Consider the following 113,619-nt stretch of genomic DNA (forward strand, 5'->3'; position numbering starts at 1 on the left):
CCGGACGGCGGTGGCAGTCTGAAAATCACCCGTCACGCCCCTCTCCGGGCCACCCCCTGCGCCGCCCCCGCCCGCAGCGCGTCCCTCTCGCCGGGAGGGGGAAGGGCGGGTGGGTGGGTGGGGACAGGTGGGCGGGTGGGTGGGACAGGGAGGTGGGTGGGACAGGGAGGTGGGCTGGGGCAAAGGGGAAGGGTGGTGGGGGCAGGGGCTGGGGCAGGGGGAGGGGCGCTGGGGGGCTGTGGGGTCAACTTCGGTTGGCGGTACGGCGGGTGAGGAGGAAGCCGCCGATGAGGGCGATGGTGTAGAAGGCGGCGTCGAGGGGGCGGAGGTCCGTGCGCCAGGTGGTGAGGGTGTCGTGGAGGAGGCCGCGGGGGCCGGGGCCGTCGGCGTGGACCAGGCGGAGGTGTTCGGTCAGCTGGCCGAGGAGGAGGGCGCCGGCTGCGAGGAGGGCGCCGAGTGGGGGGAGTAAGCGGCTCTGGCCGCCGAGGAGGCCCAGGGGGAGGGCGACCAGGCCGGCGGGGGCGATGGCCAGCCAGCCGAGGCTGTCGGCGGCGCGCAGGGGGGCGCTTCCGTAGGCCAGGCCGCCGAGCAGCATGGCGAGGAGGGCGAGGGCCACGGCCAGGGCGGTGCGGCGGCGGGGGGTGGTCCGGGGGGTGGGTTCGGCGGGTTCGAAGCCGGGGACCGGGGCGCCTGGCATGCCGGGGGCGACGTAGCCTTCGGGGAAGACCGGGGGTGGTGCGACCGAGTAGTGCCGGGCGGTGTGCGGCCTGGTCGATGGGCCGTCAGCGCCCGGGGCGGGTGCGGTCATGGGCGTCGAATCCCCCCCGGAAAGACGATGAGCTGCCGAACGGTAGCAGTGGCCCGGACAGATCTTGGCGAGTTTTCGATCACAGAACGGGCACGGAGCGCCGCACCCGTTCCGGTTCGTCCCAGGTTGGGGCGGGGGCCGGGTGGTCGCGGACCCTCGGGACAGGGGATGATGGAGGCTTGGGCGTTCGGGACCCAGGTCGGGCCGATGCGCCGTCACCACGACCGCCGGCAGCACATGGGGGAACGTTCCGTATGACCCAGGCGAAGGGTTCCACCGGCCGCCTCCTGGCCGGCCGCTACCGCCTGAACGGCGTGCTCGGGCGTGGCGGCATGGGCACCGTGTGGCGCGCCGAGGACGAGATGCTGGGCCGGACCGTCGCGGTCAAGGAACTGCGGATGAACGCCAGCGTCGACGAGGAGGAGAAGCACCGGCTGATCACCCGGACGCTGCGCGAGGCGAAGGCGACGGCGCGGATCCGGCACAGCTCGGCGGTGACGGTCTTCGACGTGGTCGACGAGGACGACCGGCCGTGGATCGTCATGGAGCTGGTCGAGTCCCGCTCGCTGGCCGACGTGGTGCGGGAGGACGGGCCGCTGGCGCCCGCCCGGGCGGCGGAGATCGCGCTGGACGTGCTGGGCGTGCTCAGCGCGGCGCACGCGCTGGGCATCCTGCACCGGGACGTCAAGCCGTCCAACGTGCTGATCGGCGAGGACGGGCGGGTGGTGCTGACCGACTTCGGCATCGCCAGTGTGGAGGGCGACGCCTCCGTCACCTCCACCGGGATGCTGGTCGGCGCGCCCTCGTACATCTCGCCGGAGCGGGCGCGCGGGCAGAAGCCGGGGCCGCCGGCCGACCTGTGGTCGCTGGGCGGCACGCTGTACGCGATGGTCGAGGGCCGGCCGCCGTACGACCGGGGCTCGGCGCTGGCCACGCTGACCGCGGTGATGACCGAGGACCTGGCCACACCGGCGAACGCGGGGTCGCTGGGGCCGGTGATCGAGGGGCTGCTGGCGAAGGACCCGGCCGAGCGGCTGGACGCCTCGCAGACCCGGTCGATGCTCAAGCGGGTGGTCGCGGAGGCGACCGCGCGGGCCGAGTCGACCACCGAGCACGCGGTGCCGGTGGAGACGTCGGCGGAGAAGTCGGAGGGGTCGGGGAAGTCGGCGGAGGCGGGGAAGCCGGCGGAGGCTTCGGAGCCGGTGGGGGAGAAGCCCGGGGACGGCCGCAAGCGGACCGTGGGCGGGTTGCTGGGGACGGTCCGGGTGGGGAGCCGGGCCAAGGACGCGGAGCCGGTGGCGGAGCCCGCCGAGGCCGAGCCCGCCGCGGCGGGGCCGGAGCCGATCCGGCCGGTGACCAGTGAGTGGACGATGGGCGCGACTCAGGCGGCCGGGGCCGACCCGCGCACCGGACGGCGGCGGCTGGCGATCGCGACCGTGATCGTGGTGCTGCTGCTGATCGCGGGAGTGGTCGCGTTGCTCCAGGCGGTCGGTGACGGGGACGGGGGCTCGAACGGCGCGGCCTCGCAGAGTGCGGGGGCCACCGCTCCGGTGGCGGCCGACACGGATCCGGTGCCGAGCGGGAGTGCGGCGGCTCCGTCCAGCGGGCCCGCCCCCGCGCCGGCGCCCGAGCCCGTCCGGACGACCGATCCGGCCGCGGCGCCGGACGCGCCCGCGCAGTCCGCCTCCGCGCCGGCGGCCCCCGTGGAGCCCCCGGCGCAGCCCACGCCGGGCGGGTCGGTGCCGGCCGGGTACCACGAGTACAAGGACCCGAGCGGCTTCTCGGTGGTGCTTCCGGACGGTCTTCAGCCGACCGGGTCGGACGCCAACCGGCGGATCTTCAAGAACGCGGCGGACGGCAGTCAGCTGCGGATCGAGTGGACCGCCTCGCCGGGTGCGAGCGCGGTCGCGGACTGGCAGGAGTCCGAGCCGAACGTCCGCGGGCAGGTCACCAACTACCAGCGGCTGAACCTGTCGGCGATCAGCTACCGGCAGTGGAGCAACGCCGCGGACTGGGAGTGGACCAACGGCACGCCCAAGACGCACTCGCTCAACCGCGGCTTCGTGACCGGGACGCCGGCCAAGTACGGGTACTCGATCTACTGGATAGTCCCGGACTCCGAGTGGGCCGCGCAGGCCCCGGTCCGGGACGTCGTCTTCGACAGTTTCCAGCCCGCGCCCTGAGGTCAGCCGATCAGGCGCTGCTTGGCGCGGGTGAACTCGTCCTCGGTGAGCGCGCCGGAGGCGCGCAGGGCGGCCAGCCGCTCCAGCTGGGCGATGAGCTGTTCACCGGTGCCGGGTTCGGCGGCGGCCACGGCCTTCGGGGCGTTCCTGGCGGCCCGGGCGGCCGCCCGGAGCTGCTCGGCGAAGAAGTCGGCCTTGACCACGTCCTCGAAACGGTGCGAGCCGGTCATCGCCACCACCAGGAGCACTTCGCCGTTGAGCTTGGTGCGGGTCACGGAGACGTCGCTGACGGCGGCGAGCGGAACCGGTACCGGCGGCTTCCCGTCCTTCAGGAAGAGCAGCCGGTGGGTGGTCAGCACGAGCACTCCCTTGCGGAAGTGGTCGGGGTGGCGACCGGCAGTGGAGGCGACCGGCTTCTCGCCGTCGATCACGGTCGCCTCGACGGCGCGTACGGCCTCGGCCTTGGCTTTGCCGCTGTTTCCCGCGGCCTCGAAGGCGGTGTCGATCAGATCGGTCCAGTCCATGGGGCCGAGCCTAAAGGAGCCGCTCAGTAGGCTGCTCGGTGAGTGAGAGGAACTGGCATGCGAGGCGGCCCCGGGGAACTGCTGGCGGGACGGTACCGGCTGACGGACCGTCCCGGACCGCTGTGCGCCCACGCGGTGGACGATCGGACCGGTGAGTCGGTGCTGCTGCGCGCCCTGGAGCTGCCGGGGGTGCTGACGGCCGCTCAGGACCCGGAGGAGGCGTCCGCGGCGCAGGCGGACCGGCTGGTGCGGCGGGTGGCGGCGGTCGGTTCGGCCGCGCCGGTCGCGCACCCGCGGCTGTTGCGCGGGGTCGGGGCGTTCGTCGAGGACGAGCTGCTGTGGACGGTGGAGGAGCGGCCGGCCGGGGTCACGGTGGCCGAGCTGCTCGCCGCCGGGCCGCTGGCGCCGTACCGGGCGGCCGAGCTGGCGGCGGATCTGGCCGGCGCGCTGCGGGCGCTGCACGCCGCCGGGCTGACCCACGGCAACCTGACAGCGGAGTCGGTGCTGGTGTGCGAGGACGGCGCGGCGATGCTCGGCGGGCTGCTCGCCGGGGTGGCCGAGGAGGCACTGTCCGAGGAGCTCGGCGGGCCCGGCGGGCGGCGCCGCTACGAGGTGCGGGCCACCCTGGTCGGCCCGGTGGCGGAGCGCTGGCCGTTGGACGGCGGCCCGGCCGGCGACTGCTGGGCGCTCGGGGTGCTGGTGCAGCGGCTGGTCGCCGGCCGCTCGCCGTACCCGGAGCGGAGCGTGCCGGAGCTGGTGACGGCCGTACGGGACGGGCGGCGCGAGCCCTCGGTGGTGTGCGGGGCGCTCGGACCGCTGGTGGAGGGGCTGGTGCAGCCCGATCCGGCGCTGCGGCCGACGGCGGAGGCGGCGCGCGGGGAGCTGGCGGAGCTGCTGGCGGGGGCGCCGGAGCCGGTCGACGAGGAGCGGGCGGCGCAGCGTCGGACGGGCGGGGTTCCGGTGCTGAAGCCGGAGGCGCCGCTGGTGCCGCGCACGCGGGGCGGGAAGGCGAGGGGTTCCAGGGTCGGGAGGAGTGCCCGGAAGGGCGGCAGCACCGGGGATCCGGGGGCGGGAAACGGGGCGAAACCGCCGCGGATACCCCCCGCCCTGCTGGGCCCGCTGTTGGTGGGCGGGGTGTTCGTGCTGCTGGTGCTCGGAATCGCCGCCGTGGTGCTGTTCGCGGGCTGACGGTCCGCCTGGATTCCGGCCTTCGGGTCCAGCGGGCGGGCGTGGTTACCGGGGGCGGCGAGGTGCGCTTAATGTGTGCGTGGGATTTGTTCGAACAGTGGTCTGCACCAGGCCCTCCGTCGGCGGTGACGGCAGGCGGAACGTGTGGGGGAGCGGGCGCAGATGGGCGTGCAGGACGGGCCGGAGGCGGCCGAGGCGGAGCGGTTGCTGGCCGGGCGGTACGAGCTCGGCGAGCGGCTCGGCCGGGGCGGCATGGGTACCGTCTGGCGGGCCTGGGACCGGATGCTCGACCGCGAGGTCGCGGTCAAGGAGCTGACCGTCAACCACCTGCCGGAGGAGGACCTCCAGATCCTGCACACCCGGATGAAGCGCGAGGCCAGCGCGGCCGCGCGGATCAAGCACCCCGGCGTGATCACCGTGCACGACGTGCTGGAGCAGGACGGCCGGCCGTGGATCGTGATGGAACTGGTCGACGGCCGCTCGCTGGCCGACGTGATCAGCCAGGACGGCACCCTGCAGCCGCGCGCCGCCGCCGAGGTCGGCAGCCAGGTGCTGGCCGCGCTGCACCGCGGCCACCAGCTGGGCGTGCTGCACCGGGACGTGAAGCCGGCCAACGTGCTGCTGGAGCGCGGCACCGGCCGGGTGGTGCTGCTGGACTTCGGCATCGCGAAGTACGAGGGCTCGACCGAGCTGACCCGGCCGGGCGACCTGGTCGGCTCGCCGGACTACCTGGCGCCGGAGCGCGCCCAGGGCGAGCGGCCCGGGCCGGCCTCCGACCTGTGGGGCCTCGGGGCGACGCTGTACGCGGCGGTCGAGGGCCAGTCGCCGTTCCGCCGGGACTCGCCGATCAGCACGCTCGCCGCGGTGGTCGACGAACCGCTGCCGGAGTCGCGGCGGGCCGGTCCGCTGGGACCCGTGCTGTCCGCGCTGATGGCCAAGGACCCGGCCGAGCGGCCCACCGCGGACGAGGCGTCCAGGATGCTGGCCGAGGTGCAGGCCGGGCACACCATGGGCCTCAAGTCGGTCGCGGCGGGTCGGGTGCCCACCCAGTCGGTGCCGGTGGTGGATCGCAGCGAGGGTTCGGAGGGCGTGGCGGAGCCGGTCGAGGGCTCCGAGGAGCCGACCGAGCCGAAGGCCTCCGGGCCGGCCGGCCCCGCGGTTCCCGCCGTCCCCGTCAGCCCCGCCGTCCCCGCAGGACCGGACACGGACGGGGGCGCGCAGGCAGCCGCCCGGGCGCACACCGGGCCCGTCGCGCCGGTGCCGCACTCCCACACACCCGTGCGCGGACCGGCGAGACGCCGCAACCTGCTGAAGATCGTCGGCATCGCGGTGGCCGTCGGCCTGCTGGCCGCCGCGGGCACCTTCCTCACCACCCGGAACGTGCTGGGCGGTGGCGGCAACGACGACCCGACGCCGACCGCGCCCGCCGAGTCCACCGGGCCGGAGCCCACCAGCGACGCCGGCCCCGCACTGGCGGCGCCCAGCGGCTACCACTGGGTCGACGACCCGGCCGGATTCCGCTTCCCGCTGCCGAACGGGACCCCGTCCTGGCAGCGGATCAGCTCGGGTGACAACCAGATCTTCTACAGCCCCGACGCCAAGGTGCACTACCTCCAGTTCGCCGTGACCGTCGGGCAGTCGGTCAAGCCGCTGGAGCACATGCGGCAGATGGAGACCAGCGTCTCCAAGTCGCTCAGGGACTACAAGCAGCACCGGATGGCCGGCACGGCGGTGAAGGGCCAGGAGGCGGCGGTCTGGGAGTTCAGCTACGCGGCCAAGGAGGGCGGCCGCCGGCGCGCGATCGAGACCGAGTTCATCGGCCAGGACGGCACCAGCTACGCCATCTACTCGTCCAGCCCGGAGCGGGGCAGCGAGTGGAACGAGGCCGAGCAGCGCTTCTACGCGGTGCTGAACAACTTCAGCCCGACCCGCTGACCGGTGGCGGGCGAAGGCGTCCGCTTTCGCCCGACTGCGGCAGATTCTTGTTACCGACGGGTACCGGACCGGCCGTCGAGCGCCTAGGCTGCGCCGTATGTCGGACCTCACAGCAGACGCAGTGGCCACCGAACACCCCGGCGCCGGCAACCCGGCGGCCCCCGGCGGCGGCAGGACCGTCGCGGCGGCCGTCCCGCCGGCCCTGGTCACCAGGCTGGCCGCCGGCGTCACCGCCACCGGCGAACCCGACCTGGTGGAGACCGTCGCCCCGCTGACCGGGGAACGGCTGGCCAGCCTGCCGCGGTCCACCCCGGCCGACGTCGAGGTCGCCTTCCAGCTGGCCCGCCGCGCCCAGGCGGCCTGGGCCGCGCTGCCGGTGCGCCGCCGCGCCGCCGTCCTGCTGCGCTTCCACGACCTGCTGCTCAAGCGGCAGGACGAGGTGCTGGACCTCATCCAGGCGGAGACCGGCAAGGCCAGGCCGCACGCCTTCGAGGAGGTGCTGGCCGTCGCCATGGCCGCCCGGCACTACGGGCGGGCCGCGCACGGGTACCTCAGGGACAAGCGGCGCGGCGGCGCGCTGCCGGTGCTCACCCACGCGGTCGAGGCCCGCCGCCCCAAGGGCGTGATCGGCCACATCTCGCCGTGGAACTACCCGTTGGAGCTGTCCGTCGGCGACGCCCTGCCCGCCTTCGTGGCCGGCAACGCGGTGGTCAACAAGCCCGACACCCAGACCGCGCTGACCGCGCTGTGGGCCCGCGGGCTGCTGGTCGAGGCCGGACTGCCGGCCGACCTGTGGCAGATCGTGATCGGCGACGGCCCGGTGATCGGCCCCGCCGTGGTCGAGCGGGCCGACTACGTCTCGTTCACCGGCTCCACCCGCACCGGCCGCGACGTCGCCCAGCGCGCCGCCGCCCGGCTGGTCGGCGCCTCGCTCGAACTCGGCGGCAAGAACGCCATGCTGGTGCTCGCCGACGCGGACCTCGACGCGGCCGCCGCGGGCGCCGTCCGGGCCTGCTTCTCCTCCGCCGGGCAGCTGTGCATCTCGATCGAGCGGCTGCTGGTGCACCGCTCGGTGGCCGACGAGTTCCTGGAGCGCTTCGCCGCCCGCACCCGGGCACTGCGCCTCGGCGGCGGCCTCGCGTACGGCGCGGACATGGGCTCGCTGGTCTCCGTCCGCCAGCTGGAGACCACCACCCGGCACGTGGAGGAGGCGGTCAAGGCGGGCGCCACCGTGGTGGCCGGCGGGCGCGCCAGGCCGGACCTCGGCCCGTTCTTCTTCGAGCCGACCATCCTCGACGGCGTCACCCCGGACATGGCGGTCTGCGCCGAGGAGACCTTCGGCCCGGTCGTCTCCCTCTACCGCTTCGACACCGAGGACGAGGCGGTGGCCGCCGCCAACTCCACGCCGTACGGCCTGAACTCCAGCGTCTGGACCAGGGACCTGCGGCGCGGCCGGACGGTCGCGGCCCGGCTGCGCACCGGCACGGTCAACGTCAACGAGGCCTACGCGGCCGCGTACGGCTCGGTCGGCTCCCCGATGGGCGGCATGGGCGACTCCGGGCTCGGCCGCCGGCACGGCGCCGAGGGCATCCTGCGCTTCACCGAGGCGCAGACCATCGCGACCCAGCGGCTGCTGCCGATCGCGCCCTCGTTCGGCCTGGACGACAAGCAGTTCGCCGCCGTGATGACCGGCGGGCTGCGGGCGCTCAAGGCGCTGCGCTTCAAGTAGGCCGCCGGCCGGGCAGGTCCCCGGCCAGGCCCCGGCGGCACGCGGGCCCCGCGCTCCGGCGGGGCCCGGACCGCGGCACCCACAGGCAGGTTCACCCGGCGAAGGAGCAGTGGCAGATGGTGCAGTCCGGCGGTGCGGCGGAGTTCGACTACGACGTGGTGGTGGTCGGGTCCGGCTTCGGCGGTTCGGTCGCGGCCCTGCGGCTGACCGAGAAGGGCTACCGGGTCGCCGTCCTGGAGGCCGGTCGGCGCTTCGACCGGGACGAACTGCCCAGGAACTCCTGGGACCTCCAGAACTACCTGTGGGCACCGCAGTTCGGGCTGTACGGCATCCAGCGCATCCACCTGCTGGCCAACGTGCTGATCCTGGCCGGCGCCGGGGTCGGCGGCGGTTCGCTGAACTACGCCAACACCCTGTACGTGCCGCCGAAGGCGTTCTTCGAGGACCGCCAGTGGCGCCACATCACCGACTGGCAGCAGGAGTTGTCGCCCTTCTACGACCAGGCGCAGCGGATGCTCGGGGTCCGGCTCAACCCGACCCTGACCCCCTCCGACGTCCACCTCAAGGCGGCCGCCGAGCGGATGGGTGTCGGCGACACCTTCCACATGGCGCCGGTCGGGGTCTTCTTCGGCGACGGCGGGGACGCCGGGGGCAGCTCCGGGACGGAGCCCGGGGGAGGCGGTGCCGGGGCGGCGCCCGGCGGCGAGGTCGCCGACCCGTACTTCGGCGGGGCGGGCCCGGCCCGCAGGGCCTGCGTGGAGTGCGGCGAGTGCATGACCGGCTGCCGACACGGCGCCAAGAACATGCTCACCGAGAACTACCTCCACCTGGCCGAGCGGGGCGGCGCGGAGATCCACCCGCTCACCACGGTGGCCCGGATCCGGGAGATCGGCGGCGACGGCGCCGACGGGAACCGGGGCTTCGCGGTGGACGTGCGCCGCACCGACTCGCGTTCGAGGACCGACCCGGTGAAGGCGGGCGCGCGGACCATCACCGCGGCCCGGGTGATCGTCGCGGCCGGCACCTACGGCACCCAGTCGCTGCTGCACCGGATGCGCGACGCCGGCCACCTGCCCCGGATCTCCGACCGGCTGGGCGAGCTGACCCGCACCAACTCCGAGGCCCTGGTGGGCGCGCAGACCACCGACCGGCGCTACGGCACCCGGGCGGACTTCACCAAGGGCGTGGCGATCACCTCCTCGATCCACCCGGACGCCAGCACCCACATCGAGCCGGTCCGCTACGGCAAGGGCTCCAACGCGATGGGCGCGCTGTCCATCGCCCAGGTCAGGGGCGGCGGGAAGACGCCGCGCTGGCTGCGCTACCTGGGCAACTCGGCGCTCCACCCGGTGAACTTCGTCCGCTCGATGAACCAGCACCGCTGGTCCGAGAAGACGATCATCGGCCTGGTGATGCAGTCGCTGGACAACTCGATCACCGTCTCGCTGAAGAAGGGGCCGCTGGGCAAGGCGCGGCTGACCTCCTCCCAGGGCCACGGCGCCCCCAACCCGACCTGGATCCCGGCCGCCGAGAAGGGCGCCCAGGCCCTGGCCGACGAGATCAACGGCTTCGCCGGCAGCACCGTCGGCGAGATCTTCGACATCCCGATGACGGCGCACTTCCTCGGCGGCTGCCCGATCGGCGACGCCGCGGAGACCGGCGTGGTGGACCCGTACCACCGGCTCTACGGGTACCCCGGGATCAGCGTGGTGGACGGTTCGGCCGTCTCCGCCAACCTGGGCGTCAACCCCTCGCTCACCATCACCGCGCAGGCCGAGCGCGCCATGTCGATGTGGCCCAACAAGGGCGAGGCGGACCCGCGGCCGGACCAGGGCGGGGAGTACCGGCGGGTCGCGGCCGTGGCACCGGTGCGGCCGGCCGTGCCCGAGGGCGCGTTCGGCGCGCTGCGGCTGCCGTTGCTGCCCGTCCCCGAGGTCCCGAAGAAGGGCGGCTGACGCCCCCGTCCCGGCCGATCCGCCTGCCCCTGCGACCGGTTGACATCCGTTCGGATCCGATGGGATAAACGGGCTCCCGGGGGCACCCAGGGGCTCGTCGAGCGGGGGGAACGCGGTCCATGGCCAACTGCGCATCGTGCGGGGCGACTTCGGGGGAGGGGGCGGCCGCCTGCGGTTCCTGCGGCCGGCCGTTCGCGCCTCCCGCGCCGCCGCAGGCCCCGCCCGCCGTCCCGCCGCCTCCGCCGGGTGCGGCTCCGTCCGTCCCGCCGCCCGGGTACGGGCCGCCGCCCGGGTACGGGCCGCCGTCCGGTCCGCCGCCAGGGGGTGCGCCGGAGTACGGTCCCGGCGGATCCGCGGTCGCCCCGCCCGCCCTGGGCAGCTGCGGCGCCGGGCAGCCGTCCGACCAGGAGCCGGCGCTCCGGCGCCTGCTGACCGGGGCGGACTGGCGCCCGGCGGTCAGGGCGGCCGTCGCGCCGACCCTCGTGCTGCTGGCCGCGGCGCTGATCGCGGCGATCCCGGGCGACTACCGGTACGAGTACTGGTTCCCGTCGGCGGCAGGCTTCGGCGAGCGCTTCGGCGCGTCGCTGTCGATGGCCCTGAACGCGCTCGGCGCACCGTTCCGGCTCGGCCTCCAGAGCCCGATGGCCCGGGACGGGGCCGGCCGGATGGAGGTCGCGTACCGGGTGCTGCCGATGACCGTCACCGCCCTGTGGTGCCTGGCGCTCTGGCTCGGCCTGCGGGCCGGGCTGCGCCGGCGCAAGGCGCTGGAGGGCCAGCTCGGCCGGGGCCGGGCCGCCGGGGAGGCGCTGCGCACCGCCCTGGTCCTCGCGGCGGTGACCGCGCTGATCGGACTGTTCGCCGGTACCCGGTGGCACCCCTCGGGCCGTACCGGCGGGCTGACCTTCGTCGACCCGGGCAGCGGGAAGCCCGGCGGGCCGCTGATCACCGCGGGCTCCGGCTGGCCGGAGGCGGTCGCCTGGACCGCGGTGCTGGCCGGCCTGCTGGCCTTCGTCGTCTACGGCACCGACGCGCTGCGCTGGGCCGCCTGGCGCAACCGCGCGGTGCGCGGCTGGGCGGTGGCCGCGCTGACCGCCGGTCAGGCGATGGCCGTCACGGTGGGACTGTCCTCGGTGGCGGCCTTCGTCCTCGTCGCGGTGAACGGCGAGAGCGGGGCGCGGACCGGCATCTCGCTGGCCTTCCTGCCCAACCTCGGTCTCACCCTGCTCGGCTTCGGCTCGGGGGCGACCTTCCGCTCGCAGTCCGGACTGTTCGAGGACGGCGAAGCCGCCGGGGACTCCTGGCAGGACGGCGACACCGAGACGGAGTTCTCCTTCTTCGACCTCCAGGACCAGACCGCGGACTGGCGGTGGGCCGGCCTGCTCGCACTCCTCGCGGCGGGCCTGCTCGGCTGGGCGGCGTTCCGCCGGCGCCTGGACACCGTCGACCGGCTGCGCCTGGCGGCCGTGCAGGCGGGGGCGCTCACCCTGCTGATGACCTTCGCGGGCACGCTGGTGACGCGGACCACGTCCACCACGGGCTGGGTCGGCTCCGCGCGGACGGAGCTCTCCCAGGAGGAGTCGTCCGGGCTGGTGTTCCTGAGCGTGCTGGTGGCCAACGCGCTCTGGGCGCTGGCCGGCGTGCTGCTGGTGCCGCCGCTGCTGGCGGCCGTCCGGGGCCGGGGCGCGGGAGCGCCGAGCGGCGCCGTCCCGTACGCCGAGTCCCCGTTCGCCCCGTCGCGGGGCTCCGTGCCGTACCCGGCGGTGCCGCCGGAGGTGCCGTACGCGACGCCGGCGCACGGTGTCCCGGCGCAGGGTGCTCCGGCGCAGGCCATGGCGGCGCAGGACGCGCCGTTCGCCACCGGCGGCGGGGTGAGCGAGGTGCTCGCCTCGCACGAGGTGCCGCCCGCCCCGGCCGGCCGGACGCCGGTGTCCGGTGCGGTGCCGCCTCCGGCCGAGGAGCCGGTCGATCCGAGCGTCTGGCGCGAGCACCCCTGAGCCGGGGCAGGCCGGTCCGGCGAAGGCAGGGCCGGAGCAGGACGGCTGAAGCAGGACAGCTGAAGCAGAACGGCTGAAGCAGGACGGTCCGGAAACGGGCAAAGGGCCCCGCGGGGGAACGGGGCCCTTTGTCGTTCAGCACTCGGCGTCAGGGCCGCGCCGGTGCTGGGTGACGGCGCCGGGGGAGGGGCGCCGTCGTGTCGGTCGGCTTCGGGGCGCGCCGTGCGGCTCCGGCGTGGGTGGCCGGCCGCGCGGGGCGCGCACGCTCGTGCGCGGGGGTTCGGCGCGCAGGTCTGCGCCGGTTCCATCGCTCACGGAGCGTGAACTGTAAACCGCTGCCACGGCCCTGCGGCGCGGCTGCGGAGAACGCCGTCGCGGCCTCCTCGGTGAGCCGTGAGGCGCCGGGAGAACCGCTTACAACGAGCATCGTGCTGGACGAAGGGCTCGCTCTGCAACCGGTTCGGCACAGTTCGACGCAGAGCATTTCCTGTCAGGACCGTCGTCGATGATCACGGTGTGTAGCGGCCTGGATGGTTGCGGCGCACGGAGACGCGCGTAGCGGTGCGAGGCGGCGGGGAGTGCGCCTGGGCGTGCGCCGGATCGGACCGGGGGTGCGACGGCCGGTCCCGGGCGTCCCCGGATCCCGGCCGTCCCACCTCTCGGCCCAGTCGCGGCCGGGGTCGCTGTCCCCTGCTGGCCGGCCGCGGCACCCGCGCACGGTCCCACGGAGCCGCGCCCGGCGGGCCGGGCGGCGGCACCACGTGCGCCGGTGGACTGGGATGGAACTCCACGCGTGGTCCTGCATCCGTACGGCGGTGCCCCCGCGGGGGCGGGCGGCGCGTCTGGCGGACGCGCCGCGGCCGTACGTTCGTCAGGAGCAACGAACCGCCGCCCCGCCCGGTCACGGTCCACCGGACGGGCAGACGAGTGAAACCGGACAGCCCGGTAGAATCGGTGTCCAGACACCCCACACCGTCCGCCGCCGCAGCCCCCCGACGGGGAGACGGCCGTGTGCGACACCTCGATACCGCTGCCGGAAGGCCGTCCGTGTCCTCTGCAATTCCCGTCCAGTCCGCGCCGGACAACGACCCCGTCCTGGTGGTCGACTTCGGTGCCCAGTACGCCCAGCTCATCGCCCGTCGGGTGCGTGAGGCGCGGGTCTACAGCGAGATCGTGCCGAGCAGCATGCCGGTCGCCGAGATGCTCGCCAAGAACCCCAAGGCGATCATCCTCTCCGGCGGCCCGTCGTCGGTCTACGAAGAGGGCGCGCCGCAGATCGACCGCGCGATCTTCGAGGCCGGTGTCCCGGTCTTCGGCATGTGCTACGGCTTCCAGCTGATGGCCAAGAGCCTCGGCGGCACCGTCGACAACAACGGCGCCCGCGAGTACGGCCGCACCCCGCTGAGCGTCTCCCGCGCCGGCTCCACCTTGTTCGAGGGCGTTCCGGCGCAGCACTCGGTGTGGATGTCGCACGGTGACGCCTGCTCCGCCGCCCCGGAGGGCTTCGCCGTCACCGCCTCCACCGACCTGGTCCCGGTCGCGGCCTTCGAGAACGACGAGGCCCGGCTCTACGGCGTCCAGTACCACCCCGAGGTGCTGCACTCCGACCACGGCCAGCAGGTCCTGGAGCACTTCCTCTACCGCGGCGCCGGCATCTCCCCGACCTGGACCACCGGCAGCGTGGTCGACGAGCAGATCGCCCTGATCCGCGCGCAGGTCGGCAACAAGCGCGCGATCTGCGGCCTGTCCGGCGGCGTGGACTCCGCGGTCGCGGCCGCCCTGGTCAACAAGGCCATCGGCGACCGTCTGACCTGCGTCTACGTCGACCACGGCCTGATGCGCAAGGGCGAGACCGAGCAGGTCGAGAAGGACTTCGTGGCCGCCACCGGCGTCCAGCTGAAGGTCGTCGACGCCTCCGAGCGCTTCCTGAACGCGCTGAAGGGGGTCAGCGACCCCGAGGAGAAGCGCAAGATCATCGGCCGGGAGTTCATCCGGGTCTTCGAGCAGGCCCAGGCCGAGATCGTCGCCGAGGCCGGCGAGCAGGGCGAGTCGGTCGACTTCCTGGTCCAGGGCACCCTGTACCCGGACGTGGTGGAGTCCGGCGGCGGCGAGGGCACCGCCAACATCAAGTCCCACCACAACGTCGGCGGCCTGCCCGAGGACCTCCAGTTCCAGCTGGTCGAGCCGCTGCGCAAGCTGTTCAAGGACGAGGTCCGGATGGTCGGCCAGGAGCTGGGCCTGCCGGAGGAGATCGTCCAGCGCCAGCCGTTCCCGGGCCCGGGTCTGGGCATCCGGATCGTCGGCGAGGTCACCAAGGAGCGTCTGGACCTGCTCCGCGACGCCGACGCGATCGCCCGCGAGGAGCTGACCGCGGCCGGTCTGGACCGCGAGATCTGGCAGTGCCCGGTCGTGCTGCTCGCCGACGTCCGCAGCGTGGGCGTGCAGGGCGACGGCCGCACCTACGGTCACCCGATCGTGCTGCGCCCGGTCTCGTCCGAGGACGCCATGACCGCCGACTGGTCGCGCCTGCCGTACGACGTGCTGGCGAAGATCTCCACCCGGATCACCAACGAGGTCCGCGACGTGAACCGCGTCGTCGTCGACGTCACCAGCAAGCCGCCGGGCACCATCGAGTGGGAGTGACCACTCCCGCCGGCCGCCGGGGCCCTTCTTCGTCCTGAGGCCGATGCCTGAACGGCCGCGCCGTCGTTCCCGTACTGAAGGGAGCGACGGCGCGGCCGTTTCGCCGTACGGGCGCCGCTCCCCGGGTGGGACCTCCCACCGAAAGCGCGCAGGAGCGGGCAGAATGCGGACCGGACCTGTCAGGGAGTGGCAGGCGGCGAGGGAAGGTGTGAGCGATGTCGGAGGCCAGCAACCCGGTGCCGGCCGGCGGGGGAGCGACCGGCCGGGCGGCGCGGTGGCGGGCGCTCGCGTCGAGGTACGCGCTGCTGCCCCTGCGGCTCTTCCTCGGTGTCACCTTCGTCTACGCCGCGCTCGACAAGCTCTCCGACGCGCACTTCCTGGCCGGGGCGGGCGACCCGGCCTCCTTCGTCTCGCAGACCCAGGCCGCCAAGGCGGGCGGCAGCCCGATCTCCTTCCTGCTCGGCCCCGCCCTCGACCACCCGACCCTGTTCGCGCTCGCCGTCGCCTTCGGCGAGCTGGCGGTGGGCCTCGGTACCCTGCTCGGCCTCTGGGGCCGGGTCGCCGCGCTCGGCGGCGCGCTGCTCAACCTCAGCCTCTGGCTGACCGTCAGCTGGAGCGTCTCGCCGTACTACCTCGGCAACGACCTGGCCTACCTGATGGCCTGGACCCCGCTGCTGCTGGCCGGCACGCCGTACCTGTCGGTGGACGGCTACCTGGCCCGCCGGGCCGGGCGGGACCGGGCGCGCGGGCTGGGCGAGGACCACGTCAAGCGCCGGGCGCTGGTGGACGGCGGGATCGCGGCCGTCGCGATCGGCGGGGCCGGGCTGCTCACCGGCTCGCTGACCCGCACCTTCGGCAGGGACGAGGAGGCCGCGCCCAAGCAGTCGGCGGCTCCGGTCTCGGCCGCCCCGGCGCCGGCCCCCGCGGTGCCCGCCGCGAGCGTGCCGGTCGGCGGCTCGGCCCAGGTCAAGGACCCGGCCACCGGGGACGCCGTCTACATCGTGCAGCCCAAGTCCGGCCAGTACTGCGCCTTCTCCGCGGTGTGCACCCACTCCGGCTGCGCGGTGGACGCGCCGAAGAACGGCCGGCTGTACTGCCCCTGCCACGGCTCCAGGTTCGACGCCGAGACCGGTGCGGTGGTCAACGGGCCCGCGGTCAAGCCGCTGCCCAGGTACGCCGTGACCAAGGACGGGGACCAGCTGACCCTGGGCCCGCAGCAGAGCTGAGGACCCAGGGGTACGGCCGGGGGCCGAGCGGTCGGTTCGGACGGCCGGCCCGCGCGGTCAGTCCTCGGGGTCAGTCCTCGCGGTCGGGGCGGCCGCGCCGGGCCACCGCCGCGACCGCGCCGGCCAGGCCGCCGACGCCGAGCACGATGAAGGTGACCGGGATGACGATCCGCCCGTTCACCGACTGGTCGTTGAGCGCCGCGACCAGGTACAGCACCGCGATCACGGTGAACAGCGCGCCCGCGATCAGCGAGAACAGGTCGAGCCGGTGCTTCCTCACTGCTGGACCACCTTGATGTTGCCGAGCCCGATTCCGAGTTCGAGATTGAGCGTGCCCTTGGCCGGCTGCCCGTTGGCAGGGCTGATCAGGTAGCTGTGCCGCCCGGTGCTGTTGCTGCGGTCACCCGGAACGGTGACGTTGCCGAGGCCGACCCGGGCCACCAGGTTCACCGTCACGTCGTCCGGCAGGGTGACGGTCATGTCGCCGGCGCCGAGGTCGGCCTTGGTGGCGAGGGTCTCGCCGGCCGGGTCGAGTCCGGACAGGTCCAGCCGGAGCTGCCCCGCACCCAGGTTGTACCGGTCGTGCAGCTCGGCCGCCGTGGTGACGGTCCAGTCGCGATCGCCGACGGCGTTGCGCATGGAGTCCGGCGAGTGGCCGACGAAGGCCAGCGCCAGGGTGAGCACCAGACCGGTCATCGCCAGCCTGCGGGCCCGGCCGAACTTCGCGCCGACCACCAGCGTCAGGCCCACCACCAGCAGCGCGGTGGCCAGCACCGTCGCGCTCAGCACCGTGGTACTGCCGTGGCGCCCGGACGAGACGGCCCAGACCGCGGCGGCCGCACCGACCGCCAGCAGGAAGCCGAAGAAGCCGAGCGGCGAACGCTCCTTGGGGTGCCGGACGACGGCGGGCTCGGGGCGGCGCTTGGCGTGCTCCTTGCGCAGCGGGTCGCCCGCCGGCAGGTCGGCGCGCTGCCACCAGGGCTGGGCCGGGCCGCCGGCCGGCGGCACCGGGGTGCCGAACGGCGGGGTCGGGGTGGCCGAGGTGGCGCCGTACGGGTTGCGCTCGGGGTGCCGCGGGTCCCACAGGTAGCCGCCGGGGGCCGGGCCGTCGGCGGGGGCCTTCCCCGCCGTCCGGTCGGCGGTGGGCCCGGCGTCGGCCTGCTCGTCCTGCTCGTCCTGCTCGGGCCGCGGCCAGCGGTAGGCCCCGGTGCCCGTGGTGTCGCCGGTGGCCCCGCCGCCCCCGGTCTCCGGGAAGTGGCGGTCGTACGGGCCGCAGTGGCGGCGCTCGCGCCCCCGTCCGCGGCGGCGTTCCGGGTCGTAGCGCACCGCCAGGAAGACCAGGGCGGCGAGCAGCAGCAGCGGGAACATCTGGTCGCCGTCGCCCATCGAGGAGAAGAACACCCCGGTGCCGATCACGGTCAGCAGCACCGCGCCGATGGACTGGCCGTCCACCCGCCCGGTGAGCACCCGCTGGAGCTCGGTGCGCCCGCCGCGGCCCTTGGCGTCGTCGTCGGTGGGGACGATCAGCCAGGCCAGGCCGTACAGGAACAGGCCGAGGCCGCCGGAGAGGCACAGCACCACCGTGACGACCCGGAAGACCACCGGGTCGATGTCCAGGTGACGGCCGAGGCCGCCGCAGACGCCGGCCACCACACGGCGGTGCTCGGCCCTGGTCAGCGGCGGGCGGTCCGGTTCCGGCGGGGCGGCGGCCCCGGCCTCCTCGATGCGGGGGTCCTCGGTCATGGACACCATCCTTCCGGCAGGGGCCGGTCCGGCCCAACCGGGTGGACCCCTGTCCGTACCCTGACTTGTCCCTGATACGGGATGGGGACACACCCTGATGCGCCCGCGGGTGCCCGCGTGGAACCATCGGTGGCGTGGCAGCCCCCGGTACCGATCCCCGACCCATCGCCCCCGACGCCGCGTCGTCGGCCGGCGCCGACCCGAACGCGTCCGACGACGGGAAGCCGCCGTACCGGCGGCTCTACCGCAGCCCGCAGGGCCGGATGCTGGGCGGCGTCGCGAACGGCCTGGCGGTGCACCTGGGACTGCCGGTGCGGTGGGTGCGGATCGCCTTCGTCGTGCTGTTCTTCGCGCAGGGGATCGGCGCGCTGCTGTACGCGGCGTTCTGGTTCGTGGTGCCGATCGGCATCGGCGAGCCCTCGCAGCGCGGCGGCGCCCAGTGGGTGTACCTCAACGGGACGTTCGTGCCGGCCTCGTCCGGGGTGCAGGGCGGCCTGCTGAACAAGGTCCCGGCGGTCGGCGGCTGGCTCGGCCGGATGCGCCGGCTGCTCCAGCACACCCTCCAGGGCGAGCCGGTGACCGCCCCCGTCGAGGGCGAGGAGGACGGGCAGGCCGACAAGGGCGGGCAGGGCGGCCTGGGCCAGCTCGCCGCGCTGGTGATGACGGTGATCGGCCTGATCGCCCTGCTCAACGTGCTCGGCTGGCAGACCGCCAAGCCGTACACCTGGCCGCTGCTGGCGATCGGCGTCGGCGTGGCGCTGGTCTGGCGGCAGGCCGACGACTCGCGCTGGCAGCGCTGGTTCGGCATCGAGGAGGGCGAGAAGCGGCGCGGCGCCTACACCCGGGTCGGCGCGGGCGTGCTGCTCGCGGTGGCCGGCACCATCGCGCTGCTCGCCATGCAGGGCGGCTCCCCGCTCGGCTCGGTGATCGAGGCCTCGATCGCGGTGCTGGCCGGCGTGCTGGTGCTGCTCGGCCCGTACGGGCTGCGGCTGTGGCAGGACCTCGGGGCCGAGCGCACCGCCCGCATCCGGGCCCAGGAACGGGCCGAGATCGCCGCGCACATCCACGACTCCGTGCTGCACACCCTGACCCTGATCCAGCGCCGGGCCGAGGACCCCAAGGAGGTGCTGCGGCTGGCCCGCTCGCAGGAGCGCGAGCTGCGGCTGTGGCTGTACCGCCCGGAGGCCGCCGCCGAGGCCGCGCCGGACACCATGGCGGAGAGCCTGCGGGCCGCCGTCGCCGAGGTCGAGGACCGGCACGGCGTCCCGGTCGAGGTGGTGATCGTCGGCGACTGCCCGATGGACGAGAGGATCGCGGCACAGATGCAGGCCGCGAGGGAGGCGACCGTCAACGCGGCCAAGTACGGTGGCGGGGGACCGGTCCAGGTCTACGCCGAGGTGGAGGGGAGGACGGTGTCGGTGTTCATCCGTGACCACGGCCCCGGCTTCGACCCCGACACGGTGCCCGAGGACCGGATGGGCGTACGGGAGTCGATCATCGGCCGGATGAAGCGCAACGGCGGCACCGCTCGGGTGCGGCCCGCGGCGGGCGGCGGTACCGAGGTCGAGCTGGAGATGGAGAGAGCGGATGACTGAGGAAACGCCGACGGCGGTCCCCCCGGCCGGAGGCTGGGGGAGGACCGCCCGGGTCGTGCTGGTGGACGACCACCGGATGTTCCGGACGGGGGTCAGGGCGGAGATCGGCCGTACCGAGGTGACCGGCATCGACGTGGTCGGCGAGGCCGACGACGTGGACTCGGCGGTCCGCGTGGTCGCCGAGACCAGGCCCGACGTGGTGCTGCTCGACGTCCACCTGCCGGGCGGCGGCGGCGTCGAGGTGCTGCGCCGGTCGGTCGGCGTGATGGGCGAGCAGGGAGGGGTGAAGTTCCTGGCGCTGTCGGTGTCGGACGCCGCCGAGGACGTCATCGGCGTCATCCGCGGCGGCGCGCGCGGCTACGTCACCAAGACCATCACCGGCACCGACCTGGTGAACGCGGTCTTCCGGATCGCCGACGGCGACGCGGTGTTCTCGCCCCGGCTGGCCGGCTTCGTGCTGGACGCCTTCGCCGCCACCGACACCCCGCCGGTGGACGAGGACCTGGACCGGCTCACCCAGCGCGAGCGCGAGGTGCTGCGGCTGATCGCCCGCGGCTACGCGTACAAGGAGATCGCCAAGCAGCTCTTCATCTCGGTGAAGACGGTCGAGAGCCACGTCTCCGCCGTCCTGCGCAAGCTCCAGCTGAGCAACCGCCACGAGCTGACCCGCTGGGCCACCGCGCGCCGCCTGGTCTGACCCGCCCCCGCCGGCCGCACGCCGTCGAGGCCGCCCGCCCCGGTTCCTCCGGGGCGGGCGGGGTTGTCGGCGGGTGGCCATAGACTCGATGTGCCATGAGTAGCCTCTTTGACGACCTTCCGCTCCCCGGCTTCGAGGCACCCGCCGCCGGGTCGAAGCAGCCCGCCGCACCCGCCGAGGAGGAGCCTCCGCCGTACGAGGACGACGTCCCGTACGACGCGTACGAGGAGTCCATCCCGGAGGGGCTGTTCCGGACCGACCACGCCGCCGAGACCGAGCGGGACGCCTGGTACCGCAACGGTGCCGCGCGGACGGCGGTGGATCCGGCGCAGCTGCTGGAGGGGATGAACGACCCGCAGCGCGAGGCGGTGCTGCACGCGGGCTCGCCGCTGCTGATCGTGGCCGGCGCCGGCTCGGGCAAGACCCGGGTGCTGACCCACCGGATCGCCTACCTGCTGGGCGCCCGCGGCGTGCAGCCGGGCGAGATCCTGGCGATCACCTTCACCAACAAGGCCGCCGGCGAGATGCGCGAGCGCGTCGAGGCGCTGGTCGGCCCGCGCGCCCGGGCGATGTGGGTCTCCACCTTCCACAGCGCCTGCGTGCGCATCCTGCGCCGCGAGTCCAAGCAGCTGGGCTTCACCTCCAGCTTCTCGATCTACGACTCGTCCGACTCGCAGCGGCTGATGTCGCTGGTCTGCCGCGACCTCGACCTGGACCCGAAGCAGTTCCCGCCGAAGTCCTTCACGGCGAAGGTCAGCAACCTCAAGAACGAGCTGATCGACGAGGAGACCTTCGCCGACCAGGCCGCCAACCCGACGGAGAAGAAGCTCGCCGAGGCGTACGCGCTCTACCAGCGGCGGCTGCGCGAGGCCAACGCGCTGGACTTCGACGACATCGTCATGACGACGGTGAACCTGCTCCAGGCCTTCCCCGACGTCGCCGAGCACTACCGGCGCCGGTTCCGGCACATCCTGGTCGACGAGTACCAGGACACCAACCACGCCCAGTACACGCTGGTCCGGGAGCTGAGCGGGGGGTCGGTCGGGGCCGCGCCGAAGCGCACCGCGGACGGCGACTTCGTGAACCCGGCCGCCGGGCAGCTCGCCGAGGTGCCGCCGGCCGAGCTGTGCGTGGTCGGTGACGCGGACCAGTCGATCTACGCCTTCCGCGGCGCGACGATCCGCAACATCCTCCAGTTCGAGGAGGACTACCCGAACGCGACCACGATCCTGCTGGAGCAGAACTACCGCTCCACCCAGACCATCCTGAGCGCCGCCAACGCCGTCATCGAGCGCAACGCCAACCGCCGCGAGAAGAAGCTCTGGACGGCCGGGGACCACGGCGAGAAGGTCGTCGGCTACGTCGCGGACGACGAGCACGGCGAGGCCCAGTTCATCGCCGACGAGATCGACCGGCTCACCGACCGGGGCGAGACCAAGCCCGGCGACGTCGCGATCTTCTACCGGACCAACGCCCAGTCCCGGGTGTTCGAGGAGGTGTTCATCCGGGTCGGCCTGCCGTACAAGGTGGTCGGCGGGGTGCGCTTCTACGAGCGCAAGGAGGTCAGGGACGTCCTGGCGTACCTGCGGGTGCTCTCCAACCCGGAGGACACCGTGCCGCTGCGCCGGATCCTCAACGTGCCCAAGCGCGGCATCGGTGAGCGGGCCGAGGCGATGGTCGACGCGCTGGCCGCGCGGGAGCGGATCTCCTTCGCCCAGGCGCTGGTGCGGGTCGACGAGGCGTACGGGATGGCCGCGCGCTCGGCCAACGCGGTGAAGAAGTTCAACACCCTGATGGCCGGGCTGCGCCAGGTGGTCGAGTCGGGCGCCGGCCCGGCGGCGGTGCTGGAGGCCGTCCTGGAGGAGACCGGCTACCTGGCCGAGCTCCAGGCCTCCACCGACCCGCAGGACGAGACCCGGGTGGAGAACCTCCAGGAGCTGGCCTCCGTCGCCCTGGAGTACGAGCAGGACCCGGGCGAGCGGCCGGACGCCGGGGAGGAGGGCACGCCGCCGGTCGGCTCGCTGGCCGACTTCCTGGAGCGGGTCGCGCTGGTCGCCGACTCGGACCAGATCCCGGACGCGAAGCAGTACGGGACAGAAAAGCGAGGCCCGGACGCGAAGCAGTACGGGACAGAAAAGCGAGGCCCGGACGCGAAGCAGTACGGGACAGAAGGAGGAAGCCCGGACGAGGCCGAGGAGGGCCAGGGCGTCATCACGATGATGACCCTGCACACCGCCAAGGGCCTGGAGTTCCCGGTGGTCTTCCTGACCGGCATGGAGGACGGGATCTTCCCGCACATGCGGGCGCTCAACCAGGTCAAGGAGCTGGAGGAGGAGCGCCGCCTCGCGTACGTCGGGCTCACCCGGGCGCGCGAGCGGCTCTACCTGACCCGCTCGGTGCTGCGCAGCGCCTGGGGGCAGCCGGCCTACAACCCGGCCTCGCGGTTCCTGGAGGAGATCCCGGAGACGCTGGTGGAGTGGAAGCGCACCGGGGCTGCCCAGGCGCCGGTCCAGCGCGGTTACTCCTCGGGCTCGTCCTGGGGCAAGTCCTCGTCCGGGGGCGGGAGTCCGCGGACTTCCCCGTCGTCCTCGGCCGCGCCGAAGGCGGGCTGGGGGCAGTCCGCGCGGCGCGCCGGCAAGCCCGTCGTGGAGCGCGACGCCGTCTCGCTCGCGGTCGGCGACCGGGTCACCCACGACAGCTTCGGGCTGGGCACGGTGGTCGGCGTCACGGGCTTCGGCGACCGGGCGCAGGCCACCGTCGACTTCGGCACCGAGGGGCGCAAGCAGCTGCTGCTGCGCTACGCGCCGGTGGAGAAGCTGTAGGACCTCAGCGAGGGTCCAGTCCGTTCGAGAGGAACCAGGGCAGCGGGTCGACCGGCCCGCTGCCCTGCGGCCGGATCTCGAAGTGCAGGTGCGGACCGGTGCTGTTGCCGCTGCTGCCGACGAAGGCGATCACGTCGCCCTGCTTCACCGGGCCCTTGCGCACCTTGTACGCCCGCAGGTGGCAGTACCAGGCCTCGGTGCCGTCGGGCATCTTGAGGATCGTCATGTAGCCGTAGAACGCGTTCCACTGGGTGCGGACGGTGCCGTCGGTCACGGCGCGGACCTCGGAGCCGCCGTCCACCGGGAAGTCGATGCCGGTGTGCCGGTTGGCCCAGTGGGTGCCGGCCTCGCCGAACAGTTCGCCGAGGCCGTGCTGGGCGACCGGCATGACCGCCGCGGGCCTGACCGGCTCGGGCGCCGGTTCGGGGGTGGGCTGCGCGGTGGGGGCCTCGGTGGGCTGGGTGCCGGCCAGCGGCTGCCGGGCGTCGCCGCGCGAGGCCGCCGGCTGGTCGCCGGTCGCGAGCGCCTGTGCGGCGGCCGCCTTCGCGGCCGGGTCGCCCGGGGCCTCGTCCGCCGCGACCTGCGGCCGCACCGGCCCGGCGGCCTGGGCGCGCTGCTGGTCCGCCTCCCCCTGCACCGTGATCGCCGCCGCGGCCGCCACCCCGAGCGCGGCCACCGACGGCAGCGCCACCCGCAGCAGCGCCGTCCGGGTGGCCGCCCTGGCGGCGCCGCGGCGCTGGGCGCGGGACTGTTCGCGGGCGGCGAGGCGCAGCTCCGCGCGGGTCGGACGGGCGGCTGCTTCGGGAGCCATCGGGGGCTGCCTCCTCGGTGGGCCTCGGACGTCGTCGGACGAGGGAAAACAGCCGTGACTGTAGCTCCAAGGCCGGCGCCCCGGAAAACCCCCCGGATGTCAAGGGGTCGGCCGGGGGGTCTGTGCGGAGGTTGCGGGAAGGACGGGTATACCCGCTGGTAGCAAGGGCCGGAGCTGTGACTTTGCCCTCCTCTTCGGGGGTGGCACGGCCAACCGCGCCGGGTGGCGCTAACCTCCCCTCAGGTTGGTTATCGACCGTTAACCGCGCCGGCGGCCCACGAGGTCCGGTCGGAGGGTGGACGACGAGGTCCAGGAGGCAGTCATGAGTGTGTCGGGGCCGATCCGTGTGGTGGTCGCCAAGCCGGGGCTCGACGGTCACGACCGTGGTGCCAAGGTCATCGCGCGCGCCCTGCGCGACGCCGGTATGGAGGTCATCTACACCGGACTGCACCAGACGCCCGAGCAGGTCGTCGACACCGCGATCCAGGAGGACGCGGACGGCATCGGGCTGTCGATCCTCTCCGGCGCCCACATGACGCTGTGCGCGCGGGTGCTGGAGCTGCTGAAGGAACGCGACGCGGAGGACATCAAGGTCTTCTGCGGGGGGATCATCCCGGACGAGGACATCGCCGAGCTCAAGGCGATGGGCGTCGCCGACATCTTCACCCCGGGCACGCCGACCAGGGACGTGGTCGCCTGGGTCGAGGCGAACCTGCGCGCCGCCGGCTGAGGACGGACGCGCCGGGCGGGCCGGTCCCCTCGGGGGCCGGCCCGCTCCGTCGTGCCCGGGCGCTCCGCCGTACCCCGGCTCCGGGCCCCGGGCTCAGCCCGTCAGCTCCGCGAGCATCGCCGCCCGGAAGCGCAGGGTGCCGGCCAGCCGGGCGAAGGTCTCGGACCAGGCGGAGTCGGGGGCGGCCTCGGCGGCCAGCCGTTCCACCGCGGCGGCCGTCTCCGGGGCGAGCGCGCGCTCCGTCATCCCGAGCACCCCGCTGTGGCTCCACGGGTACGCCCCGGAGGCGGCGGCCCCGGCCAGGGCGGTGACCACGGCGGTGGACAGCGGCGGCGTCCACGGGGTGGCGCAGGCGCCGAGCAGCTGGAAGGCCTCGCCCAGCCCGTGCGCCTCGATGAACGCGGCCGTCCAGACGGCCCGTTCCCGCGGCGGGAGGACGGCCAGCAGCTTGGCCGGGGCGCCGGTGGTGCGCGGCGCGCGGGCCCGCGCACCGCGTCCGGTGGGCGCCGGGCCGAGCAGTGCCCGGGCCCAGCCGGCGTCCTGCTGGCGGACGGCGGCCCGTGCCCAGGCCTCCCGCAGGTCGTCGGCCCAGCTGCTGCTGGTCTCGTCGATGCTGTCGCCGACCCGCAGGGCGAGCAGCTGCCCGGGCGTCAGCCCGGTGCTCTCCGACCAGACCCGGAGCGGTGCGGCGGCCACCACCTCGCCGAACCACCAGGCCCGTTCGCCGCGCCCGGTGGGCGACTTGGGCGCGATCCCATCGCGCTGCATCCGCGCGTCGCACTCGACGGGCGGGGTGACCAGCAGGTGCGTGCCGGCGCAGGCGAGCCGGACGGCGGCCCGCGCCCGCTCGGCCATCCGGCCGGCCAGCGCCGAGCCGGGCAGGGTGGAGAGCAGCTCGGCGGCGGTGGCCCGGACGTTCTTGCTGCGGTCGCCGAGGGCGGCCTCCAGGAACGGTTCGTCGGCGGGGGAGAGGCCGTCCTGGAGGGCGTCCAGGAAGAGCAGGCGGTCCTCGGCGCGCTCGGTGGACCAGGTGCCGCGCAGCAACTCCAGCCCCGCGGCGGGGTCGTGGCGGCGCAGCAGCGTGAGATGGGTGACCCGCTCGGCGAACAGGCCCTCGTGCCACACCTGGTGGTCGGCCGGGTCGTCCTCACGCCGGACCGCGTCCTGGTCGGCGGTGCGCAGCACGAACCGCCAGTCGGGGTTCTGCTCGGCCAGCCAGCGGCCGGGCGGACCGGCCAGCGCCACGGCGTCGGCGCGCAGTTCGCCGCGGGCCCGGGCGGCGTCGAGCAGGCCGGGTATCAGCGCGGCGGGCGGGCGCAGGCCCAGGGCCCTGGCGGTGCCGAGCCACTGCGGGAGCAGCTCGGCGAGGTTGGCCTGGGCGCCGCCGCCGCTGCCGGACCGGCCCGAGAGCAGGACGGCCAGCCGGCGGGCGGCCGGTTCGGGTAGTTCGGGGCGGGCGTCCTCGGCCGCGGGCGGTCCCGGCGGATCGGTGGCCGGTACGGGCAGTGCCCCGGCCCGGCGGCGGACGGTGGCCAGGGCGGCCAGCTCCAGCAGGGCGGTGGCCGGGTCACCCCGGTCCACGGCGTCGGCGAGCGGCAGGGCGGTGGCCGGGAGCGGGCGGCGCTCGGTGCCGAGCAGGGCGCTGGTGCGCAGGGTCTCCCACGGGTCCTGGGTGGTCGTCATGCCGGGTCCTCCTAAGCGTTGGTGAGGCCGACCGGGCGCCGGCCGGCGGCCCAGGCCGTGACCGGGGTGAAGCCCTGGTGGCCGTACTCGCCGAAGACCGTCAGCGGGTGGCCGGTGGAGACCGCGGCCAGCCGCCACAGCGCCGTCTCCGGGACGGCCGAGGCGTGGACCGGCACGGTGTGGTGGCCGTCCGTCAGGTACCAGCCGTCCGGGGTGCGGACCGGGACGACGTCGGCGAGGACGGTCGGCCGGCTCTCCAGCCACGGGTCGTCGGCGACGGCGGTGCCGTAGCCGGCCACCGCCTCGGCGACGGTGAGGCCGGCGGGCGGGTCGGCGGGGCCGGGCTCGGGGGCGCCGTAGCGTTCCCCGAGCTCGGCGCGGAGCGGGTGGGCGCCGGGGAAGTAGGCGAGGCCGGCCTCCACCACCCGGCCGGTCGGCAGGGCGAGGGCGGGCGCCTGGCCCTGGTGGCCGAAGGAGAGCAGCAGGGCCAGGCGGCCGGTCTTGGCGCCGCGCAGCCAGATCCGGCGGGTGGTGAGCCGCTCGTCGGTGCCCCCTTCCATCGGCGCCGTCCTGGTGCCGAGCACCAGCCAGCGGTCGCGGACGGTGGGGTCCGTCCGGCTGGTGTCCGCGGGGTAGCCGACCCGGGTGCGGACGGTGGCGGCCAGCCCGGCCGGCAGCTCGTCCGTCCGGGTGGCGGCGGTGGCGAGCAGGTGCAGCATCGCGTACTCCTCCAGCAGCCGCTCCTGCGGCAGCGCGTCCAGTTCGCGGACCCGGGTGGCCAGGCCGGGGGCCTGGGCGTCGACCATCCGGGCGGCGACCTCCCCCCAGGGCCCGGCGGTGGACTGGTCGGCCAGGCCGTGCCGCACCCGGTCGGCCAGCCGCAGCCGCAGCTCCGCGGCCCCGGCCGCGACGTTGGCGGCGCGCTTCTCGGCCCGGCGCCGGGCGGCCTCCGGATCGACCGGCTTCCTGGCGCCCTTCGCACCCTCCTCGGCGCGCTTGCGGCGGGACGCGAGCCACTCGGCCGCCCACTCGGCGGGCTCGCCGGCCGCGACGGCCTCCGGGGAGCCGCTCCACAGCAGGAGGAGCCCGAGCGCGTGCTTGCACGGGAACTTCCGGCTGGGGCAGTTGCACTGGTAGGCGGGCGTGGCGAGTTCGATCGCGGTGCGGTACGGCGTGCGGCCGCTGCCCTTGCACTCGCCCCAGACCGCGTCGCCGTCGGTGCCGGTGCCGGACCACGGCGCGGGCGAGGAGAGCTTGCCCGCGGCCTTCTGCGAGGGGGCGTCAGGGGCCAGGGACAGGACGTGTTCGGTGCTCCAGCGTTCCTCCATGCGACCGACCGTAGGCGGGGCCACTGACAGTGGCTGACGGCCCGTCCGGAGCCCCGCGCCGGGCCGGCGGCCGATGTCAGTGGCCCGGTGCAGGGTGGTTCCCACAGGCCGGGACGCCGACCTGGCTCCCCCCGATCACCCTGCCGCCCGGGGCACCCGTGTGCCCGGCGGCCGACCCGAAGGAGCCCGAGATGACCGACGTTCTGCGGCAGCACGCCGAGGACGCCTTCGCCGGTGAACTGGCCGCGCTGGCCGGGCAGGACGACCGTCCGCGTCCCGAGCGCTGGAAGCTCTCGCCGTGGGCCGTGGCGACGTACCTGCTCGGCGGCGAACTGCCCGACGGCACCCGGATCACCCCCAAGTACGTCGGCCCGCGCCGGGTCGTCGAGGTCGCTGTGACGACCCTGGCGACGGACCGCGCGCTGCTGCTGCTCGGCGTGCCGGGCACCGCGAAGACCTGGGTGTCCGAGCACCTGGCCGCGGCGATCAGCGGCGACTCCACGATGCTGGTGCAGGGCACCGCCGGCACCCCGGAGGAGGCCGTCCGGTACGGCTGGAACTACGCCCGGCTGCTCACCCGCGGCCCCGGCCCGGACGCGCTGGTGCCCTCGCCGCTGATGCGGGCGATGGCCGACGGCAAGATCGCCCGGGTCGAGGAACTCACCCGCATCCCGGCCGACGTGCAGGACAGTCTGATCACCATCCTGTCCGAGAAGACGCTCCCGATACCGGAGTTGGGATCCGAGACGCAGGCGGTGCGCGGCTTCAACGTGATCGCCACCGCCAACGACCGCGACCGCGGCGTCAACGAGCTGTCCAGCGCGCTGCGCCGCCGCTTCAACACCGTGGTGCTGCCGCTGCCGGGCTCGCTGGACGAGGAGGTCGACATCGTCACCCGCCGGGTCGGCCAGCTCGGCCGCTCCCTGGAACTGCCCGAACTGCCCGGCGGCGCCGAGGAGATCAGGCGGGTGGTGACCGTCTTCCGCGAGCTGCGGGCCGGGATCACGGTGGACGGCCGGACGAAGGTCAAGACCCCGAGCGGCACCCTGTCCACCGCCGAGGCGATCTCGGTGGTGACCAACGGGATGGCCCTGGCCACCCACTTCGGCGACGGCGTGCTGCGCGCCGGGGACGTTGCGGCCGGCATCCTCGGCGCCGTCGTCCGCGACCCGGTGGCGGACCGGGCGGTCTGGCGCGAGTACGTCGAAGGGGTGGTGCGCGAGCGCGACGGCTGGAAGGACTTCTACCGCGCCGCCCGCGAGGTGGCGGTATGACCGAGGCCGAGGTCGCCCTGCTGGGCATCCGCCACCACGGCCCCGGCTCGGCCAGGGCGGTGGCCGCCGCGCTGGCGCAGTGGCGGCCCGACGCGGTGCTGATCGAGGGCCCGCCGGAGGCCGACGGCATCGTGCACCTGGCCGCAGGGAAGGACCTGGTCCCGCCGGTGGCGCTGCTCGCCCACGCGGTGGACGACCCGGCGAAGGCCGCCTTCTGGCCGTACGCCGAGTTCTCCCCGGAGTGGGTGGCGATCCGGTACGCCGTGGAGCTCGACCTGCCGGTCCGCTTCATCGACCTGCCCGCCGGGTACGGCTTCGCGCCGGCCCCGGAGGACGCCGATGGCGCCGCCGCCGATGCCGATGCCGACGCCGAGCTGCCCGCCGACCCGCTGGCGCTGCTCGCCGAGGCGGCCGGGCACGACGACCCGGAGCGCTGGTGGGAGGACGTGGTCGAGCACCGCGCGCCCGGCGCCGACGCGCTGGCGCCGTTCGCCGCCGTCGCCGAGGCGATGGGCGCCCTGCGCGCCGAGGGCCTCGCCGAGTCCCGCCGGGACCTCCGGCGCGAGGCGTACATGCGTCAGCAGATCCGCGCCGCCCGCCGGGCCGGGCACCGCAGGATCGCCGTGGTCTGCGGGGCCTTCCACGTCCCCGCGCTGGAACGGATGCCCACCGCCGCCCACGACCGGGCGCTGCTCGCCGAGCTGCCGAAGAAGACCAGGACGGACATCACCTGGGTGCCGTGGACGCACCGCCGGCTCTCCCAGGCCACCGGCTACGGCGCGGGCGTGCGGTCGCCCGGCTGGTACCACCACCTGTTCACCACCGACGGCGACCCGGTGCCGCGCTGGCTCACCCGGGCCGCCGGCCTGCTGCGCGCCGAGGACCACCCGGTCTCCTCCGCGCACGTGATCGAGGCGGTCCGGCTGGCCGAGACCCTGGCCGTGCTGCGCGGCCGCCCGCTCGCCGGGCTGACCGAGACCCTGGACGCCGTCCGCGCGGTGCTCTGCGAGGGTTCGGACGTCGCCCTGGAGCTGGTCAGGGACCGCCTGGTGGTCGGCGACGCGCTCGGCGAGGTCCCCGACGCCGCCCCCGCGGTGCCGCTCCAGCGCGACCTGACCCGGCTGCAGCGCTCGCTGCGGCTCAAGCCCGAGGCCGCGCCGAAGGACGTCGGCCTCGACCTGCGCAAGGAGACCGACGCGGCCCGCTCCCGGCTGCTGCACCGGCTGCGGCTGCTGGGCGTGGACTGGGGGGTGCCCGCGCGCTCCTCGGTGAACTCGACCGGGACGTTCCGGGAGAGCTGGCGGCTGTGCTGGCAGCCCGAGTTCGCGGTCCGGATCGCCGAGGCCGCCCAGTGGGGCACCACGGTCGAGGAGGCGGCGGTCAACAAGGCCGTCGGCACCGCCCGCGCCGCCGGGGAACTGGCCGAGCTGACCGGCCTGGTGGAGACCTGCCTGCTGGCCGGGCTGTCCGGCGCGCTGCCCGCCGTGATGCGGGTGCTCGCCGACTGCGCGGCCCTGGACACCGACGTGGCCCACCTCGCGGGCGCGCTGCCCGCCCTGGTCCGCGCGCTGCGCTACGGCGACGTGCGCGGCACCGACCACGGCGCGCTCGCCGGGGCGGCCTCGGGCCTGGCCGAGCGGATCTGCGTCGGGCTGCCGCCCGCCTGCGTCGGCCTGGACGCGGAGAGCGCGGCGGCGATGCGCGGCCGTCTCGACGAGGTGCACGGCGCGATCGGCCTGCTGGCCTCCGACACCGGCGGCACCGCCGCCGCCGGGCCGGGGCCCTCGGACCCCAAGGGCCCGGGGGGTCCCGATGACCCCGATGACCCCGACGGTCTGACCGGTCTGGCCGACCGCTGGGCCGCCGCCCTGCGCTCGCTGGCCCGCCGCGAGCCGGCCGGCGGACCGGCCACCGGCGCCCCCGGACTGCTGCGCGGCCGGGCCGTACGGCTGCTGCTGGACGACGGACGGCTCGACTCCGAGGAGGCCGGCCGGCGGCTCCGGCTGGTGCTCTCGGTCGCCAACGCCCCCGCGGACGCGGCCGGTTGGGTCGAGGGCTTCCTCACCGGCGGCGGCGCCCTGCTGCTGCACGACCCCCGGCTGCTCGCCCTGCTGGACGAGTGGCTGACCGGGGTGAGCGGCGAGGTCTTCACCGACGTCCTGCCGCTGCTGCGCCGTACCTTCGCCGGGCTGGAGGCCGGGGTGCGCAGCACCGTCGGCGGCCGGGTCGCGGCCGGCCCGCTCGGCGAGCCCCCGGCGGCCCCTGCGGCGGCCCGCGAGCTGGACCGGGCCCGCGCCGACGCCGCCGTCCCGGTGGTGGCCCTGCTGCTCGGCATCCGCCCGAAGATCCCCCGGCAGGCCGCCGGCCGCGACACCTGACACCCGCCGTACCGCCGGCACCCGCCGTACCGATCACCTGCCCCACCGCAGGACCCGCTGAAGGAGGAGGACGAGATGGCAGCGCCCACGACCGACGAACGGCTGCGCCGCTGGCGGCTGGTGCTCGGCGGCGAGGCCGACGGCACCGGCCGCACCCTGCACGGCCGCGACGCCGCGATGGACGGCGCCCTCGCCGCGCTCTACCGCGGCGCCCCCGAGGAGGGCGCCAGGACGGCCCGCGGCGGCCGCCGCAGTGCCGGGCTGGGCGGCTCGGCCCCGCAGGTGGCCCGCTGGCTGGGCGACATCCGCGAGTACTTCCCGTCCACCGTCGTCCAGCTGATGCAGCAGGACGCGATCACCAGGCTCGGCCTGGACCGGCTGCTGCTGGAGCCGGAGATGCTGGAGGCCGTCGAGCCGGACGTGCACCTGGTCGGCACCCTGCTCTCGCTCAAGCACGCGCTGCCCGAGACCACCAGGGAGACCGCCAGGGCGGTGGTCGGCAAGGTGGTCGCCGACCTGGAGCGCCGGCTCGCCGACCGCACCCGGGCCACCCTCGGCGGCGCCCTCGACCGCAGCGCCAAGGTGAACCGGCCGCGCCACCGCGACATCGACTGGGACCGCACCATCCGGGCCAACCTGAGGAACTACCTGCCCGAGCACGGCACCGTCGTCCCCGAGCGGCTGGTCGGCTACGCCCGCGCCCAGCACGCCGTGAAGAAGGACGTCATCCTCTGCGTGGACCAGTCGGGCTCGATGGCGCCCTCGGTCGTGCACTCGGCGGTCTTCGGCGCGGTGCTCTCCTCGATGCGCACCCTGGACACCCGGCTGGTCGTCTTCGACACCTCGGTGGTCGACCTCACCGAACAGCTCACCGATCCGGTCGACGTCCTGTTCGCCACCCAGCTCGGCGGCGGCACCGACATCAACCGCGCGCTCGCCTACTGCCAGTCGAAGATCACCCGGCCCTCCGAGACCGTCGTGGTGCTGATCAGCGACCTGTACGAGGGCGGCATCAGGGACGGCATGCTCAAGCGGGTCGCCGCGATGAAGGCGGCCGGCGTCCAGTTCATCGCGCTGCTCGCGCTCTCCGACGAGGGGGCCCCGGCGTACGACCACGCGCACGCCGCCGCCCTCGCCTCGCTCGGCGCGCCCGCCTTCGCCTGCACCCCGGACGCCTTCCCCGAGATCATGGCGGCGGCGATCGAGAAGCGCCCGATCCCGCGGAGTCTGATCGAGGGGGCCGGCGGGGGAGCTTGAGGGTTCACCCGGATGCGCTAATCGGCCGGATCGGCGGACCGGGCGTCCACCCGGTCCTTCCTGGCCTTCTGTGACGGTTCTCACCCAAGACGGGCAGGCCCCGGGCGGAATGGTCCCGTCCCACGGGGATAACCTGCCAGACGGACGTGACGCGCGTGTTGATTGACGTGAGCGCCCGTGGCTGTGTGGGCCGCAAGGCCGTACCTCTGCGTACCCGCACCGCCCCGACGACCCGCAGCGAAGATCCTGCCGTGGCACGCTCGTAGAGACACAATCCGCGACCACGAACAAGGACGAACACACGTGGACCTGTTCGAGTACCAGGCGAGGGACCTCTTCGCCAAGCACGGTGTGCCCGTGCTTGACGGTGATGTCATCGAGACCCCCGAAGCGGCTCGCGCCATCGCCGAGCGCTTCGGCGGACGCGCCGTCGTCAAGGCTCAGGTGAAGGTCGGCGGCCGCGGCAAGGCCGGTGGCGTCAAGCTCGCCGCCGACCCGGCCGACGCCGTCGCCAAGGCCGAGGCGATCCTCGGTATGGACATCAAGGGCCACACCGTTCACAAGGTGATGCTGGCCCAGACCGCGGACATCAAGGACGAGTACTACGTCTCGTTCCTGCTGGACCGTACCAACCGCACCTTCCTGGCCATGGCCAGCGTCGAGGGCGGCGTGGAGATCGAGGTCGTCGCCGAGCAGAACCCCGAGGCGCTCGCCAAGATCCCGGTCGACGCCAACGAGGGCTGCACCCCGGAGAAGGCCGCCGAGATCGTCGCCGCGGCGAAGTTCCCGGCCGAGATCGCCGACCAGGTCGCCGACGTCCTGCAGAAGCTGTGGACCGTCTTCATCAAGGAGGACGCCCTCCTCGTCGAGGTCAACCCGCTGATCAAGTCCGGTGACGGCAAGATCATCGCGCTCGACGGCAAGGTCTCGCTGGACGAGAACGCCGAGTTCCGCCAGCCCGAGCACGAGGCCCTGGAGGACAAGGCCGCGGCCAACCCGCTGGAGGCCGCCGCCAAGGCCAAGGGCCTGAACTACGTCAAGCTCGACGGCCAGGTCGGCATCATCGGCAACGGCGCGGGCCTCGTCATGAGCACCCTCGACGTGGTCGCCTACGCCGGTGAGAACCACGGCGGCGTCAAGCCCGCCAACTTCCTCGACATCGGCGGCGGCGCCTCCGCCGAGGTCATGGCGAACGGCCTGGAGATCATCCTGGGCGACCCCGACGTCAAGTCGGTCTTCGTCAACGTCTTCGGCGGCATCACCGCGTGCGACGCGGTCGCCAACGGCATCGTGCAGGCCCTGGAGCTCCTCGCGAGCAAGGGCGAGAACGTCACCAAGCCGCTGGTCGTCCGCCTGGACGGCAACAACGCGGAGCTGGGTCGCAAGATCCTCGACGACGCGAACCACCCGCTGGTCCAGCGTGTGGACACCATGGACGGCGCCGCTGACCGCGCCGCCGAGCTGGCCAACAAGTAAGGAAGGGGACTTCACAACCATGGCTATCTTCCTTACCAAGGACAGCAAGGTCATCGTCCAGGGCATGACCGGCTCCGAGGGCATGAAGCACACTCGCCGCATGCTCGCCTCCGGCACCCAGATCGTCGGCGGTGTCAACCCGCGCAAGGCCGGCACCACGGTAGACGTCGACGGCACCGAGGTGCCCGTCTTCGGCACCGTCGCCGAGGCCATCGAGAAGACCGGTGCCGACGTCACCGTCATCTTCGTGCCGCCGAAGTTCACCAAGGACGCCGTCGTCGAGGCCGTCGACGCCGAGATCGGCCTCGCGGTCGTCATCACCGAGGGCGTCCCGGTGCACGACACCGCCGCCTTCTGGGCGCACGCCGGTGCCAAGGGCAACAAGACCCGCATCATCGGCCCGAACTGCCCCGGCCTGATCAGCCCCGGGCAGTCGAACGCCGGCATCATCCCGGCCGACATCACCACCTCCGGCAAGATCGGCCTGGTCTCGAAGTCCGGCACCCTGACCTACCAGCTCATGTACGAGCTGCGGGACATCGGCTTCACCTCGGCCGTCGGCATCGGTGGCGACCCGGTCATCGGCACCACCCACATCGACGCGCTCAAGGCCTTCCAGGAGGACCCGGAGACCGAGCTCATCGTCATGATCGGTGAGATCGGTGGCGACGCCGAGGAGCGTGCCGCGGACTTCATCAAGGCGAACGTGACCAAGCCGGTCGTCGGCTACGTCGCGGGCTTCACCGCTCCCGAGGGCAAGACCATGGGCCACGCCGGCGCCATCGTCTCGGGCTCCTCGGGCACCGCCCAGGCGAAGAAGGAGGCCCTCGAGGCCGCCGGTGTCAAGGTCGGCAAGACGCCGTCCGAGACCGCCCGCCTGGCCCGCGAGATCATCGCCGCCCAGGCCTGATCCCGCCCCGCGCGTGACGAGCGCCCCCGCCCTTCCCGGGCGGGGGCGCTCGTCGTTCCGGCTCAGCGGCCCTTCGGCCCCGTCGTGCAGGGCAGCGGCGACCAGAGCGGACAGGCCACCGGGCCCTGCGGCGGGGGAGCGGCACCCCGGGCCGCCGCCGGCAGCTCCCAGCGCGCGGCCGCCTGCGGCTGCGGCTCCATCAGGACGGCCTCCAGCCCGGGCGCCGGGCTGCACCAGATGCTGGTGATGCCGTTCGGCTCCCGGCCGGGCCGCAGCGGCACGCCGGGTTCCTCCGCCTCCGCTCCGGCGGACAGGCACGGCGCGGGCGCCGGCGGGGCCGGCGGCCGGAACAGCTCCGCCGGGCGCACCCCCGCCAGGGTCGCCAGCGTCGCCCCGCCCACCGCCACCGTCAGCAGCGCCGCCGCGCCCGTCCGGCCTGCCGCCCACAGCCGGTGCCTGGCCCACAGCACCGGCACCGGCGTCCGGTACGGCTCCGGGCACCCGCGCACCGCCGCCCGGTGCAGCAGTCCGCTCAGCCCGTCCGCGAAGCCCGGCGCCGCCGGGTCGGCACCGACCAGCTCGGGCACCCACCGGGCCAGCGCCGCCCGGGCGGCCCACACCCGGCCCTCGGCCGCCGCCAGGGTGGACTCCACCTCCACCGCGACCGCCACGGCCGGCAGGCCGAGTCCGTCGTGCAGCACCAGCGCCCGGCGCTGCGGCCTGGACAGCCGCTTGAGCGCCTTCAGCAGCGCCCGGTCCCGGTCGGTCAGCCGGTCGTGGTCCGGCAGCACGGCCTGGGACTCGTCGGCGGGCCGCACCTTGATCCGCCGGTGCGGCAGCCGCCACGCGTGCGCCCGCCGGGGGCCGCCCCGGTGCCACGGCGACAGCGCCAGCTCGCAGGCCCTGACCCGGACCCACCCCTCCGGGCTCCCCGAGCGGGCCACCGCGCCCCAGCTCCGCCGGGCGTCCCCGAACGCCCGCCGTACGCAGTGCACGGCCCGGTGCCGGCAGGCGGTCAGCAGGAAGACCTGCTGGACCAGCCGGGTGTGGGCCGACTCGTAGAGCTCCTCGAAACCGATCACCGGGGGGAACGGGGGTTCCGCGTCGAGGTCGTCGTCCGCGCCCGAGGGCGCGACGGCGGCCAGCGCCGCCTGCCCGGGGCCGACGGGCAGGGCCGGGGGTGTGGGCGGGGCCGGGGGTGTGGGCGGGGGTGTGGCGGCGTCGTGCTGTCCGGTCTCCCGGGTGCGGTCGGGCTCGGCGGCGATGGGCTCCACGGGCCCGGCGGCCTGAGGCTGCCCGTCGTCCGTCTGCTGCGCGGCCGGGGGCCGACGGGGTGGGCCGCCGTCGCCGGCAGCGCCGGTCGGGGCTGTCGGCCCATGGCCGACGCCAGGGGACGGGCGCCCGTCGGGGGCCTGGGTGCTCTCCGGCCTGACCGGTCCGGGGTCCGCGGGGGGCGCCGGTGTGCGGCTCGTACCGGAGGGCTGACCATGCCCGTCGCCCGCCGTCGGTGCGGCGGGGCGTGCCGCCGGGCCGGTGGGCGCGCATTCCTCCTGCGCGCGCCCGGCGGCCGGTGGCGCGCCGCCGGGTGGGGCGGGGGAGGAGCCCTGGCACGGGTTCCCGGCCGCAGTCCCCGGCCCTGCGTCGCCGAGGGCACCAGGGGTGGGCTTCCCGGTCCTGGGGCGGCGACGCTTCCCGTTCGTGCCCTTCGACTCCTTCGTGCCCGTCGCTGTGGCCGGTCCCGTCGGCATCGGCCCCGCCGAGGGGGGTTCGGCGTCCGCGGCCGCTTCCGGGCCGGCCGGGGCGGGGTCCGCGGGGGGCGGCAGCGAGCCGGCCAGCAGGGCGAGGGCCTCGGCCTCGGTGCGGGCGCCGAGCTTGCGCAGGGCGCGCTGGAGGTAGCTGCGGGCCGTGGTGGGGGTGACCCCGAGGGTGGCGGCGGTGCGGGGGAGGTCGTGGCCGGCCGCGAGGTGGGCCAGGGCCTGGGCCTCACGGGGGGTCAGCTTCCGCAGCAGGCGGCCCGCGTCGGTCTCGGCGCGGGCTGGGCTGCGGTGGCGCTCCGGAGTGGGGGAGTCGGCGGTGGGCGGCGTGGCCATCAGACGCTCCGGGCCGGGGCGCCGGCGGCTTGGGGGCAAGGTCTGAAAATGCGCATAAGCCAATAATCTGGGACACGGCGGCGGTTTCGCGCTTCACGGAGCATGGCGAGTCGCCTTGGCACCATGTGGCGCATGACGCAGCTGATGGGCCGTCCGATCATCGAATCGTCCGGCGAATTGCGCGGACGCCCCGCGCTGGCCGACCTGTTGGCGGGGGTGCGGACGGCGCTGGTCGGTCTGGCGGCGGTCGGGGTGCCGGTGCTCGGGCTCTGGGTGGTGACGCCGTACGCGGACGACGGCGCGACCGCTGCCACCCGGTTGGCGGGGGTGCTCTGGCTGCTCGGGCACGGCGCGCCGGTGGTGCGCGGCGCGGCGGACGCCCCGCTGACCGTCACACCGCTGCTGATCGGGGCCCTGGCCGTGGTCCGGCTCTACCGGGCGGGCGCCGGGGTGGCGGCGCGGCGCGGGCTGCGTTCGCGCTGGGGCGGCCCGGTGGCGCTCTGGGCGGGGTACTGCGCGGTGGCCGTCGCGGTGGCGCTGCACTGCGCGGGCGCCGGGCTGTTCCGCAGCCGGGTGCTGACGGACGTCCTGGTGGTGGCCCTGGTGGCGGGCCTGGCGACGGCGGCCGGAGCCCGCTCGGTCACCGTCCTCGACGCGCCGGCCGGCTCCCCGCTGGACCGCCTCCCGCCGCCGTACCGTCCGGCCGGCGCCGGGCCGGTGCTCCGGGCCGCGGCGCTGGCCGCCGGGGCCGGGCTGGTCGCGGCGGGCGCCCTGCTGGTGGCGGGCTCGGCGGTGCTGGACGCGGTGGCGGGCGGCGGGCGCGGGACGGCGCTGCTGGGCGGCGGGCCCGCCGCGCTGCTGGGGCTGCTGCTGCTGACGGTGGTGCTGCTGCCGAACGCGGTGCTGTGGGGCGCCGCGTACGCGCTGGGCCCCGGGTTCGTGGTGGGCACCGGGACGGTGGTGTCGCCGGCCGGTACGGCGCTGGGCCCGGTGCCCGAGTTCCCGCTGTTCGCCCTGCTGCCGGCGGACGGCCCGGGCGGCTGGCGGTTCGTGGTGTCGGCCCTGCCGCTGCTGGCCGGAGTGGTGCCGGCGGTGCTGCTGGGCCGGGCGGCGGCGGGCCGGCGGCTCCCGGCCGCCGGGTCGGGGGAGCGGCCGGAGCCCTGGCCGTGGGCCGCGACGGCGGTGGCGGCCCTGGCGGTGGCGCTGACGGTCGGGGCGGGCGCGGCGCTGCTGGGCCGGCTCTCCGGCGGGGCGCTGGCGGGGGAGCGGATGGCCTGGGTGGGGCCGGTGCCGGGGTGGACGGGCCTGGCGGCGGCGGGCTGGATCGCGCTGGTGGCCGTTCCCGGCGCCCTGCTGGTCCGGTACCGCACCCTGGGCCCGGCGGACGGCAGGGGCGCGTACGCCCCGCTCGCGGGGCAGGCGCGCCGGAGCGTACTGGGATTGCGCGCCCGTACGCACGCCCTCGTGGTGCGGCTGTCCGCACCGGGTGCCGGGGGCGCCGGCGGGCCGGGCCCCGACGACCCGGACCCGGCGGGCTGACCTACTCGGTGTTCCCGCTGAAGTCCACGTACCACTGCGGCGCGTACCGGTCGCAGTTCTGGGCGCCGACGCTGGTCAGCGAGTCCTGGACGCAGGTGACGTAGTCGCGGTAGTGGTACCCGAGGCCGATCACCGTGGTGGCGACCACGATGGTCATCGCGCCGGTCAGGATGCCGGCGAGCGCGGCCGGGGTGAGCGGGTTCGACGCCGGGGCCGCGGGGACGGGGCCGGCCGGGCCGGCGATCGCGACGGCGGCCGGGGCGGGCTGCCGGCCGCGCAGCGCGCCGACGCCCCAGACGATGCCGAGCGCCCCCACCAGCAGGGCGATCCAGTGGAACCCCGCGAACAGGCAGACCAGCGCGAACGGCCCGGCCAGCGCGGCGTTGCGGGCCTTGCGGTGGACCGGGTCGGCGGGGTCGAGCCGGGGCGGCTGCGGGGCCGGCGGGCGCTGGCCGGGACGGCCGTCGCCGCTGCCGGGGCCCCACGGCGACGGGAGCCGCGGGCGCTCGCCCCCCTGCCCGCCGGGACCCCCCTGCCCGCCGGGACCACCGGGCCCGCCCTGACCTCCGGTACCGTCCTGGCCCCCGCCGGCCCAGGGGCTGCGCGGCTGCCACGGCTCGTCCGGGGCATCCGCCGGCGGCGGCGCGAAGGGGTTGCGCTCGCCGGTGTCGTCGCCGCTGCTCATGGGTTCAGCCATTCCTTCTCGGTCGGGGCCTCGTTCGGAGGGTCTCGCGTCGGAGCGGTCTCCCGCGCCCCAATGATCCCGCAGCCGCCCGCCGGGCCGTCGGCGGGCCGTGCCCGGGGCCCGGGAGGGCCGGTACGGGCCGGGGCAACTCCGGTGCGGCGGGCCGGAGGAGATCCCCGTCTCAACTACGCGCGTAGCGCCGCCGGGAGGGTGCGGAGGCCGTCCGACCAGCCGTTATCGTGGTGACGGTCAGCAGCCCACAGAGGTTCCCCGGGGCCCGCGTCGCGGTGGGTTTCCCCGGAGTTCCCCCTCGCTCGACCTGCCGTTCGTAGTGGCCCCACCGCCGGTGGACGTACCAGCGGACGGCGCCCGACCTACGGAGAAACGCGCAGTGGCCGCCCCCGCCCAGCACTTCCCGCCCCGTACGCCCGGTCCGGCCCGACTGGTGGTGCTGGTCTCCGGCTCCGGCACCAACCTCCAGGCGCTGATCGACGCCGTCGCCGACCCGGCCTACGGCGCCGGGATCATCGCGGTCGGCGCGGACCGGGACGGGATCGCCGGACTGGAGCGCGCCGGGAAGGCCGGCCTGCCGACCTTCGTCCACCGGGTGAAGGACTTCCGGGACCGCGCCGACTGGGACCGCGCGCTGACCGCCTCCGTCGCCGGGTACCAGCCGGACCTGGTGGTCACGGCCGGCTTCATGAAGATCCTCGGCCCCGAGTTCGTCGCCGCCTTCGCCGGGCGGATCGTCAACACCCACCCCGCGCTGCTGCCGTCGTTCCCCGGCGCCCACGGCGTCACCGACGCGCTCGCGTACGGCGTGAGGGTCACCGGCTGCACCGTCCACCTGGTCGACTCCGGCGTGGACACCGGGCCGATCATCGCGCAGGGCGTCGTCGAGGTCACCGACGCCGACCACGCCGATGGCGGCGAAGCGCTGCACGAGCGCATCAAGACTGTCGAGCGGAAGCTGCTCGTCGACGTCGTGGGCCGACTGGCCCGCGAAGGTCACCGCATCGAGGACCGAAAGGTATGGATTCCGGCATGAGTGCCAGCTCCACCACCACGCCCGTTTCGGAGAACGTTCGTCCGATCCGTCGCGCGCTGATCAGCGTGTACGACAAGACCGGTCTGGAGGAGCTGGCCCAGGGCCTGCACACCGCCGGGGTCGCCATCGTCTCCACCGGCTCCACCGCCGGCCGGATCGCCGCCGCCGGCGTCCCGGTGACCGAGGTCTCCGAGCTGACCGGCTTCCCGGAGTGCCTGGACGGGCGCGTGAAGACGCTGCACCCCCGCGTGCACGCCGGCGTGCTGGCCGACCTGCGGCTGGAGTCGCACCGCGCGCAGCTGGCCGAGCTGGGTGTCGAGCCCTTCGACCTGGTTGTGGTGAACCTCTACCCGTTCAAGGCCACCGTCGCCTCCGGCGCGACCCCGGACGAGTGCGTCGAGCAGATCGACATCGGTGGCCCGAGCATGGTCCGCGCCGCCGCGAAGAACCACCCCTCGGTGGCCGTGGTGGTCGACCCGGCCCGCTACGGCGACGTGCTGGAGGCGGCGCGGGAGGGCGGCTTCGACCTGGCCACCCGCAAGCGCCTGGCCGGTGCCGCGTTCGCCCACACCGCCGCCTACGACGTGGCCGTCGCCTCCTGGTTCGAGGACGGCTACGCGCCCAGCGACGAGCGGTTCCCCGAGTTCCTGGGCGCCACCTGGGAGCGGCAGAACGTGCTGCGCTACGGCGAGAACCCGCACCAGGGCGCCGCGCTGTACAGCGACGGCACCGGCGGCCTGGCCGGCGCGCAGCAGCTGCACGGCAAGGAGATGTCGTACAACAACTACGTCGACACCGACGCCGCCCGCCGCGCCGCCTACGACCACGCCGAGCCGGCCGTCGCGATCATCAAGCACGCCAACCCGTGCGGCATCGCGACCGGCGCCGACGTCGCCGAGGCGCACCGCAGGGCGCACGAGTGCGACCCGGTCTCCGCGTACGGCGGCGTGATCGCGGTCAACCGTCCGGTCACCGTCGCGCTGGCCGAGCAGATCGCCCCGATCTTCACCGAGGTCGTGGTGGCCCCCGGTTACGAGGAGGGCGCCCTGGAGGTGCTCACCCGCAAGAAGAACCTGCGGGTGCTGCTGGCCCCCGGGGCCCCGGCGAACCGCCAGGAGGTGCGCCCGGTCTCCGGCGGCGTGCTGCTCCAGGACGCCGACCGGGTGCACGCCGAGGGCGACGACCCGGCGAACTGGACCCTCGCCAGCGGTGAGGCGCTCGCCGCGGACGAGCTGGCCGAGCTGGCCTTCGCCTGGCGGGCCTGCCGGGCCGTGAAGTCCAACGCGATCCTGCTGGCCAAGGACGGCGCCTCGGTCGGCGTCGGCATGGGCCAGGTCAACCGGGTGGACTCCTGCAAGCTCGCGGTCGAGCGGGCCGGGGAGCGCGCCAAGGGCGCCTACGCGGCCTCGGACGCCTTCTTCCCGTTCGCGGACGGCCCGGCGATCCTGATCGCGGCCGGTGTCAGGGCGATCGTGCAGCCCGGTGGTTCGATCCGCGACGAGGAGGTCGTCGCGGCGGCCGCCGAGGCCGGTGTGACCATGTACTTCACCGGTGCGCGGCACTTCTTCCACTGATCCCGCCCACGGCGTGACGGTGTGACAGAGCGGCCCGGCCCCCTCCGAGGAGGGAGCCGGGCCGCTCTGTCACGGGGACCGGTCAGTACCGCGGGCGGTTGAACCAGTTGACGCCGTCCTGGATGCACATGGCGGTGATCCAGATGATGCTGATCGCCAGCCAGAGCACGGCCATCACCAGGCCGACCGCGGTGCCGCCGGAGACGGCGCCCAGCAGGATCAGCAGGCCGACCAGGGCGCCCAGCGAGCCGTACACGATGGTGGTGACCCGGACGGCGTTGCCGCCCTTGCCGAACTTCGCGCCGAGCGTGATGGAGAGCGCGGCGAACAGCCCGAACACCACACCGACGACGAGCAGGACACCGGCGGCGGCGTCGCCCAGCGCGGTGAACGGGTTGTCGTCGCTGGTGGTCCTGCTGGCGGCGGTGGTGACGTCCTTGGCGGCCGCCCCGATGATGATGTAGGAGATCGCGGCGAGCGTCTGCACGCCGCCGACGATGAACAGCAGCACCCGGGCGGTGGTCATCAGGCCCGGCATGGACGGCGGCGCGACCGGCACGTAGCCGTAGGCCGGGGCCTGCTGCGGGTAGCCGTAGCCCGGGGCGGCGGCCGGCGGCGGGGCCTGCTGCGGGTAGCCGTAGCCGGGGGCGGCCTGCGGCTGGCCGTAGCCCGGGGCCGCGGCCTGCGGCTGGCCGTACGGGTTGTTCGGGTCGGGCGGGTAACTCATGGATGCCTCCGGGCAGTTACGGGGACGCGGGGACGGGACGCTGACGGCCCGGTGCCGGCTGGTGAGTCGGGTCACCGGCCGAAGGGGACGCTAGCGCGGCGGGGTGACAGCCCGGCGGCGGTGACGGGCGCCGCGGCTCGGCAGAGTGGTGAGCGTCAGGGAAGCGAGTCGGCCGACGGGTGAGGCACGGGCGGGGCGGTGCCGCCGCGGTCGGACTGCTCGTTCTGCTGTGATCGGCTCACTGGCTCTTTCCCCCGGGGTACAACGCTCCGCCGCGAGGGCCGTCGGCCCGTCACCGGGCCGGTTCGCGGCGGGAATGCGCTTATCGTCAACCGGACGATGGCGCCCTGTCCAGCCGGTTCCGCGCGCCGGGTCAAGACTGTGGCGCAACCGCAACGTGCGGCGAACCTTCGTACCCGTCCGTTCACCCGCTCGTCCACCGCGTGTCCACCCGTCCGCACGGCCGTCCGGGACCGTCCCGCGCCGGTCGGGCGCCCTCGGTACGGGGAGCCCGCGCGATCCGGGAGAATGGGGTCATGACTGCCCAGATTCTCGATGGCAAGGCCACCGCCGCCGCGATCAAGTCCGAACTCGCCGCCCGCGTGGCGGTCCTCAAGGCGAAGGGCGTCACGCCCGGCCTCGGCACCGTCCTGGTCGGCGACGACCCGGGCAGCCGCTGGTACGTGAACGGCAAGCACAAGGACTGCGCCGAGGTCGGCATCGCCTCGATCCAGCGCGAGCTGCCCGCCACCGCCACCCAGGAGGACGTCGAGAACGTCGTCCGCGAGCTCAACGCCGACCCGACCTGCACCGGCTACATCGTCCAGCTGCCGCTGCCCAGGGGCCTCGACCAGAACCCGGTCCTGGAGCTGATGGACCCGGACAAGGACGCCGACGGCCTGCACCCGACCTCGCTCGGCCGGCTCGCCCTGGGCATCGACGGCCCGCTGCCGTGCACCCCGCTCGGCATCGTCGAGCTGCTGCGCCGCCACGACGTCGAGATCAACGGCGCCGAGGTGGTCGTGGTCGGCCGCGGCATCACCGTCGGCCGCTCGATCGGCCTGCTGCTGACCCGCCGCAGCGAGAACGCCACCGTCACCCTGTGCCACACCGGCACCCAGGACCTCGGCGCCCACCTGCGCAAGGCCGACATCATCGTGGCCGCCGCCGGCGTGCCGCACCTGGTCAAGCCGGAGGACGTCAAGCCGGGCGCCGCGGTGCTGGACGTGGGCGTCAGCCGCAGCGAGGGCAAGATCGTCGGCGACGTCCACCCGGGCGTGGCCGAGGTGGCCGGCTGGATCTCCCCGAACCCCGGCGGTGTGGGCCCGATGACCCGCGCGATGCTGCTCAACAACATCGTCGAGGCGGCCGAGCGCCGCGCCGGCGTCTGACACCCGAGGGACGGCGAGCGATGACTGAACCGCGACCGGCGAAGCCCCGGCGCAGGCCGGTCGGCACCACCGGCACCCTGCCGCCCGAGGGCGCGGGCGCGGCCTTCGGACGCGACCACGCCCTGCCGGTGCGGCAGTGGCCGATAACGCTGGTCCTGCTGGTGGTCGGCGCGGGCCTCGCGGTCACCTGGTTCGCCGACTTCAAGGACGGTTTCAAGTACGGGCTGCTGATCCTCGGCTGCGGCGTGCTGCTCGGCGCGGTGCTGCGGCTGGTGCTGCCCGAGGTCGGGATGCTGGCGGTGCGCAGCCGTTTCACCGACGTGATCGTGCTGACCTTCCTGGGCGCCTCGATCGTGCTGCTGACGCTGGTGGCCCAGCCGAACCCGTGGGTGCAGATACCGCTGCTCGACAACATCGGCCAGCTGATGGGCCGGCCCAAGCACTGACCGGCCCGCACCGACGGCCCGCACGGGCCGTTCGCGCGGGTCGTTCGCGCGGGTCGTTCGCGGCCCCCGCCCGATCCCCCGGATTCCGGGGGATCGGGCGGGGGCCGCGGCGCGTTCTGTGACGCATCAGCCAGGCCGGTACCCGCGGCGTAGGCTTCCCTTTGCGATAACCTGACGCCGGTCTCTCGATGTCGAGAGACCGTCCTCGGCTCCAGCGCCGGTGTGCCTGGGGCGCCTGGCGATTTGCTGGAGAAGGTAGAAATGACTCGCACCCCCGTCAACGTCACCATCACCGGAGCGGCCGGCCAGATCGGCTACGCGCTGCTCTTCCGCATCGCCTCGGGCCACCTGCTCGGCGCCGACGTGCCGGTGAACCTGCGCCTCCTGGAGATCCCGCAGGGCCTGAAGGCCGCCGAGGGCACCGCCATGGAGCTCGTCGACTGCGCCTTCCCGCTGCTGCGCGACATCACGATCACCGACCAGCCGAACGAGGCCTTCGACGGCGCCAACGTCGCGCTGCTGGTCGGCGCCCGTCCGCGCACCGCGGGCATGGAGCGCGGTGACCTCCTCAAGGCCAACGGCGGCATCTTCGGCCCGCAGGGCAAGGCCATCAACGCCCACGCCGCGGACGACATCAAGGTCCTGGTCGTCGGCAACCCGGCCAACACCAACGCCCTGATCGCCCAGCGCAACGCCCCGGACGTCCCGGCCGAGCGCTTCACCGCGATGACCCGCCTGGACCACAACCGCGCCGTCGGCCAGCTGTCCATCAAGACCGGCGCCCCGGTCTCGGACATCAAGCGCGTCACCATCTGGGGCAACCACTCCGCGACCCAGTACCCGGACATCTTCCAGGCCGAGATCGCCGGCAAGCCGGCCTTCGAGGCCGTCGGCAGCGACCAGGCCTGGCTGGAGGGCGACTTCATCCCGACCGTCGCCAAGCGCGGTGCCGCCATCATCGACGCCCGTGGCGCCTCCTCGGCCGCCTCGGCCGCCAACGCCGCCATCGACCACGTGCACACCTGGGTCAACGGCACCGCCGAGGGCGACTGGACCTCCATGGGCATCGTCTCCGACGGCTCCTACGGCGTTCCGGCCGGCCTGATCTCCTCCTTCCCGGTCACCACCAAGAACGGCGCGTTCGAGATCGTCCAGGGCCTGGAGATCTCCGACTTCTCGCGCGCCCGCATCGACGCCTCGGTCAAGGAGCTGGCCGACGAGCGCGACGCGGTCCAGGAGCTCGGCCTCATCTGAGCCCGCCCCGCACGGCTGTACCGGCGGCCCGCCGCTTCCCTCCCGGAAGCGGCGGGCCGCCGTCGTGTCAGGCTCCGGCCCGCCCGTCGTGTCCGGCGCCCGCCCGCACCGGCCGCCCTACACTGGCCCGCTGTGAACGAAACCCTCGGGGACGCCGCGCTCGTCCTCGTCTTCATCATGCTGGGCGGGCTGTTCAACGTCGCCGAGATCTCGCTGATCTCGCTGCGCGAGGGCCAGATCCGGGCGCTGGAGGCGCGCGGCACCCGGCGCTCGGCGCGGGCCGCGCACCTGGCCGCCGACCCCAACCGTTTCCTGGCCGCCGTGCAGGTCGGGGTGACCTGCATGGGCTTCCTGTCCGCCGCCTTCGGCGCGGACACCCTGGCCGGCAAGGTCGCCCCGCTGTTCGTCCGGGCCGGGCTGTCCGAGGGCGTGTCCGACGCGGTGGCACTGGTCGGCCTCACCCTGGTGATCAGCTACGCCTCGCTGGTGCTGGGCGAGCTGACCCCGAAGCGGATCGGTCTTCAGCGCGCCGAGTCCATCGCGGTCATCGCCGCCCCGGTCGTGGACGTGATGTCGGTGGTGCTGCGCCCGGCGATCTGGCTGCTCGGCCACTCGACCAACCTGATGGTCCGGCTGCTCGGCGGCGACCCGGCCGCCGGCCGCGGCTCGATGAGCTCCGAGGAGCTGCGCGGCCTGGTCGCGGCCAGTACCGAACTCGGAAGCGACGAACGGGCGTTGATCGCGGACGTGTTCTCCGCGGGGGAGCGCCAGCTGCGCGAGGTGATGGTCCCGCGCACCGAGGTGACCTTCCTGGACGCCGAGCGCCCGCTGGCCGCCGTCCGGCACCAGGCCGACACCTCGCCGCACTCGCGCTACCCGGTGGTCGAGGGCAGCGCCGACGCGGTGGTCGGCTTCGTCCACGTCCGCGACCTGTACGGCGCGCGCGGCGAGCAGGCCGCCAAGGTCCGCGACCTGTCCCGCCCGGTCAAGCTGCTGCCCGGCACCAAGCGGGTGCTGGAGGCGATGGGCGAGATGCGCCGGGAGGGCCACCACCTGGCGATCGTGGTGGACGAGTACGGCGGCACCGCCGGGATCGTCACCCTGGAGGACCTGGTCGAGGAGGTGATCGGCGAGATCAGGGACGAGTACGACCGCCCGGAGGCCGCGCCCACCCGCCGGCTGGCCGGCGGCGGCGTGGAGCTGGACGGTCTGCTCAACCTCGGCGACTTCGCGGAGGAGACCGGCGTCACCCTGCCCGAGGGGCCGTACGAGACGGTGGCCGGCTGCCTGGTCGCCGCGCTCGGCCGGCTGCCCAGGGACGGCGACCAGGTGCGCGTCCCGGTCGAGGGCGACGGCGAGGTGCTGCTGACGGTGGCCAAGGTCGAGGGCCGGCGGATCGCCAGGGTGGGGGTGAGTGCGGTCACACTGGCCGGACCTCCGGGGGCGGAGGTTTCCTGAGCGAGCGGTGGAACTGGAAGAATGGCCCGCATGGTCAACGCAGCGGTCACTGGTCCGGTCAAGGACCGTCCCCGGGTGCTCTCCGGCATCCAGCCCACCTCCGGCTCGTTCCACCTCGGCAACTACCTGGGCGCGGTGCGCCAGTGGGTCGACCTCCAGAAGGAGAACGACGCCTTCTACATGGTGGTCGACCTGCACGCCATCACGGTCGCCCAGGACCCGAAGGAGCTGCGCGAGAACACCCGGGTCTCCGCTGCCCAGCTGCTCGGTGCCGGCCTCGACCCGGAGCACTGCACCCTGTTCGTCCAGTCGCAGGTGCCCGAGCACGCGCAGCTCGCCTGGGTGATGAACTGCATCACCGGCTTCGGCGAGGCCTCCCGGATGACCCAGTTCAAGGACAAGTCGACCCGGCACGGCGCCGACAGCACCACCGTCGGCCTGTTCACCTACCCGGTCCTGATGGTCGCGGACGTCCTGCTCTACCAGGCGGACGCCGTCCCGGTCGGTGAGGACCAGCGCCAGCACCTGGAGCTCACCCGGGACCTCGCGGACCGGTTCAACACCCGTTTCGGGTCGACCTTCACGGTCCCGAAGCCGTACATCCTCAAGGAGACGGCGAAGATCATGGACCTCCAGGACCCCGGCGTGAAGATGAGCAAGTCCGCGTCCTCGCCCAAGGGTCTGGTCAGCCTGCTGGACGAGCCGAAGGCGAGCGCGAAGAAGTTCAGGAGCGCCGTCACCGACACCGGCACCGTGGTCTCCTACGACGAGGAGCAGAAGGCCGGCGTCTCCAACCTGCTGCGCATCCACTCCGCGCTCAGCGGGCAGTCGGTCGACCAGCTGGTCGAGCACTTCGAGGGCAAGATGTACGGCGCCCTGAAGACCGAGCTGGCCGAGCTGTTCACCGAGTGGGTCACCCCCTTCCAGGAGCGCACCCGCACCTTCCTGGACGACCCGGCCGAGCTGGACCGGGTGCTGGCGAACGGCGCCGAGAAGGCCCGCGAGGTGGCGTCCAGGACGCTGGAGTCGGTGTACGACCGGATCGGCTTCCTCCCGGCCGCCAAGCGGTGACTCCCCTCACGCACCTGCCCGGTGGTGGCGACCTCCCCGAGGTCGTCACCATCGGCGTGTCCGTGAGCGTCCCGGACCCGTACGGCACGGCGATCCAGGACGCCAGGGCCGGGCACGGCGATCCGCTGGCCCGGTCGATACCCACGCACGTCACCTTGCTGCCGCCGACCGAGGTGCCCGCCGGGGAGCTGCCGAAGATCGAGGAGCACCTGGCGGCGGTGGCGGCCGCGCACCGGCCGTTCCGGATGCTGCTGCGCGGCAGCGGGACCTTCCGCCCGGTCTCCCCTGTGGTGTACGTCCGGGTCGAGGAGGGCGCGCAGGAGTGCCGGCTGCTGGAGGCGGACATCCGCTCCGGCCCGCTGGCCCGCGAGCTGGCCTTCCCGTACCACCCGCACGTGACGGTCGCCCACGGCCTGCCGGACGACGTGTTGGACCAGGCGTACGAGCAGGCGCGCGGTTTCCGGGCGGCCTTCACGGTGTCGGGCTTCGGCCTCTCCCGCTTCGGCACGGACGAGGTCTGGCGGCCCTGGCGGAGCCACTCCTTCGGCTGAGCTGCCGGAGCAGGCCCGAGCCGGGCCCGAACCGGGTCCGAGCCGGGCCCGAACTAGCCCGCGGCCCGCCCCAGTTCGAGCATCCGGTCGACCACCCGGCGGGCCGCGCCGCCGTCCTCCAGCACACTGTGCTCGGCCTGGAAGCGCCGGTAGCGCTCGGCGTAGCCGGGCGGCAGCGCGGCGTCGCCGTCGGCGAGTCCGCGCAGCGCGCCGAGCAGTTCGGCCGAGGTCGGCACCAGCGGCCCGGGGGCGTTCGACTCGAAGTCGAAGTAGAAGCCGCGCAGGGTGTCGCGGTAGTGCTCCAGGTCGTAGGTGAAGAAGTACATCGGACGGCCGGTGATGGCGAAGTCGAACATGATCGACGAGTAGTCGGTCACCAGCACGTCCGCGACCAGCAGCAGTTCCTGCGGGTCGGGGTAGTCCCCGCAGTCGTACAGGAAGCCGTCGCCGGCGCCGGGCAGCGGCTCGCGCACGTGCGCGTGCGGACGGACCAGCAGCACGTGGTCGGAGCCGAGCAGGCGCCGGGCGTGGTCGAGGTCCAGCCGGAGGTCGAGCCGGAACCCGTCGCCGTCGCCGCGCTGCTGGTCCTCGCGCCAGGTGGGCGCGTACAGCACGATCCGCTTGCCCTCGGGGATGCCGAGCCGGCGGCGGACGGCCGCGGCGGTCCGCTCGTCCGGGCGGGCGAGCACGTCGTTGCGCGGGTAGCCGGACTCCAGCACCTCGCCGCCGTAGTGGAAGGCGCGCCGCAGGATCGGGGTGGCGAACGGGCTGGGGGAGAGCAGCAGGCTCCACTGCGGGGTCTCCCGGTCGAGCGCCTCCAGGTAGCCGTGGTCGGACAGCCAGGGGTTCTCGACGTCGTGGGCGATCCGCTTCAGCAGGGAGCCGTGCCAGGTCTGCACGACGACCTGGCCGGGGCGGCGCTCCAGGAAGTCGGGGAAGTGGGTGTTGCCGACCAGGTAGCGGCAGGTGGCCAGCGCGCGGTACCACTCCGGGCTCCAGATCCGCACCGGGACGACCCCGGGCGGGACCTCGGCCTGGGCGTCGTCGACCACCCACAGGTGCTCGGACTCCGGCTCCCGGCGCGAGAGTTCGGCGTGCACCGCGCGCGGCGAGTCGGCGTAGCCGCGGCCGCCGAACACGTCGTACAGCACCGCCTCGCGCAGCGGCTCGTGGCGGGCGGCCGGGTAGCGCTCGGCGCGCTGGCGGCTCTGCGCCCAGGCGCTGCGCTCGGTGGGGGTGAGCACCGGGGTGGAGTCCACCAGCAGGGTGTCGTGCCAGCGGCGCTGCAGCAGGATCCGCTTGCCGCCCGCGGTGGCGGCGGCGGGGACGGTGGGCAGCGCGGCGGGGGCGGCGAGCAGCGGGCGGCCGTCGCCGGGGCGTCCGGCCGGCTCCAGCGCGGCCTCCCAGATGCCCTTGCGCAGCGGCAGCGCGGCGCCGTCGGAGCCGGTGCGGGTGGCGGGCACCCGGACCCGGAAGCGGCCGTCCGGGCCGGTGTCGACCGGGGTGCGGACCTCGCTCGCGGTGCCGGAGTGACGCAGCACCAGCTCCAGCCGGTCCGCGGCCGGATCCGGGCAGTGGCCGGACAGCTCGAAGCCGTCGTCCCGTACGGCGATCCGGTCGACCAGGCCGGCCGCGGGCTGGACGCAGACCTGGAGCCGGCCGTCGGCGAGGTGCTTGAGGTAGAGCACCCGGTCCGGGGTGCCGGGCAGCCGGTGCTGGCCGGCCACCGGGCCGCCGCGCTCGTCGAGGCAGAGCTGCTCGGTGCCGCCGTCGGGGCGCAGCAGTTCGGCGTCCCAGTGCTCCAGTCCGCCGCCGCCGCGTCCGTCGGCGGTGAACGGCCGGTACGGCAGCCGGACGGTGAAGCCGTTGCCGGTGCGGTCGAGCGGCTGCTCGGCCGCCGCGTCGCTCTCCCGGTGGCGCAGCCGCAGCACGGTGCCCGGGGGGCAGTCGTCGGCGACGCCGGCGAGGTCGAGGCCGTCGTCGGCGGGGGTGACCCGGGTGATCCGGACGGCCGGGCGCTCCAGCAGCAGCCGGAGCCGGTCGTCCGCGAAGAAGGGCTGGAGCCGGACGTCGCGGTCCACCCAGCGGGCCGGCGGGTACTCGCCGGAGCCGCACCAGTGCGGGGCGAGGGCGCCGTACTGGCGGCGCACCCTGGTGGGGCGCGGGCGGGTGAAGAGCGTGGTCTCGATCTGCCATTCGCCGAGCAGCCAGTCGCCCCCGCGGCGCAGCCGGTCGGGTTCTATCAGCGCGGTGAAGCCGGACCAGTCGTGGTTGTGCTCGGGCTGGGCGCTGTCGTCGGTGACCTCGGGCATCCGGCGGGGCCTGGAGCGCAGGTGCACCGGCGGTTCGGACGGGTCCTGGTGGCGCAGGGTCAGCCAGGTCCAGGCGGAGCCGGGGCGGCCGGTGTCACGGTCGTTCGGGCGGGCGAAGCCGGTGAGTTCCAGGCCGCGGCCGTGCCAGCGGGCGCGCAGCAGCCCGAAGACGACGTCCTGGTCGTCGTCCGGGCGGCCGGTGGTCACACGGGGAGCGGCGTGTGGCAGGACGAACCGTGTGAGCACAGGCATCGCTGGACGGGCCCTTCGGGGACGGGGTCCCGGTGCATGACGGTGCACCGGGAAGGGGTCGCCGGGCCGGTTTCGATCGGGCCGGGACCGAATTGACATCCCATACCGGGACGCCACCCGGGGTCAACTGTACGGTTCGGCGAATTTCCTCGGAAATTCGCTGGCGAAACGTGAGTTCGAGTGCAATGCGGGCGTAAAGGGCGGTGATCCTCCCAGGAAATTCCCAGGAAATGCCGAAGCGCCCGGCGCGAACCGCGCCGGGCGCTCCTGTTGCGGGCCGGTGACTACCCCTCGATGCGGAGCATCGCGTCGACCACCCGGGCGGAGGCCTGGCCGTCGTCCAGGTCGCAGTACGCCTCGCGGAACGCGGCGGCCTTGTCCGCGTGCTCGGCGGCGACCTCGTCCACCCGGCCGAGCGCGGAGACGAGTTCCTCGGAGGTGGCCAGCAGCGGGCCGGGCGCCTCCGCCTCGAAGTTCAGGCTGAAACCGCGCAGGTTGTCCCGGTAGTGCTCCAGGTCGTGGGTGAAGAACAGCATCGGCTTTCCGGTCGACGCGAAATCGAACACGCTGGCCGAGTAGTCGGTCACCAGTACGTCGGCGATCAGCAGCAGCTCCGCCATGTCGGGGTAGCTGCCGACGTCCCAGATGTAGCCGTTGCCGGCGCCCGGGATCTGGCCGCACATCAGGTTGTGCCGGCGCACCAGCAGCACCTGGTCGTCGCCGAGCGCGGCCTTGGCGGCCGCGAGGTCGATCCGCAGGTCCATCTGGTAGCCGCCGTCCGGCCGGCGCCGGTCCTCGCGCCAGGTCGGCGCGTAGAGCACGACCTTCTTGCCCTCGGGCAGGCCGAGCCGTTCCCTGACCTGCTCGGCGGTCTTCTCCCGGTCGGACGCGAACAGCAGGTCGTTCCGGGGCGAACCGCTCTCCAGGATCTCGCCCTTGAAGTCGAAGGCGCGCCGCAGCACCGGGGCCGACCAGCGGTTGCCGGCCACCAGCAGGCTCCAGTTCGGAACCTCGCGGGCCAGGCCCTTGAGGTAGTGGGCGTCGGTGAACCAGACCTTCTCGAAGTCGAAGCCGATCTGCTTCAGCGGGGTGCCCTGCCAGGTCTGGACGACCACCTGGCCGGGGCGGCGGACGAAGAAGTCGGGCAGGTGGGTGCTGGTCACGATGTACTTGGAGGTGGCCAGCGCCTCGATCCACTCCGGGCTCCACAGCCGGATCGAGGCCGCGCTCTGCGGCAGCTCGGCCTGGAGGTCGTCGTTGCCCCACAGGTGCTCCAGCGGCAGGCCGCGGCGGACCAGCTCCTCGTGGACCGCCCGCGGCGAGTCGGCGTACATGCTGCTGTTGCCGGCGTTGTACAGCACCGTGTCGCGCACCGGCAGCCGGCGGGCGGCCGGGTAGTCCACGGTGCGGATCAGCCGCTGGCGGAAGCCGGACCGCTCCTCGGGCAGCAGCACCGCGTACGACTCCAGCGACAGGCCGTCGTGGTGGCGGCGCTCCAGCCCGATCCGCTTGCCGCGGGACTCCACCTCGACCGGCAGCGTCCCGAAGCACTCGGGGGCGATCAGCGCGTGGCCGTCCGGCAGGTCCTCCGCCGGCACGCCGACCGGGCGGAAGGCGACGTTCCAGGTGCCCTTGGCGAGCGGCACCCGGCCGGCGAAGGAGGCGGTCGGGACGGTGGGCAGCGCGGTGCGGAACCGGCCGTCCGAGATCTCCACCGGGTAGACGTGCTCCTCCTCGCGCCAGTTGTGACGGACCACCAGCTCCCAGCGGTGCGCGCCGGGCAGCGGGAACGAGCCGCTCAGCAGGAAGCCGTCGGCGCCGCGCGCGGCGACCTCCTCCACCAGCGGCTGGAGCACCTGGTCGGAGAACTGGAGGTGCCCGCCGGGGGAGGGCTTGGAGTAGAGCGCCCGGCGCTCGCCGGCCGGGGCCTGCGGGTTCAGCGCCAGGTGCAGCCGCTCGGGCGGGTTGCGGTCGTCCCAGGCCAGCCGGACGGTGCTGCCGTCGGTCAGCAGCAGCGCGGTGTCCCAGCGGTCCCGGCTGCGGTCGGGGGCGACCGGGTCCAGCTCGGCCCAGGCCTCCCGGACGGCGGTCAGCTGGGCGGCCGTGAAGGAGGCGGTGAAGGGCTGGAGCGAACCGACCGGCGCGCCCAGCTCCAGCGGGACGGTCACCTCGCGGTCCGACTCGACGTGGGTGAGCCGCAGCTGCGCCCCGGCGAAGCTCGGGCCGGAGCGGGCCGCGCCCGAGACCTCCACCCGGTCGCCCTGCACGGCCAGGCCGGTCACCCGGGCCTGGACCGTCTCCACCCGCAGGTAGACGAAGTTGTCCCGGACCCACGGCACGATCCGCACGTCCGGCTCGACCCACTGCGCCGGGATGTACTGCGCGGTGTCGCTCCAGCCGGCCGAGATCCGGCCCTTGTACACCCCGCCCTTGCCCGCGCCGGCCACCAGGAGGCGCCAGTGGCCGTCCTTCCACTGGCCGCGGTGCTTGAGCTTCTTCGGGTCGAGGGCGACGGTGAAGCCGGACCAGTCGCAGCTGTACAGGTCGTGGTTGCAGCTCGCGGTGGCCTCGGGGCTGTACGTGGTCTTCATCGGCACCGCGAGCACCCGGCGGCCCTTGGTCTCGCGCAGCACCAGGGTGCGGACCATGTCGCGCTTGTTGGCCGCGCCCAGCTGCTCCGGGTAGGCGTGCCCGGTCAGCTGGAGCTTCCCGCCGACCCAGGCGCTCTCGTACAGCCGGCTGCGCATGACCAGCGAGTTGTCCAGCTTGAGCACGCCGGCCGGCACGCTCTTGCGCCCGCCGCGCAGGAACGGGTAGTCGGCGTACGGGCGCAGCAGGCCGCGGGCCTGGACACCGCCGCTGCTCTCGCCCTCGTACTTGATCTGCTCGACCAGCTCGTCCACCCGGCCGGCCAGGGTCAGGTGGTACTTCAGCCGCAGCGGCGCGCGCAGCTTGCGGACCTGCTCGGGGCCGATCGCCCGGAGCAGCCGGCTGACGCTCTGGACGTAGGCGTCCCGGTACTCCTTGTCGCCGTCCACGACGGACCAGAAGAACATCGGGATCTCCTCGACGAGGGTGTTCTCGTCGTAGGAGCGCAGGTACTCGGCGAAGCGCGGCTCGGTCTGCTTCCGGAGCCAGCCGCGGACCAGCTCGACCGAGGTGACCCGGTCGATCAGACCCTTGGGGTTGGTGCGCATCTGCGTGATCGACATCTCGCCGACCTCGCGCTCGCGCCAGTGGTAGATCGGCTCGGAGAGCACGTCCACGCTCTTGGCGAGGTAGTGGTGCGGCACGCTGACCGGGGCGTCCTCGTACAGGATGCCCTCGGGGTAGAGCAGGTCGGCCGCGTCGAAGAACGTGCGGCGGTACACCTTGTTCCACGCGGTGCGGTCGGTGACCAGCGCCGGGACCTCGGTGATGTGGGTCTTGAGCTTGGTCTCCCTGAACGGCTTCGAGTGGCCGCCGGACTGGTAGTAGCCCACGGCGCGGAAGCGCAGCACGTTGCCGGTGCAGAAGTCCGAGCCGGTCTCGTCCAGCGTGTTGATCATCAGCTCGTACGCGCTCGGCGGCATCGAGTCGTCGCTGTCCACGAAGCACAGGAACTCGGCGTCCGGGTCGATGTGCCGGATACCGGTGTTGCGGGCCGCGCCGAGGCCCTTGTTGACCTGGCGTACCAGCCGGAAGCGGGAGTCCTTGGCCGCGTACGCCTCGGCGAGCGCCGCGCTGCCGTCCTTCGATCCGTCGTCGACCATGACGCACTCGAAGTCCGTGAAGGTCTGGGCGGCGATCGAGTCCAGGCATTCGACGAGGTAGCGCTCGACGTTGTAGATCGGAACGACGATGGAGAGGCGGGGAGCCATCGGCTACGCAGGCCTTTCTCGGGAGGAGCGTGGCGGCCCCTGAGGGGCCTGACCGCACTTTGGATCGGTGCGTACGTGCGACCCGATCCTACCTCCGGGCCCCACCGCTCCCCGGGGCCACTACGCTGGGCCGGTGCCCCGCTTCAGCGTGATCGTCCCCGTGTACCAGGTCCAGGACTACCTCGTCGAGTGCCTCGACTCGGTGCTCGGCCAGGACGGCCCGGACTTCGAACTGATCGCGGTGGACGACCGTTCCCCGGACCGCTGCGGCGCGATGCTGGACGAGGCCGCCGCCGCCGACGCCCGGGTCCGGGTGCTGCACCTGCCGGAGAACGTCGGCCTCGGCCGGGCCCGCAACGCCGGCCTGGAGGTCGCCACCGGGGACTACGTGGTCTTCCTGGACAGCGACGACACGCTCACCCCCGGCCTGCTGAAGAGCGTCGACGAGCGGCTCGCCGCCACCGGGGACCCGGACGTCCTGGTCTACGACTACGCCCGCACCTACGCCGACGGCCGGATCACCAGGGCCGCCTCCGCGCACGTCTTCGGCGCCGCCTCGCCCGACGTCTTCGACCTCACCGCCCGCCCCGACCTGCTCGACCTGCTCCAGGTCGTCTGGAACAAGGCCTACCGCCGGGGCTTCGTCACCGAGCAGCGGCTGGTCTTCCCGGCCGGCTACTACGAGGACACCCCCTGGACGTACCCGGCGCTGCTCGCCGCGGCCCGGATCACCCTGCTCGACCGGGTCGGCGTGCACTACCGCCAGCGCCAGGAGGGCGGCAACATCCTGGCCACCGCGAGCCGCAAGCACTTCGACGTCTTCGCCCAGTACGACCTGGTCTTCGCCTTCCTCGACCGCCGCCCCGACCTGGACCGCTGGCGCCCGGTCGTCTACGGCCGGATGCTGCACCACCTCAACACCGTGGTCTCCAAGCCCGGCCGGGTCCCGCCCGGCGACCGCCGCGAGTACTTCCGCCGGGCCGCCGCGCACTGCGCCCGGCTGCGCCCGGCCGGCTACCGCCCCCCGGCCGGCGTGGACGGCGTGCGCACCGAGCTGCTCGGCCGCGGCCGCTACGGCGCCTACCAGGCCGTCCGGGCCCTCGCCAAGGCCCGCCGACTCGTCAAGCGCTGACGTCAACCTGACGCCCATTCGGGCGAAGGTTCGGTATAACCGGTCGGGTGGACTTCCTGACCCGCCTGCCGGTCGTCGGCCCGCTCGTGGCCCGGGTGCTGCGCAGCCGCCCGTACCGGGTGTACGAGCACTTCGCCGCCGCCCGGGGCAACCGGCTGGCCGGCGCCGTCACCTTCTTCGGCTTCCTCGCCCTGTTCCCGCTGCTCACGGTGGGCCTGGCGATCGCCGCCGCGACGCTGAGCGACGGCCGGGTGCACGAGCTCCAGGAGCACATCTCCGACCAGCTGCCGGGGATCTCGGACGCCATCAACCTGCCCGCCCTGGTGTCCAACGCGGGCACCGTCGGGCTGGTCAGCGGGGCGCTGCTGCTGGTCTCCGGCCTCGGCTGGGTGGACACCATGCGCACCTCGATCCGGGACCTGTGGCAGCTGCCCCAGGAGGAGGGCAACCCGGTGCTGCGCAAGGCCTGGGACGTGGCGGTGCTGGCCGGCCTCGGCCTGGTGTCGCTGTTCTCGCTGGCCGCCTCCGCCGCCGGGACCACCCTGGCCGGCCGGATCGCCGACGCGATCGGTCTCAACAGCGGCTACCTGCTGACCGCGGTCGGCGTGCTGATCGCCACGGCCTGCGACATGCTGCTCTTCGCCTACCTGCTGGCGCCCTTCCCCGGGATCACCGGCCAGCGCCGCCGGGACCTGGTGCAGGGCGCGCTGATCGGTTCGGTCGGCTTCGAGCTGCTGAAGCTCCTGCTCGCCTCCTACCTGGGCTCGGTCGCCGGGCGGAACCTGTACGGGGCGTTCGCCACGCCGGTGGCGCTGCTGCTGTGGATCAACTTCGTCTCCCGGCTGCTGATGTACTGCGTGGCCTGGACGGCGACGGCCGACCCGGTGGCCGCCCGGGGGCGGGCCAGGGCGTACGGGCGGGCGCTGCTGGAGGCGGCCGACAAGGCGGAGGCCGCGGCGGAGGCCGCGGCCGGGGAGACCGCGGCCGGGGTCACCGGGCTCACCGAGGAGGAGAAGGGCAGGGGGAGGGTCCGGCCCCGGGACTGAGGCCGGGCCCTCCCGCCGGGCGTCGGATCAGCCGGCGGAGCGCCGCCGGCGCAGCACCACCGCGCCGCCGCCGACCGCGGCCCCGGCCAGCACCACGGCCGACCAGCCGGCGAGACCGAGCCCGCCGCCCCCGGCCGCCGCGGCGGGTGCCGCGGCGGCGGTGGCCGAGGGGTGCGGCGGCGGCGCGGGCGTGTCGGCGCCACCGGCCTGGCCGGTGGGCTCGGCGCCGCCCGGCGGCAGCTCGTCGACCAGCCGGCCGACCGGCTGGACCTTGCCGGCCGCGGCGAAGCCCCAGTCCAGCAGGGCGGCCGTCTCGTCGTACACCTTCTGGTAGCTCGCCGGGTGCATCACCGTCACCAGCAGGGTGCGGCCGTCCCGCTCGGCGGCGCCGACGAAGGTCGAGCCGGCGTTGGTGGTGGTCCCGTTCTTCACGCCGATCAGGCCCGGGTACTTGCCCAGCAGCCGGTCGGTGTTGGCGATCCCGAAGCTGCCGCGCTGTCCGGTGTTCTTGTCGACGCCGCCGGGGAACAGCGCGTCCCGGGTGGCGCAGTACGCCCGGAAGTCCGCGTTGCGCAGGCCGGCCCGGGCGAACAGCGACAGGTCGTAGGCCGAGGAGAGCTGGCCGTCCATGTCGTAGCCGTCCGGGGAGACCACCCTGGTGTCCCGGGCCTGGAGCGCGTCGGCGCGCGCCTGCATCTCGGCGACGGTCTGCTGGACGCCGCCGTTCATGTGCGCCAGGACGTGCACCGCGTCGTTGCCAGAGCTCAGGAAGACCCCGCGCCACAGGTCCTCGACCCGGTAGTCCAGGTTCTCCTTGATGCCGACCAGGCTGCTGCCGGGGCCGATCCCCTGGATCTCCTCGTCGGCGACCCGGTGCACCGCGTCGCGGTCGAACTTGGGCAGCACGGTGTCGGCGAAGAGGATCTTCAGGGTGCTCGCCGGGGGCAGCCGGAGGTGCGGATTGCTGGCCGCCAGCACGTCGCCTGACGCCGCGTCGGAGACTATCCAGGACTGGCCGGTGAGCTCGGCGGGCAGTGGCGGGGCGCCCGGCTGCGGGGCGACCTGCACCCCGGGGAGCCCGAGCCGCTCGCCGCCGACCGCGGCCGACGGCGGCGGCTGCTGCGGAGTCGCGCCCGCCGGGGCGGCGAGCAGTACCGGCAGGGCCGCGGTGAGCGCGGCGCACAGGCGCGCGAACGTGTGACGGGGTGTGGGCACCAGCAGACCGTACCCACTCCGGGCGCCCGGCGCCCGCCCCTCCGGGCCCGTACTCCGCAGGAGGGGCCCGCCCTACGCCGATCGGCGGCCCGCGCATACTGGGGACGCACACCGCCTTCACATGCGAGGACCCCCATGAAGCTCAGCCGCCGCACCTCCTGGTTCCTGACCGCCTTCGGGGTCTGGTCGATGATCATCTGGACGACCTTCGTCAAGAACCTCTGGAAGGACTCCGGCGGCCAGGCCTTCACCGGCGGCGACCACTCCCAGCCCACCGCGTTCTTCTGGGTCCACCTCCTGCTGGCGATCACCTCCTTCGTGCTCGGCGTCGCCGTCGGCACCATCGGCCTGCGCGGTCTGCGCGCCACCCGCCGCACCCCGGCCACCGACTGAATTCCGCCCTGCGCTAGCAAACGCCGAGGGACCCCGCCCGATCGGAGGATCGGGCGGGGTCCCTCGGTACGGCGGGTGGGATCAGAAGCGGCGGGTGACCAGCGCCCGCTTCACTTCCTGGATCGCCTTGGTGACCTCGATGCCACGCGGGCAGGCCTCGGAGCAGTTGAAGGTGGTGCGGCAGCGCCACACGCCCTCACGGTCGTTGAGGATCTCCAGGCGCTGCTCGGCACCCTCGTCGCGCGAGTCGAAGATGAAGCGGTGCGCGTTGACGATGGCGGCCGGGCCGAAGTACTGGCCGTCGTTCCAGAACACCGGGCAGGACGACGTGCACGCGGCGCACAGGATGCACTTGGTGGTGTCGTCGAAGCGCTCGCGGTCCTCGGCGGACTGCAGGCGCTCGCGCGTCGGGTCGTTCCCCTTGGTGATGAGGAACGGCATGACGTCCTTGTACGCCTGGAAGAACGGGTCCATGTCCACGACCAGGTCCTTGAGGACCGTCAGGCCCTTGATGGCCTCGATCGTGATCGGCTTCTCCGGGTTGACGTCCTTGATCAGGGTCTTGCACGCCAGCCGGTTGCGGCCGTTGATGCGCATGGCGTCGGAGCCGCAGATGCCGTGCGCGCAGGAACGGCGGTAGGTGAGGGTGCCGTCCTGCTCCCACTTGATCCTGTTGAGCGCGTCCAGGACGCGCTCCTTCGGGTCCAGCGTCAGCTGGTAGTCGACCCACACCGGGTCCGGGTGCTCCTCCGGGTTGAACCGGCGGATCCGGAAGGTGACGGTGATCGGCTGGACGGCACCGGCTTCGACCGCGTCCAGAGCGGCCGAGTGCGTCTCCACGGTCGGAGTGCTCATCAGTACTTACGCTCCATCGGCTGGTAGCGGGTCGTGACGACCGGCTTGTAGTCGAGGCGGATGGAGGTGCTGCCGTCGGCGGCGACCTCCTGGTACGCCATGGTGTGCTGCATGAACTTCACGTCGTCACGGGTCGGGAAGTCCTCGCGGTAGTGGCCGCCGCGGGACTCCTCGCGGGCCAGCGCGGAGACGGCCAGCACCTCGGCCAGGTCGAGCAGGTTGCCCAGCTCGACGGCCTCCAGCAGGTCCGTGTTGTAGCGGAAGCCCTTGTCCTGGATCGAGATGTTCTTGTAGCGCTCCTTCAGCGCGGCGATGTCCTCGACCGCCTGCTTCAGGGTGGCGCCGGTGCGGTACACCATCGCGTTGGTGTCCATGGTCTCCTGGAGCTCCTTGCGGATCTGCCCCACGGACTCGGTGCCGGTCGCCTCGCGCAGCTTGTCGACCATGCCCTGGACCAGCTCTTCCGGGTTCTCCGGCAGCGGCACGAACTCGTTGGCGTTGGCGTAGTCGGCGGCGGCGATGCCCGCGCGACGGCCGAACACGTTGATGTCCAGCAGCGAGTTGGTGCCCAGGCGGTTGGCGCCGTGCACGGAGACGCAGGCGACCTCGCCGGCCGCGTACAGGCCCGGGATGGCCTCCGTGTTGTTGCGCAGGACCTCACCCTCGACGTTGGTCGGGATGCCGCCCATGGCGTAGTGCGCGGTGGGCTGGATCGGGATCGGGTCCGTGTAGGGCTCGATGCCGAGGTAGGTGCGCGCGAACTCGGTGATGTCCGGCAGCTTGGCGTCCAGCTGCTCCGGCGGCAGGTGGGTCAGGTCCAGGTAGACGTGGTCGCCCTCGGGACCGCAGCCGCGGCCCTCGCGGATCTCGGTGTAGATCGCGCGGGAGCAGACGTCACGGGACGCGAGGTCCTTCATGACCGGGGCGTAGCGCTCCATGAAGCGCTCGCCGTCCTTGTTGCGGAGGATGCCGCCCTCGCCGCGGGCGCCCTCGGTGAGCAGGATGCCCATGCGCCAGATGCCCGTCGGGTGGAACTGGAAGAACTCCATGTCCTCCAGCGGCAGGCCGCGGCGGTAGACCAGGGCCTGGCCGTCACCGGTGAGGGTGTGGGCGTTGGAGGAGACCTTGAAGAACTTGCCGGTGCCGCCGGAGGCGAACACGACCGACTTGGCCTGGAAGACGTGGATCTCGCCGGTGGCCAGCTCGTACGCGACGACGCCGGCCGTCTTGCCCTCGTTGAGCAGCAGGTCGAGGACGTAGAACTCGTTGAAGAACTCGACGCCGTGCTTGACGCAGTTCTGGAACAGCGTCTGGAGGATCATGTGACCGGTGCGGTCGGCCGCGTAGCACGAGCGGCGGACCGGGGCCTCGCCGTGGTTGCGGGAGTGACCGCCGAAGCGGCGCTGGTCGATCCGGCCCTGCTCGGTGCGGGAGAAGGGCAGACCCATCTTCTCCAGGTCGAGGACGGCGTCGATGGCCTCCTTGCACATGATCTCGGCGGCGTCCTGGTCGACCAGGTAGTCACCGCCCTTGACCGTGTCGAAGGTGTGCCACTCCCAGTTGTCCTCCTCGACGTTGGCCAGGGCGGCGCACATGCCGCCCTGGGCCGCGCCGGTGTGGGACCGGGTCGGGTAGAGCTTGGTCAGGACGGCGGTGCGGCTGCGCTGCGTCGACTCGATGGCCGCGCGCATGCCGGCGCCGCCGGCGCCGACGATGACGGTGTCGTACTGGTGAATCTGCATGGGGGTTTAACTCGCCTCTGGCCTCTGCCGATGGTCGATGGTGCTCGCGGCTCAGATGTTGGGATCGAAGGTGAAGATCACCAGGGTGCCGAGCAGCACGGTGAAGACCGTGGCGACACCCATGAGTCCCTTGAGCCAGAGCCGGGTCGAGTCCTTCTCGGCGTAGTCGTTGATGACCTGACGCATGCCGTTGGCGCCGTGCAGCATGGCGAGCCAGAGCATCAGCAGGTCCCAGCCCTGCCAGAACGGCGAGGCCCAGCGGCCGGCCACGAAGGCGAAACCGATCTTGGAGACGCCACCGTCGAGGATCAGCATGATGAACAGGTGGCCGAGGATCAGCGCGACCAGGACGACACCGGACAGGCGCATGAAGAGCCAGGCCAGCATCTCGAAGTTGGTGCGGGTGCGACGCGGCGTCTTCTTGGTCCGCTTGCGCGGGGGCTCGATGACGAACGCGTCGGCCGGGTTGCCGGTGCCCAGTCCCTTGCCGGTGTGCGCCTGCTTGGAGGGGACGACGATGGCGTCGGAGATTTCCGTGGACATGTCTCGGCTCACTTCCCGAACCAGGAGATCAGCGTGTGCTGGAGGATCCCGTAGAAGGAACCGGCCATCAGGACGACCCAGACTCCGACGACGCTCCAGAGCATCTGCTTCTGGTACTTCGGGCCCTTGGACCAGAAGTCCACCGCGACGACGCGCAGGCCGTTCAGGGCGTGGAACAGGATGGCGGCCACCAGGCCGTACTCCATCAGGTTCACCAGGGGAGTCTTGTACGTCTGGATGACGGTGTCGTAGGACTCCGGCGACACTCGCACGAGGGCGGTGTCCAGGACGTGGGCGAACAGGAAGAAGAAGATGAGGACGCCGGTGACTCGATGAGCCACCCAGCTCCACATGCCTTCCCGGCCGCGGTACAGCGTTCCAGCCGGCACGGAAAAACCCTCCGGAAGCGATTGGGGGCTCGGCCGGCTTCGGTGTCGGTCAGCCCGGCCGGGTACGGTCCACCGGCCGCCAGCATCCTATCGACGCCTTGTGGTGAACCGCCTCCGGGGGTCCCAGGTGTGATCAATCAGGCACTTCTGGCCTAGTGCGGCGGGAACCGGGGCGGCTTTTGTGACGGTGGGTGAGGGCGTGACCGCGCCCCGCACCCGGGAGGTGCGGGGCGTGACGGGTCGGCGCTCACTCGCGCGGGTGAATTCATGAGTGAACTCACCCGCGCGGGTGAAACGGGGACGGCGGACGCCGGCTCAGCGCGCCGCGGCCTCCGTGTGGGTGGCGACCAGGTGCTCCAGGCGGGTGAGGGCGATCCGGCGGAGTTCGTCGGCCGCGATCAGCCGCTCCTCGTCCGGGTCGTTGGCGAGGCGGGTGCGGATGGAGGAGAGCACGGTGTCGAGCATCTCCTCCGGGACGACCCGTTCCAGGCAGACCACGAAGACGTGGCCGAACCGCGCCTCGTACGCGGCGTGCGCCGCCCGCAGTGCGGTGTGCGCTGCCTGGCTGCCGGGGGCCCGCATGCCGAGCAGCGGCTGCGGCATCCAGCCCTCGTCGGCCAGCGCCTCGGCGAGGTCGGCGGGGCGGAGGTCGTAGGAGGCCTCGCTGGCGGCTGCCAGCAGGGACTCGATGTCGGGGTAGGGGCGGTGTGCGGTGAGCCGCAGGGCCCAGCGGTGGCTGCCGCAGCAGGCGAGCAGGGCCTCCTCGGCGGCGCCGGCGTCGGCTTCGTTGAAGCGGTGCAACCCGAGGAGGGTCGGCTCTGTTCTGACGTCGAGCCGCTGTGGCGGGATGTCGGTGGCCAGCGGGTCCTCCTCGTGAGGGCGGGAAGGTGCCGGTGAAATGGGGTGGTGAGACGGGTGGGGTAGGGGCCGCGGAGGGGCGCTCGGGCGCCGGTCCGACTGCGCCTCCAAGGTAGTTGAGCGGTCATCAGTTGGGGAGGGCGCGCGCCGAATTCATCCGGACGAGCTATCAAGTTGTGACGTTGACACCTGGGCGTCAGTGCCCTCCCCGTCTTCCTCTGATAATCGGCTCCGCCGAAGTCCGAAGTCCGAAGTCCGAAGTCCGAAGTCCGAAGTCCGCATTTCGAATACCGAATGCCGAACGCCCGGAACGCCCGGTCGTCGCGGGCCCGGGCCGGGATTCAGCCGCGGTGGACCTTGTGGTTGGCGGCCTGCGCCCGGGGGCGGACCACCAGCAGGTCGATGTTCACGTGCGGGGGCCGGGTCACCGCCCACGCCACGGTGTCCGCCACGTCCTCCGAGGTGAGCGGTTCGGCCACGCCCGCGTACACCGCGGCGGCCTTCTCCTCGTCGCCGCGGAAGCGGGTGACCGCGAAGCCCTCGGACTTCACCATGCCGGGCGCGATCTCGATCACCCGGATCGGCTCCCCGCACAGCTCCAGCCGCAGCGTGGCCGCGATGGTGTGCGCGGCGTGCTTGGCGGCGACGTACCCGCCGCCGCCCTCGTACGCGGCCAGCGCGGCGGTCGAGGAGAGCACCAGGACCGTGCCGTCGCCGGTGGCCCGCAGGGCCGGCAGCAGGGCCTGGGTCACGTGCAGCACGCCGAGCACGTTCACCTCGTACATGGCCCGCCAGTCGGCCGGGTCGCCGTGCTCGACGGTCTCGGCGCCGATCGCGCCGCCGGCGTTGTTCACCAGGACGTCCACCCGGCCGACCGTGGCGGCGAAGGCGTCCACGGCGGCCCGGTCGGTGACGTCCAGCGTGACCGCCCGCGCCGAGCCGCCGCGGTCGCCGATCTCCTCGGCGAGCGCCTCGATCCGGTCGGTGCGGCGGGCGGTCAGCACCACGTCGAAGCCCTCGGCGGCCAGCCGGCGGGCGGTCGCCGCGCCGATTCCGCTGCTGGCACCGGTGACCACGGCCACCTTCTGCTCGGTCATTGCCACTCCCTGGGCTCGTCGGTCGTTCACCCGATCATCTCAACCGCGCCGTCGCCCCGGCGGGCCGGTCGCGTCACAGCGGGGGGAACCCCGATATTGCGAGGACCCCGCTCCCCAGTTCCGGAGGACCCCATGGCAGCCGAGCCGCGCCGCGCCGAGTCGGGCTTCGCGATCGAACCGCTCTACGGTCCCGGGTCCCCGGCCGGCCGGGACGCCGGCGCCCGGCTGGGCCGGCCGGGGGAGTACCCCTACACCCGGGGCGTCTATCCGACGATGTACACCGGCCGGCCCTGGACCATGCGCCAGTACGCGGGCTTCGGCACCGCCGCCGAGTCCAACGCCCGCTACCGGCAGCTGATCGCCGGCGGCGGCACCGGCCTCTCGGTCGCCTTCGACCTGCCCACCCAGATGGGCTACGACTCGGACGCGCCGCTCGCCGCGGGGGAGGTCGGCAAGGTGGGCGTCGCGGTGGACGGCGTCGAGGACATGGCGGTGCTGTTCGACGGCATCCCGCTCGGCGGGGTGTCCACCTCGATGACCATCAACGCGCCCGCCGCCCTGCTCCTGCTCCTCTACCAACTGGTCGGCGAGGCCCAGGGAGTGGCACCGGCGGCGCTCACCGGCACGGTCCAGAACGACGTGCTGAAGGAGTACATCGCCCGCGGCACCTACATCTTCCCGCCGCAGCCCTCGCTGCGGCTGGTGGCCGACGTGTTCCGGTACTGCCGGGCCGAGATCCCGCGCTGGAACACCATCTCCATCTCCGGCTACCACATGGCCGAGGCCGGAGCCGATCCCGCCCAGGAGGTCGCCTTCACCCTGGCCAACGGCATCGCCTACGTCCGCACCGCGCTCGCCGCCGGAATGGCGGTGGACGACTTCGCGCCCCGGCTCTCGTTCTTCTTCGTGGCCCGGACGACCCTGCTGGAGGAAGTGGCCAAGTTCCGTGCCGCGCGCAGGATCTGGGCCGGCATCATGCGGGACGGCTTCGGCGCCCGCGACCCGCGCTCGCAGATGCTGCGCTTCCACACCCAGACCGCGGGAGTGCAGCTCACCGCCCAGCAGCCCGAGGTCAACCTGGCCCGGGTGACCGTGCAGGCGCTCGCCGCGGTGCTCGGCGGCACCCAGTCGCTGCACACCAACAGCTTCGACGAGGCCATCGCGCTGCCCACCGAGAAGGCCGCCCGGCTCGCCCTGCGCACCCAGCAGGTGCTCGCGTACGAGACCGACGTGACCGCCACCGTCGACCCGTTCGCCGGCTCCTACGCCGTCGAGTCGCTCACCGACGAGGTGGAGGCCGCCGTGCGGGTGCTGATGGACCGGATCGAGGAGCAGGGCGGCGCGGTGGCCGCGATCGAACGGGGCTACCAGAAGGGCGAGATCGAGCGCACCGCCTACCGGATCCAGCGGGAGACCGACTCCGGCGAGCGGACGGTGGTCGGCGTCAACCGCTTCCGGTCGGACGCGGAGGAGCCCTACCGGCCGCTGCGGGTGGACCCGGCGATCGAGGCGCGGCAGGCGCGGCGGCTGGCCCGGCTGCGGGCCGAGCGCTCCGCCGGCGCCGTCACCCGGACGCTGGACGGGCTGCGCCGCGCCGCCGGGGGGACGGACAACGTGCTGTACCCGATGAAGGAGGCGCTGGCCGCCCGGGCCACCGTCGGCGAGGTGTGCGACGCGCTGCGCGGGGTGTGGGGGACGTACGAGCCGGTGGAGCGCTTCTGACGGGCCGTCGACCGCTCGTCAACCTGCCGGTGCCGCCCGGGAAGTGGCGGCCGTGACCGCCGGCCCGGGGGATCGTTGCACAGGTCACGCGACCCGGGGAAGGCGGCTGAAACGAGATGTCATACCCACCTGTCCGGCTGGTATGCGCCCATCCGGGCACTAGTTTTCCGGAAGTCGGGCCAAATCCCCCCAACAGGCCTACGATTGGGGAGATGAACCGTCCTGAGCCCGCTCAGTCGGGCGTCACTCTCGCCATCGCACGCCCCGCCGCCGATCTGCGCGAGCGGGTCCGGGCGCTGGAGCCCGAGCTGATCGCCTTCCGCCGTGACCTGCACCGGCACCCGGAGTTGGGCCGCCAGGAGTTCCGTACCACCGGGCTGCTGCGCGACCGGCTGGTGGCCGCCGGCCTCGACCCCAGGGTGCTGCCCGGCGGCACCGGAATGCTGGTCGACATCGTCCCGCCCGGCACCGCCCCGGGAACCGAGTTCCTGGCCTTCCGCGCCGACATCGACGCGCTGCCGATCGACGACGCCAAGACCGACGTGCCGTACCGCTCCACCGTCCCCGGCCGGGCCCACGCCTGCGGCCACGACGTGCACACCTCGGTGCTGCTCGGCACCGGCCTGGTGCTGTCCGAGGCGCTCCGCGCCGGCGAACTGCGCCGCCCCGTCCGGCTGGTGTTCCAGCCCGCGGAGGAGGTCATGCCGGGCGGCGCGCTGGACGTGGTCAAGGCCGGCGGGATGGCGGGCGTCGGGCGGATCTTCGCGGTGCACTGCGACCCCAAGGTGGAGGTCGGCCGGATCGCCCTGAAGGTCGGGGCGATCACCTCGGCCTGCGACCGCCTGGTGCTCCACCTGGACGGGCCGGGAGGGCACACCGCCCGCCCGCACCTGACCACCGATCTGGTCACCGCCGTCGCCCGGATGGCCGCCGACCTCCCGGGGGCGCTGGCCCGCCGGATGGACCCGCGCTGGGGCGTCAGCCTGGTCTGGGGCCGGATCGCCGCCGGCTCCGCGCCCAACGTCATCCCGCAGCACGCCGAACTGGAGGGCACCGTCCGCTGCCTGGAGCTGGACGGCTGGCGCGAGACGCCGGACCTGCTGCACGAGCTGATCGCCAAGGTGGCCGAGACCCACCGGGCCAAGTGGACGCTGGACTACCACCGCGGGGTGCCGCCGGTGGTGAACGAGGCGGTCTCGGTCGCGCTGCTGGACGAGGCGATGAACGCCCGGTTCGGGCGGGACGGGGCCCAGGTGGTGGAGGCCACCGAGCAGAGCCTGGGCGGCGAGGACTTCTCCTGGTACCTGGAGCACGCCCCGGGAGCCCTGGCCAGGCTGGGCGTCCGCGCTCCCGGCGACGCCACCGTCCGGGACCTGCACCAGGGCCGGTTCGACGTGGACGAGCGGGCGATCGGCATCGGCGTGGAGCTGTTCTCGGCGCTGGCCCTGGAGGCGGACGGCAACTGACGGCGGACCCGGGGGCGGTGCGGCCGGCCCGTTCCGGAACCGTCGGATCCGGGGCTCCGGGACGGTTTCGTAGACTGGCCGGACCGACCTCGGATCACCGTCCGCGTGGGGGATAGAGCGTCGGGGAGAACATCAGACCACGGTTTGATAACAACCCGAACGCTCCGGCACCCTGTAACACAACCGTGTTCTACGCGCGTTACGGTGGCGTCCGACCGCGCCAAACGGGTGCGTGTAGAAGGAGATATCCCCTTGCGCCGTTCAATGAAGCTCGCCGCGGTTGTGCTCTCGGGTTCCCTGGGCATGGCCTCGCTCGCCGCTTGCGGCGCAAAGAGCACCGACTCCTCCGCCTCCGGCTCGGGCGACGGTTCGCTCAAGGTCGGCCTGGCCTACGACATCGGCGGCCGTGGCGACCAGTCGTTCAACGACTCCGCCGCCCGCGGCCTGGACAAGGCCAAGTCGGAGCTGGGCGTCTCGGTGACCGAGGCCGAGGCCAAGCCGGGCGAGGCCGAGGCCGACAAGGAGACCCGCCTCAAGAACCTGATCGACGGTGGCTACAAGACCATCGTCGCGGTCGGCTTCGTCTACCAGCCGGCGGTCAACAAGGTCGCCAAGGACAACCCGAACGTCAAGTTCGCGATCATCGACTCGAACGACAAGGACCAGCCGGCCAACGTCACCTCGCTGCTCTTCGCCGAGCAGGAGGGCTCGTACCTGGCCGGTGTCGCCGCCGCGAACAAGTCGAAGAGCAAGCACGTCGGCTTCATCGGCGGTGTGCAGTCCGAGCTGATCAAGAAGTTCGAGGCCGGTTACAAGGCGGGTGTGAAGTCCGTCGACCCGAACATCACGGTCGAGACCACCTACCTGACCACCCCGCCGGACTTCACCGGCTTCACCTCGCCCGACAAGGGCAAGGAGGCCGCCCAGGGCCAGCTCGACAAGGGCGCGGACGTCATCTACACCGCCGCCGGCTCCTCCGGCAACGGTGCCATCGAGGCCGTCGCCAACAAGTCGGGCGCCCTGGCCATCGGTGTCGACTCCGACCAGGCCAACCAGCCGGCCCTGGCGAAGTACAAGAACAGCATCCTGACCTCGATGGTCAAGAACGTCGACACCGCGGTGTTCTCGTACATCGACTCGGTCAAGAAGGGCCAGAGCCCGACCGGCGTCAAGCTGTTCGACCTGAAGTCCGACGGTGTCTCGCTCGCCACCACCGGCAACAAGATCGACGACATCCAGGACAAGCTGAAGGCCGCCGCCGAGTCGATCAAGTCCGGCGCCACCACCATCCCGACCGCGCCGGCCGCCCAGTAACGACCGCGCGTCCCGGACGCCGCAGCGCTGCCGCCTGCCAGGCAGCGCGACGCATCCACACAGTTCACGGGAGGGGCCCGGCAGGGTGCGCTCAACGCGTACCCCCGGGCCCCGTTCCGTCTCTCCGTTTCCCTTGGCCCTCCGTGCGCAACGACGCGCCTCCAGACCACCAGGAGATCGCCATCACCGCATCCGATCCCGTCCCCCTGCGCAAGGACGGAACCCCCAGCGCGGGGGCGGCGACACCGGCCGTCGAACTGCGCGGCATCACCAAGCGCTTCCCGGGTGTCGTGGCCAACCACGACATCAACCTCACCGTCCGCACCGGCACCGTGCACGCCCTGATGGGTGAGAACGGCGCCGGCAAGTCGACGCTGATGAAGATCCTCTACGGCATGCAGAAGCCGGACGAGGGCACCATCGCGATCAACGGCGAGCCGTGCGAGTTCAACACCCCCGGCGACGCCATCGCCCGCGGCGTCGGCATGGTGCACCAGCACTTCATGCTCGCCGACAACCTCACGGTGTGGGAGAACGTCGTCCTCGGCGGCGAGAAGCTCCACGGCATCGGCGCCAGGGCGAAGGCGAAGATCAGGGAGATCTCCGACCAGTACGGCCTGGGCGTGCGCCCGGACGCCCTGGTCGAGGACCTCGGGGTCGCCGACCGCCAGCGCGTCGAGATCCTCAAGGTGCTGTACCGCGGCGCCAAGATCCTCATCCTCGACGAGCCCACGGCCGTGCTGGTCCCGCAGGAGGTCGACGCGCTGTTCGACAACCTGCGCGACCTCAAGTCCGAGGGCGTCACCGTCATCTTCATCTCGCACAAGCTGCACGAGGTGCTCGCGGTGGCCGACGCGATCAGCGTCATCCGGCGCGGCACCACGGTCGGCGACGCCGACCCGAAGGCCGTCACCGCCCGCCAGCTCGCCGAGCTGATGGTCGGCGCCGAGCTGCCCTCCCCGGAGAGCCGCGAGTCGACCGTCACCGACACCGTGATGCTCGACGTCGAGGGCCTGCGGATCGCCAAGACCGACGCCGAGGGCATCGAGCGCGTCGTCCTGGACGACATCTCGCTGCGCATCCACAAGGGCGAGATCCTCGGCATCGCCGGCGTCGAGGGCAACGGCCAGGCCGAACTGGTCGAGGCCATCATGGGCATGCTGCCGCTGAACGCCGGTACCGTGACCCTGGACGGCGAGGACCTCTCCGGCGCCCAGACCCGGGCCCGCCGCGAGGCCGGCATCGGCTACATCCCCGAGGACCGCCACCGGCACGGCCTGCTGCTGGAGGCCCCGCTCTGGGAGAACCGCGTCCTCGGTCACGTCACCGAGGCGCCCAACTCCAAGGGCCTGCTGCTCGACCGGGCCGCCGCCCGTACGGACACCTGGCGGATCGTCGAGGAGTACGACGTCCGCACTCCCGGCATCGAGGTCACCGCGGCCTCGCTCTCCGGCGGCAACCAGCAGAAGCTGATCATCGGCCGCGAGATGAGCCACCGGCCCAAGCTGCTGATCGCCGCCCACCCGACCCGCGGTGTGGACGTCGGCGCGCAGGCGCAGATCTGGGAGCACATCCGGGTCGCCCAGCGGGCCGGCCTGGCCGTCCTGCTGATCTCCGCCGATCTGGACGAGCTGATCGGCCTGTCCGACACCATCCGGGTCGTCTACCGCGGCCGCCTGGTCGCCGACGCCGACCCGGCCACCGTCACCGCCGAGGACCTCGGTACCGCGATGACCGGTGCCGCCAGCGGCCACCTGGAGTCCGAGCCGGAGGCCGTCGCCGAGGCGCAGGCCGTCGCGGCCGAGGGCACCGAGGCCGAGGCCGGGCACCAGCCCACCGACACCGCCGACGACCCGCAGGCGGGGGAGTAACCCATGACCAGTCCCAACCCCGCCGCCGCGAAGCCCGGCCTGGCGCAGCGGTTCAGCGGCGAGCGGATCACGCTGGCCCTGGCCGCGCCGGTGCTCGCGATCGTGCTGTCCCTCGTGATCTGCTCCGCCCTGCTGGCCACCTCGGGCAAGAACCCGTTCGACGCGTGGAACGTGATGATCACGTACGCCACCAAGTCGGACGGCCAGGTGAACATCCTCAACCGGACCACCACCTACTACCTGGCCGCCGCGGCCGCCGCGTTCGGGTTCCGGATGAACCTGTTCAACATCGGCGTCGAGGGCCAGTACAAGGTCGCGGCGCTGTTCGCGGCCTTCGTCGGCGGCCAGCTCGACCTGCCGGCGTTCATCCAGATCCCGCTGCTGCTCATCACCGCGATGCTGGTCGGCGGTCTGTACGCGAGCATCGCCGGCCTGCTCAAGGTCTACCGCGGCGTCAGCGAGGTCATCTCGACCATCATGCTGAACTCGATCGCGACCGCGATCGTCGGTGTGCTGCTCGTCCCGGGGATCTTCGCGCCCAAGGTCAGCGGCACCAGCAACTCGATCCAGACCGAGAAGGTCTCGGAGTCCAGCCACTTCTTCTCGATCGAGACGGACGGCGGCAGGCTCTGGGGCTTCCTGATCGTCGCCGTCGTGGTCGGCGTGGTCTTCCAGTTCGTGCTGACCCGCACCCGCTTCGGCTTCGACCTGCGCGCCACCGGCCGTTCGGAGACCGCCGCCACCGCCTCCGGCGTCAACGTCAAGAAGATGGTCGTCGTCTCGATGGTCGTCTCCGGCGCGATCGCCGGCCTGATCGGCCTGCCGGAGCTGCTGCAGAACTCGTACTACTTCGGCCAGACCTTCCAGCCCGGCCTGGGCTTCCTGGGCATCTCGATCGCCCTGCTCGGCCGGAACAGCCCGATCGGCATCGCCTTCGCGGCGCTGCTGTTCGCCTTCCTGGACGCCGCCGGCTCGGTGCTGCCGCTGCCCATGAACGGCGAGTTCCCCTTCGAGATCGTCGACGTCATGAAGGGCACCATCGTCATCTGCGTCGTCGTCGCGTACGAGCTGGTGCGTCGCTACGGCCTGACCCGCCAGCAGAAGCGGGTCGGCGCCGAGCTCGCCGCCCAGGCTGCCGCGAACAGTGAGAAGAAGGAGGTGTCCGCATGAGCACGGCCACCGCTGCTCGTCCGAAGGCGTCGGGCGCACCCGCGAAGAAGCGCAAGCTGTCCTGGCCGGTGGTGCTCCTGCTGATCGCGGGTGCCCTGGTGCTGTTCTCGGCCGTGGGCATGGCCACCGGCAGCCACTCGCTGACCTCCTCCGGGCAGGTCACCGCCGCCCTCGGTGCGGCCGTGCCGATCGGCATGGCCGGTCTCGGCGGTCTCTGGTCCGAGCGGGCCGGTGTGGTCAACATCGGTCTCGAAGGCATGATGGTCGCCGGCACCTTCTGCGGCGCCTGGGCCGGCTACCTGGTCAACCCGTGGGTCGGCCTGCTGGCCGGCATGGCCGGCGGCGCGCTCGGCGGTCTGCTGCACGCGCTCGTCACCGTCACCTTCGGCGTCGACCACATCGTCTCGGGCGTCGGCATCAACCTGCTGATCCCCGGTATCTGCGCGTACGTCAACCGGATCTACTACAAGGACTACGTCTCGGTCGGTGCCGGCCAGAACCAGTCCCCGCCGGCCGATCCGCTGCCGTACATCACCGTCCCCGGCCTGTCCTCCTGGCTCAAGGACATCGAGACCCACCACTGGTTCTTCGTCTCGGACGTCGCGGGCGTGCTCGGCGGCCTGGTCACCAACATCTCGGTGGTCGTGCTGCTGGCCGCCGCGCTGATCGTGGCCAGCTACTTCGCGCTCTGGCGCACGGTGTTCGGCCTGCGGCTGCGCTCCTGCGGCGAGAACCCGACCGCCGCCGAGTCGCTGGGCGTCAACGTCTACAAGTACAAGTACCTGGCGGTCATCGCCTCCGGCGCCTTCGCGGGCCTCGGCGGCGCGTACCTCTCGCTGGTCGCCGCGCACTTCTACAAGGACGGCCAGACGGCGGGCCGGGGCTTCATCGGCCTCGCCGCGATGATCTTCGGCAACTGGATGCCCGGCGGTCTCGCCATGGGCGCCGGCCTGTTCGGCTTCACCGACAGCCTCCAGCTGCGCGACCCGGAGTCGGTGCACGTGCTGATCCTGATCGTCGGCATCGCGATGATCCTGCTCGCGCTCTGGCACCTGTACCGCCGCAAGTACGTCGCGACGGCGATCGCCGCCGCGGCGGCCGCCGGTCTGATCGCCTGGTACGCGTTCACCGACGAGGTGCAGCGCCCGCTGATCGTCGCCACGCCGTACGTGATCACCCTGGTGGTGCTCGCCCTGGCCTCGCAGCGGCTGCGGATGCCGAAGGCGGACGGCCAGATCTACCGCAAGGGCCAGGGCAAGTGACCGCCCCGGTGCCCGCGGCGCCGTCCGCGGTCGACTGGGAGCTACTGCGCACGGCGGCGCGCGAGGCCATGGGCCACGCGTACGCGCCGTACAGCAGGTTCCCGGTCGGCGCGGCCGCGCTGGTGGACGACGGCCGGGTGGTCACCGGCTGCAACGTGGAGAACGCCTCGTACGGGCTCGGGCTGTGCGCCGAGTGCGGGCTGGTGTCCGCGCTGCACGCCTCCGGCGGCGGCCGGCTGGTCGCCTTCACCTGTGTGGACGGCGCCGGCGAGCTGCTGATGCCGTGCGGGCGCTGCCGCCAGCTGCTGTACGAGCACGGCGGCCCCGGGCTGCTGATCGAACTGGCCTCGGGCGTCAAGCCGATGAGTGAGGTCCTGCCTGACGCGTTCGGGCCGGAGCGGCTCTAGCCCCGGCAATTGTTACGCGCGTAGAGTGTCGCGAGTGGGCCGGAACCCGGTCATCTCGCGACACTCTTCGCTTTTGAAACCCCTCTTGGAGCACGCATGGACGCCATCTCCGTCATCAGGACCAAGCGCGATCGCGGAGAGCTGAGCGACGCTCAGATCGACTGGGTCATCGACGCCTACACCCGCGGCGAGGTCGCCGACGAGCAGATGTCCGCGTTGGCGATGGCGATCCTGCTCAACGGGATGCAGTCGCGCGAGATCAGCCGCTGGACCGACGCCATGATCCGCTCCGGCGTCCGGATGGACTTCTCCTCGCTGCCGCTGCCCACCAGCGACAAGCACTCCACCGGCGGCGTCGGCGACAAGATCACCCTGCCGCTCGCCCCGCTGGTCGCCGCCTGCGGCGCCGCCGTCCCGCAGCTGTCCGGCCGCGGCCTCGGCCACACCGGCGGCACCCTGGACAAGCTGGAGTCCATCCCCGGCTGGCGCGCCCTGCTCTCCAACGAGGAGATGCTCGACGTGCTGCGCTCCGTCGGCGCGGTGATCTGCGCCGCGGGTGACGGCCTCGCGCCGGCCGACAAGAAGCTGTACGCGCTGCGCGACGTCACCGGCACCGTCGAGGCGATCCCGCTGATCGCCTCCTCGATCATGTCCAAGAAGATCGCCGAGGGTACCGGCGCGCTGGTCCTGGACGTCAAGGTCGGCTCCGGGGCGTTCATGAAGAACCTGGACGACGCCCGCGAACTGGCCCGCACCATGGTCGGCCTGGGCACCACCGCCGGGGTCAACACCGTCGCCCTGCTCACCGACATGTCCACCCCGCTCGGCCTCACCGCGGGCAACGCGCTGGAGGTCAGGGAGTCCCTGGAGGTGCTGGCGGGCGGCGGCCCGGCCGACGTCGTCGAGCTGACCCTCGCGCTCGCCCGCGAGATGCTCGCCGCGGCCGGCGTGCACGGCAAGGACCCGGCGGACGCGCTGCGCGACGGCTCCGCGATGGACCACTGGCGCCGCATGATCGCCGCCCAGGGCGGCGACGTGGACGCCCCGCTCCCGGTCGCCCGCGAGCAGCACGTCATCCCGGCGCCCGCCTCCGGCGTGCTCACCGCGCTGGACGCCTACGCGATCGGCGTCTGCGCCTGGCGCCTGGGCGCCGGCCGCGCCCGCAAGGAGGACCCGGTCCAGGCCGGCGCCGGCGTCGAGATGCACGCCAAGCCGGGCGACACCGTGGTGGCGGGCCGGCCCCTGCTGACCCTGCACACCGACACCCCGGAGCGCTTCGACTACGCGATCGAGGCCCTGTCCGGCGCCATCGAGGTCGCCCCGGCGGGCACGGCGTTCACTCCGGACCCGATCGTCCTCGACCGCATCGCGTAGTCATACGACTACTCCGTGTGCGGCGGTGTGGTCTACGCTGCCGCACATGGGAGTCGACCGCTTCGTGGTCGAGATCGAACCTGAGGTCCGTGACTGGCTCGCGGCGCTTCCGGCGCGGCACTATGCCGGCGTTGAGGATCACCTCGATTACCTGGCAGAGCATCCGACGACACTTGGTGAGCCGCTCTCGCGGCACCTGGGCGGGCCATTGCGGGAGCTTCGGGGCCGGAGCTTCGCTTCCAGACTCCGGTCGCCTGAACGCCGCTGAGGAGCCCGCACCCGCCCCCGGGTGCGGGCTCCTTCGCTCAGGCGTACGTCCGCAGGACGCCCGTGTCGAGGGTCCAGGGGCCGACGGTGACGATGTCGCCGAAGGCGAACTCCTTGCGGCGGGTGTAGCCGGGCTCGTCGTGGATGATTCCGGTGCCCTTGCGGGGGTCGACCAGGAGATACATCGGGATGCCCATGGCCGAGTAGTCGCGGACCTTGCCGTGGTAGTCGTTCTCAGGGTTGGACTTGGAGACGATTTCCACGACCAGAAGGATCTCGTGAGGGAGGAGAGCCGGCTTGTCGTCGTCCAGATTCGCCTCGGGAAACACCATCAGGTCCGGGTTCCGGAGCCGGCCGAGGCCGACATCCTCCAAGTCCGCGCCGCCGTGGGCGATGTAGCCGGGATGGGTCTGGGCCAGCTGGGTGTTGAGCTGTCGCGCCAGACGGATGACGGCGAGCTCGCGGCGCCTCACGGGCGACATCCTCATGACGATCTCGCCGTCCGCGATCTCGATCTTCCCTATCCCTGGAATCCGGGGCAGCTGGTCGGCGATCTCACGCAACCGGGCGAACACGGCGGGATCGATGCTCACGCCCGGAGTGTATCGGCGGCCGCGGTCAGGGGCGGTGGAAGACGTCGTGGGTGCCGATCCGGCGCCAGACGATGTGCGGCTCGCCGTCCTGGACGGAGGCGCCGTAGCTGAAGGTCGCCCGGCCGTCGGGGGCCCAGGTCAGCTCCCAGACGTCCGGATGCCCCTGCATCTTCTTCACCCGGAGGCTCCGCCGAAAGCCCTGCCCGGCCCGCAGGTCGGTGACGAACTGGGCGACGGCGACGAGGGAGGCGGCCTTCTGCGCCGGGGTCAGGCCCTTCCAGTCGCGTAGGAAGTGGGCCAGCGACTCATACGTCGGCACGGCGCTTGATCTCCTCCAGGTCCAGCCCGGCTTCGTCGGCGAGCGACTGCAGGAAGGAGTCGCCGTCCTGGAACACGTCCCCGCGCTCGCCCGTGGCGATGGCGGCCTCGACCTCCTGCTCCTTCTCCTGCCAGGCGGGGCTCCAGAACCAGGCCTGGTCGTCGGGGATCACGGAGGCCGGGGTCAGGACGATGCGGCCGTCCTCGACCGCGACCACCAGCTGATCGCCCTCCTGGAGGTCCAACTGCTCTCTTATCTCCTGGGGGATGGTGACCACGCCCTTCTTCCGCACGGGTGTGGACACCAGGTGGGGGCGACGGCGGCGCTTGAGGTCTGCCATAGGGAAAGTCTACCTGGCGGAAAGTCTGCCCGGCTGCCCGAGTGCTCGCCCTCACGCCCGGGAGCGTGCCGAGGTCATCCGCCGCGCCGCGTGGGCCTGGCGGGTGGCGTAGAGGGTGACGGCGGCGGCGAGGGCCATGGCGGTGAGGCCGACGGTGGCGGCGCCGGGCCAGCCGGTGGCGTGGTAGGCGTCCGCGCCGAGGGTGCCGCCGACGCTGTTGCCGAGGTAGTAGGCGATCAGATACAGGGCGGAGGCCTGGGCGCGGCCCTCGGTGGCGGTGCGGCCGACCGAGGAGGAGGCGGTGGCGTGGCCGGCGAAGAAGCCGGCGGTGATCAGGACCAGGCCGAGCAGGGCGCAGACCAGGGACTCGGCGAGGGAGAGCAGCAGGCCGGCCGCGGTCACGCCGACGGAGACGTAGAGGGCGCCGCGCCGGCCGAGCCGGGCGGAGAGCCGGCCGGCCGCGGCGGAGGTGCCGGTGCCGACCAGGTAGACCACGAAGATCGAGGCGGCGATCGACTCCGGCAGGTGGAACGGCGCGCCGATCAGCCGGTAGCCGACGGTGTTGTAGACCGCGCCGAACACCGCCATGAACAGCATTCCGAGCAGGTACAGCCGTACCAGCAGCGGGTTGCGCAGGTGCCGTCCGACGGTGCGGGTGAGCGCGCGGGCGTCCACCGAGGCCGGGGTGAAGTGGCGGGCGGCAGGGATCAGCAGCCGGAAGGCGAGGGTGGCGAGCAGGGCGAGGACGGCGGAGGCGGCGAGGCCCCAGCGCCAGCCGAGCCCGGCGGCGGTCCAGCCGGAGATCAGCCGGCCGCCCATCCCGCCGATGCTGTTGCCGGCCACGTACAGGCCCATCGCGGAGGGCAGCGCGCCGGGGCGGACCTCCTCGGCGAGGTAGGCCATGGCGGTGGCGGGGAGTCCGGCTAGGGCGGCGCCCTGGAGGACCCGCAGCGTGACGAGGGTGGTGAGGTCGGGGGCGAACGGCAGGGCGAGGGCGAGCGCGGAGGCGGCGAGGGTGGAGGCCGTCATCACCGCGGTGCGGCCGTACCTGTCGGACAGCGCGCTGGCCGGGAGCAGCCCGAGGGCGAGGCCGAGGGTGGCGGCGGAGGCCGTCCAGCTGGCCTGGCCGGGGGTGAGGTCGAGGTCGGCCGAGAGGACCGGCAGCAGGCCCTGGGTGGAGTAGAGCAGGACGAAGGTCGCGACGCCGGCGGCGAACAGGGCGAGGTTGGCGCGGCGGAAGGCGCGCTGCCCGGGGCCGAGGCGGTCGTCCGCGGGGGCGGCCGAGGGGGAGGGGTCGGGGGCGGGGGCATCCGGGGCGGTCACGGATGCCCTGGTATCGGAGGGCTGCATGGCGTCGACGGTAGGCCTGCCGCCTTTGATGCGTCCAATGCATGAAGCGGGGATGATCGATGCACTGGCGTATGAGTCGAGGTGGTGACGGAATGGCGGGTGCCGAACCGGTGGACGGCGGCGAGCAGCGGTACCGGGTCGCCGAGTTGGGGCCGGAGGAGCCGGCCGTGCTGCTGGCGCCACGGCTGGCCCGGTTCGCGGCGGTGGCCCGGCTGGAGCACGTGACCCAGGCGGCGGCGCTGCTCGGGGTGCCGCAGCCGACGCTGTCGCGCGCGGTGGCCGGGCTGGAGGAGGACCTGGGGGTGGACCTGCTGGCCCGTCAGGGCCGTACGGTCCGGCTGACCAGGGCGGGCCGGCTGCTGCTGGCCTCGGTGGAGCGGGCGCTGGCCGAGGTGGAGCGCGGCGCCGCGGCGGCCAGGGCGGCGGCGGACCCGGCGGTGGGCCTGGTGGCCTTCGGGTTCCTGCACACGATGGGGCCGGACGCGGTGCCGGCGCTGCTGCGGGGCTTCCGGGCGGCGCACCCGCGGGTGCGGTTCCAGCTGGTGCAGGACTACGGCGCGGCGATGCTGGAGCGTTTGCGGGCGGGGGAGTTGGACCTCTGCCTGGTCGCGCCGCTGCCGGAGGACCCGGCGTTCACCGCCCGCCTGCTGGACGAGCAGCGGCTGAACCTGGTCGTCCCGGCGGACCACCGGCTGGCCGGGCGGCGGCGGATCCGGCTGGCGGAGGTGGCCGAGGAGCCGTTCGTCGGGCTGGAGCAGGGGTACGGGCTGCGCGCGATCACGGACGGCTTCTGCGCGGAGGCGGGCTTCGTCCCCAGGCCGGCGTTCGAGGGCGAGGAGGCGGAGACGCTGCGCGGGCTGGTGGCGGCCGGGCTGGGGGTGGCGCTGCTGCCGCCGGCCCTGGTGCCGCGGCCCGGGGTGGTGGAGCTGGAGGTGACGGCGCCGCGCACCCGGCGGGCGATCGGGCTGGCCTGGGTGGCGGGGCGGCCGCTGAGCCCGCCGGCCGCGGCCTTCCGGGACTTCGTGCTCTCCCGGCGCGGGCGGTTGTTGCAGCACGACTGACGTCTTTGCGGGCGCTCGCCGCGACGGGCTGACGCTTTGGTGGATCGTATGGACCGGGCGGTGGAATTCCCGGTGGAGTTTGGACCATCCGGTGGTGTCGGCGGTGGTGGGTCTACGCGCGTAGGGGCTATATTTCCGCAATGGAACAGCAGATCCCCGTCACCACCGCGGGCACGGGCCCGCGCATCCCCACCGCCGACCAGATCCGCCGCGCGCCGAAGGTCCTCCTGCACGACCACCTGGACGGCGGGCTGCGCCCGGAGACCGTGGTCGAGCTGGCCGCCGCCTGCGGCTACCAGGGCCTGCCCACCACCGACCCCAAGGAGCTCGGCGAGTGGTTCCGCGAGGCCGCCGACTCCGGTTCGCTGGTCCGCTACCTGGAGACCTTCGCGCACACCTGCGCCGTGATGCAGACCCGTGCGGCGCTGATCAAGGTCGCCGCGGACTGCGCCGAGGACCTGGCCGCCGACGGCGTCGTGTACGCCGAGGTCCGCTACGCCCCCGAGCAGCACCTGGAGGCCGGGCTGACCCTGGACGAGGTCGTCGAGGCCGTCCAGGAGGGCTTCCGCCTCGGCGAGGCCAACGCCCGCGAGGCCGGCCACCGGATCCGCGTCGGCACCCTGCTGACCGCGATGCGGCACGCCGCCCGCTCCACCGAGATCGCCGAACTGGCCAACCGCTACCGGGACCAGGGCGTGGTCGGCTTCGACATCGCGGGCGCCGAGGCCGGCTACCCCCCCACCCGCCACCAGGCCGCCTTCGACTACCTCAAGGGCGAGAACAACCACTTCACGATCCACGCGGGCGAGGCCTTCGGCCTGCCGTCGATCTGGGAGGCCCTCCAGTGCTGCGGCGCCGACCGGCTCGGCCACGGGGTGCGGATCGTCGACGACATCACGGTCGGCGAGGACGGCGGCGTCGAGCTCGGCCGGCTGGCCGCGTACGTGCGCGACAAGCGCATCCCGCTGGAGATGTGCCCGACCTCCAACATCCAGACCGGCGCCGCCTCCTCCTACACCGAGCACCCGATCGGGCTGCTCAGCCGGCTGAAGTTCCGGGTCACCGTGAACACCGACAACCGGCTGATGAGCGGCACCAGCATGAGCCGGGAGTTCGGCCACGTGGTGGAGGCCTTCGGCTACACGCTGGGGGACCTGGAGTGGTTCACGGTGAACGCGATGAAGTCCGCGTTCCTGCCCTTCGACGAGCGGCTGGCGATGATCAGCGACGTGATCAAGCCGGGGTACGCCGAGCTGAAGGCGGAGTGGCTGTTCAGCGCGGGCACCGGCGGCAACTGAGCCGGTGGGCTAGGTGCCGGTCCGGCCGGTCGGATGAACGCGACGTTCCTGCAAGCGAGTTGGCGTTCATCCGACTACTCACTCGGGTGAGTGAACACCCTTTGGTTCCCGCGCGACCTGCTCACTACGGTGTGCCAGTCACTGCCGACACGCGCCGCGACGGTCGCCCGTCCGTCGCTCCCTCGCGCGAAGTCGGCCACCGACGAGGACCCAAAGGGGACCAACCATGAAGCAGGCTCTCAAGGCCGCCGGCACCGCGGCTCTCGGCATCGCCATCGCGGCGGTCGGCGCCGGCGCCGCCTCCGCGGCTGACGGCCAGGCGGCCGGCGGCCTCGGGCTGCCCACCGGGGCGCTCACCAACCCCGCGGTGACCGGCGCGGTCACCGACACCGCAGCCAAGCTGCCCGGGGCCGACAAGGTCACCGGCACGCTGGGCACCCTCGCCCCGACCGTCGGCAAGGCCGTCCCGGCCGGCGACACCCCGCTGGCTGGCGTCACCCAGCAGCGCGCCGCCCTCCCGACCGTCCCGGGCCTGGACAAGACCCCGGTCGGCGGGCTGACCGGTCTGCTCCCGGGCCTCCCCGGTCTGGCCGGCTGAGCCGGAACCCACGGCACGGCGACGGGCCGTCCACCCCGGGGATCCCGGGGCGGGCGGCCCGTCGGCGTTCGCCGGGGTCGCGGCGTCCGCCGGGCCGTGCCCGCCGGGCCCGGCGGGCACGCACTCGGCACGTCTCCCGGCCGCCCCGCTCACGTCTCCCGGTCGCCCGGCGCGCGGCCCCGGGCCACACCGGTCGCGGCCCCGGGCCGCCCGGCTCACGGTTCCTGGGGGAGCAGCAGCCAGAGGGCCAGGTAGAGCAGGAACTGCGGTCCTGGCAGCAGGCAGGAGAGCAGGAAGATCAGCCGGACGGTCCACGGGGTCAGGCCGAAGCGTTCGGCGATCCCGGCGCAGACGCCGGCGAGGACACGGTTGTGGCGGGGACGGGCGAGACGCGCACTCATGGCCTACTCCGTACGGTGGCGGCCCGGTCCGGGCGGTCCGGCGGGCTACTTCCATGGTCCGTCGCCGTCGGCCGGGGAACCTCCGTCCAGCAGGTGATTTCCCAGCCCCGAGGGGTCGCCGGGGTGGCGTAGCCGGGTGTCGGGGTCGTTCTCAGGGTGACCCTGAGGGAGGGGGGAGCCTCCTCGGACATCCGGGCCGGAAGGGTGTCGGGCCGGGTCCGTTCGGGAGCCGGGAAGCGGCTCGATAGGATGCCGCCGATCGCAGTCGGCCGGGGGGCGGACCAAGAGACCGGCATTGTTGTGGAATGACCTCTCGTGCAAGCGATTTCACGTCCTGACGGGTTCCATCCGAATTCTCTCGTGAGGTTGAGTTGCGCATTCGGCACCGCAGACTCCTGGCCGCGACCGCTGCCGTCGCGCTGGCCTCCGCCCTGGCCGTGGTCGAGGCTCCGGCCGGCTCCGCCGCGGAGGAGGCCGTCCTGGCGGTCCGGGACGTCCAGCCCCGGCCGTCGCCGGTCGTGATCGCCTTCAGCGGCCTTCCCGGCACCGTCCGGGCGGGCGGCGCGCCGGTGGAGTTCTCCGTGACGCTCAGGAACACCGCCGACCACCTGGTGTCCGTCCCGTCCTCGGCCTTCGCCGTCGGGGACACCGGCACCGGCGCCCGGCAGAGCCAGTTCAGGCTGGAGTACCAGTCGCCCGGCGGCACCCGGTGGCAGGACGCCCGGGTGGACGCCGCGGACGCCCGGGCCCGCTGGACGTTCGACCAGCCCGCCGTGCTGTCGCTGGCGGCCGGCGCCGAGGCCGGCTACCGGCTGCGGCTCACCGTCACCGCCGACGCCCCGGCCGGCCGGGTGACGCCGGGCTTCGACTCCGTGGTCTCCGATCCGGCCCTGCCGCCGGAGCAGCGCACCACGTCGGCGAGCAGCGGCCACCCGGACCTGGTCATAGCCCCGGCGGTGGCGCCCACCACCCCGCTCACCACCCCGCCCACGACCCCGCCGGCCACCCCCGCGGCCACCGTGGAGGTCGGGTTCGACTCGGTGCCCGTCTCCTTCACCGCGGGCGCGGAGGCGAAGCCGTTCAGGCTGGTCCTCACCAACCGGAGCGGCCGGCCGCTGCGGGTCCTGCCCGCGGTCGTGTTCCAGGGGGAGTCCGAACTCCCGTCGGACGTGGTCGGGTTGGAGTTCCGTGCCGCCGACGGGCAGTGGCGGGGAGCCACCCGCGTCGGCAGCCAGGAGCACCCGACCTGGCTCTACTGCACGCTGCGGACCGGGGACAGGAACGCCGACACCGTCACGCTGGCGAACGGCGAGAGCCACACGATCGAGCTCCGGCTGGCCTTCACCAAGGACGCTCCGCCCCGCGCCGAATCCCTGACGGCCCTCGCGGGCACCCTGCCCGGGGAGGGTGAGAGCGCGGCCGAGGCGGTGGGCCAGGAGGCCGACTTCATCATCGTGGCCGCGGCGACCGCCCCGCCCGCGCCGGCCTCCTCGGCCACCGGCCGGGCCCCGGTCGCGACCGAGCCGTCCACCGCCCCGGTCGTCCCGGCCGCGGCGGCCGCGGCGCCCGTCCCGGTGGTGCCGAGCCCGGCAACCGGCGGCCCGCGGCCGGTCGCCGCCGCTGCCCCGGAGCCCGGCAACCGGCTGGCCTCCACCGGTGGCGGTACGGCCGCGGAGCCGATGGCGATCACCGGCGTGACCGCGATCGCCCTCGGCATCGGCACCCTGGTGGTGGCGCGCCGACGCAACCGGGTGCGGGGCGGTGCCGGGAGGCGCTTCTGACGGGCCTTCCGGCGCCCGTACGGAGGGCGCGGCGCGCTCGCCCGCCCCGGGCCCGCCGCCGCTTGGCGCCGCCGCGCTCGACGAGCGCCTCCGTCGAGGCGATGATCCGTCGGGACCGGCGAGACCGGCGAGACCGGCGAGGCAGTCAGGACCGTCAGGACCGGCGGGACGGCCTGCGGCGCGGCCTCCGCGTCAGGCTGTCATCGCACGGTGCCGGAGCGGCGATCGAAGAGGTGGGGAATGACGGAGTTCGAGGTGTTGCGGGTCTTCTGCGGGCCCGGCGGGAGCCACGGGAACGAACTCGGCGTGGTGCGCGACGGCGCCGCCGTGCCGGAGCGCGCGGACCGGCAGCGGATCGCGCGCGAACTCGGGTACAGCGAGACGGTGTTCGTCGACGACCCGGAGCGCGGGGAGATCGACATCTACACCCCGTCGGTGCGCCTGCCGTTCGCCGGCCACCCGTGCGTGGGCGCCGCCTGGCTGCTCGGGGTGGACCGGCTGGTCACCGCGGCCGGGGAGGTGGCCGTCCGGCGCGAGGACGGGCTGACCCGGATCGCGGCCCGCCCGGAGTGGCTCTCGGGCCGGACGCTGCGGCGGTACGGCTCGGCGGCCGAGGTGGAGGCGCTGGAGGTGCCGCCGCCGGGGGAGTGGGTCTACGCCTGGGCCTGGCGGGACGAGGCGGCCGGCACCGTGCGGGCGCGCGCCTTCCCCGGGCGGGGCGACGGGATCGACGAGGACGAGGCGACCGGTGCGGCCGCCCTGCTGCTGGCCGCGAGCCTGGGCCGGCCGCTGACGATCACCCAGGGCCGGGGCTCGCGGCTGCTGGCCGGGCCGCGCGGCGGGCTGGTCGAGGTCGGCGGCCTGGTGGCCCGGGGCCGGGCTCAGCGGGCGGGCGGCGTCGGTTCGGCGTAGGCCCTCCGCCGGCCGGCGGACCCTCCGGCCGGCCGGAGGGCGGCGGCGACCGGGGTGACGGCCGGCCCCGGCGGCACGGAGAGCACCGTCAGCCGGGGCGTCGGCGGCCGCCGGTCCCGCAGCAGGTGCCGCAGGCCGGGGACGAGCGCGAGGTGGACGACGGCCACGCCGACGACGGCGAGCAGGATGTGGTCCACGTTGAGGACGTGCCCCGGCGCCCAGGAGGAGAGGAACTCCAGCCCGGTGGCCAGCAGCGCGGACGCGCCGGTGGTGCGCAGGAAGGACGGCAGCCAGCGTGCCCGGAGCCGGCCGCCGGCCAGCGGGAGCAGGACTCCGAGCGGGGCCAGCAGCAGGAGTTCGCCGACCACCTGCCAGCCGGTCGAGGAGCGGAGCGAGGCGAGCGGCGTCAGGTTGGCGTCGTACACCCAGGTCACCGGAATCGGTCTCAGCACCAGCCAGAGCACCAGCGCCAGGTGGCCGGTGAGACCTGCCAGCCCGGCCGCTCGGAGGGGACGGTGGGCGGCCGCCGCCGGGCTTCTGTCGGTCCCCGCGCCGGAACGCTCGTCGCGTGTCCTGGTGCCATCTCGCTGCACGGGGGGAAGGACGTGAGCCGACGGCACGTCGGTTCCACACCGGGCGTGAACATTCCGAACGCGCCCCTCCAGGGCGGTCCCCGCCCCCTCCGGACAACTACTTGCAGGGCGAGGACGTCGGCACCGCGCCGAACACGTTGTCCGGCGGCGGGCTGCCCGGCGGCACCGGGCTGGGCGACGGGCTCGGGCTCGCGGCGGCCTTGGCGCCGCGGGCCTGGGTCACGGTCGGGGCCGGGCCCGGCGGGGTGACCAGGGCCGCCGGTATGTGCGGGGTGGTCGGGCAGGCCGTCCGGCTGGCGGGCGCGCCGGCGTCGACCGGTACGGCGGTCGGCCGGATGCCGCAGCCGGAGGCCAGCGCGAGCAGCAGCAGCACGCCGGCGCCGCGCCGCAGGGCGGTGCGGGTGGCGGCCGGGTCGGTGCGGGGGGTGCTGGTGGGGGTGGTCACGTGGCGTCCTTGTCCTCGGCGGCGTCGCCGGCGGGGCCGCCCCCGGCCTCGCCCGCGGACGGCGGAGGGGGCGGGGCCAGCGGCAGGGTCAGGGTGAACACCGCGCCGACCTCCCCGTTCGCCGCGGTGATCGTCCCCCCGTGTATCTGCGCGTTGGCCATCGCGATCGACAGCCCGAGGCCGCTGCCCTCCGAGCGCGCCCGCCCCCGGTCGGCCTTGTAGAAGCGGTCGAAGACGTGCGGCAGCACGTCCTCGGGGATGCCGGGGCCGCTGTCGGAGACCTCGACCACGACCGAGTCCCCGTCCTGCCGGACCCCGACCCGCACCGGCGAGCCGCCGTGCTTCAGCGCGTTGCCGATCAGGTTGGCGAAGACCACGTCGAGCCGGCGCGGGTCGACCACGGCCAGGATGCCGCGCGGGGCGTCCAGTTCGACCGCGTCGTACCAGGCCCGGCCGTCGATGCAGGACATGATCAGGTCGGCGATGTCCACCTCGTCGGCGACCAGCCTGGCGGTGCCGGCGTCGAAGCGGGTCACCTCCATCAGGTTCTCCACGAGGTCGGACAGCCGCCTGGTCTCGCTGACCACGAGCCGGACGGCCGGCTCGATCATCGGGTCCAGCGACTCGGCCTCGTCCTCCAGGATGTCGGTGACGGCGGTCATCGCGGTCAGCGGGGTGCGCAGCTCGTGCGACATGTCGGCGACGAACCGCCGGCTCTGCGCCTCGCGCGCGCTCAGCTCCTCGACCTGCTCGTGCAGCGACTCCGCGGCCCGGTTGAACGTCCGGGCCAGGTCGGCGAGTTCGTCCGAGCCCTCGACCTCCAGACGGGTGTCGAGACGCCCCTCGCCGAGCCGCCGGGCGGCGTCCCCGAGCCGCTTGACCGGCCGCAGCACGGTGGCCGAGGCGGCCTGGGCCAGCAGCGCCGAGCCGATCAGCGCGAGCAGGGTGGCGATGGCCAGTGACCAGCCCAGGGTGTTGAGGTCGGCCCGCTCGTTCTCCAGTGACTTGAACATGTACGCCGTCGGACCGCTCGGCACCACCTTGGTGCCGCCGATCACGAACGGCCGGCCCTCCAGGTTCTGCCGCTGCCAGTACAGGTGGTACGGGTACGGGTTGTTCTCGTTGAGCTCGCGCGGCTTGGCGACGGCGGTCTGCAACGGGGCCGGGACGTCGGCCAGGGTGAAGTTCGCGGGGTCGGAGGATGCCGTGCACTCCGGGTGGGCCGGGTCGACCACCACCACGTCGTACGTCAGGCCGGAGCTGGCCACGGTGGACGCCAGCCCGGCCAGCTCCGGGCAGCTCGCGTTCAGCGGCAGCTCGGAGACGTTGCGGGTGAGCGAGACCCGGAAGTCGTTCAGCGCCGTGTCCTGGGCGCGCTTGAGCACCGCGTCGCGGTTCAGCCAGTACGCGATGCCGGAGGCCGAGACGGCGGCGAGCAGCGCGACGGCCGCGAACACCGCGATCAGCCGCACCCGCAGGGAGCGCAGCCGACGCCACCGGCCGGTCGGGAACCGCCGGGCAGTCGTCTGATGGTCAGTCACAGGAGCCTGTCGTGGTACGGGAGTTCAGGGGGCGGGTGGGGCTGGTCGGAAGCGTTCCTGGTCACGCCGGCGGATCCAGCCGGTAGCCCACCCCCCGGACGGTGCGGATCAGCGTCGGCGCGGACGGCACGTCCTCGACCTTGGCCCGCAGCCGCTGCACGCACGCGTCCACCAGACGGGAGTCGCCGAGGTAGTCGTGCTCCCAGACCAGCCGCAGCAGTTGCTGGCGGGAGAGCGCCTGCCCCGGGCGGCGGCTGAGCTCCAGCAGCAGCCGCAGTTCGGTCGGGGTGAGCTGGAGGTCCAGCCCGTCCTTGGTGACGGTCATCGCCGCCCGGTCGATCACCACGCTGCCGTACGCGGAGGAGTCCGAGCTCTCCCGCTCGCCGCGGCGCAGCACGGCCCGGATCCTGGCATCCAGCACGCGTGGCTGGACCGGCTTCACCACGTAGTCGTCCGCGCCGGACTCCAGGCCCACCACCACGTCGATGTCGTCGGAGCGGGCGGTGAGCAGGATGATCGGCAGCTGGTCGGTGCGGCGGATCCGGCGGCACACCTCGAAGCCGTCGATCCCGGGCAGCATCACGTCCAGCACGATCAGGTCGGGCCGCTGCTCCTTGAAGAGCCTCAGACCGTCCTCACCGGAGGCGGCGGTGGCCACGCGGTGGCCCTGGCGGGTGAGGGCGAGGTCGAGGCCGGTCCGGATGGCGTCGTCGTCCTCGATCAGTAGGAGGAAAGGCACGGCCCCATTTTGGCCCACCCGCAGCCGTGAATCACCCCCCGGACCGATCACCTTCCCCGCGGGAACCGGAAGGAGGGCCACCGGCGTCCGGAACGGAGGGAAGCGAACCGGGGTCTCCGGCCCGCTCCTGTGACACCCCTGTGACAGTCGGCGGACAGCGCCATCACAACCGGCGGGCAGGATTTTCCGTGTCGCCGCAGGACAGCGGGCCGGAAGGCCGGCTGAAGGGCGGCTACCGGAACCGCTCGTACCGACCCAGGGGGCGCACGATGAACGCCACGCTTCAGACCCGGACCAACCCGGCTGTCCGCACCGCGCGTTCGTCAGCCACGTCCACCCGGACCCGGTACGAGGTCAGGACCGACGAGAACTCCGGTGCCGTGACCGTGCGGGGGTGCGCGCACAGCACCGGTGGAAACCCTGTCGCCCGTCGGGTGAGCGGCGGCGGCAGGACGGGGGAGCTGTACGGAATCGGCCGGCTGGGGAGTTCGGCCGACTCCGCAGGCACCCTCACGCTGCGGGGGATCCTCCCCGTCCGCGTCGAGGGCAAGGACGCCCCGGGGGGGAACCGGGGGACCGGGGGGAACGGTCCGCGGACGGCCGGCTCGGGGGAGCCGGCCGGTCGCGAGGCCGCCGGTGCGACGCTGCTGCGGCTGAACCCCGCCGCGGCCCGCACCACCGAGGCCGGACAGGAAGGCGCGCAGGGGGAGCACCCGGCCGTCGCGGAGGACCACATCACGGAGTTCACCGCGTACGTGCGGGAGCGCCGCGCCTCCCTGTACGCCACGGCCTACCACCTGACCGGTGACCGCTACGAGGCCGAGGACCTGCTGCAGAGCGCGCTCTTCAGCACCTACCGCGCCTGGGGCCGGATCACCGACAAGGCCGCGGTCGGCGGGTACCTCCGCCGCACCATGACCAACCTGCACATCTCCGCCTGGCGGCGCCGCAAGGTCAACGAGTACCCGACCGAGGAGCTGCCGGAGACGGCCGGCGACACCGACGCGATGGGCGGCACCGAGCTGCGCACCGTGCTCTGGCAGGCGCTGGCGAAGCTGCCGGAGAACCAGCGCACCATGCTGGTGCTGCGGTACTACGAGGGCAAGACCGACCCGGAGATCGCCGACGTGCTGGGGATCAGCGTCGGCACGGTCAAGAGCAGCATCTGGCGCGCCCTGCGCCGGCTGCGCGAGGACGAGCACCTGAACAAGTCGGGCGACACCGTCCGGGCGTTCGGCGAGCTGGTCGCGTAACGAGGACTCCCGTCGGGGGACGGGTAGCGGACGGTCACGGTCCGGGGGCAGCGGCTCGGGGGAGCATGCCCGTGGGGGAGCCGAGGACCGTCCAGGGAAGGCGAAGGGCCCGGTGCGGGGGAGACGCACCGGGCCTTCGTCGTGCCCTGGAGCCGGCCCGGGTGCGGACGGCGGCTTCGGACGGCGGCTTCGGACCGTGACTCCGTTGCGCGGCTCCGGAGCGGGGCCCGGGACCGCGGGGTCAGGCCGCGGAGAGTTCGGTGGCCATGGTCGTGGCGCGGATCCGCCGCTCGGCCTCGGGGCCGGCGCACGCGTACGAGCCGAGTGCCACCTGCCGTCCGACGATGGACCGTTCGGCCCGCATCAGCCGCAGGCCCCGGCGCAGCAGCACCGGCAGCGACTTGCGGCCCTCCCTGACGTCCCGGCGCAGCCGGCGCCAGGCCGTGGTGAGCGCGCCGTTGCGCAGGCACAGGGCGTCGCCGAGCAGGCCGAGGCCGGCGCACTCGGTGGTGATCTCGGCGGCGAATATGCCCTCCGCGATGAACGCGGCGGCCCCGCCCAGCTCCAGGCCGCGGGTGCCGGTCCTGCCGTTGTCCGGGATCGAGTACACCGGGACGTCCGTGCGGCCGTGCTCGTGCAGGGCGCGGATGGCGGCGACGGCCTGGTCACGGTGCCAGGCCAGCGGGGAGTCCCAGTCGACGGCGCCGTCCGGCAGCCGCGGCAGGGTCGGGTCGTCCCCGTCCTTGTAGAAGTCGTCGAGCTGGAGCACCGGCAGACCGCTGCGCTCGGCCAGCGAGGACTTCCCCGACCCGGAGGGCCCGGAGAGCAGGATCACCCGGGCATGCGCGGCCGGTGCGGGGTTCATGGGGGAGTCACTCACGGGACACCAGTCTGACGCATCCCGGCCGGTTGCCGAAACCTGCCGGTCCCGGCCTTCTACCGCGACGGCGGCTGTGACTGCGCCTGCGGGTCGGCGAGGGCGACGTGGACCATCGGGAGGTAGCGGCTGTCCACCTGGAGGTACACCGGCTCCTCGGTGCCGGGCGGCCGGTAGGCGGTGGCGGCCCAGTCCTGGCTGTGCCAGGTGTCGGGCTCGGGATCGTGGAAGGTGCCGCCGGCGGACAGTTCGCGCCGGCCGGTGTCGCGGGCGACGAGGGCCACGGTGCCGGCGCCCGGCGTGATGTGCAGGCTGCCGTTGACGTACCCGGGCTGCCGGCCGGACCGGGCCGAGCAGGGCACCCGGACCGGGCGGCCGGCGGCCAGCCGGCGAGTGGTGCGGGCCACGTGCCACCTGCGGTAGAAGCCGTCCGCGAACAGTGCCATCAGCTCGCCGATGAACTCGCCCATCGTCCCCCCGGTCGATTCCGTCACCGGCGATTCTGGCCGGGGCGGACGGGCGCGCGGGAGCGCCGAAAGTCGGCGGCACGGCCGACGAAAGTCGACGGGAGGCCGACGGGCGCCGACCGGCAACGGCTGGAATGCCGGGCGGCACCGGAACACCCCGGAACGCCGACGGACCCACGCCAGGGGGGGAGAGGCGCGGGTCCGTCCTGTGACCGTCCGGGCCCTGGGGGGGTGAGGGCACTGGGGACGGCCAGTCTGTGGAGTTGTGCTGTCGTTCCGTCGGGCGGAGCGGCGGAGGTCAGATCCCCATCGGGTGCCAGACCGTCTTGGTCTCCAGGAACGAGAGTAGCCGGTCCGTACCGGGCGCATTGGTCCAGTCCTGGGCGAACGGGTCCAGCACGGGACGGACTACCCGCTTCAGGGTATCCGCAGCGGCGGCTTCCAGCGCCTGCGCCGCGCCGGGGCCGTCGGTGGCGATCGCCCCGGTGAGGTCCAGCGCGTTGACGTCCTGGTGCGAGGCCAGGGTGGGGGCGATGTCCGCGGTCCGGCCCGAGACGAGGTTGACCACGCCGCCCGGGACGTCCGAGGTGGCCAGCACCTCGCCCAGCGACAGCGCGGGCAGCGGGGCGTCCGCGGCGGCCGCGACCACGACCGTGTTGCCGGTGGCGATCGCCGGGGCGATCACCGAGACCAGGCCGAGCAGCGAGTGCCCGTACCCGGCCTGCGGGGCGACGATCCCGACCACGCCGGTCGGCTCCGGGGTGGAGAGGTTGAAGAACGGCCCGGCGACCGGGTTGGCGCCGCCCGCGATCTGGGCGACCTTGTCGGTCCAGCCCGCGTACCAGACCCAGCGGTCGATCGCGGCGTCCACCAGGGCGGCGGCCTTCTTCGGGCCGATGCCCTCGGAGACGGCCACCTCGGTGGCGAACTGCTCGCGCCGGCCCTGGAGCATCTCGGCCACCCGGTACAGCACCTGGCCGCGGTTGTACGCGGTGGCGCCGGCCCAGCCCTTGACCGCCTTGCGGGCGGCCACGACGGCGTCGCGGGCGTCCTTGCGGGTGCCCAGCGGGACGTTGGCGAGCCATGCGCCCTTCGAGTCCGTCACCTCGTACACCCGCCCGCTCTCGGAGCGCGGGAACTTCCCGCCGACGTACAGCTTGTAGGTCTTGAGGACGTCAAGACGCGTTGCGACATCAGACATCGAGGTAGGCCTCCAGACCGTGGCGGCCACCCTCGCGGCCGTAGCCCGACTCCTTGTAGCCGCCGAACGGCGAGGTCGGGTCGAACTTGTTGAAGGTGTTGGCCCAGACCACGCCGGCCCTGAGCCGGCTCGCCATCCAGAGGATGCGCGAGCCCTTCTCCGTCCAGATGCCGGCGGAGAGGCCGTACGGGGTGTTGTTGGCCTTCTCGACCGCCTCGGCGGGGGTGCGGAAGGTCAGCACCGACAGGACCGGGCCGAAGATCTCCTCCTGGGCGATCCGGTGGGCCTGGCTCACGCCGGTGAACAGGGTCGGCTTGAACCAGAAGCCGGTGCCGGGGAGGTCGCAGGCCGGCGACCAGCGCTCCGCGCCCTCGGCCTCGCCGGCCTCGGTCAGGGCGGTGATCCTGGCCAGCTGCTCGGCCGAGTTGATGGCGCCGATGTCGGTGTTCTTGTCCAGCGGGTCGCCGACCCGCAGGGTGGCCATCCGGCGCTTCAGGGCGTCCAGCACCTCGTCCTGGACCGACTCCTGGACCAGCAGGCGCGAACCCGCGCAGCAGACGTGGCCCTGGTTGAAGAAGATGCCGTTGACGATGCCCTCGACCGCCTGGTCGATCGGCGCGTCGTCGAAGACGATGTTCGCGGCCTTGCCGCCCAGCTCCAGCGAGAGCTTCTTGCGGGTGCCGGCCAGCTGCCTGGCGATGGCCCGGCCGACCGGGGTGGAGCCGGTGAAGGCGACCTTGTTGACGTCCGGGTGCGCGGTGAGCGCCGCGCCGGTGCGGCCGTCGCCGGTGACGATGTTGACGACGCCCTTCGGCAGACCGGCCTGGCGGCAGATCTCGGCGAAGCGCAGCGCGGTCAGCGGGGTGGTCTCGGCCGGCTTCAGGACGACCGTGTTGCCGGTCGCCAGCGCGGGCGCGATCTTCCAGGCCAGCATCAGCAGCGGGAAGTTCCACGGGATGACCTGGCCGGCCACGCCCAGCGGCTTCGGGGCGGGGCCGAAGCCGGCGTGGTCCAGCTTGTCGGCCCAGCCCGCGTAGTAGAAGAAGTGCGCGGCGACCAGCGGCAGGTCGACGTCGCGGGTCTCGCGGATCGGCTTGCCGTTGTCGATCGACTCCAGCACGGCCAGCTCGCGGCTGCGCTCCTGGACGATCCGGGCGATCCGGAACAGGTACTTGGCGCGCTCGCTGCCGGGCAGCGCCGACCAGCCGGCGAAGGCCTTGCGGGCGGCGGCGACCGCGCGGTCGACGTCCTCCTCGGTGCCCCGGGCGAACTCGGCGAGCACCTGCTCGGTGGCCGGGTTGACCGTCTTCAGGGCCTCCTTGCCGGAGGAGTCGACGAACTCGCCGCCGATGAAGTGGCCGTAGGAGCTGGCGATGTCGCCGGCGGCCGCGGGGGACTCCGGTGCCGGGGCGTAGGCGAAGAGGCCGCCGGCGGGCTTGGCCGCGGGCTCCTCGGTGTTCTTCTTCTTGGCCATGGTGATCAGTCCACCGTCACGTAGTCGGGGCCGGAGTAGCGGCCGGTGGCCAGCTTCTGGCGCTGCATCAGCAGGTCGTTGAGCAGGCTGGAGGCGCCGAAGCGGAACCAGTGCGGGGTCAGCCAGTCGTCGCCGAGGGTCTCGTTGACCATCACCAGGTACTTCATGGCGTCCTTGGTGGTGCGGATGCCGCCGGCGGGCTTGACGCCGACCTGGACGCCGGTGGCCGCGCGGAAGTCGCGGACCGCCTCCAGCATCAGCAGGGTGACCGGCGGGGTCGCGTTGACGGCGACCTTGCCGGTGGAGGTCTTGATGAAGTCGGCGCCGGCCAGCATCGCCAGCCAGGAGACCCGGCGGACGTTGTCGTAGGTCTGGAGCTCACCGGTCTCGAAGATCACCTTGAGGTGGGCGGAGCTGCCGTCGGGGCGCTGGCACGCCTCCTTGACCGCGAGGATCTCGTTGAAGACGTCGAGGTAGCGGCCGGAGAGGAAGGCGCCGCGGTCGATCACCATGTCGATCTCGTCGGCGCCCGCGGCCACCGCGTCGGCGGTGTCGGCGAGCTTGACCGGGAGGGCGGCGCGGCCGGCCGGGAAGGCGGTGGCCACCGAGGCGACCTGGATGCCGGCGCCCTTCAGGGCGGCCTTCGCGGTGGCGACCATGTCCGGGTAGACGCAGATGGCGGCGACACGGGGGGTGGTCGGGTCGGTCGGGTCGGGGGTCCTGCCCTTGGCGCACAGGGCGCGCACCTTGCCGACCGTGTCCGCGCCTTCCAACGTGGTCAGGTCGATCATCGAGATCGCCAGGTCGATGGCGTACGCCTTCGCCGTGGTCTTGATCGAGCGGGTACCGAGAGTGGCGGCACGCGCCTCCAGGCCGACCTGGTCGACGCCGGGCAGGCCGTGCAGGAAACGGCGGAGCGAGGCCTCGGACGCCGCAACGTCCTGAAGGCCGCTGCCCGCAACGCCGAGGGCATTGGCTGCAACAGTGGACATAGTCACCAGACCAGCATATCTACGCGCGTAGTGGGCCGCCAGGGCGCCTGCCATTCGTGGCCGGACCGAGATCTGCGGGGTCGGGGTGGAGGCCAGGCCCCCGGGGCCGGGCAGTGGTGATCAATTTCGAGAATGGTGAGCAGAAAACGTCATGGCCCATATTTCGTCGAATGGGTAACCTGGAGCCATGAGTGTCACAGACGACCGCCCGGCGGAGGCGACGACCACGGTCGGGCACCGGGGGCGCATCATCCTGCCCGTCGCCATTCAGCGTGCCGCGCACATGAGGGAAGGCGCGCGAGTCCACCTGCGGGTGCTCGAAGGCGGGGGAGTGATCATCGAGACGGCCGACGACATCAAGCGCCGGCTGAAGTTCCGCCTCCCCGTCGGAGTCGATCTCGCGACCGACGACCGCGCCGAGGCGGACGAGGACGAGGAGCGTGGCGCCGCGTGAGCCACCTCCTCGACGCGGGCGCGGTCCTCGCCTGGATGGCCGACGAGCCCGGAGCGGCCCAGGTCGAGGACGTCCTCGACGGCGCCCGGCTCCCCACCGTCTGCCTCACCGAGGTGCTCCGCCGCGCCCAGGCGTACGGACACCACAGCCCGCCCTGCCGTATCGCGGACGACCTTGTCGGCGCCGGCCTGGTCATCGTCGAGGAGGTCACCCAGGCCGACGCCGTCCGTGCCGCCGAGCTGCGCCACCTCTCGTACACCACCCGATCCCGGTGGACCGAGGACGATCTGCGACACACCAGGTCGGGCAAGCCCGGGACCCTGTCCACCGCAGACTCGCTGTGCATCGCCATCGCCGAACGCCTCGACCTGCCCGTCCTGACCACGGACCGCGCGTGGTCGGTGGTGGAACGGCTCGCCGGGGGCTTCCGGATCAAGACCGTGCACATCCGTTAGGTACCGAACCGCCGTCGAACGGTGATCGTCGAGGCCTGTGGACTCTTCGGGCGCATGGGGCAGAATCGACGCCATGACCGATTCCGACGGCACGCCCCACCAGGGCCCGGCCGCCCCCGACGGGGAGCCCGAGTACGCGGACCGCGTGTACCGCTCTGTCCCCGGTGTGATCTCCGGAGTGCTGCTGCTGGCCGTCGCGGCCTGGCTGGTCGGCGACGCGGCGCTGAACGGGACCGGGAAGACCCCGTACGTCTCGCTGGCGGCGGTGCCGGTGTTCGCCTTCCCGGTGATCGCGTACACGCTGCGCCCGGTCGTGACGGCCGGCCGCGACCGGCTGGTGGTGCGCAACCCGTGGCGGACCGTCGTCGCGCCCTGGGCCTCGGTGGACGCGCTGCGCGCGGGGTACTCGGTCGAACTGCTCGCGGGCGGGAAGAAGTACCAGGTCTGGGCGGTGCCGGTGTCGCTGCGGCAGCGCAAGCGGGCCACCCGGGCGATGAGCACCGGCGCCGCCGAACACGCCTCCAGGACCGGCCTGGGCCTCGGGCTGGCCAAGCGGACCAACCCGGTCGTCCAGGGCTCGCCCGACCCGACCCGCGCCTGGTCCGACCAGGTCACCGCGGTCCTCCAGGAGATGGCCGAACGCAACGCCGGCCGCCCCGGGGCCACCGGCCCGGTCGAGGTCCGCTGGTGCTGGTGGATCATCGCCCCCACCCTGATCGGCCTGGCCGCGCTGATCACCGTCATCGCCGTCTGAGCCACGCAGGAGGGGCCGGCCGCGCGCCCGGCACTGTCGGACGGCCGAGGGTGCTGACCGCTTCACCTCGCCCCGCCGGATGCGATCCGGCGGGGCGAAGTGCTGTCGGGGCGCGGTCGGTTCGGGCGCGGAGGGCCGATGCCGTCGGTGGTGACGAACCCGGGCATCGGGGACTCCGGCAAGCCGGTGGATCGAATCCACGGACCGAAGGCGGGCCGCATCCCGTCATGTTCCGGGTGTGAGCCGCGTCGCCGGGAGCGCGTCGCGCGGGAAGGTCTGCGGGGAGGCGGGGTCGGTTCCGGAAGATCTTTGGAAAGATCGCCTGCGAGCGGTTGGAAAGTGAAACTTCCCCGCCGACGATGATGAACATCCGACAAGTGGGCTGACCGGAAAGCGCCCAACCTTCTCCGTATTCGTCATGCTCCCGTTACGGACCGCGCACATCCATTGAAAGTATGGACATGGGGCGGATCGACCATGGAATTACTCCCCATGGTCAGGGTTTGGGGACTGTTTGCTATTCCGTCCCCTTGTAGAAACGTTTCTTTCATGCGCGCGCCTCGATTCTCCGAGGCGCCGGAGGGGGTTTCACCATGTCCGAAATCAGCCGCACCACGGAGCTGACCCGACGACGGATGCTCCAGGGCTCGGTGCTCGCGCTCACCGCCGCGGCCGGCACGGGCGTGCTGGCGGTCGCGGGACCGACCAGCAAGTCCGCCACCGCCGCCGACCTGGGGGAGAACGACCAGTTCGACGAGTCCTACCAGGGCCGCCGCATCCAGGGCCGGCCGACCGCCCGTGCCGGCCACCACGGCGCCGGTGTCGGGTACACGGTGCTGATCGACGGCCGGGAGCTGCACATGATGCGCAACGTCGACGGCACCTGGATCAGCGTCATCAACCACTACCAGACCTTCACCACCCCCCGCGCGCTCGCCCGCGCGGCCGTCGACGACCTTCAGGGCGCCACGCTCGTGCCGATTTCCGTCGCCTGAACCGGCCCACCGCACGTTCGGACCACTGGCTCACCGAGGAGAAACCATGGCAGTCCGCAAGAACCAGGCGACCCTGACGGCCCAGGAGAAGCGCGCCTTCGTCGACGCCGTACTGGAGCTCAAGCGGCTCGGCCGCTACGACGGTTACGTCGACACGCACAACTACTTCATCGTCAACGACAGCGACACCGGTGAGCGGGTCGGCCACCGCTCCCCGTCCTTCCTGCCCTGGCACCGTCAGTTCCTGCTCCAGTTCGAGCGGGACCTGCAGAGCATCGACCCGAACGTCACGCTCCCGTACTGGGACTGGACCGTCGACCGGGCGGCGAACTCGTCGATCTGGGGCGCCGACTTCCTGGGCGGCAGCGGCCGCAGCGGCGACAACCAGGTGGTCACCGGCCCGTTCGCGTACGGCACCGGCAAGTGGACGGTGAACGTGCGCCCCGACAGCCGCGACTACCTGCGCCGCACGCTCGGCGCCGCGGTCTCCGCGTTGCCGACCCGGGCCGAGGTGGAGACCGTGCTCGCCATGACCGCCTACGACGCCGCACCGTGGAACAGCTCCTCCGACGGCTTCCGCAACAACATGGAAGGCTGGCGCGGCCCCAACCTGCACAACCGGGCGCACGTGTGGATCGGCGGCCAGATGAACTCCGGGATGTCCCCGAACGACCCGGCGTTCTGGCTGCACCACTGTTTCATCGACAAGCTCTGGTCGGAGTGGCGGCGCCGCAACCCCGGCTCGGGGTACCTGCCCGTGGTGCCCACCGCCAATGTGGTCGACCTCAACAAGCCGATGAAGCCCTGGAACACCACCACGCCGGCCCAACTGCTGGACCACTCCACGCTCTACACCTACGACACCGGCTTCTGAGCCACAGCGGCGCGGCTTCGGCGAAGTCCCGCGTGACGCCGTAGCCTCCGGAGGCCGCGGTGCCCCGTCGAGCCGATGCTCGACGGGGCACCGTGCCACGGGTGGGATCAGATGCCGACGGCCTCGGCGAGGTCCCGCTTGACGGCGGCGAGGAGACCGGCGGCGCGGGCGCGGGCGGGGGCCAGGTCGGCGGCGGAGGCGACCGGGAGGACGACCTCCAGGTAGCACTTGAGCTTGGGCTCGGTGCCGGAGGGGCGGACCACGATGCGGGCCGAGCGGACGGCCTCGCCGTCCAGGTAGTAGCGCAGCCCGTCGGTGGGCGGCAGGTCGGCGGAGCCGGCCGACAGGTCGTCGGCGCGGGTGACCCGGAGGCCGGCCAGGACGGTCGGCGGCCGCTCGCGCAGGCGCCGCATGGCGTCGGCGATCAGCGTGAGGTCCTGGACCCGGACGGAGAGCTGGTCGGTGGCGTGCAGGCCGTGCTCCAGCGCCAGGTCGTCCAGCAGGTCGGACAGCGTGCGGCCGGACTTCTTGAGGGTGGCGGCGAGCTCGGCGACCAGCAGGGCGGCGGTGATGCCGTCCTTGTCCCGGACGCCCTGCGGGTCGACGCAGTAGCCGAGCGCCTCCTCGTAGCCGTAGCGCAGGCCCTCGGCGCGGGAGATCCACTTGAAGCCGGTCAGCGTCTCGGCGTAGCCCAGGCCCGCGGCCTCGGCGATCCGGCCGAGCAGGGTGGCGGAGACGATGGTGGTGGCGAAGGTGCCCTCGGCCTTCTTCGCGACCAGGGCCGAGCCGAGCAGTGCGCCGACCTCGTCGCCGCGCAGCATCCGCCAGCCGGCCGCGCCGCCGCTGCCGCCGCCGGCCGCGTCGCCGTTGGCGGGGACGGCCACCGCGCAGCGGTCGGCGTCCGGGTCGTTGGCGATCACGATGTCGGGGCCGACCGACGCGGCGGTGCGGAAGGCGAGGTCCATCGCCCCCGGCTCCTCCGGGTTGGGGAAGGCCACGGTCGGGAAGTCCGGGTCGGGCTCGGCCTGCTCGGCGACCACGGTGGGCGCGGGGAAGCCGGCCCGGCGGAAGGCGGCGACCAGGGTGTCGCGGCCGACGCCGTGCATCGGGGTGTAGACCACCTCCAGGTCGCGCGGGCCGCGCGCGTCCACGATGGAGACGGCCCTGTCCAGGTAGGCCTCGACGACCTCCTCGCCGAGCACCTCCCAGCCCTCCTCGGCGCGCGGGACCTCGTCCAGCGAGCCGATCGCGTCGATCCCGGCGGCGATCCCGGCGTCGGCCGGCGGGACGATCTGCGAGCCGTCGCCCAGGTAGACCTTGTAGCCGTTGTCCTGCGGCGGGTTGTGGCTGGCGGTGACGGTGACGCCGGCGGCCGCGCCCAGGTGGCGGACGGCGAAGGCGAGCACCGGGGTGGGCAGCGGGCGCGGCAGCAGCGCGGCGCGCAGGCCGGCGCCGACCACCACGGCGGCGGTGTCGCGGGCGAAGTCGTACGACCTGTGGCGGGCGTCGTAGCCGATGACGACCAGGTCGCCCAGGCCCTGCTGCCTGACGTACGCGACCAGGCCGGCCGCGGCCCTGATCACCACGGCGCGGTTCATCCGCATCGGGCCGGCGCCGAGTTCGCCGCGCAGGCCGGCGGTGCCGAACTGGAGCCGGTCGGAGAAGCGCTCGGCGAGCTCCGCCCAGGCGAGCTTTCCGTCGGTCTCGACCTCCGGGGCCTCGGCCCTGGCCAGCAGGGCGCTGAGCTCCTCGCGGGTCTGCGGGTCGGGGTCCTCGGCCAGCCAGGTCCGGGCCCGGGCGAGGAGGTCGGTGGTGGGTGCCTGCGTCATGCCAGCTCCATCGGGAAGTGCGTCGGTGGGTGGGCCGGAGGTTCCGCGCGAGTGAGGAAGAGCGAGTGAGGAAGAGGTGGGCACATGCGGACGGGGCCCACGGGATGGCGTGATCAGCGGATCACGCCGCCCGTGGGCCCCGTCAGTCATGATTCTGCGCCTGGCGGGCGTCAGATCCGCTCAAGGACCTTCGCCAGCAGTTCGCCCATGCGCTCGGCGGAGGCCTTGCCGGCCTCCAGCACCTCGGCGTGGTTGAGCGGCTCGCCGGTCATGCCGGCGGCCAGGTTGGTGACCAGGGAGATGCCGAGCACCTCGCTGCCGGCCTCGCGGGCCGCGATGGCCTCCAGGGTGGTGGACATGCCGACCAGCTCGCCGCCGATCACCCGGGCCATGTTGACCTCGGCCGGGGTCTCGTAGTGCGGGCCGCGGAACTGCACGTAGACGGCCTCGTCCAGGGACGAGTCGATGTCGCGGCACAGCTCGCGCAGGCGCTTGGAGTACAGGTCGGTGAGGTCGACGAAGTTGGCGCCGACGATCGGCGAGTCACCGGTCAGGTTGATGTGGTCGCTGATCAGGACCGGCTGGCCCGGGGTCCAGCCCTGGCGCAGGCCGCCGCAGCCGTTGGTCAGCACGATGATGCCGCAGCCGGCCGCGGCGGCGGTGCGCACGCCGTGGACGACGGTGGCCACGCCGTGGCCCTCGTAGTAGTGGTTGCGGCCGAGGAAGATCAGGGCGCGCTTGTCGCCGATCTTCACCGAGCGGATCGTGCCGGCGTGGCCGGCGACGGCGGGGGCGGGGAAGCCGGGCAGGTCGGTGACCGGGAACTCGGCCACGGTCTCGCCCAGGGCGTCGGCGGCCGGCACCCAGCCGGAGCCCATCACCAGGGCGACGTCGTGCCGCTCGGCACCGGTCAGCTCGCGCAGGCGCTCGGCGGCGGCCTGGGCGGCGGCGTAGGGGTCGGCGGAGACGACCGACTGAGGAGAAGCGTTCACGGGTCCGAGGATAGACGGGATTCGGCTACGCGCGTAGAAAATCCGCCGCGGCGTGCCGGATCGTTACCCGGCTGACCGGAAACACAGCTCGGCGGGCGTTCTCCGGGGCGACCCGGCCAGGCGCGCGGTGGTGGCCGGGGTGCTGGCGGACACCGTGCGCGGCTGGGGGCCGCGGCCCTGAGCGGGCCAGGGCTCTGGGGCCAGGGTCGGCAGTCGTCCTAGCAGGGGCGGCGGCGCAGGTCCATCACGTAGTCGTGCGGGGCGCCGGCGCTCTCGGCGGCGTCCGCGACCAGGCCGAGGTAGCGGGCCGCGGGCAGGCCGCCCTCGTAGTCGTTGAGCACGTACGTCCAGACCGGGATGTCCCCGTCCAGGGTCTGCGCGCGCAGCTTGATCTTGCGGTAGATGCCGAGCTGGACGCCCTCCCAGCGGTCCAGGCCCTCCTCGTCCATCGGCGCGACGTCGTACAGCGAGACGAAGACCTGGTCCTTCTCGTCCTCGACCACGGTGGCCAGCGAGCCCTCCCAGCCGAGCTGCTCGCCGCCGAAGGTGAGCCGCCAGCCGGCTAGCCACCCCGTGCCGCGCAGCGGGGAGTGCGGGGCTCGGCGGGTCATCTGCCGGGCATCGAGGTTGGTGGCATACGCGGCGTAAAGGGGCATGGGGGCCAGCGTAGCCCGGGCGGCGGGCGGGCCGCGGCGACTGGACGAAGGTGCGAGCCGGGACCCCGGCGTGGCGGCCCTCCCGGCGTGCGGGACAATGGGGAGCGTGACTCGGATCGTGATCATCGGTGGCGGACCCGGCGGCTACGAGGCGGCCCTGGTCGCCGCACAGCTCGGCGCGGAGGTGACCGTCGTCGACCGCGACGGTCTGGGCGGATCGGCGGTGCTCACGGACTGCGTTCCGTCGAAGACCCTGATCGCGACCGCGGAGGTGATGACCACCTTCGACAGCTCGTACGAGGAGCTGGGCATCCTGGTCGCGGACGACACCCCGCCGCTCGAGCAGGCGGCCCGGGTGATCGGCGTGGACCTGGGCAAGGTCAACCGCCGTGTGAAGCGCCTGGCGATCGCCCAGTCCCACGACATCACCCAGTCCGTCACCCGGGCCGGCGTCACCGTGCTGCGCGGCCGCGGCCGGCTCGGCACCGGCGGGCAGGCCGCGGACGGCTCCCGCGAGGTCCTGGTGGACGGGCCCGACGGCACCGTGCAGTCGCTGCGCGCCGACGCGGTGCTGATCGCCACCGGCGCCCACCCGCGAGAACTCCCGGACGCCCAGCCGGACGGCGAGCGGATCCTCACCTGGACCCAGGTGTACGACCTGGAGGAGCTGCCCCGCGAGCTGATCGTGGTCGGCTCCGGCGTGACCGGCGCCGAGTTCGCCGGCGCGTACCAGGCGCTCGGTTCCAAGGTCACCCTGGTGTCCAGCCGCGACCGGGTGCTGCCGGGCGAGGACCCGGACGCCGCCGAGGTGCTGGAGGACGTCTTCCGCCGCCGCGGCATGAACGTGATGGGCCGTTCGCGGGCCGAGAGCGTCAAGCGGATCGGCGACCGGGTCGAGGTCATGCTGGCCGACGGCAAGGTGATCGAGGGCACCCACTGCCTGATGGCGGTCGGCTCGATCCCCAACACCGCCGAGATGGGCCTGGAGGACGCCGGGGTCAAGCTCAACGACTGGGGCCAGATCCAGGTCGACCGGGTCTCCCGCACCACCGCCCCCGGCGTCTACGCGGCGGGTGACTGCACCGGCGTCTTCATGCTCGCCTCGGTGGCGGCCATGCAGGGCCGGATCGCGATGTACCACGCGCTCGGCGACGCGGTGCAGCCGCTGAACCTCAAGACCGTGGCCTCCAACGTCTTCACCGACCCGGAGATCGCCACCGTCGGCTACACGGCGGCCGACGTGGAGTGCGGCAAGATGGACGCCGTCGTGGTCAAGCTCCCGCTGCGCGGCAACCCGCGGGCGAAGATGCAGGGCATCAGGGACGGCTTCGTGAAGCTGTTCTGCCGCCCCGGCACCGGCATCGTGGTCGGCGGCGTGGTCGTCGCCCCGCGGGCCAGCGAGCTGATCCACCCGATCTCGCTCGCGGTGGACGCGAATCTGACGGTCGAACAGGTGGCCAGTGCCTTCACCGTCTACCCGTCCGTCTCGGGCTCGACCGCCGAGGCGGCCCGCCAGCTGCACATCCGCAAGCGGGCCGACGGCGAATCCTGAGCGTCCGGCGCGCAGTTGGGGGCGGCTGCCGATCCGCGGCCGCCCTTCGCGCGGGCATGGCCGTCACCCGGACGGCGGGCGCAGTTCCGGGTCATCGGCGGCGCGTATTCTACGGTCACGCGCCGCTCGTGCGTGAGCAATTCCCGCTACCAGCTGCAAACGCCTGAAAGCAGACGGTCACGCAGGTTACCGTCGGTTCTGTGTTTGCAGCAGAACGTCGCCAGTTGATCCTCGAAATGGTGCGCGCCAACGGAGCCGTCTCGCTCCGGGAGTTGGCCCGCGTCGTCCAGACCTCCGAAGTGACCGTGCGCCGTGACGTGCGGGCGCTGGAGGCAGAAGGGCTCCTCGACCGCCGGCACGGCGGCGCGGTGCTCCCCGGCGGCTTCAGCCGCGAACCCGGATACCCGCAGAAGACCCACCTGTCCGCGGCGGAGAAGAGCGCCATCGCGGACTTCGCCGCCGGCCTGGTGGAGGAAGGGGACGCGGTGGTGGTCGGCGCCGGCACCACCACCCAGGAGCTGGCCCGCCGGCTGGCCAGGGTGCCGGGGCTGACCGTGGTCACCAACTCGCTGCTGGTCGCCCAGGCCCTGGCACACGCCAACCGGGTCGAGGTGGTGATGACCGGTGGCACCCTGCGCGGCTCCAACTACGCGTTGGTGGGCAGTGGTGCCGAGCAGTCGCTCCAGGGGCTGCGGGTCACCAAGGCCTTCATCTCCGGCAGCGGGCTGACCGCCGAACGCGGGCTGTCGACCGCGAACATGCTGTCCGCGAGCGTGGACCGGGCAATGGTGCTGGCGGCTGCCGAGGTCATCGTCCTCGCCGACCACACCAAGCTCGGCGCGGCCGGCATGTTCCAGACCGTCGCCACCGAGACCATCACCCGGCTGGTCACCGACGAGCAGGCGGCCGCGGACGACACCACCGCCCGTGAGCTGGACGCGCTCGCCGACTGCGGGGTCCAGGTCGACCTGGCCCCGCTGGGCGCGTCGCCGAGCGGCGACGCCCCGGTGCACGGCACCGGCAGCGGGCCGGTCCACCAGACCCAGCCGGGTCCGATGGCCCGCCGGGCCGGTCCGCCCCCCGGGGGCGCCCCGCTGCCCGGCCAGCGCCGTCCCGGTGCGCACGGCGGGCCGGCCGGCCCGGGCGGCATGCCGGCCAGGCTGGCCGAGATGGGCCTGCCGCGCGGGCGCTGAGCCCGTACGGGGGCCGGAGACGCGACCGGTCCGCACGCCCCCGAGGGCGTACGGACCGGTCGGTGGAACCAGGGACCCCGGTCAGTCCTTGATCTCGCACAGCGCGGCGCCGCTGCTGACGCTCGCGCCGACCTCGGCCTTGAGGCCGGAGACGGTGCCCGCCTTGTGCGCGTTCAGCGGCTGCTCCATCTTCATCGCCTCCAGGACCACGATCAGCTCGCCCTCGGCGACGACCTGGCCCTCCTCGACGGCGACCTTGACGATGGTGCCCTGCATCGGCGAGGCCAGGGTGTCACCGCTGAGGGCCGAGCCGGCCTTCTTGGTGCCCACCCGGCGCTTGGCCTTGGCGGCGCCCGTCGCACCGGCCGCCGGGGCCGCCGCGACGCCCAGCGAGGACGGCAGCGAGACCTCGATCCGCTTGCCGCCGACCTCGACCACCACGGTCTCCCGGGTCTCGGCCTCCTCGCCGTCACCGGCCGCGCCGGCGAACGGCGGGATGGTGTTGTCGAACTCGGTCTCGATCCAGCGGGTGAAGACGGTGAAGGGTTCGTCGTTGCCGTGGACCTCGGGTGCGAAGGCGGGGTCGGTGACGACGGCCTGGTGGAAGGGGATGGCGGTGGCCATGCCTTCGACCTTGAACTCGTTGAGGGCGCGGCGGGCGCGTTCGAGGGCCTGCTTGCGGTCGCGGCCGGTGACGACGAGTTTGGCGAGGAGGGAGTCCCAGGCGGGGCCGATGACGGAGCCGGTCTCGACGCCGGAGTCGAGGCGGACGCCGGGGCCGGTGGGTGGGGCGAAGAGGGTGACGGTGCCGGGGGCGGGGAGGAAGCCGCGGCCGGGGTCTTCGCCGTTGATGCGGAACTCGAAGGAGTGGCCGCGGATTTCGGGGTCGTCGTAGCCGAGTTCCTCGCCGTCGGCGATGCGGAACATCTCGCGGACGAGGTCGAGGCCGGTGACTTCTTCGGTGACGGGGTGTTCGACCTGGAGGCGGGTGTTGACCTCGAGGAAGGAGATGGTGCCGTCGAGGGCGACGAGGAATTCGCAGGTGCCCGCGCCCTGGTAGCCGGCTTCCTTGAGGATGGCCTTGGAGGCGCGGTAGAGCTCGGCGTTCTGTTCGGGGGTGAGGAAGGGCGCGGGGGCTTCTTCGACGAGTTTCTGGTGGCGGCGCTGGAGTGAGCAGTCGCGGGTGGAGACGACGACGACGTTGCCGTGTTTGTCGGCGAGGCACTGGGTCTCGACGTGGCGGGGGTTGTCGAGGTAGCGCTCGACGAAGCATTCGCCGCGGCCGAAGGCGGCGACGGCTTCGCGGACGGCGGATTCGAAGAGTTCGGGGATCTCTTCGAGGGTGCGGGCGACCTTGAGGCCGCGGCCGCCGCCGCCGAAGGCGGCTTTGATGGCGACGGGGAGGCCGTGTTCGCGGGCGAATGTGACGACTTCGTCGGCGCCGGCGACGGGGTCGGGGGTGCCGGCGACGAGGGGGGCGCCGGCGCGTTGGGCGACGTGGCGGGCGGTGACCTTGTCGCCGAGGTCGCGGATGGCCTGGGGGGGCGGGCCGATCCAGGTGAGTCCGGCGTCGAGGACGGCCTGGGCGAAGTCGGCGTTCTCCGACAGGAAGCCGTAGCCGGGGTGGACGGCGTCGGCGCCGGAGTCGGCGGCGGCCTTGAGGACCTTGGCGATGTCCAGGTAGCTGGTTGCGGGAGTGTCACCGCCCAGCGCGTAAGCCTCGTCGGCCGCGCGGACGTGCAGCGCATCCCGGTCCGGCTCGGCGTAGACGGCGACGCTGGCGATACCGGCGTCCGAGCAGGCCCGAGCGACGCGGACAGCGATTTCCCCGCGGTTGGCGATGAGCACCTTGCGCACTGTGGCTCCCTTCTTGAACCTCGTCGAGTTTATGGATTCGAGGGCAGTACCGGCGAGTAGCCCCGGGTTGTGAACTATCCCACACGCTCGGTGATGCCTGGTGCGGCCCGGTGGACGGGTTCGCCGAGTGGCCGGGGCCACACTCTCGTCCGGGCCGCTCAAGCGGCGCCGGAGCGGGCGCCGGGCCGTTGCAGCGCCTCGGCCGTCACGTCCGCCACCGGCTCGACCATGTCGGGCCCGTACGCCTCCGGGTTGACCACCCGCAGGACGAGCGCGAAGGTGCCGTCGCGCCCGTACGTCCGGGCGAGTTCGCGGTGGTGCGCGACCAGGTAGCGCACTCCCGCCTGGTTGGCGATGCCGGTCTGGCCGGAGACCAGGAACACCGGGCGGCCGCCGTCCGGGGTGGCGATCCGGGCCAGCAGGGTGTGCGCCTGGTCGCGGTCGGCGGTGAAGTCGCGCCCGCCCACCACGATCACGTTGCTGCCCGGCCCCGGGCCCGAGGTGACGAGCGCGCCCGGCAGGCCCCAGGCCAGGTGCGCGGCCGTCCGCTCGTTGCTGACCGGACCGCCCAGGCACAGCTCGGTCTTGGCGCCCAGGCCGCGGTGCGCGGCGTCGTGGGCGACCAGTTCGGGCCGCGCCCCGCACTCCTCGACCAGGCCGGCCAGCCACATCAGCGCGTAGGCGTCACGCCGGGTCACGGTGTGCGCGTGCGAGCCCGTCCCGATGCTGCGCGGCACCACGACCAGGCACTCGCTGCCGCCCGGCAGCCCGAAGAACTCCCGCACCCGCTCGACCCTGCGCCGCCGCCGCAGCACCTGGGCCAGCCAGCCGAGGCCGGCGCTGATGGCGCTGGCGACCAGGCCGAGCACCACGTTGAGCACGCTGTCGGTCATCTGCCCTCCCCGTCCGAACGCCCGTCAGCTTAGGGGTGCGGGCAGGCGTGCGGCAGGTCAGTCGGTCCACAGATCCGTGATGCGCAGATCCAGGTCGGCGAGCAGCCGGCGCAGCAGCGGCAGGGACAGGCCGATCACGTTGCCCGGGTCGCCGTCGATGCCGTCGATGAACGGCGCCGAGCGGCCGTCCAGGGTGAACGCCCCGGCCACGTACAGCGGTTCACCGGAGGCCACGTAGGCGGCGATCTCCGCGTCGTCCGGGGTGCCGAAGCGGACGGTGGTGGAGGCGGTGGCCGAGGACTGCCGGCCGCTCGCGGTGTCGATCACGCAGTGGCCGGTGCGCAGCACGCCGGCGCGCCCGCGCATCGACTGCCAGCGGGCCAGTGCCTCGGTGGCGTCGGCGGGCTTGCCGAGGGCCTGCCCGTCCAGCTCCAGGACGGAGTCGCAGCCGATCACCAGCTCGCCGCCGGTGAGTCCGGCGGCGACGGCCTTCGCCTTGGCCTCGGCCAGGACGAGCGCGAGCTCGGCGGGGGTGGCGGCGGTGATCGCGTCCTCGTCGACGCCGCTGACCACCACGCGCGGGTCGAGCCCCGCCTGGCGGAGCAGCCCGAGGCGGGCGGGGGAGGCGGAGGCGAGGACGAGGGGGCGCTGGTCGGTCATGCCCACCAGGGTAGGGGGTGCCGGTGTCCGCCGTTCAGGTGAACGAGCGGGAGATCATCATCAGTACGGCGCCCACCAGCACCAGGGCGGCGAGGACCCTTCCGGCCCGTTGCATCCGCTCCTGCATCCGACGGGCCTCGGGCGAGGGCTCGTCGCGGGGATCTGACCAGAGCACCCGTCCAGAGTGCTCCCGCGGGGGTCCCGGCGCCTGAGTATCCGTACTCATGTTCCGGGCAAAGCGGGCGGAGCGGGCCGTGCGGGGTGGCGGGCCGACGGAGCCGGCCCGCCACCCCGCACGGGGGCGTCAGCGCGCCCAGCCCGAGGTCCGCCAGGCGTTGACGCCCGGGCGGACGGCGGGGCGGAGCAGCCGGACGCGGTCGTTCCAGGGGGAGGCCGGGCCGGCACCGGCCGGGCGCGCCGTCTCGGCGGCGGCCTGCGCGGCGGCGGCCCGGGCCTGGACCACCGCCAGGACGGTGGCCAGCTCCTCGGGGGTCGGCTGCCCGTGCAGCACGTGGATCGGGGACATGGCTGGTTTCTCTCCCGACAGGGACGGGGCCTACAGGGGGATGTTGCCGTGCTTCTTCGGCGGCAGCACCTCGCGCTTGCCGCGCAGCGCCCGCAGGCCGCGGACGATGTGCCGGCGGGTCTCGCTCGGAGCGATCACCGCGTCCACGTAGCCGCGTTCGGCCGCCAGGTACGGGTTCAGCAGGGTGTCCTCGTAGGAGGCGATCAGCTCGGCCCGCTTCTCCTCGGCGGTGCCGGCCGCCTCGGCCTCGGCGATCTCGCGGCGGTGCAGGATGTTGACCGCGCCCTGCGCGCCCATCACGGCGATCTGCGCGGTCGGCCAGGCCAGGTTGAGGTCGGCGCCCAGGTGCTTGGAGCCCATGACGTCGTACGCGCCGCCGAAGGCCTTGCGGGTGATCACGGTGATCAGCGGGACGGTGGCCTCGGCGTAGGCGTAGATCAGCTTGGCGCCGCGCCGGATGATGCCGTCCCACTCCTGCTCGGTGCCGGGCAGGAAGCCGGGCACGTCGACGAAGGTCAGTACCGGGACGTTGAAGGAGTCGCAGGTGCGGATGAAGCGGGCGGCCTTCTCGCTGGCGGCGATGTCCAGGCAGCCGGCCAGGTCCATCGGCTGGCTGCCGACGATGCCGACGGACTGGCCCTCGACCCGGCCGAAGCCGGTGATGATGTTGCCCGCGTACAGCGGCTGGGTCTCCAGGAACTCGCCGTCGTCGACGATGTGCCCGACCACCTTGCGCATGTCGTACGGCTGGTTCGCCGAGTCCGGCACGATGGTGTCGAGTTCGAGGTCCTCCGGCGTGACCGTGAGATCGGCCTGGTCGGGGTAGGACGGCGGGTCGCTCAGGTTGTTGGAGGGCAGGTACGAGAGCAGGCTCTTGACGTACTCGATCGCCTCCTTCTCGTCCGCGGCCAGGTAGTGCGCGTTGCCCGACTTGGCGTTGTGGGTGCGCGCGCCGCCCAGCTCCTCCATCCCGACGTCCTCGCCGGTGACGGTCTTGATCACGTCCGGGCCCGTGATGAACATGTGCGAGGTCCGGTCGGCCATCACCACGAAGTCGGTGATCGCGGGGGAGTACACCGCGCCGCCGGCGCAGGGGCCCATGATCAGCGAGATCTGCGGGATGACGCCCGAGGCGTGCACGTTGCGGCGGAAGATCTCGCCGTACAGGCCGAGCGAGACCACGCCCTCCTGGATCCGGGCGCCGCCGGAGTCGTTGATGCCGATGACCGGGCAGCCGGTCTTCAGCGCGAAGTCCATCACCTTGACGATCTTCTCGCCGAAGACCTCGCCGAGTGAGCCGCCGAAGACGGTGAAGTCCTGGGCGAACACGGCGACCTGGCGGCCGTCCACGGTGCCGTAGCCGGTCACCACGCCGTCGCCGTAGGGCCGGTTCCGCTCCTGGCCGAAGTTGGTCGAGCGGTGCCGGGCGAACTCGTCGAACTCCACGAAGGAGTTCTCGTCCAGCAGTTCCACGACCCGCTCGCGGGCGGTCAGCTTGCCCTTGGCGTGCTGCTTCTCCACGGCCTTCGCGGAGCCGGAGTGCACCGCCTCGTCGAGCCTGCGCCGCAGGTCGGCGAGCTTGCCCGCGGTGGTGTGGGGGTCGTACGGCGCCTCGGTCATCCGGTGGCTCTCCCTGCTCCATGGCCGCGACCTGTTCGAGTGCGCGCGGGCCGGGTGGCGGGCCCGCGCCTGAGGGCAGGGCGGCGCTACGAACTACCGCTGGGTAGCGTAGCCAGCGCGGAGGGCGATGCGTCATGTCCTGGCGTTATGGTCATCGACACAGTTTTGCCGGCGGGCGTTCTGCGGGACGATGGGTCGGCCTGCGTCCTGCCGCCCCGGGCCGTCCTCCAGGCCCTAGGGTTTCCCCATGACCGCACCCGACACCCCTCGCCGCAGCGGACTGCGCGGTTTCGGCCACGCCGGACCTTCGCCCTGGACCGACCTGGACCGTCCGCCGCTGGACGAGGAGGCGCTGCGTCACGACCTGCTCGTCCCCGGCGGCCTGTGGACCTCCCTGGACGTCGTGGCCGAGACCGGCTCCACCAACAGCGACCTCGCCGCCCGCGCCAGGGTCGGCGCCGCCCAGGGCGCGGTGCTGGTGGCCGAGGCGCAGAGCGCCGCGCGCGGCCGGCTGGACCGGCGGTGGACCGCCCCGGCCCGCTCCGGGCTGTTCCTGTCCGTGCTGCTGCGCCCCGAGGAGGTGCCGGTCGAGCGGTACGGCTGGCTGCCGATCCTGGTCGGGGTGGCCGCGGCGAGCACGCTCGACCGGGTCGCCGGGGTCGAGGTCGGGCTGAAGTGGCCCAACGACCTCCAGACCGAGATCGACGGCGCGGAGCGCAAGCTCGGCGGCATCCTCACCGAGCTGGCCGGCGGTGCCGTGGTGGTCGGCATGGGCCTCAACGTCTCGCTGCGCGCGCGGGAGCTGCCCGTCCCCACCGCCGCCTCGCTCGCGCTGGCCGGCGCCTCGACCACCGACCGGGGCACCCTGCTGCGCGCCCTGCTGCGGGAGTTCGCCGGCCTGTACCGGGAGTGGACGGCCGCCGCCGGCGACCCGCACGCCAGCGATCTGCTGCGCGCCTACGCGGACCGCTGCACCACGCTCGGCCGCCAGGTGAAGGTGCACCTGCCGGGCGACCGGGAGCTGGTCGGCGAGGCGGTCGCGGTGGACGGCGACGGACGGCTGGTGGTCCGCACGCCCGACGGCGCACGCCGGGCGGTCGGCGCGGGGGACGTCGTCCACGTGCGCCCCGAGCCCCGCTGAAACGGCCGTCCGCGCCTCTCCTTGCCTCCCCTTGACCCGGGCTGATGCCCCGGATCCGGCGATTCCGTGCGAACATTCCACCTGGCAGCGGTGTGAGGCGCGCCACTGCCCGCCCGGGTGGCGGACGGCGTGCCCGGACAGGTAGGACACGAGACGAGTGCGGCGGATCGCACGGGGACGGACCGGTGGCAGAGGACGGCAGCAGCGGCGCGACGGCGAGCGACGACGACCCCACGGTCGCGCTCGAACTGGAACGCCTGATCCTGGACGCGCCACGCCGCTACACCCCGTACCAGGCCGCGCGTGCCGCCGACGTCCCGATGGAGCTGGCCACCCGGTTCTGGCGGGCCATGGGCTTCCCCGACATCGGCCAGTCCAGGGCGCTCACCGACGGTGACGTGATCGCGCTGCGGCGGCTGGCCGGGCTGGTCGAGTCCGGGCTGCTCAGCGAGTCGATGGCGATCCAGGTGGCCCGTTCCACCGGCCAGACCACGGCCCGGCTGGCCGGCTGGCAGATGGACACCTTCCTGGAGAACCTCACCCAGTCCGCCGAGCCGGGGCTGACCCGCGCCGACGTCGCGTACCCGCTGGTCGAGCTGCTGCTGCCGGAGCTGGAGCAGTTCCTGGTGTACGTCTGGCGCCGCCAGCTGGCGGCCGTCACCGGCCGGGTGGTGCAGGCCGCCGAGGACAACGAGATCACCAGCGGGCGGCTCGCCGTCGGCTTCGCCGACCTGGTCGGCTTCACCCGGCTGTCCCGGCGGCTGGAGGAGGAGGAGCTCGGCGAGCTGGTCGAGACCTTCGAGAACACCTGCTCGGACCTGATCGCCGGCCAGGGCGGCCGGGTGATCAAGACGCTCGGCGACGAGATCCTCTACGTCTCCGAGGACCCGGCGACCGCCGCCGAGATCGCGCTGAGCCTGATCGAGGCGCTGGCCGGGGACGACACCATCCCGCCGCTGCGGGTCGGCATGGCCTTCGGCACGGTCACCTCGCGGATGGGCGACGTCTTCGGCACCACCGTCAACCTGGCCAGCCGGCTCACCTCGATCGCGCCCAAGGACGCGGTGCTGATCGACGGCGAGTTCGCCGCCGCGCTGGAGCAGAACGGCAGCGTCGCCCCGGCCGACTCCGAGGGGCCGGGGCTGGCCGAGGCGCTGTCGGCCGCGGCCGGGATGCCCGCCTCCGGGCTGCCGATACCGGGCCCGGACGCCGGGGCCAGGTTCCACCTCCAGCCGATGTGGCGGCGGCCGGTGCGCGGGCTCGGGCTGGTCGAGCCGTGGCTGCTCACCCGGCGGCCGAAGGCCGAATAGCGCCCGGCGCGCGGGGCAGGCGCGTGTGGAGAGCCGCGCGCCGACGGGCTTTCCGGTGCGGCGTTTCCCCGGGTCGTCCTCCTTCGCGGGCGGTACGGCGTTTCCCGTGGCCGGCAGGGCCTTCCGGGTTCCGAACGGTTGAAACCCGTACGTTCTGGTGGCGGGTCCGCCCGGGCAAACGGGGCATAACCGAATGAAACCGCCATAGTCTTGGTGCAAGCGGCCGGTCGGGTGCGGCCGGTCGACGGAGGTCTGGCAGGACCGGGCACAGGGAGCGAGGCGAGCCGGTGAGCAGTGAGGCGATCATGACGGACCGCGGCTGCGTCTGCGGCAGCCCGCGGCAGCCCGACCCGCTGCCCGACCTGAGGCTCCAGTCCGTGGTCGAGCTGGCCCAGGACATGGCCGCCGCGCTCACCCCGCTGGAGGCCGTCCGGGCCGCCGCCACCCGGGCCACCGAGGCGCTCGGCGCCACCATGGCCGCCGTCTCGGTCTGGGACCGCGAGTCCGGCCGGCTGCGGGTCCTGGTCAACCACGGCGACCTCGCCCCCGGCGAGGAGGAACTGCCCGAGGACGAGTCGTACCCGGTCGCCGACTTCCCCGAGATCGTCACGTACCTGGAGGAGCGCTGGACCACCGGGCGGCTGCCGCGCGCCTGGCTGCAGAGCGCCGAGAACAGCGAGCCGCACGCCGGGCACGCGCACCCGACCGCCGGCGCGTACTGCCAGGAACGCGCCGCGGCCCTGCGCCGGCGCGGGCGGGCCTGCTGCGTGGTCGCGCCGGTCGTGCTGCACGGCCAGGCCTGGGGCGAGCTGTACCTGGCCAGGTCGGCCGGGATGCCCGAGTTCACCGAGGCCGACGCCGACTACGCGACGCTGCTCGCCGCCCAGGTCTCGGCCGGGCTGGCGCAGACCGAGCGCCTCGCCGACCTGCGCAGGCTCGCCTTCTCCGATCCGCTCACCGGCCTCGCCAACCGGCGCGCGGTCGACGCCCGGCTGGAGAGCGCGCTGGCGGCGCACAACCGCGACGGCACCGTGGTCTCGCTGGTGGTCTGCGACGTCAACGGGCTGAAGCGGGTCAACGACCAGCTCGGCCACGAGATGGGCGACCGGCTGCTGGAGCGGTTCGCCCACCAGCTCTCGCTGGCCGCCGCCAAGCTCCCCGGCAGCCTCGCCGCCCGGCTCGGCGGCGACGAGTTCTGCCTGCTGGTGGAGGGGCAGAAGGCCGACGAGGTGGTCTCCGTCGCCGAGGAGCTGTGCGCCAGGGCGCTCGCGCTGTCCGAGGGCGAGGGCGTGGCCTGCGGGGTCGCCTCCACCGGGGACTCGATCGGGCCGGTCACCACCCCCGACCGGCTGTTCCGGCTCGCCGACGCCGCCCAGTACCGGGCCAAGGCGGCCAGGGCCGCCCACCCCGTGGTCGCCGGACGCAGCCACGGCCCCGGCTTCTCGCCCGACCCCACCGTGCTGCTCGCCGACGCCGCCGACCCGCACCACCGGGCGGACGGGCGGCGCGGGCCGACCGGCCGGGCCGGCGCGGCCGACCGGCGGCGGTTCCGCGGCGCCGCCCACAGCGCCGACCCGGGGCAGCTGCTCACCGCGGTGCTCGCCTCCCTCGACCGGGCCGCCGCCGCCAGGGCCGTCCACCCGGCGGACACCCTCGGCAAGCTGGTCGTGGTCGCCGAGGCCTCCGCCCGGCTGCTGGACGCCGTCGGCTGGTGGGTCTCGTACGTCCCGCCCGGCTCCCAGCTGATGCGCACCGCCCAGCACGCCGTCTACCGGATGACCAGCGGCCCCACCAGCAGCCGGGCCGAGACCCAGCGCGCCCAGATCGAGGCCCCCGACGCGGTCTTCGACCTGCGCCACTACCCGACGACCCGCCGCGCCGTCCGCGGCGGCGCCTTCACCCTGCGGGCGGGCGCGGCCGGCAACGACCCGGCGGAGGAGGCGATGCTCGTCGTCTCCGGCTACCGGGGCATGGTCGCCGCCGGCGGCCAGAACCCGGCCGGCGGCTGGCTGGTGGAACTCTTCGCCGACGACGCCACCCTGCCGCTGGGCCAGGCCGCCTGCGCCATGCGCGCCCTGGTCTCGGTCGCCCTGGCGGGGCCGGCCTCGCCGCCGGTGGTCTGAGGCGGCCGTTCCGTCCGGCGGCCCGTCCGGCGGCCCGGCCGCCCGCGCCGTGCGCGGATCCGGTGACCGGGGTGTCCCGGGTGGGTCGCGTGGTCCGCCGTGCTCCCGCTGCTCGGCGTGCTGGTCGCGGTACCGGCCGTGCTCTGCTTCAGGCGCCGGAACCGCCGTCGGCCGCAGGCGGGTTGAGGGCCCGCAGGACGGCGTCGACCAGGCGGTCGGCGTGCGCGTGG

The 113,619-nt window shown here is 73.6% G+C and carries 96 protein-coding genes and 2 pseudogenes (1 of these 98 only partly in view); 55 read left to right on the top strand and 43 right to left on the bottom strand.

Annotated features, from left to right (window positions below):
• Positions 1-244 precede the first annotated feature (244 nt).
• Entirely contained in the window at positions 245-808 is a 564-nt protein-coding gene (locus ACIQOW_RS33175; RefSeq protein ID WP_401091260.1) for a hypothetical protein, read from the bottom strand.
• A gap of 254 nt (positions 809-1,062) precedes the next feature.
• Here ACIQOW_RS33175 and ACIQOW_RS33180 point away from each other — a divergent pair, with 254 nt between their 5' ends.
• The gene (locus tag ACIQOW_RS33180; protein ID WP_401091262.1) at positions 1,063-2,991 is read left to right on the top strand and encodes a serine/threonine-protein kinase; all 1,929 of its coding nucleotides are present in this window, start codon (positions 1,063-1,065) and stop codon (positions 2,989-2,991) included.
• A 2-nt stretch (positions 2,992-2,993) separates the two neighbouring features.
• Here the strand turns inward: ACIQOW_RS33180 and ACIQOW_RS33185 are convergent, their stop codons facing one another.
• On the bottom strand, positions 2,994-3,515 hold the full coding sequence (locus tag ACIQOW_RS33185; RefSeq protein ID WP_401091263.1) for an SHOCT domain-containing protein: 522 nt from the start codon (positions 3,513-3,515) through the stop codon (positions 2,994-2,996).
• A gap of 57 nt (positions 3,516-3,572) precedes the next feature.
• On the opposite strand from ACIQOW_RS33185, the gene ACIQOW_RS33190 reads away from it, so the two are divergent.
• The 8 genes and pseudogenes from ACIQOW_RS33190 (at position 3,573) to ACIQOW_RS33225 (ending at position 16,185) form a co-directional block, all read left to right on the top strand.
• Positions 3,573-4,703, top strand: a complete 1,131-nt coding sequence (locus ACIQOW_RS33190) for a protein kinase (RefSeq protein WP_401091265.1) — start codon at positions 3,573-3,575, stop codon at positions 4,701-4,703.
• A 162-nt stretch (positions 4,704-4,865) separates the two neighbouring features.
• Positions 4,866-6,638 carry a protein kinase gene (locus ACIQOW_RS33195; RefSeq protein ID WP_401091267.1) on the top strand — a complete coding sequence of 591 codons (1,773 nt, stop codon included), beginning with the start codon at positions 4,866-4,868 and terminating at the stop codon, positions 6,636-6,638.
• Positions 6,639-6,735: 97 nt separating this feature from the next.
• Positions 6,736-8,367: a succinic semialdehyde dehydrogenase gene (locus ACIQOW_RS33200; RefSeq protein ID WP_401091269.1), complete on the top strand. Its 1,632-nt coding sequence runs from the start codon at positions 6,736-6,738 to the stop codon at positions 8,365-8,367.
• 116 nt (positions 8,368-8,483) lie between these two features.
• Positions 8,484-10,322, top strand: a complete 1,839-nt coding sequence (locus ACIQOW_RS33205) for a GMC oxidoreductase (protein ID WP_401091271.1) — start codon at positions 8,484-8,486, stop codon at positions 10,320-10,322.
• Positions 10,323-10,441: 119 nt separating this feature from the next.
• Positions 10,442-12,316, top strand: coding sequence for a hypothetical protein (locus tag ACIQOW_RS33210; protein ID WP_401091273.1), 1,875 nt, complete (start codon positions 10,442-10,444; stop codon positions 12,314-12,316).
• 1,047 nt (positions 12,317-13,363) lie between these two features.
• Positions 13,364-14,959 (top strand): glutamine-hydrolyzing GMP synthase, encoded by a 1,596-nt coding sequence (gene guaA / locus ACIQOW_RS33215; protein WP_188296861.1) that lies wholly within the window; start codon positions 13,364-13,366, stop codon positions 14,957-14,959.
• A gap of 215 nt (positions 14,960-15,174) precedes the next feature.
• Positions 15,175-15,693 (top strand): annotated as a pseudogene (locus tag ACIQOW_RS33220) (DoxX family membrane protein); the annotation flags it as partial.
• Positions 15,694-15,900: 207 nt separating this feature from the next.
• The gene (locus tag ACIQOW_RS33225; protein WP_401091463.1) at positions 15,901-16,185 is read left to right on the top strand and encodes a ubiquinol-cytochrome c reductase iron-sulfur subunit; all 285 of its coding nucleotides are present in this window, start codon (positions 15,901-15,903) and stop codon (positions 16,183-16,185) included.
• A gap of 70 nt (positions 16,186-16,255) precedes the next feature.
• Here the strand turns inward: ACIQOW_RS33225 and ACIQOW_RS33230 are convergent, their stop codons facing one another.
• Together ACIQOW_RS33230 and ACIQOW_RS33235 are read right to left on the bottom strand one after the other, a co-directional pair.
• Positions 16,256-16,465 carry a hypothetical protein gene (locus ACIQOW_RS33230; RefSeq protein ID WP_188296863.1) on the bottom strand — a complete coding sequence of 70 codons (210 nt, stop codon included), beginning with the start codon at positions 16,463-16,465 and terminating at the stop codon, positions 16,256-16,258.
• Entirely contained in the window at positions 16,462-17,928 is a 1,467-nt protein-coding gene (locus tag ACIQOW_RS33235) for a PspC domain-containing protein (RefSeq protein WP_401091276.1), read from the bottom strand. The genes ACIQOW_RS33230 and ACIQOW_RS33235 overlap by 4 nt, the downstream gene beginning before the upstream one ends.
• A gap of 263 nt (positions 17,929-18,191) precedes the next feature.
• On the opposite strand from ACIQOW_RS33235, the gene ACIQOW_RS33240 reads away from it, so the two are divergent.
• The 3 genes from ACIQOW_RS33240 to ACIQOW_RS33250 all read left to right on the top strand — a co-directional run bounded on the left by ACIQOW_RS33240 (position 18,192) and on the right by ACIQOW_RS33250 (position 23,042).
• The gene (locus ACIQOW_RS33240) at positions 18,192-19,523 is read left to right on the top strand and encodes a PspC domain-containing protein (RefSeq protein WP_401091465.1); all 1,332 of its coding nucleotides are present in this window, start codon (positions 18,192-18,194) and stop codon (positions 19,521-19,523) included.
• Positions 19,516-20,220, top strand: a complete 705-nt coding sequence (locus tag ACIQOW_RS33245) for a LuxR C-terminal-related transcriptional regulator (RefSeq protein WP_401091277.1) — start codon at positions 19,516-19,518, stop codon at positions 20,218-20,220. The genes ACIQOW_RS33240 and ACIQOW_RS33245 overlap by 8 nt, the downstream gene beginning before the upstream one ends.
• A gap of 95 nt (positions 20,221-20,315) precedes the next feature.
• Positions 20,316-23,042, top strand: a complete 2,727-nt coding sequence (locus tag ACIQOW_RS33250) for an ATP-dependent DNA helicase (RefSeq protein WP_401091279.1) — start codon at positions 20,316-20,318, stop codon at positions 23,040-23,042.
• Between the two features lie 4 nt (positions 23,043-23,046).
• Here ACIQOW_RS33250 and ACIQOW_RS33255 read toward each other — a convergent pair whose 3' ends face one another.
• Entirely contained in the window at positions 23,047-23,853 is an 807-nt protein-coding gene (locus ACIQOW_RS33255) for a M23 family metallopeptidase (protein WP_401091281.1), read from the bottom strand.
• 322 nt (positions 23,854-24,175) lie between these two features.
• Between ACIQOW_RS33255 and ACIQOW_RS33260 the strand changes: the two genes are divergently transcribed.
• On the top strand, positions 24,176-24,583 hold the full coding sequence (locus ACIQOW_RS33260; RefSeq protein WP_350503520.1) for a cobalamin B12-binding domain-containing protein: 408 nt from the start codon (positions 24,176-24,178) through the stop codon (positions 24,581-24,583).
• Positions 24,584-24,676: 93 nt separating this feature from the next.
• On the opposite strand, the gene ACIQOW_RS33265 is transcribed toward ACIQOW_RS33260, so the two are convergent.
• A complete protein-coding gene (locus tag ACIQOW_RS33265; RefSeq protein ID WP_401091283.1) occupies positions 24,677-26,266 on the bottom strand; it encodes a DUF5691 domain-containing protein in 1,590 nt (529 codons plus the stop codon).
• A gap of 11 nt (positions 26,267-26,277) precedes the next feature.
• The gene (locus ACIQOW_RS33270) at positions 26,278-27,594 is read right to left on the bottom strand and encodes an SWIM zinc finger family protein (protein ID WP_401091285.1); all 1,317 of its coding nucleotides are present in this window, start codon (positions 27,592-27,594) and stop codon (positions 26,278-26,280) included.
• 191 nt (positions 27,595-27,785) lie between these two features.
• Here ACIQOW_RS33270 and ACIQOW_RS33275 point away from each other — a divergent pair, with 191 nt between their 5' ends.
• From ACIQOW_RS33275 to sucD, 5 genes are all read left to right on the top strand, one after another.
• On the top strand, positions 27,786-28,868 hold the full coding sequence (locus ACIQOW_RS33275) for an AAA family ATPase (protein ID WP_401091287.1): 1,083 nt from the start codon (positions 27,786-27,788) through the stop codon (positions 28,866-28,868).
• Positions 28,865-31,246, top strand: a complete 2,382-nt coding sequence (locus ACIQOW_RS33280; protein ID WP_401091289.1) for a DUF5682 family protein — start codon at positions 28,865-28,867, stop codon at positions 31,244-31,246. The genes ACIQOW_RS33275 and ACIQOW_RS33280 overlap by 4 nt, the downstream gene beginning before the upstream one ends.
• A 75-nt stretch (positions 31,247-31,321) precedes the next feature.
• Positions 31,322-32,503, top strand: coding sequence for a VWA domain-containing protein (locus ACIQOW_RS33285; protein WP_401091291.1), 1,182 nt, complete (start codon positions 31,322-31,324; stop codon positions 32,501-32,503).
• A 303-nt stretch (positions 32,504-32,806) separates the two neighbouring features.
• Positions 32,807-33,979 carry an ADP-forming succinate--CoA ligase subunit beta gene (sucC, locus tag ACIQOW_RS33290; protein WP_401091293.1) on the top strand — a complete coding sequence of 391 codons (1,173 nt, stop codon included), beginning with the start codon at positions 32,807-32,809 and terminating at the stop codon, positions 33,977-33,979.
• Between the two features lie 19 nt (positions 33,980-33,998).
• Complete coding sequence (gene sucD / locus ACIQOW_RS33295) at positions 33,999-34,889, top strand: succinate--CoA ligase subunit alpha (protein WP_401091295.1); 891 nt, start codon at positions 33,999-34,001, stop codon at positions 34,887-34,889.
• 62 nt (positions 34,890-34,951) lie between these two features.
• Here the strand turns inward: sucD and ACIQOW_RS33300 are convergent, their stop codons facing one another.
• Positions 34,952-36,979: a sigma factor-like helix-turn-helix DNA-binding protein gene (locus ACIQOW_RS33300; protein ID WP_401091297.1), complete on the bottom strand. Its 2,028-nt coding sequence runs from the start codon at positions 36,977-36,979 to the stop codon at positions 34,952-34,954.
• 132 nt (positions 36,980-37,111) lie between these two features.
• Here ACIQOW_RS33300 and ACIQOW_RS33305 point away from each other — a divergent pair, with 132 nt between their 5' ends.
• Positions 37,112-38,518, top strand: a complete 1,407-nt coding sequence (locus ACIQOW_RS33305) for a DUF6350 family protein (RefSeq protein WP_401091299.1) — start codon at positions 37,112-37,114, stop codon at positions 38,516-38,518.
• A gap of 1 nt (position 38,519) precedes the next feature.
• Here ACIQOW_RS33305 and ACIQOW_RS33310 read toward each other — a convergent pair whose 3' ends face one another.
• A complete protein-coding gene (locus ACIQOW_RS33310) occupies positions 38,520-39,203 on the bottom strand; it encodes a hypothetical protein (RefSeq protein ID WP_401091301.1) in 684 nt (227 codons plus the stop codon).
• A gap of 391 nt (positions 39,204-39,594) precedes the next feature.
• On the opposite strand from ACIQOW_RS33310, the gene purN reads away from it, so the two are divergent.
• Positions 39,595-40,251, top strand: coding sequence for a phosphoribosylglycinamide formyltransferase (gene purN / locus ACIQOW_RS33315; RefSeq protein ID WP_401091302.1), 657 nt, complete (start codon positions 39,595-39,597; stop codon positions 40,249-40,251).
• Positions 40,248-41,825, top strand: coding sequence for a bifunctional phosphoribosylaminoimidazolecarboxamide formyltransferase/IMP cyclohydrolase (gene purH, locus ACIQOW_RS33320; RefSeq protein WP_401091304.1), 1,578 nt, complete (start codon positions 40,248-40,250; stop codon positions 41,823-41,825). Before purN ends, purH begins: the two co-directional genes overlap by 4 nt.
• Positions 41,826-41,907: 82 nt before the next feature.
• On the opposite strand, the gene ACIQOW_RS33325 is transcribed toward purH, so the two are convergent.
• On the bottom strand, positions 41,908-42,552 hold the full coding sequence (locus ACIQOW_RS33325; RefSeq protein WP_401091306.1) for a hypothetical protein: 645 nt from the start codon (positions 42,550-42,552) through the stop codon (positions 41,908-41,910).
• A 536-nt stretch (positions 42,553-43,088) separates the two neighbouring features.
• Here ACIQOW_RS33325 and ACIQOW_RS33330 point away from each other — a divergent pair.
• The 6 genes from ACIQOW_RS33330 (at position 43,089) to ACIQOW_RS33355 (ending at position 48,723) form a co-directional block, all read left to right on the top strand.
• Positions 43,089-43,943 (top strand): bifunctional methylenetetrahydrofolate dehydrogenase/methenyltetrahydrofolate cyclohydrolase, encoded by an 855-nt coding sequence (locus ACIQOW_RS33330; protein WP_188299052.1) that lies wholly within the window; start codon positions 43,089-43,091, stop codon positions 43,941-43,943.
• Positions 43,944-43,963: 20 nt separating this feature from the next.
• Positions 43,964-44,389 carry a DUF3017 domain-containing protein gene (locus ACIQOW_RS33335; protein ID WP_401091307.1) on the top strand — a complete coding sequence of 142 codons (426 nt, stop codon included), beginning with the start codon at positions 43,964-43,966 and terminating at the stop codon, positions 44,387-44,389.
• A gap of 261 nt (positions 44,390-44,650) precedes the next feature.
• The gene (locus tag ACIQOW_RS33340) at positions 44,651-45,643 is read left to right on the top strand and encodes a malate dehydrogenase (protein WP_188299050.1); all 993 of its coding nucleotides are present in this window, start codon (positions 44,651-44,653) and stop codon (positions 45,641-45,643) included.
• 132 nt (positions 45,644-45,775) lie between these two features.
• Positions 45,776-47,101, top strand: coding sequence for a hemolysin family protein (locus ACIQOW_RS33345; RefSeq protein WP_188299049.1), 1,326 nt, complete (start codon positions 45,776-45,778; stop codon positions 47,099-47,101).
• Between the two features lie 30 nt (positions 47,102-47,131).
• The gene (trpS, locus tag ACIQOW_RS33350) at positions 47,132-48,172 is read left to right on the top strand and encodes a tryptophan--tRNA ligase (protein ID WP_401091309.1); all 1,041 of its coding nucleotides are present in this window, start codon (positions 47,132-47,134) and stop codon (positions 48,170-48,172) included.
• A complete protein-coding gene (locus ACIQOW_RS33355; RefSeq protein WP_401091311.1) occupies positions 48,169-48,723 on the top strand; it encodes a 2'-5' RNA ligase family protein in 555 nt (184 codons plus the stop codon). The genes trpS and ACIQOW_RS33355 overlap by 4 nt, the downstream gene beginning before the upstream one ends.
• 53 nt (positions 48,724-48,776) lie before the next feature.
• Here ACIQOW_RS33355 and ACIQOW_RS33360 read toward each other — a convergent pair whose 3' ends face one another.
• Together ACIQOW_RS33360 and ACIQOW_RS33365 are read right to left on the bottom strand one after the other, a co-directional pair.
• On the bottom strand, positions 48,777-51,242 hold the full coding sequence (locus ACIQOW_RS33360) for a CDP-glycerol glycerophosphotransferase family protein (protein ID WP_401091313.1): 2,466 nt from the start codon (positions 51,240-51,242) through the stop codon (positions 48,777-48,779).
• Between the two features lie 329 nt (positions 51,243-51,571).
• Positions 51,572-55,147, bottom strand: a complete 3,576-nt coding sequence (locus ACIQOW_RS33365) for a CDP-glycerol glycerophosphotransferase family protein (RefSeq protein WP_401091314.1) — start codon at positions 55,145-55,147, stop codon at positions 51,572-51,574.
• Positions 55,148-55,280: 133 nt separating this feature from the next.
• Here ACIQOW_RS33365 and ACIQOW_RS33370 point away from each other — a divergent pair, with 133 nt between their 5' ends.
• Together ACIQOW_RS33370 and ACIQOW_RS33375 are read left to right on the top strand one after the other, a co-directional pair.
• The gene (locus tag ACIQOW_RS33370; protein WP_401091316.1) at positions 55,281-56,279 is read left to right on the top strand and encodes a glycosyltransferase family 2 protein; all 999 of its coding nucleotides are present in this window, start codon (positions 55,281-55,283) and stop codon (positions 56,277-56,279) included.
• A gap of 47 nt (positions 56,280-56,326) precedes the next feature.
• Entirely contained in the window at positions 56,327-57,325 is a 999-nt protein-coding gene (locus ACIQOW_RS33375) for a YihY/virulence factor BrkB family protein (protein WP_401091318.1), read from the top strand.
• 27 nt (positions 57,326-57,352) lie between these two features.
• On the opposite strand, the gene ACIQOW_RS33380 is transcribed toward ACIQOW_RS33375, so the two are convergent.
• The gene (locus ACIQOW_RS33380; RefSeq protein WP_401091320.1) at positions 57,353-58,540 is read right to left on the bottom strand and encodes a D-alanyl-D-alanine carboxypeptidase family protein; all 1,188 of its coding nucleotides are present in this window, start codon (positions 58,538-58,540) and stop codon (positions 57,353-57,355) included.
• A gap of 135 nt (positions 58,541-58,675) precedes the next feature.
• Here ACIQOW_RS33380 and ACIQOW_RS33385 point away from each other — a divergent pair, with 135 nt between their 5' ends.
• The gene (locus ACIQOW_RS33385) at positions 58,676-58,933 is read left to right on the top strand and encodes an SCO4848 family membrane protein (protein WP_401091322.1); all 258 of its coding nucleotides are present in this window, start codon (positions 58,676-58,678) and stop codon (positions 58,931-58,933) included.
• A gap of 81 nt (positions 58,934-59,014) precedes the next feature.
• On the opposite strand, the gene ACIQOW_RS33390 is transcribed toward ACIQOW_RS33385, so the two are convergent.
• From ACIQOW_RS33390 to ACIQOW_RS33415, 6 genes are all read right to left on the bottom strand, one after another.
• Positions 59,015-59,788: a succinate dehydrogenase iron-sulfur subunit gene (locus ACIQOW_RS33390; RefSeq protein ID WP_188295237.1), complete on the bottom strand. Its 774-nt coding sequence runs from the start codon at positions 59,786-59,788 to the stop codon at positions 59,015-59,017.
• Positions 59,788-61,530 carry a succinate dehydrogenase flavoprotein subunit gene (sdhA, locus tag ACIQOW_RS33395; RefSeq protein WP_401091325.1) on the bottom strand — a complete coding sequence of 581 codons (1,743 nt, stop codon included), beginning with the start codon at positions 61,528-61,530 and terminating at the stop codon, positions 59,788-59,790. Before sdhA ends, ACIQOW_RS33390 begins: the two co-directional genes overlap by 1 nt.
• Positions 61,531-61,581: 51 nt before the next feature.
• Positions 61,582-62,073: a succinate dehydrogenase, hydrophobic membrane anchor protein gene (sdhD, locus tag ACIQOW_RS33400; protein WP_188295235.1), complete on the bottom strand. Its 492-nt coding sequence runs from the start codon at positions 62,071-62,073 to the stop codon at positions 61,582-61,584.
• 8 nt (positions 62,074-62,081) lie between these two features.
• Complete coding sequence (gene sdhC / locus ACIQOW_RS33405; protein ID WP_074003919.1) at positions 62,082-62,462, bottom strand: succinate dehydrogenase, cytochrome b556 subunit; 381 nt, start codon at positions 62,460-62,462, stop codon at positions 62,082-62,084.
• A gap of 315 nt (positions 62,463-62,777) precedes the next feature.
• Positions 62,778-63,263: a 2-oxo-4-hydroxy-4-carboxy-5-ureidoimidazoline decarboxylase gene (locus tag ACIQOW_RS33410; protein WP_188295234.1), complete on the bottom strand. Its 486-nt coding sequence runs from the start codon at positions 63,261-63,263 to the stop codon at positions 62,778-62,780.
• A 398-nt stretch (positions 63,264-63,661) separates the two neighbouring features.
• Positions 63,662-64,417, bottom strand: a complete 756-nt coding sequence (locus ACIQOW_RS33415; protein WP_401091328.1) for an SDR family oxidoreductase — start codon at positions 64,415-64,417, stop codon at positions 63,662-63,664.
• A 132-nt stretch (positions 64,418-64,549) separates the two neighbouring features.
• Here ACIQOW_RS33415 and ACIQOW_RS33420 point away from each other — a divergent pair, with 132 nt between their 5' ends.
• From ACIQOW_RS33420 to ACIQOW_RS33460, 9 genes are all read left to right on the top strand, one after another.
• Positions 64,550-66,139 (top strand): methylmalonyl-CoA mutase, encoded by a 1,590-nt coding sequence (locus tag ACIQOW_RS33420; protein ID WP_401091329.1) that lies wholly within the window; start codon positions 64,550-64,552, stop codon positions 66,137-66,139.
• 212 nt (positions 66,140-66,351) lie between these two features.
• The gene (locus ACIQOW_RS33425) at positions 66,352-67,605 is read left to right on the top strand and encodes an amidohydrolase (RefSeq protein ID WP_401091331.1); all 1,254 of its coding nucleotides are present in this window, start codon (positions 66,352-66,354) and stop codon (positions 67,603-67,605) included.
• A gap of 252 nt (positions 67,606-67,857) precedes the next feature.
• Entirely contained in the window at positions 67,858-68,919 is a 1,062-nt protein-coding gene (locus tag ACIQOW_RS33430) for a BMP family protein (protein ID WP_401091334.1), read from the top strand.
• Positions 68,920-69,263: 344 nt separating this feature from the next.
• Complete coding sequence (locus tag ACIQOW_RS33435) at positions 69,264-70,790, top strand: ABC transporter ATP-binding protein (RefSeq protein WP_401091467.1); 1,527 nt, start codon at positions 69,264-69,266, stop codon at positions 70,788-70,790.
• Between the two features lie 3 nt (positions 70,791-70,793).
• On the top strand, positions 70,794-71,960 hold the full coding sequence (locus ACIQOW_RS33440; RefSeq protein WP_401091335.1) for an ABC transporter permease: 1,167 nt from the start codon (positions 70,794-70,796) through the stop codon (positions 71,958-71,960).
• Positions 71,957-73,222 carry an ABC transporter permease gene (locus ACIQOW_RS33445; RefSeq protein ID WP_401091337.1) on the top strand — a complete coding sequence of 422 codons (1,266 nt, stop codon included), beginning with the start codon at positions 71,957-71,959 and terminating at the stop codon, positions 73,220-73,222. The genes ACIQOW_RS33440 and ACIQOW_RS33445 overlap by 4 nt, the downstream gene beginning before the upstream one ends.
• Positions 73,219-73,629 (top strand): cytidine deaminase, encoded by a 411-nt coding sequence (locus ACIQOW_RS33450; RefSeq protein ID WP_401091339.1) that lies wholly within the window; start codon positions 73,219-73,221, stop codon positions 73,627-73,629. Before ACIQOW_RS33445 ends, ACIQOW_RS33450 begins: the two co-directional genes overlap by 4 nt.
• Positions 73,630-73,725: 96 nt before the next feature.
• Positions 73,726-75,003, top strand: a complete 1,278-nt coding sequence (locus tag ACIQOW_RS33455) for a thymidine phosphorylase (RefSeq protein WP_401091341.1) — start codon at positions 73,726-73,728, stop codon at positions 75,001-75,003.
• A 46-nt stretch (positions 75,004-75,049) separates the two neighbouring features.
• On the top strand, positions 75,050-75,271 hold the full coding sequence (locus ACIQOW_RS33460) for a type II toxin-antitoxin system RelE/ParE family toxin (protein WP_401091343.1): 222 nt from the start codon (positions 75,050-75,052) through the stop codon (positions 75,269-75,271).
• Between the two features lie 37 nt (positions 75,272-75,308).
• Here ACIQOW_RS33460 and ACIQOW_RS33465 read toward each other — a convergent pair whose 3' ends face one another.
• The 4 genes from ACIQOW_RS33465 to ACIQOW_RS33480 are packed head-to-tail and all read right to left on the bottom strand — an operon-like array spanning position 75,309 to position 77,872.
• The gene (locus tag ACIQOW_RS33465) at positions 75,309-75,863 is read right to left on the bottom strand and encodes a Uma2 family endonuclease (RefSeq protein ID WP_401091345.1); all 555 of its coding nucleotides are present in this window, start codon (positions 75,861-75,863) and stop codon (positions 75,309-75,311) included.
• A 25-nt stretch (positions 75,864-75,888) separates the two neighbouring features.
• Positions 75,889-76,182, bottom strand: coding sequence for a hypothetical protein (locus ACIQOW_RS33470; RefSeq protein WP_401091347.1), 294 nt, complete (start codon positions 76,180-76,182; stop codon positions 75,889-75,891).
• Positions 76,169-76,522: an AbrB/MazE/SpoVT family DNA-binding domain-containing protein gene (locus tag ACIQOW_RS33475; protein ID WP_401091348.1), complete on the bottom strand. Its 354-nt coding sequence runs from the start codon at positions 76,520-76,522 to the stop codon at positions 76,169-76,171. Before ACIQOW_RS33475 ends, ACIQOW_RS33470 begins: the two co-directional genes overlap by 14 nt.
• 51 nt (positions 76,523-76,573) lie before the next feature.
• Positions 76,574-77,872 carry an MFS transporter gene (locus ACIQOW_RS33480; RefSeq protein WP_401091350.1) on the bottom strand — a complete coding sequence of 433 codons (1,299 nt, stop codon included), beginning with the start codon at positions 77,870-77,872 and terminating at the stop codon, positions 76,574-76,576.
• 92 nt (positions 77,873-77,964) lie between these two features.
• On the opposite strand from ACIQOW_RS33480, the gene ACIQOW_RS33485 reads away from it, so the two are divergent.
• The 3 genes from ACIQOW_RS33485 (at position 77,965) to ACIQOW_RS33495 (ending at position 80,829) form a co-directional block, all read left to right on the top strand.
• Positions 77,965-78,933: a LysR family transcriptional regulator gene (locus tag ACIQOW_RS33485; RefSeq protein WP_188295224.1), complete on the top strand. Its 969-nt coding sequence runs from the start codon at positions 77,965-77,967 to the stop codon at positions 78,931-78,933.
• A 140-nt stretch (positions 78,934-79,073) separates the two neighbouring features.
• Positions 79,074-80,231 carry an adenosine deaminase gene (locus tag ACIQOW_RS33490; protein ID WP_401091352.1) on the top strand — a complete coding sequence of 386 codons (1,158 nt, stop codon included), beginning with the start codon at positions 79,074-79,076 and terminating at the stop codon, positions 80,229-80,231.
• Positions 80,232-80,457: 226 nt separating this feature from the next.
• Entirely contained in the window at positions 80,458-80,829 is a 372-nt protein-coding gene (locus tag ACIQOW_RS33495) for an ATP-binding protein (protein WP_401091354.1), read from the top strand.
• A gap of 215 nt (positions 80,830-81,044) precedes the next feature.
• On the opposite strand, the gene ACIQOW_RS33500 is transcribed toward ACIQOW_RS33495, so the two are convergent.
• Positions 81,045-81,230, bottom strand: a complete 186-nt coding sequence (locus ACIQOW_RS33500; RefSeq protein ID WP_188295222.1) for a PspC domain-containing protein — start codon at positions 81,228-81,230, stop codon at positions 81,045-81,047.
• A 371-nt stretch (positions 81,231-81,601) separates the two neighbouring features.
• On the opposite strand from ACIQOW_RS33500, the gene ACIQOW_RS33505 reads away from it, so the two are divergent.
• Both ACIQOW_RS33505 and ACIQOW_RS33510 read left to right on the top strand, forming a co-directional pair.
• Positions 81,602-83,011: a hypothetical protein gene (locus tag ACIQOW_RS33505; protein ID WP_401091356.1), complete on the top strand. Its 1,410-nt coding sequence runs from the start codon at positions 81,602-81,604 to the stop codon at positions 83,009-83,011.
• Positions 83,012-83,251: 240 nt separating this feature from the next.
• Positions 83,252-83,923 (top strand): PhzF family phenazine biosynthesis protein, encoded by a 672-nt coding sequence (locus tag ACIQOW_RS33510; protein ID WP_401091358.1) that lies wholly within the window; start codon positions 83,252-83,254, stop codon positions 83,921-83,923.
• Here ACIQOW_RS33510 and ACIQOW_RS33515 read toward each other — a convergent pair.
• The 4 genes from ACIQOW_RS33515 to ACIQOW_RS33530 all read right to left on the bottom strand — a co-directional run bounded on the left by ACIQOW_RS33515 (position 83,893) and on the right by ACIQOW_RS33530 (position 87,241).
• Positions 83,893-84,375, bottom strand: coding sequence for a VanZ family protein (locus ACIQOW_RS33515; RefSeq protein WP_401091360.1), 483 nt, complete (start codon positions 84,373-84,375; stop codon positions 83,893-83,895). The genes ACIQOW_RS33510 and ACIQOW_RS33515 overlap by 31 nt on opposite strands.
• Before the next feature lie 238 nt (positions 84,376-84,613).
• Positions 84,614-84,961 carry a hypothetical protein gene (locus tag ACIQOW_RS33520; protein ID WP_401091362.1) on the bottom strand — a complete coding sequence of 116 codons (348 nt, stop codon included), beginning with the start codon at positions 84,959-84,961 and terminating at the stop codon, positions 84,614-84,616.
• Positions 84,958-86,502 carry an ATP-binding protein gene (locus tag ACIQOW_RS33525; protein WP_401091364.1) on the bottom strand — a complete coding sequence of 515 codons (1,545 nt, stop codon included), beginning with the start codon at positions 86,500-86,502 and terminating at the stop codon, positions 84,958-84,960. Before ACIQOW_RS33525 ends, ACIQOW_RS33520 begins: the two co-directional genes overlap by 4 nt.
• Positions 86,503-86,563: 61 nt before the next feature.
• The gene (locus ACIQOW_RS33530; RefSeq protein WP_188296432.1) at positions 86,564-87,241 is read right to left on the bottom strand and encodes a response regulator; all 678 of its coding nucleotides are present in this window, start codon (positions 87,239-87,241) and stop codon (positions 86,564-86,566) included.
• A gap of 269 nt (positions 87,242-87,510) precedes the next feature.
• Here ACIQOW_RS33530 and ACIQOW_RS33535 point away from each other — a divergent pair, with 269 nt between their 5' ends.
• The gene (locus tag ACIQOW_RS33535) at positions 87,511-88,494 is read left to right on the top strand and encodes a SigE family RNA polymerase sigma factor (RefSeq protein ID WP_401091367.1); all 984 of its coding nucleotides are present in this window, start codon (positions 87,511-87,513) and stop codon (positions 88,492-88,494) included.
• A gap of 241 nt (positions 88,495-88,735) precedes the next feature.
• On the opposite strand, the gene ACIQOW_RS33540 is transcribed toward ACIQOW_RS33535, so the two are convergent.
• The 5 genes from ACIQOW_RS33540 to deoC all read right to left on the bottom strand — a co-directional run bounded on the left by ACIQOW_RS33540 (position 88,736) and on the right by deoC (position 93,505).
• Positions 88,736-89,359 carry an ATP-binding protein gene (locus ACIQOW_RS33540; RefSeq protein WP_401091469.1) on the bottom strand — a complete coding sequence of 208 codons (624 nt, stop codon included), beginning with the start codon at positions 89,357-89,359 and terminating at the stop codon, positions 88,736-88,738.
• Between the two features lie 71 nt (positions 89,360-89,430).
• Complete coding sequence (locus tag ACIQOW_RS33545; RefSeq protein WP_401091369.1) at positions 89,431-89,865, bottom strand: hypothetical protein; 435 nt, start codon at positions 89,863-89,865, stop codon at positions 89,431-89,433.
• Between the two features lie 271 nt (positions 89,866-90,136).
• The gene (locus ACIQOW_RS33550) at positions 90,137-91,039 is read right to left on the bottom strand and encodes an aldehyde dehydrogenase family protein (protein WP_401091371.1); all 903 of its coding nucleotides are present in this window, start codon (positions 91,037-91,039) and stop codon (positions 90,137-90,139) included.
• Positions 91,032-92,513 carry an aldehyde dehydrogenase family protein gene (locus tag ACIQOW_RS33555; protein WP_401091372.1) on the bottom strand — a complete coding sequence of 494 codons (1,482 nt, stop codon included), beginning with the start codon at positions 92,511-92,513 and terminating at the stop codon, positions 91,032-91,034. Before ACIQOW_RS33555 ends, ACIQOW_RS33550 begins: the two co-directional genes overlap by 8 nt.
• A 5-nt stretch (positions 92,514-92,518) precedes the next feature.
• The gene (gene deoC / locus ACIQOW_RS33560; RefSeq protein ID WP_401091374.1) at positions 92,519-93,505 is read right to left on the bottom strand and encodes a deoxyribose-phosphate aldolase; all 987 of its coding nucleotides are present in this window, start codon (positions 93,503-93,505) and stop codon (positions 92,519-92,521) included.
• Positions 93,506-93,692: 187 nt separating this feature from the next.
• Here deoC and ACIQOW_RS33565 point away from each other — a divergent pair, with 187 nt between their 5' ends.
• From ACIQOW_RS33565 to ACIQOW_RS33585, 5 genes are all read left to right on the top strand, one after another.
• Entirely contained in the window at positions 93,693-93,959 is a 267-nt protein-coding gene (locus tag ACIQOW_RS33565) for an AbrB/MazE/SpoVT family DNA-binding domain-containing protein (protein ID WP_401091376.1), read from the top strand.
• Positions 93,956-94,414, top strand: coding sequence for a PIN domain-containing protein (locus ACIQOW_RS33570; RefSeq protein ID WP_401091378.1), 459 nt, complete (start codon positions 93,956-93,958; stop codon positions 94,412-94,414). Before ACIQOW_RS33565 ends, ACIQOW_RS33570 begins: the two co-directional genes overlap by 4 nt.
• A gap of 73 nt (positions 94,415-94,487) precedes the next feature.
• Positions 94,488-95,168: a PH domain-containing protein gene (locus ACIQOW_RS33575; protein ID WP_401091380.1), complete on the top strand. Its 681-nt coding sequence runs from the start codon at positions 94,488-94,490 to the stop codon at positions 95,166-95,168.
• 593 nt (positions 95,169-95,761) lie between these two features.
• The gene (locus tag ACIQOW_RS33580; RefSeq protein ID WP_401091382.1) at positions 95,762-96,163 is read left to right on the top strand and encodes a tyrosinase cofactor; all 402 of its coding nucleotides are present in this window, start codon (positions 95,762-95,764) and stop codon (positions 96,161-96,163) included.
• Positions 96,164-96,209: 46 nt separating this feature from the next.
• Positions 96,210-97,037: a tyrosinase family protein gene (locus tag ACIQOW_RS33585; protein WP_401091384.1), complete on the top strand. Its 828-nt coding sequence runs from the start codon at positions 96,210-96,212 to the stop codon at positions 97,035-97,037.
• A gap of 107 nt (positions 97,038-97,144) precedes the next feature.
• Here ACIQOW_RS33585 and ACIQOW_RS33590 read toward each other — a convergent pair whose 3' ends face one another.
• The 3 genes from ACIQOW_RS33590 to ACIQOW_RS33600 form a co-directional block, all read right to left on the bottom strand.
• Entirely contained in the window at positions 97,145-98,866 is a 1,722-nt protein-coding gene (locus ACIQOW_RS33590) for a phospho-sugar mutase (RefSeq protein ID WP_401091386.1), read from the bottom strand.
• 170 nt (positions 98,867-99,036) lie between these two features.
• Positions 99,037-99,858, bottom strand: a complete 822-nt coding sequence (locus ACIQOW_RS33595; protein ID WP_401091388.1) for a purine-nucleoside phosphorylase — start codon at positions 99,856-99,858, stop codon at positions 99,037-99,039.
• A gap of 218 nt (positions 99,859-100,076) precedes the next feature.
• Positions 100,077-100,514, bottom strand: coding sequence for a gamma-glutamylcyclotransferase (locus ACIQOW_RS33600; protein WP_049660023.1), 438 nt, complete (start codon positions 100,512-100,514; stop codon positions 100,077-100,079).
• Positions 100,515-100,611: 97 nt separating this feature from the next.
• Between ACIQOW_RS33600 and ACIQOW_RS33605 the strand changes: the two genes are divergently transcribed.
• A complete protein-coding gene (locus ACIQOW_RS33605; protein WP_401091391.1) occupies positions 100,612-102,066 on the top strand; it encodes an NAD(P)H-quinone dehydrogenase in 1,455 nt (484 codons plus the stop codon).
• Between the two features lie 236 nt (positions 102,067-102,302).
• Positions 102,303-103,259 (top strand): DeoR/GlpR family DNA-binding transcription regulator, encoded by a 957-nt coding sequence (locus ACIQOW_RS33610; RefSeq protein WP_401091471.1) that lies wholly within the window; start codon positions 102,303-102,305, stop codon positions 103,257-103,259.
• Positions 103,260-103,340: 81 nt separating this feature from the next.
• Here ACIQOW_RS33610 and ACIQOW_RS33615 read toward each other — a convergent pair whose 3' ends face one another.
• The 6 genes from ACIQOW_RS33615 to ACIQOW_RS33640 form a co-directional block, all read right to left on the bottom strand.
• On the bottom strand, positions 103,341-105,116 hold the full coding sequence (locus ACIQOW_RS33615; RefSeq protein WP_401091393.1) for an acetyl/propionyl/methylcrotonyl-CoA carboxylase subunit alpha: 1,776 nt from the start codon (positions 105,114-105,116) through the stop codon (positions 103,341-103,343).
• Between the two features lie 158 nt (positions 105,117-105,274).
• Positions 105,275-106,009, bottom strand: a complete 735-nt coding sequence (locus ACIQOW_RS33620; RefSeq protein ID WP_401091395.1) for a hypothetical protein — start codon at positions 106,007-106,009, stop codon at positions 105,275-105,277.
• A 57-nt stretch (positions 106,010-106,066) separates the two neighbouring features.
• Positions 106,067-106,669 carry a nucleoside triphosphate pyrophosphatase gene (locus tag ACIQOW_RS33625; protein WP_401091397.1) on the bottom strand — a complete coding sequence of 201 codons (603 nt, stop codon included), beginning with the start codon at positions 106,667-106,669 and terminating at the stop codon, positions 106,067-106,069.
• Between the two features lie 34 nt (positions 106,670-106,703).
• Complete coding sequence (mmpB, locus tag ACIQOW_RS33630) at positions 106,704-106,844, bottom strand: morphogenic membrane protein MmpB (RefSeq protein ID WP_316523819.1); 141 nt, start codon at positions 106,842-106,844, stop codon at positions 106,704-106,706.
• Positions 106,845-106,973: 129 nt separating this feature from the next.
• Positions 106,974-107,195 (bottom strand): acyl-CoA carboxylase subunit epsilon, encoded by a 222-nt coding sequence (locus ACIQOW_RS33635; protein WP_401091399.1) that lies wholly within the window; start codon positions 107,193-107,195, stop codon positions 106,974-106,976.
• 30 nt (positions 107,196-107,225) lie between these two features.
• On the bottom strand, positions 107,226-108,815 hold the full coding sequence (locus ACIQOW_RS33640) for an acyl-CoA carboxylase subunit beta (RefSeq protein ID WP_401091401.1): 1,590 nt from the start codon (positions 108,813-108,815) through the stop codon (positions 107,226-107,228).
• A 247-nt stretch (positions 108,816-109,062) separates the two neighbouring features.
• Between ACIQOW_RS33640 and ACIQOW_RS33645 the strand changes: the two genes are divergently transcribed.
• From ACIQOW_RS33645 to ACIQOW_RS33655, 3 genes and pseudogenes are all read left to right on the top strand, one after another.
• Positions 109,063-109,956, top strand: a complete 894-nt coding sequence (locus ACIQOW_RS33645) for a biotin--[acetyl-CoA-carboxylase] ligase (RefSeq protein ID WP_401091403.1) — start codon at positions 109,063-109,065, stop codon at positions 109,954-109,956.
• A gap of 185 nt (positions 109,957-110,141) precedes the next feature.
• On the top strand, positions 110,142-111,266 hold the full coding sequence (locus tag ACIQOW_RS33650) for an adenylate/guanylate cyclase domain-containing protein (protein WP_317620270.1): 1,125 nt from the start codon (positions 110,142-110,144) through the stop codon (positions 111,264-111,266).
• A 398-nt stretch (positions 111,267-111,664) separates the two neighbouring features.
• Positions 111,665-112,822: pseudogene (locus ACIQOW_RS33655) on the top strand (diguanylate cyclase domain-containing protein); the annotation flags it as partial.
• A 715-nt stretch (positions 112,823-113,537) separates the two neighbouring features.
• On the opposite strand, the gene ACIQOW_RS33660 reads toward ACIQOW_RS33655, so the two are convergent.
• Positions 113,538-113,619: the end of a TetR/AcrR family transcriptional regulator gene (locus ACIQOW_RS33660; RefSeq protein ID WP_401091406.1), read on the bottom strand. It continues 539 nt past the right edge of the window; the window shows 82 of its 621 coding nt (coding positions 540-621); its start codon lies beyond the right edge, outside the window — the gene reads right to left on this strand; it ends in the stop codon at positions 113,538-113,540.

It is taken from the genome of Kitasatospora sp. NPDC091335 (assembly GCF_044757205.1).
GTDB lineage: Bacteria > Actinomycetota > Actinomycetes > Streptomycetales > Streptomycetaceae > Kitasatospora.

Coding starts and splice junctions, on each gene's coding strand:
- ACIQOW_RS33175 (WP_401091260.1), bottom strand. CDS start 808: ATGACCGCACCCGCCCCGGGCGCTGACGGCCCATCGACCAGGCCGCAC.
- ACIQOW_RS33180 (WP_401091262.1), top strand. CDS start 1,063: ATGACCCAGGCGAAGGGTTCCACCGGCCGCCTCCTGGCCGGCCGCTAC.
- ACIQOW_RS33185 (WP_401091263.1), bottom strand. CDS start 3,515: ATGGACTGGACCGATCTGATCGACACCGCCTTCGAGGCCGCGGGAAAC.
- ACIQOW_RS33190 (WP_401091265.1), top strand. CDS start 3,573: ATGCGAGGCGGCCCCGGGGAACTGCTGGCGGGACGGTACCGGCTGACG.
- ACIQOW_RS33195 (WP_401091267.1), top strand. CDS start 4,866: ATGGGCGTGCAGGACGGGCCGGAGGCGGCCGAGGCGGAGCGGTTGCTG.
- ACIQOW_RS33200 (WP_401091269.1), top strand. CDS start 6,736: ATGTCGGACCTCACAGCAGACGCAGTGGCCACCGAACACCCCGGCGCC.
- ACIQOW_RS33205 (WP_401091271.1), top strand. CDS start 8,484: ATGGTGCAGTCCGGCGGTGCGGCGGAGTTCGACTACGACGTGGTGGTG.
- ACIQOW_RS33210 (WP_401091273.1), top strand. CDS start 10,442: ATGGCCAACTGCGCATCGTGCGGGGCGACTTCGGGGGAGGGGGCGGCC.
- ACIQOW_RS33235 (WP_401091276.1), bottom strand. CDS start 17,928: ATGACCGAGGACCCCCGCATCGAGGAGGCCGGGGCCGCCGCCCCGCCG.
- ACIQOW_RS33240 (WP_401091465.1), top strand. CDS start 18,192: ATGCTGGGCGGCGTCGCGAACGGCCTGGCGGTGCACCTGGGACTGCCG.
- ACIQOW_RS33245 (WP_401091277.1), top strand. CDS start 19,516: ATGACTGAGGAAACGCCGACGGCGGTCCCCCCGGCCGGAGGCTGGGGG.
- ACIQOW_RS33250 (WP_401091279.1), top strand. CDS start 20,316: ATGAGTAGCCTCTTTGACGACCTTCCGCTCCCCGGCTTCGAGGCACCC.
- ACIQOW_RS33255 (WP_401091281.1), bottom strand. CDS start 23,853: ATGGCTCCCGAAGCAGCCGCCCGTCCGACCCGCGCGGAGCTGCGCCTC.
- ACIQOW_RS33260 (WP_350503520.1), top strand. CDS start 24,176: ATGAGTGTGTCGGGGCCGATCCGTGTGGTGGTCGCCAAGCCGGGGCTC.
- ACIQOW_RS33265 (WP_401091283.1), bottom strand. CDS start 26,266: ATGACGACCACCCAGGACCCGTGGGAGACCCTGCGCACCAGCGCCCTG.
- ACIQOW_RS33270 (WP_401091285.1), bottom strand. CDS start 27,594: ATGGAGGAACGCTGGAGCACCGAACACGTCCTGTCCCTGGCCCCTGAC.
- ACIQOW_RS33275 (WP_401091287.1), top strand. CDS start 27,786: ATGACCGACGTTCTGCGGCAGCACGCCGAGGACGCCTTCGCCGGTGAA.
- ACIQOW_RS33280 (WP_401091289.1), top strand. CDS start 28,865: ATGACCGAGGCCGAGGTCGCCCTGCTGGGCATCCGCCACCACGGCCCC.
- ACIQOW_RS33285 (WP_401091291.1), top strand. CDS start 31,322: ATGGCAGCGCCCACGACCGACGAACGGCTGCGCCGCTGGCGGCTGGTG.
- sucD (WP_401091295.1), top strand. CDS start 33,999: ATGGCTATCTTCCTTACCAAGGACAGCAAGGTCATCGTCCAGGGCATG.
- ACIQOW_RS33300 (WP_401091297.1), bottom strand. CDS start 36,979: ATGGCCACGCCGCCCACCGCCGACTCCCCCACTCCGGAGCGCCACCGC.
- ACIQOW_RS33305 (WP_401091299.1), top strand. CDS start 37,112: ATGACGCAGCTGATGGGCCGTCCGATCATCGAATCGTCCGGCGAATTG.
- ACIQOW_RS33310 (WP_401091301.1), bottom strand. CDS start 39,203: ATGAGCAGCGGCGACGACACCGGCGAGCGCAACCCCTTCGCGCCGCCG.
- purH (WP_401091304.1), top strand. CDS start 40,248: ATGAGTGCCAGCTCCACCACCACGCCCGTTTCGGAGAACGTTCGTCCG.
- ACIQOW_RS33325 (WP_401091306.1), bottom strand. CDS start 42,552: ATGAGTTACCCGCCCGACCCGAACAACCCGTACGGCCAGCCGCAGGCC.
- ACIQOW_RS33330 (WP_188299052.1), top strand. CDS start 43,089: ATGACTGCCCAGATTCTCGATGGCAAGGCCACCGCCGCCGCGATCAAG.
- ACIQOW_RS33335 (WP_401091307.1), top strand. CDS start 43,964: ATGACTGAACCGCGACCGGCGAAGCCCCGGCGCAGGCCGGTCGGCACC.
- ACIQOW_RS33340 (WP_188299050.1), top strand. CDS start 44,651: ATGACTCGCACCCCCGTCAACGTCACCATCACCGGAGCGGCCGGCCAG.
- trpS (WP_401091309.1), top strand. CDS start 47,132: ATGGTCAACGCAGCGGTCACTGGTCCGGTCAAGGACCGTCCCCGGGTG.
- ACIQOW_RS33365 (WP_401091314.1), bottom strand. CDS start 55,147: ATGGCTCCCCGCCTCTCCATCGTCGTTCCGATCTACAACGTCGAGCGC.
- ACIQOW_RS33385 (WP_401091322.1), top strand. CDS start 58,676: ATGAAGCTCAGCCGCCGCACCTCCTGGTTCCTGACCGCCTTCGGGGTC.
- ACIQOW_RS33390 (WP_188295237.1), bottom strand. CDS start 59,788: ATGAGCACTCCGACCGTGGAGACGCACTCGGCCGCTCTGGACGCGGTC.
- sdhA (WP_401091325.1), bottom strand. CDS start 61,530: ATGCAGATTCACCAGTACGACACCGTCATCGTCGGCGCCGGCGGCGCC.
- sdhD (WP_188295235.1), bottom strand. CDS start 62,073: ATGTCCACGGAAATCTCCGACGCCATCGTCGTCCCCTCCAAGCAGGCG.
- ACIQOW_RS33415 (WP_401091328.1), bottom strand. CDS start 64,417: ATGACCGAGCAGAAGGTGGCCGTGGTCACCGGTGCCAGCAGCGGAATC.
- ACIQOW_RS33420 (WP_401091329.1), top strand. CDS start 64,550: ATGGCAGCCGAGCCGCGCCGCGCCGAGTCGGGCTTCGCGATCGAACCG.
- ACIQOW_RS33425 (WP_401091331.1), top strand. CDS start 66,352: ATGAACCGTCCTGAGCCCGCTCAGTCGGGCGTCACTCTCGCCATCGCA.
- ACIQOW_RS33435 (WP_401091467.1), top strand. CDS start 69,264: ATGGGTGAGAACGGCGCCGGCAAGTCGACGCTGATGAAGATCCTCTAC.
- ACIQOW_RS33440 (WP_401091335.1), top strand. CDS start 70,794: ATGACCAGTCCCAACCCCGCCGCCGCGAAGCCCGGCCTGGCGCAGCGG.
- ACIQOW_RS33445 (WP_401091337.1), top strand. CDS start 71,957: ATGAGCACGGCCACCGCTGCTCGTCCGAAGGCGTCGGGCGCACCCGCG.
- ACIQOW_RS33455 (WP_401091341.1), top strand. CDS start 73,726: ATGGACGCCATCTCCGTCATCAGGACCAAGCGCGATCGCGGAGAGCTG.
- ACIQOW_RS33460 (WP_401091343.1), top strand. CDS start 75,050: ATGGGAGTCGACCGCTTCGTGGTCGAGATCGAACCTGAGGTCCGTGAC.
- ACIQOW_RS33475 (WP_401091348.1), bottom strand. CDS start 76,522: ATGGCAGACCTCAAGCGCCGCCGTCGCCCCCACCTGGTGTCCACACCC.
- ACIQOW_RS33480 (WP_401091350.1), bottom strand. CDS start 77,872: ATGCAGCCCTCCGATACCAGGGCATCCGTGACCGCCCCGGATGCCCCC.
- ACIQOW_RS33485 (WP_188295224.1), top strand. CDS start 77,965: ATGGCGGGTGCCGAACCGGTGGACGGCGGCGAGCAGCGGTACCGGGTC.
- ACIQOW_RS33490 (WP_401091352.1), top strand. CDS start 79,074: ATGGAACAGCAGATCCCCGTCACCACCGCGGGCACGGGCCCGCGCATC.
- ACIQOW_RS33495 (WP_401091354.1), top strand. CDS start 80,458: ATGAAGCAGGCTCTCAAGGCCGCCGGCACCGCGGCTCTCGGCATCGCC.
- ACIQOW_RS33500 (WP_188295222.1), bottom strand. CDS start 81,230: ATGAGTGCGCGTCTCGCCCGTCCCCGCCACAACCGTGTCCTCGCCGGC.
- ACIQOW_RS33510 (WP_401091358.1), top strand. CDS start 83,252: ATGACGGAGTTCGAGGTGTTGCGGGTCTTCTGCGGGCCCGGCGGGAGC.
- ACIQOW_RS33535 (WP_401091367.1), top strand. CDS start 87,511: ATGAACGCCACGCTTCAGACCCGGACCAACCCGGCTGTCCGCACCGCG.
- ACIQOW_RS33540 (WP_401091469.1), bottom strand. CDS start 89,359: ATGAACCCCGCACCGGCCGCGCATGCCCGGGTGATCCTGCTCTCCGGG.
- ACIQOW_RS33550 (WP_401091371.1), bottom strand. CDS start 91,039: ATGTCTGATGTCGCAACGCGTCTTGACGTCCTCAAGACCTACAAGCTG.
- ACIQOW_RS33555 (WP_401091372.1), bottom strand. CDS start 92,513: ATGGCCAAGAAGAAGAACACCGAGGAGCCCGCGGCCAAGCCCGCCGGC.
- deoC (WP_401091374.1), bottom strand. CDS start 93,505: ATGTCCACTGTTGCAGCCAATGCCCTCGGCGTTGCGGGCAGCGGCCTT.
- ACIQOW_RS33565 (WP_401091376.1), top strand. CDS start 93,693: ATGAGTGTCACAGACGACCGCCCGGCGGAGGCGACGACCACGGTCGGG.
- ACIQOW_RS33575 (WP_401091380.1), top strand. CDS start 94,488: ATGACCGATTCCGACGGCACGCCCCACCAGGGCCCGGCCGCCCCCGAC.
- ACIQOW_RS33580 (WP_401091382.1), top strand. CDS start 95,762: ATGTCCGAAATCAGCCGCACCACGGAGCTGACCCGACGACGGATGCTC.
- ACIQOW_RS33585 (WP_401091384.1), top strand. CDS start 96,210: ATGGCAGTCCGCAAGAACCAGGCGACCCTGACGGCCCAGGAGAAGCGC.
- ACIQOW_RS33590 (WP_401091386.1), bottom strand. CDS start 98,866: ATGACGCAGGCACCCACCACCGACCTCCTCGCCCGGGCCCGGACCTGG.
- ACIQOW_RS33600 (WP_049660023.1), bottom strand. CDS start 100,514: ATGCCCCTTTACGCCGCGTATGCCACCAACCTCGATGCCCGGCAGATG.
- ACIQOW_RS33605 (WP_401091391.1), top strand. CDS start 100,612: ATGGGGAGCGTGACTCGGATCGTGATCATCGGTGGCGGACCCGGCGGC.
- ACIQOW_RS33610 (WP_401091471.1), top strand. CDS start 102,303: ATGGTGCGCGCCAACGGAGCCGTCTCGCTCCGGGAGTTGGCCCGCGTC.
- ACIQOW_RS33620 (WP_401091395.1), bottom strand. CDS start 106,009: ATGACCGACAGCGTGCTCAACGTGGTGCTCGGCCTGGTCGCCAGCGCC.
- ACIQOW_RS33625 (WP_401091397.1), bottom strand. CDS start 106,669: ATGACCGACCAGCGCCCCCTCGTCCTCGCCTCCGCCTCCCCCGCCCGC.
- ACIQOW_RS33635 (WP_401091399.1), bottom strand. CDS start 107,195: ATGTCCCCGATCCACGTGCTGCACGGGCAGCCGACCCCCGAGGAGCTG.
- ACIQOW_RS33640 (WP_401091401.1), bottom strand. CDS start 108,815: ATGACCGAGGCGCCGTACGACCCCCACACCACCGCGGGCAAGCTCGCC.
- ACIQOW_RS33645 (WP_401091403.1), top strand. CDS start 109,063: ATGACCGCACCCGACACCCCTCGCCGCAGCGGACTGCGCGGTTTCGGC.